Here is a 111,730-nt window from a genome sequence, read left to right as displayed (position 1 = left end):
CTTGTAGCGCTGCAGCACCTGCTGGACGAGGCGCGCGGTCTGGTAGTGCTCTTCGCCGACGATCAGCGGGGAGAGCATGCGCGAGGTCGAGTCGAGCGGATCCACCGCCGGGTAGATGCCCTTTTCAGAGATCGCGCGGTTGAGCACGGTCGTCGCGTCCAAGTGAGCGAACGAGGTGGCCGGCGCCGGGTCGGTCAAGTCGTCGGCCGGAACGTAAATGGCCTGCACCGAGGTGATCGAACCCTTGTTGGTGGTGGTGATGCGCTCCTGCAGCGCGCCCATGTCGGTCGCGAGCGTCGGCTGATAACCCACCGCCGAAGGAATACGGCCGAGCAGAGCGGACACTTCCGAACCCGCCTGGGTGAAGCGGAAGATGTTGTCGACGAAGAACAGCACGTCCTGGCCCTGATCGCGGAAGTGCTCGGCGACGGTCAGGCCGGTGAGGCCGACGCGGGCGCGGGCGCCCGGAGGCTCGTTCATCTGGCCGTACACGAGGGCGCACTTCGAACCCTGGCCGCCGCCCTTCTTGTTCACGCCCGATTCGATGAACTCGTGATAGAGGTCGTTGCCTTCGCGGGTACGCTCGCCGACGCCTGCGAACACGGAGTAACCACCGTGCGCCTTCGCGACGTTGTTGATCAGCTCCTGAATCAGCACGGTCTTGCCGACGCCGGCGCCGCCGAACAGGCCGATCTTGCCGCCTTTGGCGTAGGGCGCCAGCAGATCGACGACCTTGATGCCGGTGACGAGAATTTCAGCTTCGGTCGACTGGTCGGTGTAGAGCGGCGCTTCCTGATGGATGGCGCGATCGCCTTCGGCCTTGATCGGGCCCTGCTCGTCCACCGGCTCGCCGACGACGTTCATGATGCGGCCCAGCGTGCCGTCACCCACCGGCACCTTGATCGGCGCGCCGGTATCTTTCACTTCCTGGCCACGGACCAGACCTTCGGTGGTGTCCATCGCGATCGCGCGCACGGTGGATTCACCGAGATGCTGCGCAACCTCGAGCACCAGACGGTTGCCCTGGTTGGTGGTTTCGATCGCGTTGAGAATGGCCGGCAGATAGCCGTCGAACTTCACGTCGACGACGGCGCCGATGACCTGCGAAATGCGTCCGATCTGATTGGCGGGTGATGCCATGGGATAGTCTCCTTAAAACTCGGTCTGTGCGGCGGTCGGCTCAGATAGCTTCGGCGCCGGAGATGATTTCGATCAGTTCCTTGGTAATCATCGCCTGGCGGGTGCGGTTGTAGATCAGCGTCTGCTTGCGGATCATGTCGCCGGCGTTGCGGGTCGCGTTATCCATCGCGCTCATCTGCGCGCCGTAGAACGACGCGTTGTTTTCGAGCAGCGCGCGGAAAATCTGCACCGCGAGATTGCGCGGCAGCAGGCTCGAAAGGATTTCGTCCTCGGCCGGCTCGTAGTCGTAGATCGCGGCCGCGCCGGAAGTATCCTTTTCCTCAAGCTCCAGCGGGATGATCTGTTGCGCGGTCGGCACCTGGGCGATCACCGACTTGAAGCGCGAGTAGAACAGCGTGCAGACATCGAAGTCGCCCGCCTCGAACATCGAGATCACCTTGTTGGCGATGTCCTCGGCATTCTTGAAGCCGAGCACCTTCACAGAGCGCAGCTCGACATGCTCGACGATCTGCTTGTCGAACTGACGGCGGAGCTGCTCGTAGCCCTTGCGGCCGACGCAGAAGAACTTGACGTCCTTACCCTGGTTCATCAGCGACAGCGCCCGCTCGCGCGCGAGACGCACGATGGACGAGTTGAACGCGCCCGAAAGGCCGCGCTCGCCGGTGCAGACCAGCAGCAGGTGAACCTTGTCGTTGCCGGTGCCCTTCAGAAGCGCCGGTGCGGAGTCCGAGCCGGAGGCCGCGCCCGCGATATTGCTGATCACGGCGTCCATGCGCTCGGCATAGGGACGCGCCGCTTCAGCTGCGGTCTGGGCACGGCGCAATTTCGACGCCGCAACCATCTGCATGGCCTTGGTGATCTTCTGCGTCGCCTTGGTGGAGGCGATGCGGACACGCATGTCCTTGAGAGACGCCATTCTTTATCTCACCCTGACGATCCAGCCGGACAGCGGATCGCAACCCCGATTTCGCCGCGCGCGATATTGATCGGCGCGGCGATGATTTTTTAAGCGAAAGTCTTGGCGAAGCCTTCGACGGCAGCCTTCAGCTTCGCGGCGTTGTCGTCGGACAGGTCCTTCGAGTCGCGGATCGCGTTGAGAAGATCGACATGCTTGCCGCGCAGCAGCGACAGCAGGCCTTCCTCGAAAGCGCGAACCTTGTTGACCGGAATGCCGTCGAGATAGCCGTTGACGCCGGCGTAGATCACCACGACCTGCTCTTCCATCTTCAGCGGCGAGAACTGCGGCTGCTTCAGAAGTTCGGTCAGGCGCGACCCGCGCGCCAGCAGGCGCTGGGTCGAAGCGTCGAGGTCGGAGCCGAACTGCGCGAACGCCGCCATTTCGCGGTACTGCGCGAGCTCGCCCTTGATCTTGCCGGCGACCTTCTTCATCGCCTTGGTCTGCGCCGACGATCCGACGCGCGACACCGACAGGCCGACGTTCACCGCCGGGCGGATACCCTGGAAGAACAGATCGGTTTCGAGGAAGATCTGGCCGTCGGTGATCGAAATCACGTTGGTCGGAATGTAGGCCGACACGTCGTTGGCCTGGGTCTCAATCACTGGCAGCGCGGTCAGCGAGCCGTTGCCGTGATCGTCGTTGAGCTTGGCGGCGCGCTCGAGCAGGCGGGAGTGCAGATAGAACACGTCGCCCGGATAAGCTTCGCGGCCCGGCGGACGGCGCAGCAGCAGCGACATCTGACGATAAGCGACGGCCTGCTTGGACAAGTCGTCATAGATGATAACGGCGTGCATGCCGTTGTCGCGGAAGTACTCGCCCATGGTGCAGGCAGTGAACGGCGCGAGATACTGCATCGGAGCCGGGTCCGAGGCGGTCGCCGCGACGACGATGGAATATTCCAGCGCGCCCTGCTCTTCGAGCACCTTCACGAACTGCGCGACGGTGGAGCGCTTCTGGCCGATCGCGACGTAGACGCAATACAGCTTCTGGCCTTCCGGAGCGCCCGCAACGTTGAGCGGCTTCTGGTTGAGGATGGTGTCGAGCGCGATCGCGGTCTTGCCGGTCTGACGGTCGCCGATGATCAGCTCGCGCTGGCCGCGGCCGACGGGGATCAGGGCGTCGATCGCCTTGAGGCCGGTCGCCATCGGCTCATGCACCGACTTGCGTGGAATGATGCCGGGCGCCTTGACGTCGACGCGCTTGCGTTCGGTCGCCTGGATCGGGCCCTTGCCGTCGATCGGATTGCCAAGCGCGTCGACGACGCGGCCCAGAAGTCCCTTGCCGACCGGCGCGTCCACGATGGCGCGGGTGCGCTTGACGGTCTGGCCTTCCTTGATCTCGCGGTCGGCGCCGAAAATAACGATACCGACGTTGTCGCTTTCAAGGTTCAGCGCCATGCCGCGCGTGCCGTTCTCGAACTCGACCATTTCGCCGGCCTGGACGTTGTCCAGACCATAGACGCGGGCGATGCCGTCGCCGACCGAGAGAACCTGACCGACTTCAGAGACTTCGGCTTCCTGGCCGAAATTCTTGATCTGGTCCTTGAGGATTGCGGAAATTTCCGCGGCGCGGATGTCCATCAGCCTGCCTCTTTCATCGCGTGCTTGATCGAATTGAGTTTGGTGCGAAGCGAACTGTCGACCATGCGGCTGCCGAGCTTGACGACAAGCCCGCCGATGATCGACGGATCGATCTTCACGTTGAGATCGACGTCCTTGCCCGACACTGATTTCAGTGCGGCCTTGAGAGCGTCGAGATTGGCATCGCTGAGCGGCTCGGCGACGGTGACTTCCGCGGTGGCTTCGCCCTTGAACTTGGCGACCAGTGCGCGGAACGCCCTGATGACATCGGCGACTGCGAACAGCCGGCGATTGGCGGTCAGGACCTTCAGGAAATTCGCGGCGATGCCGCTGATGCCAGCCTTGGCCAGCACGGCGCCAAGCGCCTTGACCTGTGCGTCGGCGGTAAACACCGGGCTGCGCACCAGCCGGAGGAGGTCAGGGCTGTCGGCGAGCATGGCAGAAAACTTGTCGAGGTCGGCCTTCACGGCATCGACCGACTTCTGATCGCGCGCCAGTTCGAACAAAGCCGTCGCATAACGGCCGGACACGCCAGATACGGAGGGATCTTCAGCTGCCACAAAAATCTCTTCTAGCTGTCGAATGACCAAGGAAACGACCATCGCTGGAGAACGGCGTCGGTCACGACACCAAGCGATCCAAGTCCTTGGAATTCAAGCGGGACTTCGATTTCTGGCCGGAGCGATCTACCCAGCAGCCCAAAATCGCGGTTTTGCTAACATAGGGCGCGCGCAGGTGCAACATGACGGCGATTGCGAACGCATTTTTGCTGGCGCCGCTTTGTCGCACGCTTCACGTCACACTTGCTGCTGCGCGGAAAGAATTCCTCGGCGCGTGAGCGGCCTGCTGTTCGCGACCCGTCGCCGCCATGTCCGCTTCTATTCCGGGCACCCTGATGAATGCAGTCGCATCCAGCCCCGTCCGCATCGAACTCCCCATTGCATGATGCTCAATTTCGAGTCCGAAAGCGCAGAAAAGCAGCACATGCTGAGGCTAACTATTTGAAACTAAGGATTAATTTATACAATACGCGATTGTACTTAGACTGAGATCAGTCATCATTGCGCATCGCACAAAAGCGATTCGGACCGGCAATGGCGCCGGCCCGTCACGGCTTCGGCTTGTGAAGCAATACGTGGTGAGCAATGCCGCTTCCAAAAACAATATCAGCCGGTCCGCGCGCCGGCGAAAACACCGTTTCCATTTCCGAACTCATTGAACTGACCAACGACCTGCGAACCAGCGCAGCCGACAAGATCAGCGGCATCCAGCGCGTCACCGGTTCGCTCCGGATGCTCGCATTGAACGCGATGATCGAAAGCGCGCGCGCCGGCACCCATGGCCGCGGATTCTCCGTGGTCGCCGCCGAGGTGCGCGAAATCGCCGCCAATGTCGGGCTGATTTCCGAGCAACTACAAAGAGAGCTGACGGCGCAGATCGATTCATTGAGTGCTCACACCCAGTCCATGGCCAATGCGGCGATGGGCACGCGCATGGTCGATCTTGCGCTGAATGCGATCGAGATAATCGATCGCAATCTCTATGAGCGAACCTGCGATGTGCGCTGGTGGGCCACCGACAGCGCCGTCGTTGACTGCGCGGCAAACGTCACGCCGCAGTCGGTCGCTTACGCTTCAAAGCGGCTGGGCGTGATCCTGAACGCCTACACTGTCTATCTGGATCTCTGGCTCTGCAGTTTGCACGGCAAGGTGCTGGCGAACGGACGGCCCGATCGCTATTCGGTCGCGGGTCTCGATGTGTCGCAGGAGCCGTGGTTCGTGCAGGCGTCTCGCCTCGCGTCCGGCGACGATTATGCGGCCGGCGACATCAGCGTGGCTCCGGGACTGAAAGGCGCGCAGGTCGCAACCTATGCGGCGTCGGTGCGGGCCGGCGGCGAGAGCCATGGCGTCCCTCTTGGCGTTCTGGCGATCCATTTCGACTGGGCGCCTCAGGCCGAGACCATTGTCCGCGGCGTCCGTATCGAACCGGAAGAGAAGACCAGGACCGCCGTGCTGCTGGTGGACGCGCATCACAGGGTCATCGCCTCATCCGAAGGGACAAACACCCTCGACCAGGATTTTCAGATCGAGACCGGGAACCAGTCCCATGGATTTTACACCCGTCCCGACGGCACCAGCGTCGCGTTCCATGCCACCCCCGGCTACGAGACCTATCGCGGGCTCGGCTGGCACGGCGTGATTGTGCGCCGACCTGACTGATTCGCCTGAAACCACTCCTCCCGGCGAACCAAGCAGCGGCAAGTATCTCTCGGCTGCCCGTTTTACGCATGGAGCATTGCACACTATGCATGCTGGAAACCATTTGGGCGATTTTGCGTTTACTTCAAGTTGCCAACAATTTTGTGAACTCTTCAGTATAGAAAAGTATAGTTTCCTTACCTCTTTTAAATACCAAGTAATCCTGTAGCTAGTAAGGCTATTCTCACTTTTCAGCCAAATACGTGATGATTTAAGGAACGAAATCCCTCGCCGTGCTTATGCCTCATTATGGAATGATCCATCCAACCACGTAAGCGCTGGCTCGATTTAGCCAGACGTTGGATGGATATACCAGAACGAGGGACAACTATATGATCGCCGCTATCAAGCGCGTGCCGGGGCAACCCGTGAAAAATCGGAATGCCTCCATCGCTTTGATCGCCGTCGGCATGCTGGCGCTGGGCGCCACCGCAAGCGAAGCCGGCCACCGCAAATCATCCTGGCGCGATGCCAACGCCTCCATCGGCTCCGGCCGCACATTTTCGGGCAAGGCATCTTTTTACGGCAACGAGTCAGGCAGCAAGACTGCGTCCGGCCAGCGCTTTAATCAGGAAGCCATGACCGCTGCCCACCGGACCCTGCCGTTCGGTACCCGCCTCAAGGTCACCCATGGCAGCCGCAGCGTTGTCGTGACCGTCAATGACCGCGGCCCGTTCATCAAGGGCCGCGTGCTGGATTTGTCGAAGGGCGCCGCCCGCGCCGTCGGCCTCACCGGCCGTGGCGTCGGCCACGTGGTCGCAGAAGTTCAGTAAGCGTTGCGTTGAGTACAGTGTTGCGTTGAGTCGCGTGACGTTGAGTTGAAAAGGCCGGTGCCGGTTGCACCGGCCTTTTTCATGCGTTTCGCTTGGGCATGATCGTGTCCGAAACCGATGCCCACTTTTCGGGATCATGTCCTACAGGAAGCTCTGCGGATCAATATCGATCTCAAGCTTGAGATTGCCCTTGGTCTTCGGCCCGGCTGCGAGCCAGTCCCGCATATAGGCGGACAGGTCCATGCTGCGCACCGACTTCACCAGGATGCGAAACCGATAGCGGCCCTTGATGACCGCGAGCGGCGCTTCCGCAGGGCCAAGCACCTGGACGCGCTCGTCGAGCGGCGCCGCGGATGCAAGCTTGCGCGCAAAACCTTCGGCGGCCGGACGATCGCCTGCCGAAATGATCAGCGACGCCAGCCGCCCGAACGGCGGATACAACGCGCGTTCGCGCGCCTCGATTTCGCTGGCATAAAATGCCTCGCGATCCGATGCGACCAATGCCTTCATCACCGGGTGTTCGGGCTGATGGGTCTGGAGATAGCCGACGCCGCGTCCCTGTTCGCGCCCAGCGCGGCCGATCACCTGATTGAGCAACTGAAACGTGCGCTCAGCGGCGCGCGGATCGCCGTTGCCCAAACCAAGATCAGCGTCCACGACACCGACCAGATTGAGCCGCGGAAAGTTATGTCCCTTCGCCACCAGCTGCGTGCCGATGATGATATCGACGCGGCCCTCGGCGATTTCATTCAGCTCCGAACGCATGGTCTCGATGTCGGTGATAAGATCGCTCGACAGCACCATGGTGCGCGCGTCGGGAAAAAGATTCGCAGCTTCTTCCTGCAGACGCTCCACACCGGGACCGATGGCGGCGAGGGATTCCTCAGCGCCGCAGTGCGGGCACTGATGCGGGCGCGGCATCGAGAATCCGCAGTGATGGCAAACGAGTCGCTGGCGAAAACGGTGATCCACCAGCCACGCATCGCAAATGGTGCAGGCGAAGCGATGCCCGCAAGCACGGCACAAGGTCAGCGGCGCGTAACCGCGCCGGTTCAGGAACAGCAGCGCCTGTTCCTTGCGTTCAATCGCGATCTTGATTTCTTCAGCCAGGCGCGGCGAGATGAACCGCCCACGCGCAGGGCCCTCGCGCTTGAGATCGATCGCCTCGATCTGCGGCATGTGCTGGCCGCCGAACCTCGACGGCAACGCGACGCGGCGATAGCGGCCCTTGCGCGCATTGACTTCCGATTCCACCGATGGCGTCGCCGAACACAGCACGACCGGAATTTTCGCGATGGAGCCGCGCACCACCGCCATGTCGCGCGCGTGATAGTGCGCGCCTTCGTCCTGTTTGTAGGCCTGGTCGTGCTCCTCGTCGACAATGATGAGCCCGAGGTCGGCGTAAGGCAGGAACAGCGCAGAGCGCGCACCCACGACCACCGGTGCATCGCCCGCCGCAACTGCTGCCCAGTTGCGCGCGCGGGTGCGCGGCGTCAGTTCCGAATGCCATTCAATCGGCCGCACACCGAAGCGCGCGCTGAACCGGTCGAGGAATTGCCCGGTCAGCGCAATCTCCGGCATCAGGATCATGGTCTGCCGGCCGCACTTGATGTTTTCCGCCACCGCCTCGAAATAAACTTCGGTTTTTCCGGAGCCGGTTACACCATCGAGCAAGGCGACCTGAAACTCGTTCTTCGATACGAGTTCTTTCATCGCATCCGCCGCAATGCGCTGCTCCGGCGAAAAGTCAGGCTCTGCGAACGACGGGTCGGGTGATGGCGGCGCCATGTCGCGCGGCAGCGGCTCGATGACCAGCGTGCCTTCATCGACGAGACCGTCGATCACACCGGCGCTGACGCCGGCTTCTCTCAACGCATCGGATTTCGAATGCAGCAATCCGTCTGACAGCACATCGATCAGGCGGCGGCGCGCCACCGTCATGCGCTGCGGCGGCGCGCCAACCAGCCGCACACCCGGACGCACGCGCTCAGGCCCCAGATGCTCGCCCATGCGCAATGTCATCCGCAGCACCATGCCGCGTGCCGACAGCGTGTAGTTGGAAACCCAGTCGACGAAGCTGCGCAACTCGGATTTGAGCGGGGGCACGTCCAGCTTGTCGCCGGTATCTTTCAGACGATTGTGCAGCCGGGGATCGGGGTTCGGATTGTCTGCCCAGACCACCGCCGTGACATCGCGCGGTCCCAGCGGAACGCTGACCACATCCCCCGGATTCAGCTCGACGCCCTCGGGAACGCGATAGGAATAGGTCTGGTTCAGGGCCACCGGCACAAGGACGTCGACAACTCGTCTTGCCATGGCCAAGGGGGTCCAGATTAAGGGGTGAATAAGGAAAAGGGTGCGATAAACCGATTCCTGTCAAGCGCAGGTATCTCAGACATGGGGATCGCGAGACATATGATGGTCAAAGCCGTCCCTGCAACCGAAGCCAGCCCGGAAGGCGCACAGCTCACCTGCGCTGCGCCGGACCTCACGGCCGAGATCACGCACTGGCTGTCCCATCTGCGCGCGGAACGGCGGCTGTCGCCCAAGACGCTGGAAGCCTATGCCCGCGACCTGCGCCAGTGCCTCGTGTTCCTGAGCGAACACTGGGGTGGCCTCGTCACCCTGAAACAGTTTGCCGCCATCGAAGCCACCGATGTGCGCGCGTTCATGTCGTCGCGGCGCTCAGACGACATCGGCGGGCGCTCGCTGATGCGCGCGTTGGCAGGCCTGCGCTCGTTCGGGCGGTTTTTGGAGCGCGAAGGCAAGGGCAAGGTCGGCGCATTGTCCGCAATCCGCGCGCCGAAGATCGGCAAGAGCCTGCCGAAGCCGATTCAGATGACGTCCGCCCGGCAAATGACCGACGCTGACATTCGCGCGGGGGAAAATCGCGAGCCATGGATCTGGGCGCGCGACGCCGCGGTGATGGCCCTGCTCTACGGATCGGGCCTGCGCATTTCCGAAGCGCTCGGCCTCAAGAAGCGCGACGTGCCGCTGCCCGGCAAGGGCGATGTAATCGTCGTCACCGGCAAGGGCAACAAGACCCGCATGGTGCCGGTTTTGCAAAATGTGCTGTCCTTGATTCAGGACTATGTCGCGATGTGCCCGCACACGATTGCACAGGACGGCGCGATCTTTGTCGGCGCACGCGGCGGCCCCCTCTCGCCGCGCATCATCCAGTTGACCATGGAGCGGCTGCGCGGGGCACTCGGGCTGCCCGACAGCGCAACCCCGCACGCGCTGCGTCATTCATTCGCCACGCACCTGCTCACACGCGGCGGCGATCTTCGCGCGATCCAGGAATTGCTTGGTCATTCGTCACTCTCGACCACGCAGATCTACACCGGCGTTGACGCCGACCGGTTGCTGGACGTCTACAAGACCGCTCACCCCAGAGCGTGACACAAATAAGTCGTGTCTTGTCATCGCATCGCCCCTTGCGCGCGAACCGCAGTTCGGTCAATCGTTGCTCGATTTTGACCGGGAGGACGTTTTACGATGGGCGCACATGAGAGCATGGAGCACGCGGAGCATGCCGAGCACGCTTCCGGCTCCAACAAGAAGATCGCATTGCTGATTGCCGTGATTGCGCTTTTCCTTGCGTTCTCCGAGACCCTCGGCAAGGGCGCCCAGACCGAATCCATCAGCAAGAACGTCGAGGCCTCGAACTTGTGGGCCTTCTTCCAGGCCAAGAGCATCCGGCGCACGACGGTGCAGGCGGTGTCCGAACACGCCAGGCTCAGCCTCGGGCTGTCGGGCGACGAGGCGCTGAAGGCGGCGCTGGCCAAGCAGATCGACGACTGGAACAAGGCTGCGGCGCGGTATCGCTCCGAGCCGGAGACCGGCGAAGGCTCCGAACAGCTCGCCGCCCGCGCCAAGAAGGCCGAGGAAGCGCGCGATCTCGCCATGGCGCGCTATCACCACTACGAAGTGGCGTCCGCTGCGTTCCAGATCGGGATCGTGCTGGCTTCCGCAACCATCATCACCGGCATGGTCGCGCTGGCCTGGGTGGCGGGAGCGCTCGCACTTACCGGACTGGCTTTCACCGCAATCGGACTGTTCGCCCCCCATGCCGTGCACCTGATGTAGCCGCTCGCTGCAATAAGAGATGCAAAGCCTTGTCCTTGGCGCAACCGGGCTTGTAGGCCGCCACATCGTCAAACAGCTGATTGCGGCGGGCGAACATCCATTCGCCCTCTCGCGATTGCCGCATACCGATACACGCGACATCCAATGGTTCGCCGGCGACCTTGAAGACGCCGGCGCTCTTTCATTTCCGCCATTCCAGACGCTGTATTGCACAGCGCACTGTCATTTTCTTCCAGGCGCGCTGCCTTCGTTTGCACGCAGCGGCCTCCGGCGCGTCGTCTTCTTCACATCCACCAGCGTTCTGACAAAGCTTTCCTCTGCCGATGCACAGGAGCGAAAGCAAGTGCAGATGCTTGCAGACAGCGAGCGACAAGCCATAGCGGAATGCGGAAAGCACGGCATCGCGTGGACAGTCCTGCGGCCGACCATCATTTATGACGAGGGCCGCGATCCAAGCATCTCGCGGCTGGCGCGACTGATTGCAAGATTTGGATTCTTCCCGCTGGCGGGACTTGGCAAGGGGCTTCGCCAGCCGGTTCACGCCGAGGACCTCGCCATTGGCGCGTTGCAGGCGGCGGCGAGTGAAGCCGCGATCAACCATATCTACAATGTCCCCGGCCTTGAGACCGTCACGTATCGTGAAATGATCGGACGCATTTTCGACGGCCTCGGCAAACCGCGCCGGATCATTCCGATGCCACCATTGCTGTGGCGCGCTGCTTTCCACATGGCGCGCCGCGCCTTTCCCAACGCGAATGCCGAGATGGGCGCGCGAATGTCAAAGGACCTTGTTTTCGATGGCTCGAGCGCCGCACGGGATTTCGGCTGGAGGCCGAGACCTTTTCATCCACGGTTCGACCGCACAGGGTGACCCCGTTTCACGATGATGATCGCGACGCCTGCATTCGCCGGCGCAACCGCGCGATAAAACCGGGCGACGCGCGGCGGCGAAAGCGCCTCATCCATTGCGCAATGGCCCGCTTGAATGGCGCGACGATCGCCACCGCCCGCGCGCGCAGATCGAGGACGAATTCATAGAGCGCGCGGAACCAGCCCATCTGCAACAGCTTCTCGCGCGTCACGTCGAACACGAACGCGACGATGCCGACGCCAAGAACTTTCTGAAGAATGATCAGCGTGGTCGCACCGACGAAGTACTTGTGCGCCAGCAGCCATGCCGCAACGAAATTGAGCGGAAAAAGAACAACCACTGGCACCGCGAACACGATCAGCGTGAGCGCCGGCGACAGATGCTCGATCCGGTCTGCAAGCCACGCCTTCAGGCGCGGCAGCGGAATCAGCGCAACAACGCGCGCAATGATCGGCTCGACGCGATCCCACAGCCACGCCTCGAGCAGAAAGATCAGCGCGAGCAGAACCCAGAGCGGACGAAGCAGCCGGCGCATGATGGATTCTCATCCCTCATGACCGGCTGAATACCGGTCAGCCATCACATATGGATAGCGCGCTTTCCGACCGCAAGCGCGGCTTCCTTGACTGCCTCGGAACGCGTCGGATGGGCATGGCAGGTGCGGGCAAGATCCTCCGCGGAACCGCCAAACTCCATCAGCACCGCGGCTTCGTGGATCATTTCGCCGGCTTCCGCACCGACGATATGAGCACCCAGCACGCGATCGGTCTTCGCATCCGCAAGAATCTTCACAAAGCCATCGGTGGTCTGATTGACCTTGGTGCGCGCATTCGCGGTGAAGGGAAATTTGCCAACGGTGTAAGCCACGCCGGCCTGCTTCAGCTCTTCCTCCGTCTTGCCGACGGATGCGACTTCCGGGAACGTATAGATCACACTCGGGATCACATCGTAATTGGTATGACCGGCCTGCCCTGCGAGAATCTCCGCAATCGCGATGCCTTCGTCCTCGGCCTTGTGGGCCAGCATCGGCCCCGCGATCACGTCGCCGATGGCATAGATGCCCTTTACATTGGTCTGGAAGTGTCCGTCGGTCTGCACCCGGCCGCGCTGATCAAGCTCGACACCCGCCTCCTTGAGCCCAAGACCTTCGGTGTAGGGCACGCGTCCGATCGCCAGCAGCACGACATCGGTCTCGATCACTTCCGCCGCGCCACCCGCGGCCGGCTCGACACTGACCTTCAACCGCTTGCCGGAGCTATCGACGCCGGTGACCTTGGATCCCAGCTTGAACTCGACGCCCTGCTTTTCCAGCATACGCTGGAAAGACTTCGCAACTTCGCCGTCCATGCCGGGAAGAATCCGGTCGAGGAATTCAACGACGGTGATCTGCGTGCCGAGACGGCGCCACACCGAGCCGAGCTCAAGGCCGATCACACCCGCGCCGATCACCAGCATCTTCTCGGGCACCTTGTCGAGGACCAGCGCGCCGGTGGACGAAACAATGCGCTTCTCGTCGATCTCGACGCCCTTCAGCTTGGCGACATCGGAGCCGGTGGCGATGACGATATTCTTCGTCTCAAGCACCTGCTTCTTGCCGTCATTGCCAGTCACCTCGACCTTGCCTGCGCCGAGGATGCGGCCCGTGCCCTCGTAGGGATCGATCTTGTTCTTCTTGAACAGGAAGGCGACGCCCTTTGTGTTGCCGTCGACACCGTCCGTCTTGAACTTCATCATGGTCGGAAGATCGAGCTTCGGCTTGCCGACGCCGATGCCCATCTTCGGCAGCATGTGTGTGACTTCCTCGAAACGCTCCGAAGCCTGCAACAGCGCCTTGGACGGAATGCAGCCGATGTTGAGGCAGGTCCCGCCATAGGTCGCGCGCTTCTCGATCACCGCGACCTTCATGCCGAGCTGCGCTGCGCGGATCGCGCAAACGTAACCGCCGGGACCGGTGCCGATAACGATAAGATCATAAGAAGCCATGGGATTATCCTGTACTCGCAGAGAAGTTGAAATTAGCGGCCGCCGGAAACATCGACGATTGTGCCAGTGACATATGACGCCTCGTCCGACATCAGCCAGACGACGGCGTTGGCGATTTCATCCGCGGTCCCGACACGCTTCATCGGCACCGTATGCGCCAACCGGTGCGCGCGATCCGGCTCACCGCCGCTGGCGTGGATTTCCGTATCGATCAGTCCCGGACGAACCCCATTGACCCGAATGCCTTCGGCGCTGACCTCGCGCGCGAGCCCGACCGTGAACGTATCGATCGCGCCTTTCGATGCGGCATAATCGACATATTGCGCCGGAGAGCCGAGCGTCGCTGCCACGGACGAGAGATTGATGATCACCCCGCCACTGCCGCCATGCTTGCTGGACATGCGCTTGACGGCTTCGCGCGCGCACAAAATGCTGCCGACGATATTGACGTTCATCATGCGGGTAAGACGCGCGGCGGACATTTCATCGACGCGAGCGGTCGCATCGACCACGCCGGCATTGTTCACAAGGGCGCCAAGCTTGCCGAATGCGTCCGCCTGTTTGAAGAGATCGAGAATGTCGGCTTCACTGCCGACGTCGCATTTCACGGCAATGGCCTTGCCATTGCTAGCCGAAATCTTCCCGACGACCTCGTCGGCGGCGGCCTTGTTGCTGACATAGCCGACCACCACCTTGTAGCCGCGCTTCGCCGCGGCCAGCGAAGTCGCGCGACCGATACCGCGGCTCCCTCCAGTGACGATGGCGACGCTATCCATCAGAACCAATCCCCTGCACGAACGTCAGTTTGCTTTTTGAAGCGCGATACGAACGCCCAGCCCGATCAGAACCAGACCGGTCGCGCGATCGATCCAGTGCCCGATCCGCTCATAGCCGGTGCGCATCGAACGCGTCGTCAGAAACACCGCGACAAGGCTGAACCAGACCGCAAGAAACACGGCCAGCGCGGCCCCGTAAGCGAACTGCGTCATCACAGGCGTCTCGTGCGAAACAATCGTGGCAAACAGCGAGACGAAAAACAGCGTCGCCTTGGGGTTCAGAAGATTGGTGAGGAAGCCCACGCCGTACGACGTGGCGACATTGCGCGCGCCGCCTATGGGAGCGGTGGCAGTCCTGTCGAGGGTTTGAGGTGAGCGGCGGCTTGCCGTGAACGAGCGAATGCCGAGATACACCAGGTAAGCCGCCCCGCACCACTTCACGATGGTGAAGATCAGGACCGACTGCGCAACGATCAGGCCCACGCCGGTTACGGTGTAGGCGACATGGACCATGATCGCCGACCCGACACCGATGGCAGATGCTATTCCCGCCCGTCGCCCAAAACTCACGCTCTCGCGAAGCACACAGGCGAAGTCCGCGCCCGGCGCGATGGCCGCCAACACGAACACACCGAACAACGCGAGGAATTCGGGCGGCAGATGCATCGGCTTACAGATCCAGCACGAGGCGCGCCGGATCCTCAAGGTTTTCTTTGACGCGAACGAGGAAGGTCACCGCTTCCTTGCCGTCGATGACGCGGTGATCATAGGACACCGCGAGATACATCATCGGGCGAATCTCGACCTTGCCGCCGATGGCGACCGGCCGCTCCTGAATCTTGTGCATGCCGAGGATACCCGACTGCGGAGCGTTCAGGATCGGCGTCGACATCAGCGAGCCATAGATGCCGCCGTTGGTGATCGTAAAGGTGCCGCCCTGCATTTCCTCGATCTTGAGCTGGCCATCGCGGGCGCGGCGACCGTAGTCGGCAATGCTCTTCTCGATCTCTGCGATCGACTTGTGATCGCAATCACGCACCACCGGCACCACGAGGCCCTTGTCGGTGCCGACCGCGACGCCGATGTGATAGTAGTTCTTGTAGATCAGGTCGGTGCCGTCGATCTCGGCGTTGACGGCGGGCACGTCCTTGAGCGCCTGCACGACAGCCTTGGTGAAGAAACCCATGAAGCCGAGCTTGGCGCCGTGCTTCTTCTCGAACGCATCCTTGTAGTGAGCGCGCAGCGCCATGACGTTGGTCATGTCGACCTCGTTGAAGGTCGTCAGCATCGCAGCCGTGTTCTGCACGTCCTTGAGGCGGCGCGCGATGGTCTGACGCAGCCGCGTCATCTTCACGCGCTCTTCGCGCGCGGCATCGTCGGCTGCGGAAGGCGCACGCACCTGAACGGCAGCGGCCGGCTGATTGAGCGGCGTCGCTAGTGAGGCGGCCTTTTCGATCGCGGCCAGCATATCGCCCTTGGTGACACGGCCATCCTTGCCGGAGCCTGGAACGGTCGAGGCATCGATCCCGGATTCAGCGGAGAGCTTGCGCACCGACGGCGCCTGCGGCGCGTCGGCGGGCGGAGACTTCTGGGCCGGCGCGGGGGCTGCGGCCGCAGGCGCAGCAGCCTTCGGCGGCTCAGCAGCCTTGGCCGGAGCGGCGGCGGGCTTGGCGCCGCCTGCGCCTGCCGTGATCTGACCAAGCAGCGCGCCGACCGCGACGGTCTCACCGTCCTTGGCGATAATTTCATCGAGGGTGCCCGCGAACGGCGCCGGCACCTCGATGGTCACCTTGTCGGTTTCGAGCTCAACCAAGGGCTCGTCGACAGCGACGGCATCGCCGGCTTTCTTGAACCAGCGGCCGATGGTGGCCTCGGTGACGGACTCGCCCAGTGTCGGAACGCGAATTTCAGCCATTTCTTTTTCCCTTTGCGTCGTGAACGGCTTCCTATGCCGTCAGCGCCTCAATCAAATCGTCCTGGATGGAAATGCCCGCGAGGTGCGGGCATCCAATGGGTCAGCCGAGAGCTTCGTCGAGCAATGCCTTCAATTGCTGGAGGTGCTTCGACATCAAACCGGTCGCGGTCGCCGCGGCAGCGGCACGTCCGGCATAGCGCGGGCGCTTGTGCGCCGAGCCGACCTGGTTCAACACCCACTCGAGATACGGCTCGATGAAGTGCCAGCCGCCCATGTTGCGGGGTTCTTCCTGGCACCAGACCACTTCGGCTTTCTTGAAACGCTCAAGCACCTGCACCAGCGCCTTGAGCGGCACGGGGTAGAGCTGCTCGATGCGCAGCAGATAGATGTCGTCGGTGCCACGCTTCTCACGCTCTTCGAGCAGATCGTAATAGACCTTGCCCGAGCAGATGACGACGCGGCGGATCTTGCCGTCTTCGGCGAGTTTGAACTCGCCGCCCGCCTCTGCATCGTCCAGCAGGATGCGATGGAACGAGGTGTCCGTCGCGAACTCCTCGAGCTTCGACACCGCGCGCTTGTTACGCAGCAACGACTTCGGGGTCATGATGATCAGCGGCTTGCGGATCTCACGCTTGAGCTGACGGCGCAAGGCGTGGAAGTAGTTCGCGGGCGTCGTGAGGTTGGTGACCTGCATGTTGTCTTCGGCGCACATCTGCAGGAAGCGCTCCAGACGTGCCGAAGAGTGCTCCGGTCCCTGGCCCTCATAGCCGTGAGGCAGAAGGCAGACGAGACCCGACATACGCAGCCACTTGCGTTCGGCCGACGAGATAAACTGGTCGAACACGACCTGCGCACCGTTGGCGAAGTCGCCGAACTGGGCCTCCCAAATCGTGAGCGCATTCGGCTCGGCGAGCGAGTAACCGTATTCAAAGCCGAGCACCGCTTCTTCCGACAACAGCGAGTTGATGACCTCGTAGTGACCCTGATTGTCGCCGAGATGATTGAACGGCGTGTAACGGCTTTCATCTTCCTGATCGAACAGCACCGAGTGCCGCTGCGAAAACGTGCCGCGCTCGGAATCCTGTCCCGAGAGACGTACACGATGACCTTCCTTGAGCAGCGTGCAGAACGCCAGTGCTTCAGCGGTTGCCCAGTCGATGCCCTCGCCGTTCTCGATCGTCTTCAGACGATTTTCGAGGTAGCGCTGAACAGTGCGGTGAATGCGGAAACCATCCGGCACCTTGGTGATCTTGCGGCCGATGTCCTTGAGTTCATCGATCTTAATGCCGGTGTTGCCGCGGCGCGGATCTTCGCCGACTTCAGCCGACTTGAAGCCGGCCCACTTGCCGTCGAGCCAGTCAGCCTTGTTCGGCTTGTAGCCCGAACCGGCCTCAAGCTCCGCATCAAGACGCGCGCGCCAGTCGGCCTTGGCCTTCTCGACTTCGCCTTCGGTTACGACGCCATCGGCAATCAGCCGCTTGGCATAAAGATCGAGCGTGGTGGGGTGGGTCGCAATTTTCTTGTACATCACCGGGTTGGTGAAACCCGGTTCGTCGCCCTCGTTGTGACCGTGGCGGCGATAGCAGAACATGTCGATGACGACAGGCTTGTGGAACTTCTGCCGGAATTCGATCGCGATCTTGGCTGCGAACACCACCGCTTCCGGATCGTCGCCGTTCACATGGAAAATCGGCGCGTCGATCATCTTGGCGACGTCGGACGGATACGGCGACGAGCGCGAGTAACGCGGATAGGTGGTGAAGCCGATCTGGTTGTTGACGATAAAGTGGATCGACCCTCCGGTGCGATAGCCCTTGAGGTCGGACAGCGCGAAGCACTCCGCCACCACGCCCTGACCTGCGAAAGCCGCGTCGCCGTGCATGAGGAGCGGCAGCACCGAGATGCGCTGATCCGGTGGATCGCCGTTCTGGTCTTCCTTCGCACGCGCCTTGCCAAGCACCACCGGATCGACGATTTCGAGATGCGAGGGATTTGCGGTCAGCGACAGATGGATCTTGTTGCCGTCGAACTCGCGGTCCGAGGAGGCGCCGAGGTGATACTTCACGTCGCCTGAGCCTTCGACTTCATCCGGATTGGCCGAACCGCCCTTGAACTCGTGGAACAGCGCGCGATGCGGCTTGCCCATCACCTGGGTGAGCACGTTGAGACGGCCGCGATGCGGCATGCCGACCACGATATCGCGGACGCCGAGATTGCCGCCGCGCTTGATGATCTGTTCGAGCGCGGGAATCAGCGATTCGCCGCCATCGAGACCGAAGCGCTTGGTGCCGGTGAACTTGATGTCGCAGAACTTCTCAAAACCTTCGGTTTCGATCAGCTTCATCAGAATGGCGCGGCGGCCTTCGCGGGTGAAGCTGATTTCCTTGTCCGGACCTTCGATGCGCTCCTGAATCCAGCTCTTCTGCGCCGGATTCGAGATGTGCATGAACTCAACGCCAAGCGTCTGGCAGTAGGTGCGCTGACAGATCGCAACAATCTCGCGCAGCGTCGCGGTCTCGAGACCTAGGACGTGATCGAGGAAAATCTTGCGGTCGAAATCCGCGTCGGTGAATCCGTAAGAGCGCGGATCGAGCTCTTCGTGATCCTTCTGACCTTCGATCCCGAGCGGATCGAGATTGGCGTGGAAGTGGCCGCGCATGCGGTAGGCGCGAATCAGCATCAGGGCGCGCACCGAATCGCGGGTCGCCTGATGGATGTCCGCCGAGGTCAGGTTGCTGCCGGCGGCCTGCGCCTTGGCAGCGATCTTGTCGCTGACGACCTTCTCGACCTGCGCCCAGTTGCCATCGAGCGCGGAGGTCAGGTCGTCCTTCGGCGTGGCCGGCCAGTTGGCTTTTTCCCAGGACGGGCCTTGCGCGTTCTTCGCAACGTCGGACGGCTGATCCTTCAGGCTTTTGAAAAAATCCACCCAGTCCGGATCGACCGACGACGGGTCCTTTTCGTAGCGGGCGTAAAGGTCGTCGATGTAGGTGGCGTTGGCGCCGTCGAGGAAGGAAGTGAGAGCGAAATTGGCATTCGCGTCCTGGCGAGACATGATTGCGTCCTGATGATTGCTATCGCGCGGGAAAATCGGGAGGAATCGCCCGATTTGGTATCGGCATCGTGTTTGGGCCGCACCTTTTACCCTATTTAGGGCAAAACTTCGCGCTGAAAAGAACCAAGGACTGAACTAGGCTTTCAACCTTTCGAGAAGAGTCGTTCCAAGCCGTGCAGGTGACGGAGAGACCGTAATCCCGGCAGCTTCCATGGCTGCGATCTTGGATTCGGCATCGCCCTTGCCGCCGGAGACGATCGCACCGGCATGACCCATGCGGCGGCCCGGAGGTGCGGTGCGGCCCGCGATAAATCCGACCATCGGCTTCGACCGGCCGCGCTTGGCCTCGTCCTTGAGGAACTGTGCCGCGTCTTCTTCGGCGGAGCCGCCGATCTCGCCGATCATGATGATCGACTTGGTCTTCTCGTCCGCCAGGAACAATTCGAGCACGTCGATGAATTCGGTGCCCTTGACCGGGTCGCCGCCGATGCCGACAGCGGAGGTCTGGCCGAGCCCGACCTGGGTGGTCTGGAAAACCGCTTCATAAGTCAGCGTGCCGGAGCGCGAGACGATGCCGACATTGCCAGGCTTGAAGATGTTCGCGGGCATGATGCCGATCTTCGATTCGCCAGCGGTGACAACGCCCGGGCAGTTCGGCCCGATCAGCCGCGACTTCGAGCCGCACAGCGAGCGCTTCACGCGCACCATGTCGAGCACCGGAATGCCTTCGGTGATGCAGACGATCAGCGGCACTTCCGCATCGATCGCCTCGCAGATCGCGTCGGCCGCGCCCGGCGGCGGGACGTAGATCACCGACGCATCGGCGCCGGTCTTGTCACGCGCTTCCTGCACCGTGTCGAACACCGGCAGGCCGAGATGCGTGGTGCCGCCCTTGCCCGGCGAGGTGCCGCCGACCATCTTGGTCCCGTAGGCAATCGCGCCCTCAGAATGGAAGGTGCCGTTCTTGCCGGTGAAGCCCTGGCAGATGACCTTGGTGTTCTTGTCGATCAGGACGGACATCGGCTTACTTTCCCTTCACGGCGTTGACGATCTTCTGCGCGGCGTCGTCGAGATCGTCGGCGGGCAGAACGTTGAGACCGCTTTCGCGGATGATCTTCTTGCCTTCCTCGACATTGGTGCCTTCAAGACGCACCACCAGAGGCACCTGAAGACCGACCGCCTTCACCGCGGCGATGACGCCGCGCGCGATGACGTCGCACTTCATGATGCCGCCGAAGATATTGACGAGGATGCCCTTCACGTTCGGATCTGCGGTGATGATCTTGAACGCCGCAGTGACTTTTTCTTCCGAAGCGCCGCCGCCGACATCGAGGAAGTTGGCCGGGCTTTCGCCGTACAGTTTGATGATATCGAGGGTGGCCATCGCGAGACCCGCGCCGTTCACCATGCAGCCGATGGTGCCGTCGAGCGCGATATAGGCGAGGTCATACTTCGACGCCTCGATTTCCTTGGCGTCTTCTTCCGTGGTGTCGCGCAAGGCGACGATGTCCGGATGACGATAAAGCGAATTGGAATCGAACGACATCTTGGCGTCGAGGCACTTCAGCTCGCCCTGCTTGGAGACAATCAGCGGATTGATCTCCAGCATCTCCATGTCCTTGGCGAGGAACGCCGTATAGAGCTGCGCCACCAGCTTCTCCGCCTGCTTGGCGAGATCGCCCTTGAGGCCGAGCGCCTGCGCCACGGTGCGGCCGTGATGGCCCATGATGCCGGTGGCGGGATCGACCGAGAACGTCACGATCTTGTCGGGCGTATCGTGCGCAACCTTCTCGATGTCCATGCCACCTTCGGTGGACACCACGAACGCCACCCACGACGTTTCGCGATCGACCAGCAGCGACAGATAGAATTCCTTCTCGATGTCCGAGCCGTCTTCGAGATAGAGGCGATTGACCTGCTTGCCGGCCGGGCCGGTCTGGATCGTCACCAGCGTCGCGCCGAGCATCTGCTTGGCGAATTCCTTCACCTCGTCGATCGACTTGGCCAGACGCACGCCGCCCTTGTCGCCGGCGGAGGCTTCCTTGAACTTGCCCTTGCCGCGTCCGCCGGCATGGATCTGGCTCTTTACCACCCACAACGGGCCGCCGAGTTCCTTTGCCGCAGCTTCTGCTTCAGCCGCCTTGAGAATTGGCACGCCGCGCGACACCGGCACGCCGAATTCCTTCAGCACCGCCTTGGCCTGATATTCGTGGATGTTCATGGATTGCCCCAGAGAACCGAAGAGGGAAAAGAGAAAGGCTCAGGCACGATCCGGAAAATACTTTCGCCGGATCGTGCGGAATCGGTAACGGCGTCGCGCCGCTTACTTGCCAAGCAGGTCGGGCGCGATCTTCTTGCAGGCGTCAACAAGACCCTGCACGGCGCCGACCGACTTGTCGAAACCTTCGCGGTCCTTGCCGGCCAGCTCGATCTCGACAATACGCTCGACACCCTTCGATCCGATGACAACCGGCACGCCGACATACATGTCCTTCACGCCGTATTCGCCGTTGAGGTAGGCGGCGCAGGGCAGCACACGCTTCTTGTCGCGCAGATAGCTCTCCGCCATCGCGATTGCCGACGCAGCCGGCGCGTAGAACGCCGACCCGGTCTTGAGCAGGTTGACGATCTCCGCGCCGCCGTTGCGGGTGCGGTCGACGATCTCGTCGATACGGGCCTGCGAGGTCCAGCCCATCTTCACGAGATCAGGCAACGGAATGCCGGCGACGGTGGAGTACTTGGTCAGCGGCACCATGGTGTCGCCGTGACCGCCGAGCACGAAGGCGGTGACGTCTTCGACAGAGACGTTGAACTCATCGGCAAGGAAGTAACGGAAGCGCGCGGAGTCCAGCACGCCGGCCATGCCGACAACCTTCTTCTGCGGCAGGCCGCAGGCCTTCTGCAGCGCCCAAACCATCGCGTCGAGCGGGTTGGTGATGCAGATGACGAAAGCGTCGGGGGCATACTTCTTGATGCCGGCGCCGACCTGCTCCATCACCTTGAGATTGATGCTGAGAAGGTCATCGCGGCTCATGCCGGGCTTGCGCGGCACGCCCGCGGTGACGATCACCACGCTGGCGCCTTCGATGGCCTCGTAGGAATTCGCGCCGGTGAAGTTGGCGTCGAAGCCGTCGACCGGCGAGGACTGCGCGATGTCGAGCGACTTGCCCTGCGGAATGCCTTCGGCGATGTCGAACATCACCACGTCGCCCAGCTCTTTCAGCCCGACGAGGTGGGCGAGCGTGCCGCCGATCTGACCTGAACCAATCAAAGCAATCTTGTCACGCGCCATGGGAAATCTGTCCTTTGATGTCGACGAAGAGAGGGTGGGAAAACTCTGGAGGGCTGGTTAGACCTTTCGCGGCAGGCGTTCAAGTCGCCGTTCGCTCAATGATGCGGCGGTGCTCACCGTGGAGGCACCGGGCAGCGCTTTCGTATCGGGCTTTCGCCGGGGCCGGAGATGAAACATAAAGCGAACCCGTCAGGTCTCGACCAGGCCGGTCGTCGCGCCGCTCGCGGAGGAGTCGCTGCGGCCGTGAGGCAGCGCCAGGTAGGATTCCGAGCCCATCTCTATCAGCCGCGACGAGGTGCGCTTGAATTCGTTGGCCTCGACCCCCTCGGTCGCGGTGTAGAGCGATAGCGGGTCAGTCTCTGCCGACGCCATCAGCTTCACCGCATTGTCGTAGAGCGTGTCGATCAGCGTGATGAAGCGCTTGGCATAATTGCGCTGCGGATACTGCATCGCTGGGATCCGGTCGATGATCAGCGTGTGATAATCATGCGCGAGCCGCAGATAATCCGACGCGCCAAGCGGCTTCTCGCACAGGTCGGCGAACGTAAAGCGCGCGACGCCGTGCGCCGAATGCGGAACATGCAGCACATGGCCCTTGATCATGACGTCGCGCGGATGGTCCGCAGCGCCGCCGGTGAGCTTGGTCCACGCCTTGTCGAGCGCGGCGTCCGCGCTCGCATCCGCGGGCACCAGCCACATCTTGATGCCGGCGAGTTTTTCCAGGCGGAAATCGGTGCGCGCGTCGAGCCGCAGCACCTCCATCCGATCCGCCAGTTGTCCGATGAACGGCAGAAACAATGCGCGGTTCAATCCGCCCTTGTAGAGATCGCCGGGCGCGACGTTCGACGTTGCCACGACCACAGTCCCCAGTTCGAACAGCCGGCTGAACAGGCGCCCAAGGATCATCGCGTCGGCGATATCGGTGACGTGAAATTCGTCGAAGCATAGCAGCCACGCTTCCTCGAAAATCGATTGCGCGGTCAGCCGCACCGGATCGGTATCGCCAATTTCCTGGCGCGCAATCTTCTGGCGGAAACCGTGAATCCGCTCATGAACGTCGGCCATGAATTCATGAAAGTGCGCGCGGCGCTTGTGCGCAACCGGACTTTCGTTGAAGAACAGATCCATCAGCATGGTCTTGCCGCGTCCGACCTCGCCGTGGATGTAGAGACCGCGCAGCGGGGCGGCGTCCTTGTCGGCGAACAGGCGTTGCAGCAGTCCGCCGCGGCCGGGACGATAGCCCGCAAGCCTCGTCTCAAGTGCGGAAAAAGCCTCAACAGCCTGCGCCTGTGCGGGATCGGCTTCGATGGTGCCAGCGGCAACCAGAGCCTGGTAGTGCCGACGGAACGAGGCGCGGGACGGAGCGTTCATGGCCCGCTACCCGCCAGAATGACGCGCAAAATGCAAGACTACAAAGGTGCCGAAAGCTCTCTATGCGCTCAGCGCATAGGCGTCTTCGACAACATAGGGCCCGCCACCCACCGACGCCCGCGACGAGAACAGGACGAAGCGGGAGGCCATGAAGCTGCGGGTCGGGAAATAGCCGCGCACCGACAGATAGTCCGCCACATCCTGATTGGAGGCGTCCCGCAACCGCGCGAGCGTGACGTGGGGGATGAATTTGCGGCCCTCCGGATCGAAACCGAACCGCTGCATCAGCCGCTCCAGTTCCGCCTGCAATTCCATCAGGGGACGGCTTGGTACAACCGATGCCACGACCGCCCGCGGTTTCTTGCCGCCAAAGCTGGACAGGCCCTGCAACGCGACTTCGAACGGCTTGCGGTTGATCCGCTCGAGCGTCGAGGCGATTTCACTGGCCGCCGCGCCGTCGATGTCGCCGATGAAGCGCAATGTAACGTGGTAATTTTCGGGGTCGATCCAGCGGGCGCCTGGCAGGCCCCCGCGCAAGTTCGAGAGCGTCTGGCCGATATCCGGGGGAATTTCCAGCCCGGTGAACAAGCGAGGCATCACGAAACTCCTCGATGCTGGAGAGGATCACGAATCACCTGATGTCTTTTGTACCGCAGCACGATGACAGTGCGAAGCGACCATCGCGTGATCGGCCGATAAATCCCTACGGCTTGCCCAGTTGCGATGCACGGTCGCGCAGAAACGCCTCGACCGTCGGCAGAATCCGCTCAACCACAACATCGACGCCGGCCGCTGTCGGGTGCAGCCCGTCGGGCTGGGTCAGCTTTGCCTCTGTGGCCACGCCATCGAGAAAGAACGGATAGAGCGGGACTTTGTGGCTCCTGGCGAGTTCGGGATAGATGCTGTTGAACTGCGCCGTGTACTCCGTGCCGTAGTTCGGCGGCGCGTACATGCCGCACAACAGGACCGCAATGTTGCGCGCCTTGAGTTTCGTCAGGATGTCGTCGAGCGCGCCGCGCGCCACTTTCGGATCGACGCCGCGCAGCGCGTCGTTGGCGCCGAGTTCGACGATCACCGCTTCCGTGCCGGGCGGGATCGACCAGTCGAGCCGGGCAAGCCCGCCCGTCGTGGTGTCGCCGGACACGCCCGCATTGTGAATGTCGGTGGCAATGCCCTTCTCGCCCAGGGCTTTCTGCAACCGCACCGGAAACGCCGCCGAGGCCGGAAGGCCGTAGCCTGCGGTCAGGGAATCGCCCAGCACGGCGAGTTTGATCGGCTTCACATCTTTGACATCTGACTGGACAGAAGCCGTTTGAGCCGAGGCCGGCCCCGACATCGCCATCATTGCCCCCGCTGCTGCGACGATGAATGCCCTCAAGAGCCCCTCGACCGCGCGGCCGGAACCCCCATATGAAAGATCCATGGACAGTCTCATTGAACCCTCAAAGCGCGCCGGTCTCGAACCGGACACCATTTCCATTTCCAACGTCAATCTCTCATTAGGCAGCGGGGCCGCACGCGTTCACATCCTTAAGGATGTCGGCTTGCGGGTCGCGCCCGGTGAAGCTGTCGGGCTGATCGGACCGTCGGGATCGGGCAAATCCACGCTCCTCATGGTGATGGCGGGGCTTGAACGTCCTGACAGCGGAGAGGTGGTGGTCAACGGCGTCTCCTTCAATGCCCTTGATGAAGACGGCCTTGCACGATTCCGTGGCCGCCATGTGGGCATCGTGTTCCAGTCGTTTCATCTGATCCCGACCATGACCGCACTTGAGAACGTCGCGGTGCCGCTTGAACTCGCGGGTCGTGCGGATGCGAATGCGCGCGCCGCGCAGGAACTTGCCGGCGTCGGTCTGGGCGAAAGACTGCATCACTATCCTTCGCAGCTCTCGGGCGGCGAGCAGCAGCGCGTCGCATTGGCACGTGCAATGGCGCCCGACCCCGCCATCCTTGTGGCGGATGAACCCACCGGAAATCTCGACGAGTCCACCGGCAAGCAGATTGTCGATCTTCTGTTCGCCAAGCATCTCGAGCGCGGCATGACCCTTGTTCTCGTGACGCACGATGCCGCGCTGGCGCAGCGCTGCGACCGTGTGGTGCGCCTGCGTTCGGGCCGCATCGATGGACCGGCGACAGACCGGCACTGGATCGAGACGGCATCCCGATGAGCGAGATTGCGGACACCTCGCGCCGCGGCACGTCATCCCTTGCGATCCGCTACGCGTTGCGCGAGCTGCGAAGCGGCCTGCGCGGCTTCTACGTTTTCGTGGCCTGCATTGCGCTCGGCGTCATGGCGATTGCCGGCGTTGGATCGGTGGCCGGAAGCCTCAGCGAAGGGCTGGACCATCAGGGCCGCACGCTGCTCGGCGGCGACGTATCCTTCGCCCTGATCCAGCGCGAGGCCTCGAAGGAAGAGCGCGCTTTTCTTGATGCGCGCGGCAAGATTTCGGTCGCGGCGATCATGCGCGGCATGGCGCGCTCGGCCAAGGGCGAGTTCGCGCTGGTCGACCTGAAAGCGGTCGACGGCAACTATCCGATGCTCGGCGACGTCACCCTCGCACCGAAGCTCCCGATGGCCGAATTGCTGGCGCAGCGTGACGGCGCATTCGGTGCCGGCGCCGACGCCATCATGCTGGCGCGGCTGGGCCTTCAGGTCGGCGACCGGGTGACTGTCGGCAACGCCACGTTCGACATTCGCAGCGTCGTGGAAGCCGAGCCGGACAAACTCTCGGGCGGCGTCGGCCTCGGTCCCCGATTCCTGATCAGCGAAGAGGCGCTGCGCGCCACCGGCCTCTTGCAACCCGGCACGCTGGTGCGCTGGACCTATCGCCTGAGGCTCCCGGATACCTCGCTCGACGATCGCGCAACGCAATCCGTGATCGACGAAGCACAGAAGGCCCTGCCGGAAGCCGGCTGGGAGGTGCGCAGCCGCGGCAATGCCTCGCCGCAGCTTGAGCGCAGCATCACGCGCTTCACGCAGTTTCTCACGCTGGTCGGGCTCGCGGCGCTGCTGGTCGGCGGCGTTGGCGTCGCCAATGCGATCAAGAGCCATCTCGATGAGCGGCGCGACGTGATCGCGACCTTCAAGGCCCTCGGCGCTACCGGCCGCGAGGTGTTCACGATTTACCTGACCCAGGTGATGGTGCTGGCGATCCTTGGATCGCTGATCGGCCTCGCCATCGGCGCGACGCTTCCCTTCATCATCGTCGGCATGTTCGGAAAGATCCTGCCGCTTCCGGTGGAAGCGACATTCCATATCGGCGAACTGGCATTGTCGTTTCTCTACGGCCTTCTGACCGCGCTCGCATTTGGACTATGGCCGCTCGGCCGCGTCCATGACGTGCCGGTCGCCGCGCTGTTCCGGGAAGGCGTGACATCGGAATTCCATTGGCCGCGGCGGCGCTACCTCGTGCTGATGGCTGCCGTCATCGCGACACTGGTGTCGGTTGCGATCGGCCTCGCCTACGACAAGCGTGTTGCCACCGTGTTCGTCGTCTCGTCGGTCGCCGTGTTCGCCGTGCTGCGCGTCATCGCGTCGTTGCTGATGGCGCTGGCGAGAAACCTGCCGCGTCCGCGCCTCACCATGCTGCGGCTTGCCATCGCCAACATTCATCGCCCCGGCGCGCTGACACCATCGGTCGTGATGTCGCTCGGACTCGGCCTCGCCGTGCTGGTCACCATCACCCAGATCGACGGCAACCTGCGGCGGCAGTTCATGGCGGCGCTGCCCGAGCACGCGCCCTCGTTCTATTTCATCGACATCCCCACCGCAGAGGCGGCACGGTTTGGCGATTTCCTGAAACAGGCAGCGCCGCAAGCCAACGTGGAAACCGTGCCGATGCTGCGCGGACGCATCGTCGCCGCCAAGGGCATCAAAGCCGAAGACCTCAAGCCCTCGAACGATGCCGCCTGGGTGCTGCAAAGCGATCGCGGCCTGACTTATACGGGCGAAGTTCCGCGCGGCTCGAAAGTCGTCGAGGGCACCTGGTGGGATGCAAACTACAGCGGGCCACCGCTGGTCTCGCTCGAAAAGAAGATCGCCGACGGCCTCGGCATCAAGGTCGGCGACGATATCACCGTGAACGTGCTCGGACGCGATATCACTGCGAAGATCAGCAACCTGCGCACGGTGGACTGGCAGAGCCTCGGCATCAACTTCGTATTGGTTTATTCGCCCAAGGCTTTCGCCGGCGCACCCCATACCGATATCGCAACCCTGACGGAGGCCAGTTCCACAGCCGCAGGCGATGCCAAGCTCATCAAGGAGGTCGCTGCCGCGTTTCCGATGGTGACCAGCGTCCGGGTGCGCGAGGCACTCGATTCAATCGGCAAGGTCGTGACCAATCTCGTGCTGGCGATCCGGGGGGCCAGTTCGGTGACCCTCATCTCGGCCATCCTTGTGCTGGGCGGCGCACTCGCCGCGGGTCACCGGCACCGGGTCTATGATGCCGTGATCCTCAAGACCCTTGGCGCGACCCGGGCGCGGCTGCTGGGCGCCTATGCGCTGGAATATCTGCTGATCGGCCTCGCAACGGCCGTGTTCGGAGTGGCGGCCGGATCGATCGCAGCCTGGCAGATCGTGACCCGGCTGATGACCCTGAGCTTTGTCTGGCAGGCCGGCAGCGCCGCCCTCGTCGTGCTGGCCGCGCTGGCCGTCACGGTCGGGCTCGGGCTGGCGGGAACATTACTCGCGCTTAACCAAAAACCAGCTAGCGTGCTCCGTAACTTATGACAATTTGTAGCAGCGAAATAGCGGGTTTTGCGACATTCAGCCGCGCGCCCCTGCTTGCGTCGAGTGTGTTAGTTTCCCACATACTGAGCGGGTTCAGAATCCGAATTGATACCGTCCAGGGATGGACACTCAATCGGGGTTCTGGGACAAACTTATAGCTGGCGGCGCAGACCCTTCGCTTTCGCCAGACAACCACGGGGTTTCGACCATGTCGGACTTGGACCGCAACTATACGTCACCTTTCGGCCGGGCCGCCGGGCGCGTTGACGCCGCGACCGTCGATGCCGGTCTGCGCTCGTACATGCTTAAGATCTACAACTACATGGCGATCGGCCTGGCCATTACCGGCCTCGCGGCGCTCGGCGTCTACATGGGCGCTGTGACACCTGACGCGTCAGCCGCTGCCGGCCGTATCGGCAAGCAGTATCTGACCTCGTTCGGCGTCGCGATGTTTGTCAGCCCGCTGAAGTGGGTGTTCATCCTCGCACCGCTCGTGATGGTGTTCGCCATTTCGTTCGGCATCAACCGCCTGAAGCCCGCAACCGCCCAGCTTCTGTTCTGGGTGTTTGCAGCGCTGATGGGCATCTCGCTGTCGTCGATCTTCCTGGTGTACACGCACACCTCGATCGTGCGGGTGTTCTTCATCACGGCTGCCTCGTTCGGTGCGTTGAGCCTCTACGGCTACACCACCAAGCGTGACCTGACCGGGATGGGATCTTTCCTGATGATGGGCCTGTTCGGCATCATCCTCGCCAGCCTGGTGAACCTGTTCATCGCTAGCACGATGTTGCAGTTCATCGTCTCGGTGATCGGCGTGCTGGTGTTCGCCGGCCTCACCGCCTGGGACACCCAGCGGCTGAAGAACGATTACATCTACGGCTACGCCAGCCAGGGTGGCGACGTGGCGGAGCGCGCGGCAATCACCGGCGCACTGTCGCTCTACCTCAACTTCATCAACCTGTTCACGCTGCTGCTGCAGCTCCTTGGACAGCGCGACTAGATCTGATCGTGGCTGATCAGTGAACTCTTGAAAGCCCCGGCCAAAAGCCGGGGCTTTTGTTTTGCAGTCCTTCGCTGATAGGACTGCGGGGCTTCACCGCTCCGGCACCATTCTCTGCGATCGACATGCCCCAGCTTCATATCCGGCCCGCTGCCGTCACCGACCTCCCCGCAATCACGGCGATCTATCGGCATGCGGTTCTCCACGGCACCGCGACGTTCGAAATCGACCCGCCTGATCTTGCCGAAATGACACGACGCTACGAGGCGCTGACCAAGGGCGGCTTTCCGTATCTGGTGGCGGTCATGGAAGATATCGCCGTCGGCTATGCCTATGCCGGACCCTACCGGCCCCGTCCGGCCTATCGGTTCACGGTCGAGAACTCCGTATATCTCGATCCTGCGGCGCAGGGACGGCGCATTGGCACGCGACTGATGCAGGACCTGATTGTCGCGTGCGAAGATCGCGGCTACCGGCAGATGATCGCGGTGATCGGCGATTCCGCCAATGCTGCGTCGATTGGCGTCCACGCCCGTGCCGGCTTCGACATGATCGGCACGCACCCCAGCGTCGGATTCAAGTTTGGCCGCTGGCTCGACACGGTCATGATGCAGCGCGCGCTCGGCGATGGCGGCAGGACAGTCCCGAAAGAATAATCAGACCACCGCCAGCTTGCGATCGATCACCAGCAGAACGCGGTCAAGCTCATGGCCGCGGCGAAGAATCTGACCGCTCGCGGCGATCACGCTGTAGGCCCCCTGCTTGCGCGCGAGCTTGGGATCCTTCTCGATCCGGTAGATCGGAACTTCCGAGGCGCGGCGGAAAATCGAAAACACCGCACGGTCTTTCAGAAAATCAATCGCGTAATCCCGCCACTCGCCATCGGCGACCATGCGTCCGTACAGATTGAGAATGCGATTGAGTTCGACGCGGTTGAACGTAACGCTCTGGGGCGGGAGCGGCGCGGGGCTGCGCTCCAGCCCCCGGCTCTCGCCTGGATCGGTATCGCCCGACACTGAATTCATCGGCGCCTCCATGTCACGCAGGTGACATGATCACCCCGTCCGGCCACGCCTGCAAGCATGATTTGGGGATCATCCGCTGCCCGATTCCCAAGCAAGGCATCACGCGGACGTCAGGCAAAATCATAATGCCGCCTGATTTCGGTCAATCCCCCGCCGTGCTGGACTGCGATCAAGAGGAAACTGCGATGACCCGGTCCTTTCGGCACCGGATTCCTCAGCCCCCAGCCCCCCGGGGTCGTCAGGATCGGGTCTAACTCTTCGCAGTAAACTGGATCCCCAATCCTTCGGCCGGCGCGAGCTGGCCTTTTTTGTTGGGGGCGTTTTTGTTGCATGACGAAGGGCAGACGGTTGAGCACCGGCAAGCAATCACCGCCTGCCGCACGTCACGTCCCAAAAATTCCCGAGTGGCCTAGTTCAGCGAGGTAAAGGCCGCGCCGAGCATCGGCCCGGGCTTGTCGCGATTGCCGTCCTGAACATAAACCGCCGCGGCATCGACGCCATCGCGCGCGATATTTTCAAGCGGCACGGACCAACTGCCAGCCTTGCCGTTCCAGTCGCCGACCTTCAGCACATTGCGCACCACGTTGTGATACGTGATCTGCTGTCCGCGATTCTCGCCGCGCGAAATGGTGATCGGAACCGATTTCGACACGGCGCAGATCCAGATCTCGCCGCTCCTGCCGCCGGCTTCCGCCACCGATACTTTGATCTGGCCGCCGGACTGCGTCATCGTGACCGGCACCGACATCACGCCATCCGCGTTCTGCGTCTGCTTCGCGGCGTTCTCGATTCCCGCGCGATCACTGCCAAGAACGTTCGTCGTGCCGTTGACGACGGCCTGCGGTGTGTAGACGCCGCGGTCGCCTCGCGCATGCGAGTACGCCTTCTGACGCGCGCTGAAACGCGAATCCGCCAGCGTGTCCTTCCAGCCGAGATAATCCCAATAGTCGATCGGCAGACTCAGCGCGATCACGGTAGGGTCCTGCGCCAGTTCGCCGAGAACCTTGTCCGCGGGCGGACACGACGAACAGCCTTGCGATGTGAACAGTTCGACCACGGCGCGCGGATCGGCGCAAACCGGCGTCACCACGGTGAAGATTGCACAGACACCAAGCGTCCGCGACAGGCGCGACACCATCGCGCCGGCTGCCGCCGTTTTCGGTTCTGGCAAATCAGACATGCCGTCAATCCCTCGAATGCATGATGCCCCATCAGCCGGAAAGGCGGCCTATTGATAGGCCGCCCCCTGGATGGTCGCTAGTCACGTCGCGGTGAGCCTGTTCACGGATGCGTTTTCGTGACTGGCACGGGTTAAGCGGCCAGGTTGCGCAGCACGTACTGGAGAATACCGCCATTGCGGTAGTACTCGAGCTCGTCCAGGGTATCGATGCGGCACAGCAATGAGACGTCCCGCTTCGAACCGTCGCTCGAAACGATTTCCGCCGTCAGCTTCTGGCGCGGCTTCAGGTCGCCCTGCAGCCCGCGAATCGTGACCTTCTCGTCGCCCTTGAGGCCGAGCGACTGCCACGATGCACCGTCCTCGAAGGTCAACGGCAGCACGCCCATGCCGACGAGGTTCGAGCGATGAATGCGCTCGAAGCTCTGCGTGACCACTGCGCGCACCCCGAGCAGGCGCGTGCCCTTCGCGGCCCAGTCGCGCGACGAGCCGTTGCCGTATTCAGCGCCCGCAAACACCACGAGCGGGACCTGCTCCTGCTGATACTTCATCGCGGCGTCGTAGATCGACATCTGTTCGCCGTCGGGCCAGTGCTTGGTGTTGCCGCCTTCCGGAATGTTGCCGTCGGCGCCCTTGAGCATGAAGTTCTTGATGCGGATGTTGGCGAAGGTGCCGCGCATCATGACTTCGTGGTTGCCGCGGCGCGTGCCGTACTGGTTGAAGTCGGCGGGCCGCACCTGATGCTCGGACAGATACTTGCCCGCAGGCGAGGTCAGCTTGATCGAGCCGGCCGGCGAGATGTGGTCGGTGGTGATCTTGTCGCCGAACAGCGCCAGGATGCGTGCATCCACGATATCGGTCGTGGGCTCCGGCTCCATCTTCATGCCTTCGAAGTACGGCGGATTCTGCACGTAGGTCGAGTTCATGTTCCACTTGTAGGTGTCGCTCGCCACCGTCTTGATCTTGCGCCAGTTGGTGTCGCCCTTGAACACGTCGGCGTACTTTTTCTTGAAAATCGTCGAAGTGACGTACTTTTTGATAAAGGCATTGATCTCAGTGGACGTCGGCCAGATGTCCTTCAGATAGACCGGCTTGCCGTCCTTGCCCGTGCCAATCGGCTCGACGTCAAGATTCTTCGTTACGGTGCCGGCGAGCGCATGCGCGACGACCAGCGGCGGCGAGGCGAGATAATTCGCCTGCACGTCCGGCGAAACGCGGCCCTCGAAGTTGCGGTTGCCCGATAGCACCGCCGCGGCGACGATGCCGTTATCGTTGATCGACTTGGAAATCTCCTCCGGCAGCGGACCGGAATTGCCGATGCAGGTCGTGCAGCCGAAGCCGACGAGGTTAAAACCAACCTTGTCGAGATCCTTCTGCAGGCCGGAATCCGCGAGATACCCGGCAACCACCTGGCTACCCGGCGCGAGCGACGTCTTCACCCACGGTTTCGCCTTCAAACCCTTCGCGGCAGCCTTGCGCGCAAGCAGGCCCGCAGCGATCAGCACGCTTGGATTCGACGTATTGGTGCAGGAGGTGATGGCAGCGATGACCACATCGCCATGACCGAGATCGTCAGAGCGGCCCTCGACCGGGAAACGCGCATTGTGATCGGTCGGCTTCTTGTATTCGGTGGTCAGCGCATCGTCGAACAGGCTGGCAACCGTCGGCAGCGCTACGCGGCCTTCAGGACGCTTCGGACCTGCGAGCGAAGGCACAACGTCCTTCAGATCGAGCAACAGCGTCTCGGTGAAAACCGGATCCTTGCTGAGCGCGGTGCGGAACAGGCCCTGTGCCTTGGCGTATTTTTCAACCAGCGCGACGCGCGGCGCAGCGCGGCCGGAGGTCTTGAGGTAGTCGAGCGCGGACTTGTCGACCGGGAAGAAGCCGCAGGTCGCGCCGTATTCCGGCGCCATATTGGCGATGGTGGCCTTGTCGGCGACCGACAGATGGTCGAGGCCAGGACCATAGAATTCCACGAATTTGCCGACAACGCCGAGCTTGCGCAGCATCTGCGTGACGGTGAGCACGAGATCGGTCGCGGTCACGCCTTCGCGCATCTTACCCTTGAGCTTGAAGCCGACCACGTCGGGCAACAGCATCGATTGCGGCTGGCCGAGCATCGCAGCTTCCGCTTCGATACCGCCGACACCCCATCCGAGCACAGCGAGGCCGTTGACCATCGTGGTGTGCGAGTCGGTGCCGACCAGCGTATCCGGATAGGCGACTTCATACATCGCCGTCTTTTTGCCGACGGTCATCTTTTCCTTCTTGGTCCAGACGGTCTGGGCCAGATATTCAAGATTGACCTGATGGCAGATGCCGGTGCCGGGCGGCACCACCGAGAAGTTCGTAAACGCCTTCTGGCCCCACTTCAGGAATTCGTAGCGCTCCTGGTTCTGCTTGTACTCTTCCGCGACGTTCTTGCCGAAAGCCTTGTTGTCGCCGAAGAAGTTCACGATCACCGAGTGATCGATCACGAGATCGACAGGCACCAGCGGGTTGATTTTTTCGGCATCGCCGCCGAGCGATTTCATCGCGTTGCGCATGGCGGCGAGATCGACCACCGCAGGCACGCCGGTGAAGTCCTGCATCAGCACGCGCGCAGGGCGAAACGAGATTTCGTGTTCGAGCTTGCGGGTCTTCGCCCACTTCGAGAAGGCGACGATGTCTTCCTTCTTGACGCTGCGGCCATCCTCGTTGCGCAACAGATTTTCGAGCAGCACCTTCATCGAGTAAGGCAGCTTCGAAATGCCCTTGAGGCCGTTCTTTTCAGCGGTAGGCAGGCTGTAATACACGTATGTCTTGGTGCCGACCTTGAGGGTTTTCTGGCATTTGAAGCTGTCGAGCGAGGGCATGTGAACGTTCCCAGTTCAGAAGTTGGAGATACCCGGCAAAAGGTATCGTAACACCGTCAAGAGCGAAGGAATCAGGGCTGAACCGTGCTGTTTCCGGCGGCTGATTGTGTGCTGCACCAAGTTCCGGTTTTATAGAATCTTTCCAGTCTGTCCACCATACCCACTATGGATTGTCGCCTTCTCATGCCTGCCAAGACTGGAACCGGAACACCCCGCAACACGCCGCTGGTCAGACCATCATGAGGCTTACGGGTCAGGGTCTGGGATGCGTCAGGGGCGGACGAAGCATTTTTTCCGGTCTCGATTTTGAAGTCCCCGCCGGACATGCGCTGGCTGTGACCGGCATCAACGGAGCGGGCAAGTCGTCGCTGCTGCGGATTCTTGCGGGGCTGCTTCCGGCCGCCGGTGGCGCGATCACACTCGATGGCGGCGAAGCGGATCTGACACTCTCCGAACAGGCGCACTATCTCGGCCACCGCGACGCGCTGAAGCCGTCGCTCACGGTGCTGGAAAATCTCGATTTCTGGCGAGGCTTCCTTGGCGGCGAAGTCTTTGATGCAGCCACCAGCCTCGAAAAGGTGGGACTGGGTCATGCCGCCCACCTGCCGGCGGCATTTCTCTCGGCAGGCCAGCGCCGCCGTTTGTCGATCGCACGGCTGCTGGCCGTGAAGCGTCCTGTCTGGCTGCTCGACGAGCCGACCTCGGCGCTGGACGTCAGCGGTCAAACGATGATCGCCGGAGTGATGGCCGATCATCTGCGCGGCGGCGGAATCATCTTGGCGGCCACGCATGTTCCGCTTAGCGCCATGACGCAGCAATTGCGGATCGGCGGTGACGCATGACCGCTCTTGCCGCGCTTGTCCGCCGTGACATCGCCGTTGCGCTGCGCGCGGGCGGCGGCGCGCTGATCGGCGTGCTGTTTTTCGTCTCGGTCGTGGTCGTGATGCCGTTCGCTCTCGGCCCCGATCTGGCTTTGCTCAAGCGCATCGGCCCCGCCATTCTCTGGCTCGGTGCCATGCTGGCGAGCCTGCTGACGCTGGATCGCCTGTTCACCGCCGATCTGGACGACGGTTCGCTCGACCTGATCGTGATGGGCCGCACACCGCTTGAACTGAGCTGCGCGGCGAAAGCGCTGGCGCACTGGCTCGCCGCCGGCGTGCCATTGATCGTGGCGACACCCATTGTCGGCATCCTGCTCAATCTCGACGCCGATGCCACATTCGCGGTCGCTCTGACGCTCTTGGCGGGAACGCCGGCGCTGACCTTCACCGGCATGATCGGGGCCGCTCTGGCGGTGACCCTGCGGCGCGGCGGCCTGCTGCTGGCAGTGGTGGTATTGCCGCTGTCGATACCGGTGCTGATTTTCGGCGTCGCGGCCTCGAATGCGGCCATCGACAAACCCGGTTCATTCGGCACACCGTTCTCGATCCTGTGCGCGCTGTCGCTGGTCAGCCTTGTGGTTGGACCATTCGCCGCCGCGGCCAGCCTGCGGCAGGGGCTCGACTGATGCGGCATTGCGCCCGATCAACTCTCGCGGAACTGCGCTGCGGTGCCACTCGCGCGCATTGCCTGCCGCGCCTGTCACGACTATCAGGAACGCCATGAGCCTCATCGACCTCGCCAACCCGACACGGTTCCTCGCGCTGACCGAGCGCGTGCTGCCCTGGCTTGCCGCCGCGACCGCGATCCTGCTCGCGATTGGCCTCTATCAATCGGCGATGGCGCCCGACGACTATCAGCAGGGCGCGACCGTGAAGATCATGTTCATCCACGTGCCCAACGCTTGGCTCTCGATGTTCGTGTGGGGCGTCATGAGTGTGGCCGCGCTCGGCACACTCGTCTGGCGGCATCCGCTGGCGGATGTCGCCGCCAAGGCCGCCGCCCCCATCGGCGCGGCATTCACATTCCTCGCGCTTGTCACCGGCTCGCTGTGGGGCCGCCCGATGTGGGGCACCTACTGGGAGTGGGATGCGCGGCTCACCTCGGTATTGATCCTGTTCCTGATGTATCTCGGCATCATGGCGCTGTGGCGTGCGGTGGAAGACCCCTCACGTGCCGCGCGGGCGGCTGCGATCCTCACGCTGGTCGGCGCGATCAATATTCCGATCATCAAGTTTTCGGTCGACTGGTGGAACACGCTGCATCAGGGGGCGTCGGTGATTCGGGCGGGCGGTCCGAGCATGGACCGCGTGTTTTTGATCCCGCTGCTGACCATGGCCGTCGCCTTTTCGCTGTTGTTCCTGACACTGCATCTGGCTGCGATGCGCAATGAAGTGCTGCGCCGGCGCGTGCGCACCCTGCAGATGATGCAGGCCAGCCGGCAGGCCGCGTAATCACATGTCGCTTGGTCCATACGCCTCCTTCATCGTGACGTCCTACGCACTGGTCGCGTTCGTCGTCGTGGCCCTGATCGTCTGGATTGCGCTGGACTTCCGCCGCCAGACGCAGACCCTGCGCAAGCTCGAAGCCAGCGGCATCACCCGGCGCTCGGCGCAACCGCCCGGCAAGTCATCATGAGCAACGAGGACACGGTGCGGCCACGATCCCGTTCCTGGCTGGTGGCGCTGCCGCTCGTCGCATTCGCCGTACTGGCCGGGCTGTTCTGGTTCAGGCTCGGCGCGGGCGATCCTGCGCGCATCCCGTCGGCCCTGATCGGCCGCCCCGCGCCGCAGACAAGTCTCCCTCCGCTCGAAGGACTACTGATCGCCGGCGGCGCACAGGTGCCGGGCCTTGATCCCGCGGCATTCAAGGGACAGGTGAGCGTCGTCAATGTCTGGGCGTCGTGGTGCGTGCCATGCCACGATGAAGCGCCGCTGCTGCTGCAGCTCGCGCAGGACAAGCGCATCCGCATGATCGGCATCAACTACAAGGATGCCTCGGACAACGCCCGGCGCTTCCTCGGGCGCTACGGCAATCCGTTCAATGCCGTCGGCGTCGATGCCACCGGCCGGGCCTCGATCGAATGGGGTGTCTATGGCGTGCCGGAGACGTTCGTGATTGGCCGCGACGGGACCATTTCCTACAAACTGATCGGACCGGTGACGCCGGAAAATTTCGACCGGGTGCTGAAGACCGAAATCGAGAAGGCGCTGCGCGCCAAACCCTGAGACACCAGCACGACGGAGACTTCATGAAGTACGTCATCCGAATCGTCGCCGTCCTGCTGCTGCTCGTTGTCGGCGCCGCGGCCTATGTCTTTTACGGCCTGAGCAACCGCCCGGACATCAGCGCTTTCAACTCACTCAAGACACTCACCAAGGCGAGCAACGGTCCGGAACTGCGCGCGACCTTTCTCGGCGTCTCCACCTTGCTGCTCGACGACGGCACGACCGCGATCCTGACGGACGGATTTTTCACGCGGCCCAACTCGCGCCAGTTGCTGCTCGAGAAAATCGCGCCGGACACCGCCCTGATCGAGAAGACCCTGCAGCGCGCCGGAATTACCCGGCTGGCCGCCGTCATCGTCAATCACTCCCATTACGATCACGCGATGGATGCGCCGGAAGTCGCGGCGCGAACCGGCGCCGTGCTGATCGGATCGGAATCGACCGCGAATGTCGGGCGTGGGTGGGGCCTGCCGGAAAGGCAGATCGCGGTTCACCGCGCCGGCGACGTCGTGACGTTCGGGCGCTTCCGGATCACGTTGCTTCCGGGCCGCCACGTGCCGTCGCCCTTTACCGGGGGCGAGATCACCGAACCGCTCAAGCCGCCGGTGCGCGCCAATGCCTACCTCGAGGGTGGCAGCTTCATGGTTCTCGCCGAGCATGGCGACAAGCGCATCCTGATCAACGCCAGCGCCGGCTTCGTTCCCGATGCCATGCAGGGCCGCAAGGCGGACGTGGTTTTCCTGGGCACCGGACAGCTCGGCAAGCGGCCTGCGAGCTATATGGAAGACTATTGGCGGGAGACCGTGGAAAGGCCGGGAGCGCGGCGCGTCATCCCCATTCACTGGGACGACTTCACCCGCCCGCTGGATCAGCCGCTTGTCCCGCTGCCCAGCCTGCTCGATGATTTCGCGGCCTCGATGAAATTCCTTACCGAACGCGGCAAGGTGTCCGGCGTCGACATCAAACTACCGGAGGTCTTTGTCGCCTTCGACCCGTTTGAAAAGCTGCCTGCGGCCAAGAACTGATCCGCATTGTCTCCTGCCGGGGCGCACTGATCTTAACCAAAAATAATTTCGCGCTTTTATCTGCCGTTCATTTTGGAGCCATGGCGCAGCCACGAATTCGAACATACGCTATGGGCGTTGCAATCACTGTCCTGGAGGGACACCCATGCGTTATATGAAACTTGCTTCATTGACTGCCGCGACCCTTGCGCTCGGCCTGCTCGCGTCCTCGCCGTCGTTCTCGCAGGCGACCCAGCCGGCCGGGTCCGACAAGATGGCGCCCGCGAAAATGGCTCCCGCACCGAAGGCCGACAAGATGGCTCCGGCTGCAAAGGAAACCAAGGCAGCCCCGAAGGCCGACCTGCTCGACATCAATTCGGCAAGCGCGGATGAACTGAAGGCGCTCAAGGGCATCGGCGACGCCTACTCCGCCGCGATCATCAAGGGCCGCCCCTACAAGGGCAAGGATGAGCTGGTGCAGAAGAAGATCATCCCGGAGAAGACCTACGCCGAGATCAAGGACAAGATCATCGCGAAGCAGAAGTAATTCTGCTTTTCGTGACATGATCCAGCGAAGCGCACCGGCGGCAATGCCGGTGCGTTTTTCTTTTTCATCATTGCGAGCGAAGCAATCCACCCTTGGAAACAAAGCTGGATTGCTTCGTCGCTGACGCTCCTCGCAATGATGGATTACACTAACCCTTCGTAATATCGCCGCGTTCGATGTCGCTGGCCTCATCGGTCGCAGGCGCGATGCTGTAGCGCTTGATCAGCGGGGTCTGCGCCATGGCGAAGATCGCGGTGACCGGGATCACGCCGAACGCCTTGAACGACACCCAGAAATCCGTGCTCTGGGTGCGCCAGATGATTTCGTTCAGCACCGCCATGCCTGCGAAGAAAAACATCCAGCGGACGGTGAGAAGCCGCCAGCCGGCGGGCGTCAGATTGAACATCTGGTCAAACATGATGGCGATGAAAGAGCGCCCGAGCAGCAGTCCGATCCCGAGCGTGACGGCGAACAACGCATAGATGATGGTCGGCTTGATCTTGATGAAAAGCTCGTCGTGAAAGAACAGCGTCAGCCCGCCGAACACCAGGACGATCACCGCGGTGACGATCGCCATTAGCGGCACGTGGCGCGTCACGATATAGGAGGCAGCGATCGCGGCCACGATCGCGACCATGAATGCGCCGGTGGCGACGAACAGCCCAAACTTCGCATTGGCGCCGAAGAAGATCACCAGCGGCCCGAGTTCGGTCGCGAGCTTGAACAGCGGATGCGGCGCGGGCTTTTCCGAAGCGGCCATGGTCAGTTATCCTGTCCTGCAATCGCGCGCGCGAAGTCACGCGCAGTAAACGGCGCAAGATCGTCGATGCCTTCGCCGACGCCGATGAAATGCACCGGCAGCTTGTGCTTCTCCGACAGCGCCACGAGGATGCCGCCGCGCGCGGTGCCATCCAGCTTGGTCATCACCAGACCGGTGACGCCCGCCGTCTTGTGAAACGCATCGACCTGCGACAGCGCGTTCTGCCCAACCGTCGCATCAAGCACCAGCAGCACCGCATGCGGCGCAGAGGCATCGACCTTGCCGATCACGCGCCGCACTTTTTCAAGCTCGACCATCAGTTCGGTCTTGTTCTGCAAACGCCCCGCGGTATCGATCAGCAGCACATCGATCTTCTGCGCCTTCGCGGCCTCGACCGCTTCGAACGCGAGGCTCGCCGAATCCGAGCCCTGCGTCTTCGCGACGACCGGAACCTTGTTGCGCTCGCCCCATACCTTCAACTGCTCGATGGCGGCGGCACGGAAGGTATCGCCCGCGGCCAGCATCACCTTGCGGCCTTCGGCAGAGAGCTTGGAGGCGAGCTTTCCGATGGTTGTCGTCTTGCCCGAACCGTTGACGCCGACCACCAGAATGACGAACGGCTTATGTGATGAATCGATCTCCAGCGGCTTCGCCACCGGCGACAGCACCTTCTCGACTTCGGTCGCGACAATCGTGGTCACATCCTCCGCCGACACCGACTTGTCGTAACGGCCTTTTCCGACCGCCTCCGCGATGCGCGCGGCAACCTCGGTTCCAAGGTCGGCACGCAGCAACACATCCTCGATATCGTCGAGCATGGCGCGGTCGAGCTTGCGCTTGGTGACGAGATCGGCCACCGCCGTCCCGAGTGAACTCGACGTGCGCTTGAGGCCGGCAGAAAGTCGCTTCCACCAGCTTTGTTTGGGTTGGTCTTGTGTACTGTCACTCATTGAGGAGACGTGTTACCCGGTTCAGGCTACAAACGAAAGTCGCTCGATACCAATGGATACGCCGCAACCGACACCGGAAGAAATGCAGGCCCGCGTGCTTCACCGCGACGGTTTGATGCTGGTGATCGACAAGCCGGCCGGGATCGCCGTGCACAAGGGCCCGAAAGGCGGCCCCAATCTCGAAGCCTCGTTCGACGCGCTGCGTTACGGCCTGCCGCGGCCTCCGGTGCTGGCCCACCGGCTCGACCGCGATACGTCCGGCTGTCTCGTGCTGGGACGCCACCGCAAGGCCACCGCCTCGCTCGGCCTGCTGTTCAAGCACGGCAAGATCGACAAGACCTACTGGGCCGTGGTCGAAGGCGGTCCCGAGACGAGTGAAGGCGAGATCGATATTCCGCTGGGACGTTTGGACGCAGAACGCGGCTGGTGGCAGAAGCCTGATCCGAACGGTTTGCCGTCGAAAACAACATGGAAGGTCATGGGTCGCGGCACCGATCAAAATGGAGCCAAGCTGACCTGGCTTGCCATGGAACCGATCACCGGTCGCACACATCAGCTTCGTGTGCATTGTTCGGCAAGCGGCTGGCCGATCGTCGGCGACAACATCTATGGCAACGGCCCGCGCTTCGGCGAACCGTCACTGCATCTGCATGCGCGCGAGATCGTAATTCCGCTGTCGAAGAACAAGCCGCCGGTGCGCGTGGTCGCGCCGGCGCCAGCGCATCTGCATGAGCGATTGAAAGCGTGCGGATGGAACGGCGAGGAAGCGGCTGTTCCCGAGATCGCAACAGCCGCGGTCTGAAGTACAACAGCGGTGTCGTCCCCGCGAAAGCGGGGACCCATAACCACCGCACGCTGTAACGAAGCAGAGACGATCGCTCCACTCTCCATTCCACAACTCAGGGAGTATGGGTCCCCGCTTTCGCGGGGACGACGTGGAGAGAGATGACGCTCCTCGCAATGACGGACCGTATTCCGGCAACCACGCCAAACAAAAAGGGCCCCGGAAAATCCGGAGCCCTAATGATTTAAGCGGCGAGGCGCTTACTTGTCGCGCTTCTTGAGCGCGTTGCCGAGAATGTCGCCCAGCGTCGCACCCGAATCCGAAGATCCGTACTGCGCGATGGCTTCCTTCTCTTCAGCGACTTCAAGCGCCTTGATCGAGACCTGCACCTTGCGCGCCTTCTTGTCGAACTGGATGACGCGGGCGTCAACCTTTTCGCCAACTGCGAAGCGCTCGGCGCGCTGGTCGCCGCGATCGCGGGCGAGTTCAGAACGCTTGATGAAGGTGGTGAAGTCGGTGCCGGTGATCTGAACTTCGATACCGGCTTCCTTCACCTCGATGATCTCGCAGGTCACCACGGCGCCCTTCTTGACGTCGCCTGGTTCTGCGAACGGGTCGCCCTCAAGCTGCTTCACGCCGAGAGAAATGCGCTCCTTCTCGACATCCACGTCGAGCACCACGGCCTTGACCATGTCGCCCTTCTTGAAGTTGTCGATGACCTGCTCGCCCGGCTGTTTCCAGTCGAGGTCGGACAGATGGACCATGCCGTCCACTTCGCCGTCGAGGCCGAGGAACAGACCGAACTCGGTCTTGTTCTTGACTTCGCCTTCCACGGTCGAGCCGACCGGGAACTTCTCGACGAACACTTCCCACGGATTGCGCATGGTCTGCTTGAGACCGAGCGAGATGCGGCGCTTGGCCGAATCCACTTCGAGAACCTGCACTTCGACTTCCTGCGAGGTCGAAACGATCTTGCCGGGGTGCATGTTCTTCTTGGTCCACGACATTTCGGAAACGTGGATCAGGCCTTCGATGCCCGGCTCCAGTTCGACGAATGCGCCGTAGTCGGTGATGTTGGTGACGCGTCCGGTGAAGCGCGAGTTCAGCGGATACTTCGCCTCGATGCCCTGCCATGGATCGTCCAGCAACTGCTTCATGCCGAGCGAAATGCGGTGGGTCTCGTGGTTGATCTTGATGATCTTCACCTTGACCGTCTGGCCGATCGCCAGCACTTCGGTCGGGTGGTTGACGCGGCGCCATGCGATGTCGGTGACATGCAGCAGACCGTCGATGCCGCCGAGATCAACGAACGCACCGTAGTCGGTGATGTTCTTGACGACGCCGTCGATGACCTGACCCTCTTCGAGGTTCTGCACCAGTTCCTGACGCTGTTCGGCGCGGGTCTCTTCGAGAACCGTGCGGCGCGACACCACGATGTTGCCGCGGCGGCGATCCATCTTGAGGATCTGGAACGGCTGCGAGTTGTTCATCAGCGGTGCGACGTCGCGGATCGGACGAATGTCCACCTGCGAGCGCGGCAGGAAGGCGACAGCGCCGTCGAGATCGACGGTAAAGCCACCCTTGACCTGATTGAAGATAACGCCGTGAACCTTCTCGTTGTTGTTGAAGGCCTTCTCGAGCTTGCCCCAGCTTTCCTCGCGGCGCGCCTTGTCGCGCGACAGCACGGCTTCGCCGAGTGCGTTTTCGATCCGGTCGAGGAACACCTCGACTTCGTCGCCGACCTTGAGGTCGCTCTCACGGCCGGGGCCGTTGAATTCGCGGAGAGCCACGCGGCCCTCGGTCTTCAGGCCGACGTCGATGACGGCCATGTCTTTCTCAATTGCAACAACCTTGCCCTTGATGACGGAGCTTTCCTGCAGGTTGCCGCCTGCAAAGGACTCGTCGAGCATCGCCGCGAAATCATCGCGGGAAGGATTATATGAAGTAGCAGTCGAAGCCATTTGTTCTCCAAATGCGGAATGCCGGCAGCGGGGTTAAGGGCGTATCGCGCATCCAGTGCCAAAGGTCCGCAACCTTTGACGACCGCTTCCGCAAAGAGGAATTGCGACAGCGGGCCGGCGTGTGCCTGCACGAACGATACGGTGCAAAATTGGATTGCCGCGCCTGGAAAGCGCGTGGTCTGCTGTCCGGAGCTGAGACGAAGATCGACCTCAGAAAACCGGGAGCGGGCATTCCTCCAATGACGGCAGGGACTAAGCCCTCGGCCGGCCCGCTCGAACGGCCTCGACAATGTCGATGGCAGCCCGGACGCCGCTCTCTATATCCAACTGAGAGTTATCCAGCAAGTATGCATCCGGAGCCGCTTTTAAAGGCGCTGTGGCCCGGTTCTGGTCGCGCTCATCCCGCTTCAGGATATCCGCCAGCACCGCCGCCTCGTCCGCTGCCTCACCCCGGGCGCGGGCCTCCAGAGTGCGGCGGCGGGCCCGGACATGGGGGTCCGCGATGACAAAAATTTTCACATCGGCATCCGGGCAGATCACGGTTCCAATGTCGCGGCCATCCAGCACAGCGCCGGGCGGGTCCGCTGCAAACTGCCGCTGGAAGTTGATAAGTACTTCTCTTACCTTGGGAATTGCCGACACCACCGAAGCCGCATCGCCCACTTTCTGGGTTTTCAGCACCGGGTTGCCGAATTTCTCCGGGTCGAGTTCCAAAGCGGCGGCAACCGCGAGGGCCTCGTTTGTCAGATCGGACCCCGTCTCCAGCAGGGCGTAGGCCACGGCACGATAAATCACGCCGGTATCGAGATGGCGGTAGCCATAATGGTGAGCCAGGCGCTTCCCGAGCGTACCCTTTCCGGACGCTGCCGGACCGTCGATGGCAATGATCATGAGAAATCCGCCCCCAGGCCGCGCATCATCGGGATGAAATCAGGGAAACTGGTTGCAATGAATCCGGTGTCGTCGATCTTCACCGGCGCATCCGACGCCGCGCCCATCACCAGCGCTGACATCGCGATACGATGGTCCATGTGGGTTGCGACAAGACCACCGCCCGGTACGTGACCCTTGCCCACGACGACCATGTCGTCGCCGGAAATCTCCACCTCGACGCCGTTGACGCGCAGCATGTCCGCTGTCGCTTCGAGCCGATCGGATTCCTTGACGCGCAGCTCCTGCAAGCCGCGCATGGTGGTGACGCCTTCCGCATAGGCGGCGGCAACCGCAAGCACGAGATACTCGTCGATCATCGATGGCGCGCGTTCCGCGGGCACGGTCACGCCGCGAAGCTGCGACGCGCGCACACGGAATTGCGCCATCGGCTCGCCGGCATCGCCCCGCTGATGGCTCTCCTCGATCGACGCGCCCATTTCACGCAATGTCGTGAAAAGCCCTGTCCGCAAGGGGTTTGTCATGATGTCGGTCAGCGTGACGTCGGAGTCCGGCACGATCAGCGCGGCGACAATCGGAAACGCCGCGGACGACGGATCGGCCGGCACGACCACGTCGGCGCCGCGCAATTCAGGCTGCCCCGTGAGTGCGATCTTGCGGCCGTGCGCGCCCTCCTTCGTCGTCACCACATGCGCGCCGAAATGAGTCAGCATCAGTTCGGTATGATCGCGGCTGGCTTCCTGTTCGATCACGGTGGTGATGCCGGGCGCGGACAATCCGGCCAGCAACACCGCCGACTTGATCTGCGCCGAAGCGACCGGCGTGCGGTAGGTCACCGGTATCGGATCGCGCGCGCCCTGCAGCGTCATTGGCAGCCGCCCGCCATCCGCGCTCGACGTGACGCGTGTGCCCATCAGTTCCAGCGGATCGAGAATCCGGCGCATCGGCCGTTTGCGCAGGCTGGCATCGCCATCGAATGTCGCCGCGACCGGACATCCGGCCACCGCGCCCATGGCAAGACGGCACCCGGTTCCGCTGTTGCCGAAATCGAGCGGCGCATCCGGCGCCTTGAAGCCGCCGACCCCGACGCCGCGGACCGACCAAGCCCCCTCGCCGGTGCGTTCCACCCGCGCTCCGAGCGCAGCCATGGCCTTGGCGGTGTTGAGGACGTCCTCGCCTTCCAAAAGCCCCGAAATCCGGGTTTCACCCACGGCCAGCGCCCCCAGAATCAGGGCCCTGTGGGAGATCGATTTGTCGCCCGGAACACGGACACGGCCGCTGAGAGCGCCTGCGGCCCGCGATTCGAGCGGCGTCGGGTGGTTGGAATGGGTCAAGATGGCATTTCCTTTGAACAAGCGGGCTCCTACCACGGGGTTTACAGGACGTCACGAGCCGGTCATTTATCCCTCAAAGCGCTATTGACAGCGGCGGCGCAACTAGCCAAGTGAAGCACCGCTTTTTCAAGACATTCTCAGGACTATAAACCGTGGCCAAAGCCGATCTCGGAACCAAGCGCATTTGCCCGACCACGGGCAAAAAGTTCTATGACCTCAACAAGAACCCGGTGATTTCGCCGTACACCGGTGAGATCGTGCCGATTGCGCCGGTGCCGCCGCCACGCACGCGCGCCGACGCGGCTGCACGCGCCGCCGCCGCAAACGCGGCCAGCATCGTGCCGGAGCCCGCCGAGTCCGAAGAATTGGTCTCGCTGGAAGAGGCCGACGCCGAGGAGAGCAGCGGCAAGGTCAAGGCCGTGATGCCGGAGTCCGAGGACGATATCGAAGTCGATGAAACCCTGACCGACGACGACGATGATGATTCGACCTTCATCGCCGAGGACGAGGAAGACGACGAAGACGTCACCGATATCATCGGCGATGTCTCGGGTGATGAAGAGACTTGAGATAAGTTCTCAAGTGTGATTTTTGGCGCATATTCGCGAAGCGGACATCCGCTTCGCGCTCAAGCCGGACAGGTTTGATAGGCGTATCTGAGACGCAAGACGCCGCACTCCCCAAAGTGCGGTGAGGTGTTCGGGGCCATAGCTCAGCTGGGAGAGCGCTTGCATGGCATGCAAGAGGTCGGCGGTTCGATCCCGCCTGGCTCCACCAACCTCCTCGCCGGATTTCACTCAGCAAAACTGAACCTCGGCACGTGACGTTCGCTCACTGAACAGAGCGGCGGCGCAGCATGCGTGCGCGCATGGATGCCAATCGGTCGCGATATTGACGACGCGTTGCGAATTCTTTCAATGTGACGGCACGCGGCATTGCTGCGGTATCATCTTTATTCTCCGCTGATCGAAGGTTGATTCAATGACATCCCAAATCGCGACCGGGGCAATGGCCGGACTACGCGTGGTCGATCTGACGCGCGTGCTCGGCGGTCCCTACTGCACGCAGATTCTCGCAGACCACGGCGCGGATGTCGTGAAGGTCGAACCGCCGGCCGGTGACGAGACCCGTGACTGGGGCCCTCCGTTCCACGATGACGACGCGGCCTATTTCATCGGCACCAACCGCAACAAGCGCTCGATCGCGCTCGACCTCGCATCGGAAGGCGGCCGCGCGGTGCTGATGAAAATGCTCGAGACCGCCGACGTTCTCACCGAAAATTTCAAGCCGGGAACGCTCGACAAATGGGGGATCGGAAATGATTTCCTGCGCGAGAAATTCCCGCGACTGATCCACTGCCGCATTTCCGGATTCGGCGCGGACGGACCGCATGGCGGACACCCCGGCTACGACGCGATCATTCAGTCCATGGTTGGCCTGATGGCTTCGACCGGATCGCCGCAGAGCGGTCCGACCCGCATCGGCGTCGCACTCGTCGACATGACGACAGGACTTTATGCCGCTGTCGGCATTCTGATGGCGCTGGCGGAACGCGCGAAGTCCGGCAAGGGTCAGTTCCTCGAGACCACGCTTTATGAAACCGGTCTCGCGATCATGCATCCGCACACCGCCAACTATTTCCTCCATGGCAAGCCTCCGGCGCTCACCGGCAACGAGCACCCGAACCTCGTTCCGTACGCGGTGTTTCCGGCGCGCGACGGCGACATCTTCATGGGGGTCGGCAATGACGGCACTTTCCGCAAGCTGATGAAGGAGCTCGGCAAGCCCGAACTCGGCACCGATCCGCGCTTCGCGCGCAATCGCGACCGCATCGCGCATCGCGACGAGCTGCGCGCCGTGCTCGTCGATATCCTGAAGGACGAGGACAGCGAGCCGCTGTGCCGCCGTCTGCTCGCGGCGGGCCTTCCGGCCGGTCCCGTGCAATCGATCGACAAGGCGCTCGCCAACGAGCACACCAAGCATCGCGGCGATGTCATCGAAAAGGACTGGTACAAGGGCGTCGCCTCGCCGATCCGCTTCGATCGCACCAAGGCTTCGCTGCGTCATGTGCCGCCAAAGTTCAGCGAACACACCGACACTGTGCTGGCCGAATTCGGCTACTCGGCGAAAGAGATCGCCGAGATGCGCGCTGCGGGAGTTGTGGCAGGCCCCGAACGCAAGCGTTGATACCGGGACCGGGCGCGCGGACTTCCGCGCGCCCTCGAACTATGGCACCTTGATACCAACCCACCCTGGTTGACAGGTCCGCGGAAATGGCCGGCTCGCTTCATCTGCGTAGAACAGCGGCGGTCGCAGCTGCGTTGATTGCCTTGCTGCTTTTTGCCGGCGCAAACCCGGCCCTTGCTGACAAGCGCGTGGCGCTGGTGATCGGCAATTCCGCTTACAAGAGCGTCGCCCCGCTTCCCAATCCCGCCAAGGATGCCGCCGCGATCGGTACGATGCTGACCAAGGCAGGTTTCGAGGTTGTCGACGCCCGGGAAGATCTGCCGGTTGCCGACATGAAGCGCATGATCCGCGACTTCTCCGACAAGGTTCGCGATGCCGATATCGCCGTCGTTTTCTATGCCGGTCATGGCATCGAGGTGGACGGGACGAACTACTTGATCCCCGTGGATGCCCGGCTTGAACGTGACATCGACGTGGAAGATGAGACGGTGTCGCTCGATCGCATTGTGCGAATTCTCGATCCCGCCAAGAAACTGCGTCTCGTGATTCTGGATGCGTGCCGCGACAATCCCTTCGATCGCAGCATGAAGCGCAGCCTTTCCTCGCGCGCTGTCGAGCGAGGTCTTGCGAAGGTCGAACCGTCCAATCCGAACACCCTGATTGCCTATGCGGCCAAGGCCGGCTCCACAGCCTCGGACGGCGCAGGGAGCAACAGCCCGTTCACCACCGCTCTGCTTAAACAGCTTACCGTGCCGGGACAGGATCTACGAAAATCGTTGGGTTATGTCCGCGACGACGTGATGAAGACCACCGGCAACAAGCAGGAGCCGTTCGTCTATGGCTCATTGGGCGGCGACGATGTGGTGCTGGTGCCGCCGTCGCCGACCAAGGCCGCCGTTCCGGCGCAGGTCGCGGCGCTCGATCCAAACTCGCAGTTGCGGCGCGACTACGAGCTCGCCGCGGCGATCAACACCAAACCCGCGTGGGACGCCTTCATCGGCAATTATCCCAAAGGGTTCTACGCCGACCTCGCGCGCGCTGCGCGCGCCAAACTCGATGCAACTCCGGCCAGCACGGTTGTCGCGAGCAGGCCGGCGGAAACACGCAATCCGCAACAGTCCCGCGACACCGCAACGATGTCGGGCTTTGACAATTACACCGGCCGCTCGTTCACACTGAAATTCATCGAGGGTCAGCAGGAAGTCTCGCCCAATCCCGGCTTCAAGCATGCCCAGCGGGAAATCGTGGCCTATGTGAAGTCGCCCGAGGAAATCGCCAGCAGCGCTGCCTATGTCCGCAAGAATCCGATGTTCAAGCCCCGGTTCGCTTTCGGCGCGCTCGGTGAGTTCAATCACGGAATTCAGGTGACGTATAGTCAAGGCCAGCTCAAGCAGCTCATTCTGGCGGGATCGCACCGGGTCATGACATCGATCACGTCATTGGGGAGCACCTGCCAGGCCAGCGTGGTTTATGAGTTGATGCCCGGGAGGGACCATTTCGAGTTGCGGAACGTCCGGAACGAGCCGGTCAACATCTCCGCGCTGACGTCCGAGGCCGTTTCCTGCAAGGTCACCAAGGGAGACGCCGTGGGGGCTCCGCCGACTGCCGATGCATCGCCCGCCGCCAGGGACAACTCCCGCGCCAGATAGCGTGTCGAAAGTTCAAGCCATTTAGGGCTTCCCTCCGGCGGCCCTCCCCGACTACCATTCTGCGTCACGTGCACGTCATCCGGCGCTGTTACCGCGCAACGATGATGACGGCTTCAGGGAGAAAATATCGATGACAATCCGCCAGATGGGCTTTGGCCTGGCTGCTTCGACTCTTCTTGCTTTTGCAACGCCTGCGCAGGCAGTCACCGAGCTTCAGTGGTGGCACGCCATGACCGGCGGCAACAACGACATCGTCAACAAGCTCGCAGCGGATTTCAACGCTTCGCAGAGCGACTACAAGGTGATCCCCTCCTTCAAGGGCAGCTATCCCGACACCATGAATGCGGGCATTGCCGCGTTCCGCGCCGGAAACGCGCCGCATATCATTCAGGTGTTCGAAGTCGGCACCGCGACCATGATGAGCGCCACCGGCGCAATCAAGCCGGTCTACCAGCTCATGAAGGACGCGGGCGAGCCGTTCGATCCGAAGGCCTACCTGCCGGCGATCACCGGTTACTACTCGACGGCGAAGGGTGACATGCTGTCGTTTCCCTTCAACTCGTCGTCGATGGTGATGTGGGTCAATCTCGACGCGCTGAAAAAAGCCAACATCGCGGAGATTCCGAAAACCTGGCCTCAGGTGTTCGACGCAGCAAAGAAATTGAAAGCCGCCGGATACACCACCTGCGGATTTTCCAATGCGTGGGCGTCCTGGGCCCATATCGAGCAGTTTTCCGCCTGGCACAATGTTGCGATCGGCACCAAGGCGAATGGCCTCGACGGTTTCGACACCGTGCTCAAGTTCAACTCACCCCTGCACATCAAGCATCTGCAGAACCTGATCGATCTCCAAAAAGACAAGACCTACGACTATTCCGGCCGCGCCAATGCGAGCGAGAGCCGCTTCGGGTCCGGCGAATGTCCCCTCTTCCTGACGTCGTCGGGATACTACGCAACCGCCAAGGGCACTGCGAAGTTCGAATTCACCTCGGCGCCGATGCCGTATTATCCGGATGTCGCCGGCGCGCCGCAGAACTCGATCATCGGCGGTGCATCGCTGTGGGTCATGGGCGGCAAGAAGCCCGACGAATACAAAGGCGTCGCCAAGTTCTTCGCCTTCCTGTCGGACACCAACCGTCAGGCGAAGCTGCATCAAGAGTCCGGCTATCTGCCGATCACCAAGGCCGCTTATGAAAAGACCAAGGCGGATGGCTTCTATGAGAAGAACCCGACGCTGCAGACGCCGCTGAAGGAGCTCACCAACAAGGAGCCGACGGAGAATTCGCGCGGCCTCCGCTTCGGCAATATGGTGCAGATGCGCGACATCTGGGCGGAAGAACTTGAGGCCGCGCTCGCCGGCCAGAAGACCGCCAAGGATGCGCTCGATTCCGCCGTGAGCCGCGGCAACGCCATGCTGCGAACGTTCGAAAAAACCGCGAAGTAACTCTCCGTGCTCGTCCCAGCCTCAATGTCCAACCCCTTCCCGCCGCACAAGCGGGGGAAGGGGAGAGTCTCATGAATGGAAAAATCGGTCACCTTCAACAACAAGCTACTGCCATATCTGCTGCTGACGCCGCAGCTCATTATTACTTTCGTATTCTTCTACTGGCCCGCCAGCCAGGCCGTTCTGCAGTCGTTCAAGCGCGAAGACGCGTTCGGCCTGTCCTCGGAATTTGTCGGCCTTGAGAACTACGAGACGCTGTTCGCACAGCCTGAATATTACAAGGCGATGTGGACGACCGCGGTGTTCTCGACCCTCGTCACCCTGCTGTCGCTCAGCATCGCTCTCTTGTTTGCAACCCAGGCCGACAAGAACCTGAAAGCAGCGCCGGCTTTCAAGACCCTTTTGATCTGGCCCTACGCCGTGGCGCCGGCGATCGCAGGCGTGCTCTGGATCTTCATGTTCCATCCTTCGCTCGGCACGCTGGCGCGTCCACTGCGCGCTTTCGGCTTTGACTGGAATCCGCTGTTGAACGGCAACCACGCCATGACACTCGTCGTGATGGCCGCAGTCTGGAAGCAGATTTCCTACAACTTCCTGTTCTTCCTTGCCGGGCTTCAGGCGATTCCGAAAAGCGTGCTGGAAGCCGCTGCCATCGACGGCTCCGGCCCGCTGCGCCGGTTCTGGACCATCGTGTTTCCCTTGCTGTCGCCGACCATGTTCTTTTTGCTGGTCGTGAATGTCGTCTACGTCTTCTTCGACACGTTCGGCATCATTGATGCGGTCACGGGCGGCGGCCCGGCAGGGGCGACCACAACCATGGTCTATAAGGTCTATGCGGACGGACGGCTGGGCGGCGACCTTGGCGGATCGGCGGCGCAATCCGTGATTCTGATGGTGATCGTCATCGCGCTGACCGCCGTTCAGTTCCGCTACGTCGAGCGCAAGGTGCAGTACTGATGGTCGAGCATCGTCCGCTGCGCGATTTCATCGCCTATGCCATCCTCACCTTCGGCATCTTCATTGTCGTATTCCCCGTCTATCTCGCGGTGATCGCCTCGACCCACGACGCAGCCACGGTGGTCAACGGGAACATGCCGCTGTCGCCGGGCAGCCATACCCTCGAAAATTATTACCGGGCGATCTTTGTCGGCGGCTCGCGCACCAGCCGCGAGCCGGTCGGCCACATGCTGATGAATTCGTTCGTCTCGGCGATCGGCATCGCCGTCGGCAAGATCTGCATTTCGATCCTGTCCGCCTTCGCGGTGGTGTACTTCCGCTTCCCGTTCCGCAAGACAGCGTTCTGGATCATCTTCGTCACGCTGATGCTGCCGGTCGAAGTCCGCATCTATCCGACCTACAAGGTAGTTGCCGACCTGCAGATGCTCGACACCTATGCCGGTCTGATCCTGCCGCTGATCGCGTCGGCCACCGGCACGCTGCTGTTCCGGCAATTCTTCATGACGATTCCCGAAGAGCTTCTGGAGGCGTCGAAGATCGACGGCGCGGGTCCGTTCCGTTTCTTCAAGGATACGCTGCTGCCGCTGTCGATCACCACCATCGCCGCTCTGTTCGTGATCCAGTTCATCTACGGCTGGAATCAGTATCTGTGGCCGCTGCTGATCACCACGCAGGACTCGATGCAGACCATCGTGACCGGCATCAAGAAAATGCTGACGACCACCGACGAACTCGCCGAGTGGCAACTGGCGATGGCGACCGCGGTATTGGCAATGCTGCCGCCGGTAGCTGTGGTGATCCTGATGCAGAGACTGTTCGTGCGCGGTCTGGTCGAGACCGAGAAATAGGAATCGAGAGATGGCCAACGTCGTTCTGAACGATGTCCGGAAGACCTATCCCGGCGGAGTCGACGCCATCAAGGGCATCAACTTCGAAGTCGGCGACGGACAGTTCTGCGTGCTGGTTGGCCCCAGCGGATGCGGCAAGTCCACGCTGCTGCGCATGGTGGCGGGACTGGAGACCATCACCGGCGGCACCATCGACATCGGCGGCCGCGTGGTCAACGAGATCGAGCCGGCCGATCGCGACATCGCCATGGTGTTTCAGAACTACGCGCTCTATCCGCACATGACCGTCTACAACAACATGGCCTATGGTCTGCGTAATCGCGGCATGCCGAAACCCGAGATCGATACCCGCGTCCGCGAGGCTGCGCAGATTCTCGAAATCACGCCGATGCTCGACCGTAAGCCGCGGCAGTTGTCGGGCGGCCAGCGCCAGCGCGTCGCCATGGGCCGCGCCATCGTGCGGCAGCCGAAGGTATTCTTGTTCGACGAGCCGCTGTCGAATCTCGACGCCAAACTGCGTATCGCGATGCGGGTCGAAATCCGCAAGCTGCAACGCCGCCTCAAGACCACATCGATCTACGTCACCCATGATCAGCTCGAGGCGATGACGCTCGCCGATATTCTGGTGGTGATGAACGGCGGCGTGGTCGAACAGATCGGCAAGCCGCTCGACATCTACCGCAAGCCCGCCACCACCTTTGTCGCCTCCTTCATCGGCGCGCCGCCGATGAACCTGCTGCCCGTGAACACCAACGACCTTGGCGGGCTGCTTGATGCATTGCAGATCAAGATCCCCGGCGACGCCATCCTGGGCGTGCGCCCGGAAGACTTCGCCATGGCCGGTCCGGCGCAGGGAGGGCTCGCGCTCGAACTCGTGATCGACGCCATTGAGCGGGTCGGCGCGGAAACCTTCGTCTATGGCACGAGGGCAAGCGACGGTGCGGGGCCAACCGTCAGCACCAAGCCGGGCGAACTGCCTCCCGGCGAAGTTATCGTCCGGCTGCCCGGAGAAGCCGCCCCCGCCGTTGGCGAGCGAATCAGGGTCACCGCGGCGCGGGATAAACTGCACCTGTTCAGTGCCGACGGCCGCAGCCGGCTGGCGGGCTAGCCCGATTTGCCCCTGTTTACGGGCAGTTAGAGGTTCTTGAACAACGCAAGGGACATCGCCATATTTGCTTCAACCGGCAGGCCGCAAGGCTGCCGGGAACCCAGGAAGGAGTGCCGCAAGGGCTCCGACCCAAAGTCGCTTCGAGAGGACTTTGTGAATGTCTCGTGTTCCTTCGCTATCGAGTCCGTTCCTTTTGGGATTCGACGAGATTGAGCGTGCGCTCGATCGCGTCGTGAAAGGTGCAGACGGTTATCCCCCTTACAACATCGAGCGGTGCGGCCGTGATGACGGCCAGCCCGAACGCCTGCGGATCACGCTGGCGGTCGCAGGATTTACCCGCGACCAACTTGATGTAACCACTGAGGAAAACCAGCTCGTGATCCGGGGCCGCCAGCAGGACGACAAGACCCGGCAGTACATCCATCGCGGCATCGCCGCGCGTCATTTCCAGCGCACCTTCGTGCTGGCCGACGGGATGTATGTCATCGGCGCAGACCTGAAGAACGGCCTGCTGTCGATCGATCTGGCTCGTCCCGAGCCTGAACGGGTCGTTAAGACGATAGCCATCAATGAGCACGAATAATGGAACGAGTAGCGGACTCGACCGCTTAACAACTGCAAGGAGTCGAGACCATGACTGAAGGTAATGTTATCTTCGAACCCACCGTCTCTCTGGAGGCGCTGGCTACTTTGGGCGAAGGCCATATCGCCTACGTCAAACAGATTCGCTCGGAAGACGTGCCGGGACTTTTCCCGCAGGCGCCGCAGATCGCGCCCGGCCTGAAGCTGTTCGCGCTTCACGCCGCTGACGGCACGCCGATCATGTTGACCGACAGCCGCGAAGCGGCAATCGCGAATGCATGGAGCAACGAATTGGAGACCGTCAGCCTTCACTGAACCGGCGCAAGCCGCACAGTGACGCGACGATCGGAAACGAAGCGGCAGCGCGGCGAGCGCTGCCGTTTTTGTTTGATGCTACACGCCCCTCTGTCGGATCGAGCTGCCATCGTCACGAAACCGGACAATCTCGCAGGTTCTTCAAGCTGACCGTAACACCGCTGTGGCAACAGCTCCCGTTTTAGCCTGCTTGATGACTGGTTTTCCAGACCGACTCGATCAGTGCCCCCAGTTCCTCTTCTTCCTTTGCTAACCGAGATTGTAATAGCTCCCTTTCGGAGGGGGAAAGGCTTTGCGACCTGAGCAACAATTTATAATGGCCGATGACCTTTTGATGGCCTCGCACCAAGTAGTCGTGGACGCTGCCGACCATAGCCCACCAATTAAAGGGAAGCCGTGATAGTCTTCTCGGATCTCAAAGGCCCGATGGGCAGAGGAAAGGTCTCGTCGGTCAGTTTCGCCAACGCATCCTGCTCTTCGGATAATCGCTTCAGAACAAAGCAACGCTCTATCTCGGTGAGCTCTGTCTTCAGCAAGCGACGATATCGCTGAACGTTGCTGGCCCGCGCTCGTATGCGGGCAAGTTTTTCATCAACCATCATCGTCGACACGACGGTCCTCCATCTTTCCTTTCGTTTGAGAGAAGCGGACCCCGCCAGTTCAAACCAGCGGGGACCACATCGGACTAAAAGAGCGGCCCGGAGTTATGCGGCGGCCTTCGAGTCGAGTTGTTGAATATTTGAAATGCCGTTGATGGCGATCCGCCGAGGCTTCATCGCTTCCGGGATCTCCCGGACCAGTTCAATGCGCAGAAGCCCGTTGTCGAAGGACGCGTTTCTTACCTGCACGTAGTCTGCGAGGTTGAACTGTCGGCGGAAATGGCGCTCGGAAATCCCTTGGTAGAGATACTCGCGCTTTTCGTCCGTTTTCCGTCCTTCAATGGTGAGCACATTCTGCTCGGCTGTCACATTGATCTCGTCGGGGCGGAAACCCGCCAACGCCAAGGAGATCTGGTACTGATCATCGCCCAGTCTCTCAATGTTATACGGCGGGTAATGAGCCTCAGCCTGCTGCTGCGCAGCATCGACGAGGTCAAACAGACGATCGAAGCCGATAGATGATCGCCAGAACGGGGTGAAGTCGTAAGAAGTTCTCATAGCCAAATCCTCCACTGAGCAAGTTGGATATAAGCGAGCACCGAACACCTCCGATGCCCGTCTCCTCCGGACCCCCGAAGGGCACCCGGGCCGATAAACGGCGAAGAAAAAACTAGAAAATATCCGATAGGTTTCAAGACCCCCTCGAAAAATTCTTTGAACGCCGCCTTGAAAGGCGTGTCGGTCGCTCTAAATTTTTCGGCGCCGTCTTAAACAGAAAGGAGCAATAGGAGGCGACCATGAACGTTCGTGAAACCGGTTTCGACATTCATGCAAATTCACTTCTGGCCGCAACTTTCAGTCATCCGTCGGAGGTCCTTAAGAGCCCTGTTCTCTCGCCTGCGGAGAAGCGCTGCGTTCTCGCCGCATGGGCCTCGGATGCATTCGCCGTCAGGGATAACCCCTGGCTCCGCCAGTTACCCGGCTCCCCTGACACGATCCCGTTGAAAGACATCCTTGGCGCTCTGCGCCGGCTTGACGACGAAGACGACCGACCGCCTCCGATCCATGGAGGGGCAGCTTTGCGCCCACCGCGGGTCGAACAGATGGCTGAGGCCGTGGGATTTTGACGACGGGTTTGCCGTGCGCGCGTTGGGGCCGCCTGGACCGAAACTCTGTTTCTCAGGCGGCCGTTGCCGGCGGTAGCGCCAGCACCGAATAAAGCGCCTGCGCATCCTTCGATGCGCGCAGCTTCTTGGCGATGTCCTGATCGCGCAGCAGCCGCGCAATCCGCGCCAGCGCCTTCAGATGGTCCGCGCCGGCGCCTTCGGGGGCCAGCAGCAGAAACACCAGGTCGACCGGCTGACCATCCATGGCCTCGAAATCGATCGGACGCTCCAGCCGCGCGAACAGGCCCGAGAGCTTGTCGAGTTTCGGCAGCTTGCCGTGAGGGATCGCCACGCCATAGCCGACAGCGGTGGTCCCCAGCTTTTCGCGCTGGAGGAGCACCTCGAAGATCGAGCGTTCGTTCTGTCCGGTCAGGACAGCGGCGCGTGCCGCAAGCTCCTGAAGGGCCTGCTTCTTGCTGTTGACTTTCAAAGCAGGAAGAATCGCCTCCGGTGCGACCAGATCGGTAATCGTCATGGAGCGTTCCGAGGATAAGTTAAGCCGTTGGTGTTCTTACTAAATCGGTCTTTGACCGGGCAGCGTCAAGGGCCCTTGGGACCAACTATGGCCCGCGTCCCTGAAAGGCGGCGGACCATAGTTAGGCTTATTCAAGGCGTCAATGGCGAACCGGCTCGGCGACCGCGGGAGGATCCACCCAGCCGACATTGCCGTCGGGCCGACGGTATATCACGTTCACCCGGCCGCTGCCGCCGTGCTGGAAAACCATCACCGCCGCGCCCGTCAGATCGAGTTCCATGACCGCCTCGCTCACCGAAAAACGCTTCAGGGACGTCACCGCCTCGGCGATGATGACGGGATTGAATTCGGTGACGTCGTCATCGGACGGCGCTTCGATCACATAGCTCGGCGCGTCGAGACCCGGTCCGCCATATCCCGCACCATTCAGATCGGACAGCGCTGCGGTGGCTGCATGCGCCTTGCGCGCGGAGCGATCCTTCAGGCGGCTCTTGTAACGGCGCAAGCGCTTCTCGATCAGCAGCAGCGCCTGGTCCGCGCTTGCATAAGCGTCGGCGGCCATGGAATCCGCCTCCAGCGTAATTCCCGAATCCAGATGAAGCGAACAATCGGTACGAAAGCCGAAACCGTCCTTGCTGAGCGTGATGTGGCCTGAGTAGTTGCCGTCGAAATATTTCCGGAGCACTTCCTCGGTTCGCTCGCTGACGCGATCACGCAGAGCTTCGCCGACGCTGATGCTTTTTCCAGAGACCCGGAGTGTCATGACGTTACCTCACTTTCGGACTGGCAGTTCGGATGTCTCAGCGTTCCGCTTCTTGGTGACGCAGTCAAGCGGTTGCTGTGTCGCGGGACCTGTCCACGGCCGGGGAGGCCGACGTTAATGCTGTGCCGAGCATGCTCTGCTTGTCGCGGCGTCGCTGCACGGACGAAGGAATACGCATGGCTTCACGATACTTCGCGACCGTGCGCCGGGCTATATCAATGCCGTCGCCGTGCAAACGTTCCACGATGGTGTCATCCGAAAGAATAGCGGTCGGGCTTTCCGCATCGATCAGTTGTTTGATGCGGTGCCGCACGGCCTCGGCGGAATGAGCATCTCCGCCGTCGGCCGATGCAATCGAGGCGGTGAAGAAATACTTCAGCTCGAACGTGCCGCGGTTGGTTGCCATGTATTTGTTCGCCGTCACCCGCGAAACGGTCGATTCGTGCATCTGGATGGCGTCCGCCACAGCTTTCAGATTGAGCGGGCGCAAATGCGCGACGCCCTGCGTGAAGAATCCGTCCTGCTGGCGAACGATTTCGGTAGCGACCTTCAGAATCGTCCGCGCCCGCTGGTCGAGCGCGCGCACCAGCCACGTCGCGTTCTGCAGGCAATCCGTGAAATAGGACTTGTCGCCATCCTTGCGGATGGTTTTCGACAATTGCGAATAGTAGGTCTGGTTGACCAGCACCTTCGGCAAGGTGTCGCTGTTGAGTTCGACATGCCAGCCGCCGTCCGGTCCCGGACGAACATAAACATCCGGCACGACGCTCTGGGCCTTGGTCGATCCGAACTTCAGGCCGGGCTTGGGGTCGAGATGGCGAATCTCGCCGATCATGTCGGCGATGTCTTCGTCATCGACGCCGCAGATTTTCCGTAACGACGCGATGTCCCGCTTCGCCAGCAGATCGAGATTCTCCACAAGCGCCTGCATCGCGGGATCGTAGCGGTCGCGCTCGCGCAACTGGATCGCGAGGCATTCGCTCAGGTTGCGCGCGCACACGCCGGGCGGATCGAATTTTTGCAGAACCGCAAGCACCGTCTCGACTGCTTCCAGCGAGGTGCCGAGTTTTTCGTGTGCCTCGCCGAGATCGGGCGGCAGATAGCCCGCGTCATCGACAAGATCGATCAGATACTGCCCGATCATGCGGCTCGCAGGATCGGGGAATGCAACCGCCAACTGCTCGGCGAGATGCCCGCCCAGCGTCGTTTCGGCTGCAACGAATGCCTCGAGATTGTAGTCGTCGTCATTGGAGGCGCCACCGCCCCATTCGGTGTAAGCCGTCGGCGCAGCGTCCTGCGCGTTGCGGGCCGCCGCGTCCGCAGGCTCTTCGGGAAAGACGTTCTCCATACCGGTGTCGAGGGTCTGCTCGATCTCAGTGCGGGTCCCGAGATCCGGCGCCATCCACTCCTCAGTGCCCGCCTCAAAGCCGTCCGACGACCGTTCGCCGTCCGTCCCCGAGGCTCCACCGTCGGAAAAATCCCCACCATCCGCTTCTGCGTGGCCGGTGGCAGGCTCGCCGTGATCCGGCGCGCCATCCTGGTTCGCGCGCTCGAGCAGCGGATTGCGTTCCAGTTCGTCCTCGACGAACGCCACGAGATCGAGATTCGACAGTTGCAGCAGCTTGATCGCCTGCATCAGCTGCGGCGTCATCACTAGCGACTGCGACTGGCGGAACTCTAGTCTCTGCGTCAGGGCCATAAAAACGAGATCCGGTCCAAAAGTTGGTCCGTTTCTTGCTTATACTTTTCCTGCAAGCTTGTACACGGCTTGACGTTTTGAAAATTTGGGAGATTGGCCCAACTCATCCGATCCGGGATTTAAGGTAAATCAGAGCCGGAATTCCTCGCCCAGGTAGAGGCGCCGAACGTCCGGATCGTTGACGATCTCGTCCGGACTGCCCTCGGTCAGAACCGCCCCGGCGTAGACGATATAGGCGCGGTCGGTCAGGCCCAGCGTCTCGCGCACATTGTGGTCGGTGATCAGAACGCCGATGCCGCGCGCCGTGAGATGTCTCACCAGCTGCTGGATGTCTCCAACCGCAATCGGATCGATGCCCGCGAACGGCTCGTCGAGCAGCATGTAGCTCGGACGCGAAGCCAGCGCGCGGGCGATTTCCACGCGCCGGCGCTCACCGCCCGACAGGGCGATGGAGGGCGATTTCCGCAGCCGCGTGATGTTGAATTCCTCGAGCAGCGAATCCAGCTCGCGTTCGCGCTTGCGCTTGTCCGGTTCGACCACTTCGAGCACCGCCCGAATATTGTTCTCAACCGAGAGGCCACGGAAGATCGATGCTTCCTGCGGCAGATAACCGATGCCGAGCCGCGCACGCTGATACATAGGCAACTGCGTCACATCGTGACCGTCGAGTTCGACGCGCCCGCGATCCGGCTTGATGAGGCCGGTAATCATGTAGAAGCAGGTGGTCTTGCCCGCGCCGTTCGGACCGAGAATGCCGACCGCTTCGCCGCGACGGACATAGATGCTCACGCCGTGTACGATCTTGCGCGTGCCGAAACTTTTTTCGACGCCATGAATCGCCAGATAACCGGCATGCTGCGCACGCGGCGCGGCTCCGTTCGCGGCTGCGCGGCTGCGCGGCGCATTCTCGCGCGGCTGCTCTCTTGAAACATCCCGCGGCAAATTGCGCGGAATGGGTGGCGCGTCGTGAGTAAATGAGGACGCCTCCTGAGGCGCAAGCGTCGGAGGATCGCGCTGGACTGCGGCGGCGACAGCTTCGCGCCTGACCGGCGCGCTCTCGCGGTTCGCCAAGGGTTTCTCACCCGCAGCGGGCCTGAAGATGTCGCCCATTCGCGCAGCCAGCGATGTGATGTCCTGACGCAGGCCGTCCTGCTGCGAGCGGGCAAAGCCCTGCCGTCCACGCGCCGGGCCTCGACGACGAAAGATGCGCAGGAAATCCACCATGCCCGCTTAAATCAGCCTTTGGGTTGTTGCCTGAGCATGATGGACCGGAGCCGTATTGCCCATCCCCAAATGTTCAGGGGCTGCGTGATACAGGCTTGCCGTCTCCGGTTCAACTGTTGCGCTTTCGGGGAGTGGCCAAGTCATTGAGTTTAAGCGGCTTTCCGGGAGCACTCGGCGCAGTTGAGGGTTGCGCGCCGCCGGAATTACCGCCTGCCGGCGACCCGGCGGGAGCGGCCTGGAAAACGCCCTGCACGCGTCCGCTGTTCGATTCGACCCGCGAGACACCGGTCGTGAGATCGACAACGAGACGGTCGCCGCGCAGCACGTTCTTGTCCTTGGTCAGCAGCACATTGCCATGCATCGTGACGGTGTTGGCGCGCATATCGAAGACACCCTTGTCGCCCGTGACCGTCGAGTCCTTCTGGGTGACGATGACGCCGCCTTGCGCCTCCAGCCGCTTGATCGACGAACTGCCGCTTGGTCCGGGTGTCGCCGATTTCATCGCAGTCTTCTTGGCGCCGGACGACTCGTTGCTATCGTAGAACACGACCAGCGTCTTACAGAGCATGGTGGTGTCGCCCTGCACGACCTTCACATTGCCGCTGAATGTCGCAGCCTTGTCCTTGTCGCGCATTTCCAGCGACGCGGCATCGATCTGAATCGGCTTGTCGCGATTCTGCGAAAAACCCTGCATTGCGTTCGGCACGCCCGTTGCAGAACTCTGCGCATGCGCATCGAGCGGCGCGCACAGGGCGGCACCGACCACTCCGACAGACAGTGCGCGCGCAACCGCGCGCATGACACCGATGGTCTCGGAACCGTTGTAAATCTTCATCATCCCAAAAATCATTTTGCAGCAGCATCCCGCGCGGGAGCCTGATTACCGGCCGCCGTATCCTTCGGCTCCTCCGGGATCAGGATCATCGAGACGCCGCCTTCGAAGCGCACCAGCGCGCCATTTTCGGTTATTCTGAGACGCCTGGCGTCAAGCGTCCCGTTCAACAACTTCACCGCCACCGGCTCATCGGAGGACACCATACCGCCGCCGATATCGACGGTGGCCTGCGTCAGCCGCGCCTCGTAACCAGTGGAAGATTGCAGGAAGATGTTTTCCTTCAACTCCAGCAACTGGGTTTTTGTATCAAACAGGCCGGTGCGCGCATCCATGGTGATGCCCGTCTTGTCTTCCATCTGAACTTTCGCGCGCAGTTCGTTCAGCTCGACATTGTTCGGTTTGGTCACGTCCTGGACCGCCGACTTGGCCCAAAGCTCATAGGGACGGTTGTCCGGCGTAAAGCCCGCAAGATGGGGCGAGTCCATCGTGATCTTGGTACCCGAGACTCCGAGCTTGCCGATATCGATCGGCAGCTTCGAAAGAATCCTGAACGGATTGAAGAGCGAAATACCGATGATCGTCAGCATCGCGGCAGCCACCATGACTGGCACGGCCACTCGCATCTGGCGCACACGTCGGCTATGGCGCCTCGCCTTCGCGTAGCGCGCATCCGCTCCAGCCTGATAGCTGTGGCCCTGAACCGACAAAACATGCTCCGAAGCGCCGGGATAGCGCCGTCATTCTACGCAATGACGCGCCGTTTTGCAGCCCGGCATTTGTCTCGCCTTACCAAGCACTTGGCAAAGAGCAAAAAAGTGACCGAAACCGGGCAAACTTCGCTGCAAATGGCGCGATCGGCTGCAAACGGCAGAAATTATGAATGCGCGAAGATATCGTCGTTTTCCCAGCCCTGAAGGTCGAGCTTCGCGCGGGTGGGCAGGAACTGGAAGCAGGCGGCGGCAAGCGCCTCGCGATTCTCACGCGCCAGCATCGCGTCGAGCTTCTCGCGCAGCGCATGAAGATGCAGCACGTCGGACGCCGCATAGGCGAGCTGCGCGTCGGTCAGTGACGCCGCACCCCAGTCGCTCGACTGCTGCTGCTTCGACAGATCGATGCCGAGCACCTCGCGCACCAGATCCTTCAGCCCATGGCGGTCGGTGTAGGTGCGGACCAGACGCGAGACGATCTTGGTGCAATAGACCGGCTCCGGCATCACGCCGAAGGCATGAAACAGCACCGCGAGATCGAACCGCGCGAAATGGAAAATCTTGGTGACCTTCGGATCGCCGAGCAGCTTTTTCAGATTCGGCGCATCGGTATGGCCGGCGGGAATCTGCACCACATCCGCGGTGCCGTCGCCGTTCGACAGCTGGATCACGCACAGCCGGTCGCGATGCGGATTGAGCCCCAGCGTCTCGGTGTCGATCGCCACCGACTGCGTGTAGCGCGAGAGATCCGGCAAGTCGCCGCGGTGCAGGCGGATGGTCATGGTCTGTCAGAACCTTTGCAGATGGGTCGAATCGACGGGCCTAAACTACCGTCCAAAATCCCTGCCGACGAGGGGGAATGAGGCCTGATACCTCCGTCCCGACACTCTCGTGCTCACACTGCTCCGATCCACCAAGCCGGTTTTCCCCGCGTGCTGCCGTTTATTCCGATCATGCTGGACAGCCCCCCATGAGCTTTACCGGGGCAGCCGAAGCACCATCTGATCGAAGGGGCGAGCCGATTGGAGAAACACAATGCGTTCCGGCCTGGCAATATGCTTTTTGATCGTTCTCTGCATTCCTGGCAACGCCGCCACACGCGCGCATCACGCCAAATCCAAACACGTCATCAGCCGCAGCCAGGGGGCGGTACCAGCCTTCGTCACCCCGAGCGGAGCGCACCTCTATCGCGACGACTCCGTTCCGGGCGGTTATCGCATCGGCCCAGGCGAAGCGCCTGTGTCCTACGATGATCCGTCCAAGTATGGCGGGTCTCCATAGCGGACGCCGCGCGGGCCCGCCTGCGCCATCACGGCAACCTCGTCAGCGCCACAGGCCCAGCGATGCCCATCTGGATTCGGGAATCAGGTCGCCGATCTTGTAGCTGAACGACAGCACGTTCATGTGGTCCGGCGATCCCTTGCACGCGAAGGAAAACGAATACCATCGTCCCTTGCTGCGGAAGGCGCCGCCCTTGCCCGTGACCGTGTCGCCCGCATGCTGCGGATGGGACAGCACGTCGGTCTTGGCGCGGTCGGGGTGATAGGGATTGGCGTCGCGGTCGATCCGGCTCATGGCTTCGAGGTCGCAGACCTGCTCCAGCCGTGTCTGCGGATCGAGCTTCTTCAGGCTCGCTGCGAACCGGGCATCCATCGCAACGCAGGGAGCGGCCGACAACAGGGCCGCGATCAGGACAACGGCGGTATTTTTCACAAAAGCACCACCGAAACGTGGAATGAGGGTGCACCGTTTCGGAAAACCTGACCCCCGGGAGGAGACCGTTTTCGAATCTGTGGTGCCCAGGAAAGGACTGGATAGTGCTACCGAAGAACACCTGATTTTGCTGGGGTATCGATCCGCCCGGCGACCGACTGTGTACCGGTTTTGTGTGCCGGAAACAAGCCTCGAAGCCAGCACGCAACCCTTTAAGGGTCCCTGAGTCATCTCTGAAGACTTATCCGCTATTTGGGGCTTGGCCGTTTTTTCGTGACCGCCCTTTTCTTGACTGGCTTCTTTTTGGCTAGATTCTTCTTTGCGACTTTCGGTCGATCTAGCTCTCCCACCTCTTGCCGAAAGACTTGATAGTCCTTCCATGCTTTCGCATTCGTCTTATGAATGCTCACCTCGATGTAGGCGCTTCGAAGTCGATCTAAGATAGCATCTACGGCAGATCTCATTTCTCGCCGCGCCACATCAATTTCTTTCCAAATCGCCTCTCTCTGGGGCGGTAATGGCATATCGAATGGATTTGTGAAAACGTGCGCATGGCCGCTCCTCAGGTCATGGTACTGGGGAGAATGTGACAGTACAGTGCTCCATGCTTGGTAGAGCCGTTGTACAGCATCGTTGAGCACCCCGTCGTAAACGCTAAAAAGACTGTTCACGACTATTCCTTTAAAATTTTCATAGAACCAAATTGAGCGGTCTATGATCATGTGGGGAAGTTCTTCAATAAGCTGGTCAAGGGTGGGTAGATGGAGCGACTCCATCAACCAGCGAATATTCTCCACGTCGTGGTTATGCTCCAACTTCTCGCGGCTAAGTCCGCGCAACTCAGCCGGCCGCTTCGGATTTTTGGACATGACCGCGCCGATCGCAACCTTCAAGAGATCAGCCAGAGATGCCGCCTTCTCCTTCGGATCGGATTCCTCCAAATGGTAGGGGCTGATACGGTTCTGGATGAAATCGAACGGAATATCTTTCGGAAATTCACCGCACGCTTTGTTGAACAGAAGAATGACCCGATCCCATCCGAGCGTTGCGACAGCATAGCCAAGCTCGTAACCAACATTGGGATTTGGGCAAGCCCGCTTCGCGTCCGGAGACGTAATCGTTGTAATGTCGGCTACGAAAATGTCAGCGGCCTCGATCTTCTCCAATATTTTCGATGCAATATTCGGACTGCCCGATGTGTCGCGGGTAGCCTCGTCTCGCAACAGCTTCAGCCCAGGCTGTGCGCTTTGAATCTGCTTGCACGCCTTGTCTAGACCCGCTCGGATGGCATTAAGATTGGTCTTGTTTGGCGAATCGCTCTGCCACGAATAGAAAATGGGAACGATTTTCAGAGGCTTCTTAGTCGCCTTCACCTAATTTGCTCCATGAACGCGGTAAAATATTCTTCTCAAATTTAATCTGAAAACTGAGACCAATGGGATGTCGACGGTCCTGCTGAGGCCCAGTTACTGACTGGGTGGGCACTGTCCAAAGAACTTGATTCTGCTGGGGTTTTCGATCCGTCCGGTAGGTTATTGTGTACCGCTTTTGTGTACCGTTCGCAACACAGCGAGGTAATCGACCATACGTGCCTCGCGCCGCAGGGAGCGCGCACGCCCAACGCTCCCGTGAGGTTCTGCACAGCCCTCCATTGAAGCCTTCCCAGAACGCCATTCCTGGCGCAACTGGGCTGGTCCCCATTGCATGTGAGCACCGGGGCTGATTCTATGCCGTCCCAGTCAGGGTTTATGCGGTGGGGGCGACGTGACGGAACTGAATTTCAAGGGCAAAGAATTTGTCTACAACCATCACCTCGCGGTGCCCTTCCGCCCCTTGGAGCCGCATCCGAAGAAAGGCATCGGGTCGGGTGACCTCGGCGGCAATCTGATCATCCACGGCGACAACCTGCACGCCCTGAAAGCGCTGCTACCGATGTACGCCGGAAAGGTGGACTGCATCTTCATTGACCCGCCTTACAATACCGGAAACGAAGGATGGTCTTACAACGACAACGTCAACGCTCCGATGATCAAGGAATGGCTTAAGGCCAATCCCATTGGAATCGAAGACGGGCTCCGTCACGACAAGTGGTCCGCAATGATGTGGCCGCGACTAAGATTATTGCATGAGCTGTTGGCTGACACCGGAAGCTTTTGGGCAACGATCGATCAAATCGAAGCTCACAGGTTTAAGCACATTCTCGACGAAATATTCGGCGAACAAAATTTTATCGGCGTAATCTCTTGGGAAAAAACCTACACCCCCAAGAGCAACAGCCGTGTTCTAAGCTCTGATACAGATTTCATTCTATGTTACGCAAAAAACAAGCCGACTTTTGAGGTCGATGGCTGGAATCTTATATCCAAAGACGAAGAACAACTTGGTCGCTATTCCAATCCAGACAACGATCCCAAAGGCGATTGGCGCACATTCCCATTGGATGTTCGAACGGAGGACGCCGGCAAACGAGAGAAGTACCGGTATGAAGTACGGTTGCCATCTGGTCGAAAGGTTAGACCCGCGGCCGGACGTCATTGGTCGCTGCCTGAAGAGGTCTTTAAAAAAGAGCGCGCAGCCGGACGAATCTATTTTGGAAAGAGCGGCGACGCACTTCCTACCGTAAAGGCGTATCTCGCTGATGGCCGAGACAAGATCATTTCGCGAACTTGGTGGCCCTATAAATCAGTTGGAGGCAACCAGGATGCAAAAAAGCAAATCCTCGACATCCTAGGCGACGATTGCGACTTCCTCACTCCGAAGCCGACTACACTCATAAAAAGAATTTTGGATATCGCTACCCATCCGCAATCAATCGTCTTGGATTCATTTGCGGGTTCGGGTGCAACTGGCCATGCCGTGTTGGAGGCAAATGTCCGCGACGGAGGAAATCGCCGGTTTATCCTCGTGGAAATGGAAGACTATGCCGACAAGGTGACTGCTGAACGAGTCCGCCGTGTCATCAAGGGCTACAAATTCAAGGGAACGCAAAAGACCGAACTGCTCCGCGAAAGCCTGAACTGGCGCGCGCTAACGAACGCAGCCGATCTTGTCCATCGCGTGGAAGGCATCGAAAATCTGGAGGGCCGCAGCTTCGACCGTGTCACCAAGCAGGTGAAGGACGGCGAGTTGATAGTTACAGGCGAAAAGGCAGTGACGGAACGCGCCGAAGGTCTCGGCGGAGAATTCACCTATTGCACGCTGGGCGATCCTGTTGAACTGGACAAGGTGCTCAGTGGCGAGTCGTTGCCGTCCTATGCTGCCATCGGTGCAGCCCTGTTCCACATGGCGACCAACCGCGCCATCGATCCGAAGACAGTGCGCCAAAAGGATTTCTATCTCGGCGAAACTGAAGGTCAGCATGTTTGGCTGATCTACAAGCCCGATCTCGACTGGCTGAAAACGCCGGACGCAGCGCTGACGCTGTCGCGGGCCAAGGCGTTCGCCGAAGCGAAACCCGGCAAACGGCATCTGGTCTTTGCTCCTGCCCGTTTCGTCAGCCAGAAGATGCTGGTCGAACAGAACATCCCGGTGGAGTTTATACCCCTGCCGTTCGCTCTTTACCGCATTGACCGGAGCTGACGGCGATGTTCCGGCAACTCGACTATCAGGATCGGGTGATCACGACGCTCGACGCCTACCTCGATGTTCTGAAGGACAAGAAGGTGCGTGCCGATAAGATCGCCGCGCTGGCAGCGGCCGATCCCGATCTCGGCAACCTTGTTCCAGATTTTGCACAAGAGGCTTGGGACGCGCTGAAAGCGAGCGGCAAGCTCCCGATTTCCCGCGCCGCCATCCCGTTCTCGCCACGAACAGACGGTTGCAAGCGGCCGGTGCCGAATATCGTGCTGAAGGTCCCCACCGGTGGCGGCAAGACCTGGCTTGCGGTTTCCGCCGTGTCGCGCGTCATGGGTCGGTATCTCGACCGCAACACAGGCTTCGTGCTGTGGATCGTGCCGAACGAGGCGATCTACACCCAGACCCTCAAGCATCTGAAGGACCGCCAGCACCCCTATCGGCAGGCGCTCGATCGCACTGCCGCCGGGCGCGTCCAGATCATGGAAAAGACTGATCGGCTCGATGCGCGCGACGTGGATACCAATCTCTGCGTCATGCTCCTGATGCTGCAATCGGCCAACCGCGAAACGCAGGATTCCCTGAAGATGTTTCGGGACCGGGGCGACGTCCACGGCTTCTTCCCACCAGAGGGCGAACAGCAGGCCCATCAAGCCGCGCTCGCCCAGACGCCCAACCTCGACGCCTATGTTGGTATGTTCCCGATGGTGAAGGATTCGCTCGGCAATGCCTTGCGGATCATCCGGCCAATGGTGGTGCTCGACGAGGGGCACCGCGCGATTTCCGATCTCGCGTTCCGGACACTCTACGGATTCAATCCCTGTTTCGTGCTTGAATTGACGGCAACGCCGTTGGATGTGCAGCCGCGCGGGGGCAATAATCCTCGTGAAGCGCGTTACGCCAACGTGCTTGTCGAGATTATGGGGCGCGACCTTGATCGCGAAGGCATGATAAAGATGCCGCTCAACCTCGATCCGCGACAGGGGACTGACTGGAAGGCAACCCTCAATGCCGCTCTCGCCCGACTCAAGAGCCTCGATGGTGACGCCCGGAAGCTGAAAGCCAATACCGGTCGTTATATCCGCCCGATCATGCTGATTCAGGTCGAGCGCACCGGAAGCGATCAACGCTCCAGCAAACACATCCACGCCGAGGACGTGAAGGACTGGCTTCTGACCGCCGGTTTCGACGCGGCCGAGATCGCCATCAAGACCGCCGAACAGAACGACCTGAACCAGCCTGAAAATCAGGACCTGCTGTCACCGACCAATCGCGTCCGGGCGATCATCACCAAGCAGGCGCTGCAGGAAGGCTGGGACTGCCCGTTCGCCTATGTGCTGTGCGCCCTTGCCGCCAGTTCCAACCTCAACGCGATGACGCAGTTGATCGGCCGCATCCTCCGGCAACCCGGCGCGCAGAAAACAGGCATCGGCGCGCTGGACGAATGCCATGTCATTACCCACCACGCGGACACCGCGACGGTGGTGGAAGCCATCAAGGACGGCCTCGAACAGGACGGCCTTGGCGATCTCGTCCTCCAAGTCTCTCAAGACGACCCGAAAAAGTCGGGCAAGGGATCACGGAAGATCAAACGCCGCCCGGCTTTTTCATCGCATCAGATTTATCTGCCCAAGGTTCTCGTCGTCGATGGCGCCGACGCCCGCGACCTCGACTACGAAACCGACATGCTGTCCGCCATCGACTGGCGCGGCTTCGATCCGAAGGACATTGCCGCGCGCATTCCAGAGAATGCGCAGGCGGCGGAAAGCCAGCTTCAGCGGATTCGTCTCGCAGACGATGGTGACGAATTATTCGTCGGCGAAACTGTCGCCGCGAATTCGGAGGTGCTGGCGTTCGACCCCGCTCATGCCGTCCGGATGATCTCCGACCTCGTGCCGAATCCGTTCGTCGGCCGTGAGATTGTCGGCCGTCTGCTAGTCACCCTGCGCAAGCGAGGTTTTGACGGCGCCAAACTCGGCACCGTCGCGAGCCTCATCGTCGAGGAACTCCGGAAGGGATTGGACAAGGAACAGACCGCACGGGCGGAAGCCATGTTCAAGGCCGATGTCACGGCGGGACGTATCCAGTTTCGGCTGCGCCTCGATGGCCGTAACTGGCAGATGCCGTTCGAAACTGAAACGACTCAACCGGATAACGCGCGCCAGCTTCTCAGCCGGACTGGCGGACCATTGCAACGAAGCCTGTTCTCCCCCGTCTATGAAGATGATTTCAACGGCGACGAGGGCGACGTCGCGATCTATCTCGACGGCGACGCCGCCCTGACCTGGTGGTATCGCAACGTGGCCCGGTCTCAATACGCAGTGCAGGGCTGGCGCAAGGCGAAAATCTATCCGGATTTTATCTTCGCAGTCAGTCGCAAGGACGGATCATCCCGGATCACCGTTCTCGAAACAAAGGGCGATCAACTGGACAACCTCGATACCGCCTACAAGCGCGAGGTGTTGGACTTTATGTCGAAGAACTTCAACTGGGACAGCACCGTCCCAGCCGGTACGCTCGAACTGGTCAAGAACACTGGCGAGACGGTCGATATGACGCTGATCCTGATGAGCGAATGGGAATCGAAGCTACCTACTTATCTGAAGCCTTAGAACCTTCGGCTCTATAGGATTTTGCAGCAAGAACTCCAGCAGTTTGATGCCACCGCACACCCGGCTCCAAGGCAATCAACCTGTTAGATTTCGCCTAGCATCCTCGCGACTGCCGTGGCGGCGTAAGGTTTGCCCGTTCCACTCACGAAACCCGCCTCAGCTAATTCAGCCGCAATAACCCGAAGCGATCGACGACCGCCTTTCGGTGATTTGCGACGGAGCTTTCGAGCCAGTGGGATCATCCTTCCGCCATGCGCAGCAGCATCGATCTCAGCGTAGGACTTTCGGCCTTCCACTTTCGCTCCGGTGGCGCGCTTTCGGTCCCGGGCAGCCTTCAACTTGCCGACCAGCCTCGCCTTCTCAAGCTGGGCAAACACGCCAGCGATTTGACGCATGGCAATTTTGAACGGGTCACTGGTTTCGGTAAGATCATCCCCGGAACTGGTCAAGACGCGAACGCCGCGCTCGATGAGGGCGATGATGCCCGCCTCCTGAATGATGAGTTGCCGGGCAAACCGGGAAGCGTCCTCGACGAGAACAGTTCTAACTCCGTTGCCCTCGATCCGATCTAACAGGGCTGAGAACCCTGGGCGACTCTCAATCGGGTCCGCGCCGCTCACATCTGCGTCGTAAAATTCCTCGACAACTTCCCATCGATCCCGTTTGGCAAACGCCTCGATAGCGGCTCGCTGGCGCTTGTCGCTGTCCTTGTCTGCACCGACGTTCGCTGCGCTGGATGTACGAAGATAGGCTATTGCCTTCTTAGATTGTTCTGTAAGCATAGTCGCTTGTGACAAATTCTTGTTTCAATTTCCTGAGAAATCGTAACACGAGTCATTTGCTTCTGTCCGGAAATTTCATCAGCCCCGCTAAGTGTTGCCGCTTTGTGACAGCGAGCCATTATAGTTAGACATTGCACGATAGAATTTGATATTACTTACACAGTAGTATACATATAATACTGTCTACGAATAATGAGGTGAATAGCATGCCGAGCGAAAATCAGACACTTCCAACGGAGGCCATTGTCAGCCTTATCGAGTCTATCCAGGAGGATCTCGATCGGTTGCGCGGGCTAGTACAACCCAGAGCTCTTGAGGTCGACGATCCCAAAGACCCGCGAAACAAACTGCCTGACGGAAAACTCACAGAGCGAGGCGTGGAAGTTTGTTATCGCCTGTTTGACGCGGGGTTGACCCGCTATGCCGTCAAGGAGGCCATGGGTATTTCGTATGGCGCAGCAACGCACCGGATGGACAGCTGGAAAAAATCCGGCGCACACAACCGACCGAGAATCGCAATTGATTGAAACGCAAATTTCGAAGGAGAATTTATTATGATTGACGTAACGAAGTTGAAGACTGCAACTGAAGCTCGAAACTTGATGGAAAATGCTAAAAAGCACGAGCGACTCGATCTCTATCGACAAGCATTTCGGAGGCTCGGAGAGATCGAAGGAAAAGACCACGAGGATCCGGTGGTCGTGTTGTTCTGGAGGGCCGTTGCCGCAGTGGAAGAACTTCTCCGTCATAAGCATGGGCGAGCTGTCAGGGCGGCCTACACACGACGCAAGGCAGCCAAGGTCGGAGAAATTGCTTGCCTCACAGATTGGGCAGTGAACCCCCACGAGACCGAGGGCTTCAGGATGCTTGTAGAGGGTGGGCTCGCTGACCTCACGGGCGAGTACATTGTGGCTCACTACCCGCACCGCTTCCCTCCAGAAGCAGTTGCGGCAGCCACGGCTAGACTCGCCCATCACGGAGTACCCACCCAGACGGCAGCCTCGTAGTCAGGCCGGAGCGGGCAAATCTGAAAGAGCGCTTTTTTTATCGCATATAGCCCCCCGTTTGGCTGGCCCGCCTGGCACGCGAAAAAACAAAAGGCGCTTTTTCGTCTCCCTCATGCGCGCTTGAAATTGCGGATAGAAGCCCCAAATGAGTTAGAACATATCAAGAACCATAATGGAGAACATGTATGATCACTCGCTAGAGCTTGCCTTATAAATCAGTTACTTATTGGATTTTTCGTAAGGATTGGGGGGCCCGCTTGGATAGCGCGCCCATCAAGGCACGGGATGTCCACACACTAACTGGCGCTTGGTATCTCGCGCGTCAGCAGGGCGCTGAGCTAGATCGCTTCATCACGATACGCCCACACAATATCGACGATCACACTCCCGATCAGCGGCAACGCATCCTAGCCAGTTACCTCAATAAGCTGGGTCAGTTCGCACGTGATAACGGGTTCGAGTTCACCCACATCTGGTCACGGGAATCGGACCGGGTGACGGGGTGTCGTGAGCATCTGCACGTGCTGATGCATGTCCCAAACCATCTGCTCAAAACATTCGACACGGTGGTGGAAGGCTGGGTTCGATACCCCGAAGAGATCAAGGTCTGCCACGCCACCTATCAGACGCGCTTCACTCGCTCCCACAAGCAGCGAAACGCCGTCGGCTATCTTACAAAAAACTCTCCGCAGGCCGCGCATAACAGCAATCGGGAGTACCGTCTCGGCGGTCCGATCTTGGGAAAGCGAGCTGGATGCTCCAGGAACATTGATCAGCGTGCGCAAGCGCGATCGGACGCGAGGGCAGCGGCGCGTCGTGAACTGCGCTTGCCAGCGGCCGGAGCAGCAGCGGGCGAACGAGCCCCTCGCTCGAATAAATCAGTTCCAACTTTCCCTCTCCTTAAAAGAGGGATTTTGATTTATACGCACAAAATGGAAGAAACCGCTGCGGCTGTGGGCAAAACCATGCGCTCGGAAATTCAGAATAAATCCGAATATTCGCCATTTTTGCTAAAGCCATCGCCGACCCGGGGAATCGCAGCCCCGCGGCGGCCCTACGAGGCTCCTGGGCTCGATCTCTCGTCGAGCATGCGGGAAGTTGAGTTGTCACAAAAACCTATCCCTCCGCCTTTCTAACGAATTGGAGGCGCACTGGTCAGGAGGGCCAGGCCGGTGGGGCTTTTACCCTGCTGATCGCGTCGGCTTTCGTTTGCAACCAATGGTGACGGTATCCATCGGCTTCCGACCTTTCAGCATGCCCCATGATGGCGTCCGCAAGGCTGTCAGGCACTTGAAGCGAACCGAGTTCAGTCTTGAACCAGTGTCGAAACGCATGGTTCGGATCTTTTCGGGGATCTTGGTACCCCGGCTGCTGTCGCACCCAGGCAGCCAGTCGATTGGCAACGCTCTTGGATGCGTGCTTCTTGGCCGGGTCGCCAGAGGTTCGGTTATAGATCAGTGGTCCTTGTCCTCGGTGCGCTACGAAGTCCAGAAATCCCTCCTTGATAATCGCGGGATGGACCGGGGTCTCTCGCTCACTCTGATGGTTCTTCAACCGCCCCCCATCGGGCGCGGGTGTGATGGTCATCACGTGCACCGATCCAACGGTTTTGATCCCACACCCCCAGAGTTGGGCCACCTCTCCGACGCGCGAACCGCTCAACGCGACAAGCCATGGCAGCCACCGCTGATTGGGATGTTTGGCTTCCCTTGCCAGCATGAGCAGTTTGGCCACTTCGTCGGTGGTGTAGGGCAGACGACGCTGTCCCGCGCGCGCACGGGTAAACACGCTGACTGCCTCTGCGACGTTCTCCCGCAGTCGGCCATTGTCCTTCTCGTAGTTCAACAGCCGCTTCACGCAGGCCAGATATCCGTCGTTGATCGTTTTGGCCGCCATGCCCTTCTGAACGAGGTGATCTTTCCAACTGACAATGTCCTGTTGCGTCAGTCTTTCAACCTCCTCATGGGCGACAAAGGATCGAAGCGAGTTCAAGTGGCCTTGCCAAGTTGATACGGTGCTCGGAGCCGGTTGCGCCTCTCGCTTCCAATCCTCGAAGGCCTGCGTCATCGTTCGCGCGGCTCGAAACGTCGGGTATTTCTCGAGGCGCGTATCAACGCCGTAATTGCCATCGGCATTGTCCTTCAGCCTGCGTGGCCCGGTGTCAGCAGCCTTCGCAATTGCAGCCAACAGGCGGCTCCGCGTGGCGTAGTCGACTCGGAGGCCGTTCTGGGTCAGCACCCAGTTGCACAATAAACCAAATCTATTCTCCAGGCCCTTTTCCCGATCCGGCAAAACCGGAAGGGAGTTGACGCCCGCGGTCAAATCCTCGCCGAATTGGCGGGCGGCGAACTCGCGCTCGTCGGGTATTTGTCGCGGGACGATGGCTGGAACATTGATCAAGCGACCTTCCTCAACAGCCCGGTTTAATGCCTTGTGCGCGATCCAATCGGCTCTTTCACCGGGCTCCTGCTCGAAGGACTCGACGTAGAGTTCGTGTACCAGACGCGCCAATCCAAGAATCTGAATGTGGGTCAGCCGCTTCGGCTCGAATCTCGCCGCAGCCCATACTTTGGAAAGTTCGGTGAGGGCGACGTTCTTCCGGATTTCAGCAACGGCGTCGTTCCTCGTGCGCAAGGAGAACTTCACTTCTCCTCCGATACGAACATTCGCTTGGAACCCCGGACTGCCCATGCACCGCTCGAACACAAGCAGCATTCGGTCGGTGTCCAACCTGCCTAAAATGTCTGAGGGGGTCCGCGTTCTGAAATTCCAGAAGGAGGAGTCCGAGTCTTTGTAGAGATACGCCATGCGATAGGTCACGGTCATTGTGTCCCGGCTTTGTGTACCGGTCAGCGGACCAATTACCCTACGCAATCAGGATTTCAACCACTTGCGTGGTGATGGTGCCCAGGAAAGGACTCGAACCTTCACGGCCGTTAAGCCACTGGCACCTGAAGCCAGCGCGTCTACCAATTCCGCCACCTGGGCATTGGGTGCGGTTACTAAGGACAGGGCGTGCGCTTGTCAAATTGACCGAGCATCCTGATTCCGGAGTTTCTACGATTTTTTTGCAGCAACGGTGGCGCCGGAATGGCCTATACAGCGCAAGGATGATGGCGTATCGCGGAAACAGGCGGCGCCGCCGTCCCGTTTTGTCCATTTGTGCAGGAACCACCCATGTCAGCCCGCATCGATACGCTTGTCACGGTCTTCGGAGGTTCGGGTTTTCTGGGCCGACACGTGGTCCGGGCGCTCGCCAAGCGGGACTATCGCATCAGGGTCGGGGTCCGGCGGCCTGAATTGGCCGGTCACCTGCAGCCGCTGGGCCGGGTCGGCCAAATTCACGCCGTGCAGGCCAATCTGCGTTACCCGGCCTCGGTGCAGGCCGCGGCGCGCGGCGCAAGCGTGATTGTCAACCTAGTTGGCATCCTGTCCGAGAGCGGCGCGCAGAGCTTCGACGCGGTTCAGGCCAAGGGCGCGGAGACTGTCGCACGCGCCGCGAGCGAGATCGGTGCGCGCGTGGTGCATGTGTCGGCGCTCGGCGCGGATGCGAATTCCGCCTCGCGCTATGCGCGCGCCAAGGCCGCGGGCGAAGCCGCAGTCCTTGCGGCTGCGCCGTCCGCAACGATCATGCGGCCCTCCGTGGTGTTCGGCCCCGAAGATCAGTTCACCAACCGTTTCGCGGCCCTCGCCCGCATTTCGCCGGTGCTGCCGCTGATCGGCGGCGGACTGACGAAATTGCAGCCGGTCTATGTCGGTGACGTCGCCAATGCCGTCGCCGATGCGGTCGAAGGCAAGACCAGGCCGGGCGCGACCTACGAACTCGGCGGCCCCGAAGTGATGACGATGCGCGAGATCATCGAGGACATTGTGAAGATCACGTACCGGGACACCATGCTGGTGTCGCTGCCGTTCGCGCTCGCGAAGTTTCAGGCGTACTTCCTGCAGTTCGCGCCGGGCGACATGAAGCTGACGCCGGATCAGGTTGAGCTGCTGCGCAGCGACAACGTGGTGTCGGAAGCAGCGAAGGCGGCGGGGCTGACGCTCGAGGGCCTGGGCGTGACACCGGACTCGCTCGAGGCCGTCGTGCCGTCCTATCTCTGGCGCTACCGCAAGACCGGACAGTTTGCGCATAAGGACGCGTGAGACGTTTTCGTCATCCCGGCAAGCGAAGCGCATGCCGGAACCGATAAACGTCGCACTCCCCGTTCTGGAAAGCCTGCCGGAAGATTCTCTCTGCAACGAGCGTTGGCAGGGGTGATGGGTCCCGGCCTGCGCCGGGACGACGCCTGTTGTTACTTCCCGAGCGCCAGCGCGATCAGGCCGAGCGAGCCGACGATGACGCGCCACCATGCGAACAACGCGAAGCCGTGGCGGGTGACGTAACCTAGGAACGTCTTCACCACGATGATCGCGGTGATGAACGACACCACGAAACCGACTGCGATGATCAACCCGTGATCCATCGTCATGTCAGCGCGGTTCTTGTAAAAATCATAGACGAATGCACCGACCATGGTCGGGATCGCGAGAAAGAACGAGAACTCCGCGGCCGCACGCTTGTCCGCGCCGAACAGCATCGCCGCGACGATCGACGCGCCCGAGCGCGACACACCGGGAATCATCGCCGCGCACTGGGCGACGCCGATGCCGAGATACATCGGCAGCGAGAACGCCATCGCGTCGTGATAGCGCGGTTTGAAATCCTGCTGATCGACCCACAGGAGCACAGCGCCACCGGCGATCAGCGTGAAGCAGACCACCCAGGGATTGAACAGCACGCTCTTGATGAAACTTCCGAAAATCAGCCCGAGAACCACCGCGGGAAAAAACGCCAGCAACACGCCGATCACGAACCGCCGCGCCGCAGGATCGGAAAACATGCCGAGCGCAACGCGCCACAGCCTGCCGAAATAGATCACCAGGATGGCGAGGATCGCGCCGAGCTGGATCATCACCGCGAAGGTCTTCCAGAAATTATCCCGATCCAGATCCATGAATCGTTCCACAAGCAGCAAATGTCCTGTGGACGAGACGGGAAGGAATTCGGTCACGCCCTCGACGATACCGAGAACGAGGGCCTTCAAAAGATCAGCTAACATCTGGGGATAATCCGAACTGATGGAGGGTTCCTCAACCCGCGTTCTTGTCGCCCATTCGTCGTGTTGCCGCAACGGCAAATCCGTGAAATTGAGGATTGGCAAATGGCCTTTTGCCTGCTTATCAGGCTTCGGCACCGAGGACTCACTGTCCGAAGTTCGTAATCCGTTTCCGCGGCCACTGACGCGTTAACCTCCCTTCGAGACCCTTTGTTAAACCTAACCGGACTATCAAAAGCTTCATGTTCACGCTGTTCCATCATCCGTTTTGTCCGCGGTCCCGTTTCGTGCGCCTTGCTCTCGGCGAACACGGGCTCGACACGCGGCTTGTGGAGGAACTGGTCTGGGATCGCCGCGAAGCTTTTCTCGCCCTCAATCCGGCAGGCGACACACCGGTTCTGATTGCCGAAGGCACGCCCGCGATGCCGGGGCCGGGCCTGGTTGCCGAATTTCTCGACGAGATTCATGGGGCCCCGCTGGGCGATCACCGTTTGCTACCGCGAGCCATGAACGACCGCATTGAGGTGCGGCGTCTGATGTCATGGTTCAACGACAAGTTTTTCGAGGAAGCCAGCGGGCCGCTGGTGACGGAGCGCGTCTACAAGCGGTTCATGAAGCCTGAGCACGGCGGCGGCGCGCCGTCCACCGATGTTCTGCGCGCGGCAAAGGCAAATGTGCGTTATCATCTGGCCTATATCGGCTGGCTGGCGCGGACGCGGAATTTTCTCGCCGGCGATCAACTGACTTTTGCCGACCTTGCCGCCGCCGCGCATTTGTCGGCAATCGACTATCTGGGCGATGTGCCATGGAACGAGGACGACGCAGCCAAGGCGTGGTACGTGCGGATCAAGTCCCGCCCGTCGTTCCGCCCGTTGCTGAACGAGTGGATGGCGGGGGTCCCGGCCTCGGCGCACTACATCGATCTCGACTTCTGACACCCGCACACACGACAGACTCCGCCGCAATCAAGGCCGCGCTGGCTGAAGAAGCCCGCTCCATCGGCTTCGGCACCATCGGCATCACCGATCCTGACGCCATCGCAGGTGCGCGCGAGCGGTTGCAGTTCTTTCTCGATGCCGGATCTCACGGCGACATGGACTGGCTCGCGAATGAGCCCGCGCGCCGCGCCAGCCCCAAGGTGCTGTGGAGCGATGTGCGCTCGGTCATCATGCTGGGGATGAATTACGGACCAGATGAAAATCCGCTGGCGCTGCTTGAGCAGAAAACCCGCGGCAACATTTCGGTCTATGCACGCGGCGACGACTATCACGACCTGATCAAGAAGCGCCTCAAGACGCTGGCGCGCTGGCTGATCGCTCATGCCGGCGGCGACGTGAAGGTGTTCGTCGACACCGCCGCGGTGATGGAAAAGCCGCTGGCGCAGGCCGCCGGCCTCGGCTGGCAGGGCAAGCACACCAACCTCGTGTCGCGCGAATACGGCTCGTGGCTGTTTCTCGGCGCCATCTTCACCACGCTCGATCTGCCGCGTGACACCGCTGACATCGATCACTGCGGATCGTGCCAGGCATGTCTCGACATCTGCCCGACCAACGCGTTTCCCGCGCCGTATCGCCTCGATGCGCGCAAATGCATTTCGTATCTCACCATCGAGCACAAGGGCGCGATCCCGCGCGAGCACCGCGAGGCGATCGGCAACCGCATCTATGGCTGCGACGATTGTCTGAGTGTGTGCCCATGGAACAAGTTCGCGCAGGAAGGCCATGAGGCAAAACTCGCAGCGCGCGATGCGCTGCGCGCGCCAGCGCTCGCCGAACTGGCGAAACTTGACGACCCCGCGTTCCGTGCACTGTTTGCCAAATCACCCGTGAAGCGAATTGGCCGAGACCGCTTCATTCGCAATGTACTCACTGCCATCGGCAACAGCGGCGATGCGACGCTAGAGACCGAAGCCCGCCGTCTGCTTGATGACGAGAGTCCGCTGGTGCGCGGCGCGGCGGTGTGGGCGCTGTCGCGCCTGCTGCCGCGCGAGGAGTTTTCCGAACTCGCCGCGCGGTCACATGATGCCGATGAGAATGTGCGGAGCGAATGGACAGCGGGGCTGGCCTGACGGCGCGCCTAACCGTTCGATAGCTCACTGACCGCGCTTAGCATGCGCGCGATGTCCTGAGGACGGGACAGCCGATGATCGCCGTCCTGAACCAGTGTGAGCACCACGTCATCGCTGGGCAGGCAATGCGTCAGCGCGAAAGCGTGCCGCCACGGCACGTCCGGGTCCTGCGCTCCTTGCAGAATACGAACCGGGCATCCGACATCGATGGTGCCCCCCAGCAGCAGATGATTGCGGCCCTCTTCGATCAGATTGCGGGTGATCGGATACGGCTCGCCGTAGTCGGAGGGCCGGTGCCACACGCCCTTGGTCATGATCTCGTCGCGGATTTCCTGGGAGAAACCTTTCCACATCAGATCTTCAGTGAAGTCCGGCGCCGGCGCGATCAGCACCAGCCCCGCGAGCGTCGCGCGTGAAGCCGTTCCCCGGCGCTTGGCCAGCGCGCGCGCCAGCAGCAGCGCCATCCAGCCGCCCATGGACGAGCCGACCACGATCTGCGGGCCCTCGCAAAAGGCGTCAAACACTTTGAGGCTCTCTTCGTGCCATCGCCCGATGGTACCCTCCGCAAAGGTGCTGCCGGATTCGCCGTGCCCGGAATAGTCGAACCGCACGCAGGCGCGGCCGTACTCGGCAGCCCATTCATCGAGCGCCTGCGCCTTGGTTCCCTTCATGTCGGAGTTGAAGCCGCCGAGCCAGAACACCCCCGGCAGCGCGCCAGCGCGCCGGCGGACCGCGATGCGCCGCATCGCGCCGGCATCGCCCACGTCGATGAAGCTGAGCTCCGGCACGGCGGAACCGTTGGATGTCTGCGTCATGAAATATTGCCCCGTCGGGCCTGTTATGGAGGCCCACAGCGCAGTCCGTCAACGCGCAGGTGTCTGAGCGCGCTTGCGAACCGGACGCCATACCTCTATGTGAAGCGGGCTGCGGAGAGCGCCGGGCCGGATATTTGTCAGGCATTTTACGGTTTTATGGCTTATCCCGATGTCCTGCGGCAGCGCCCGGAAAATGCGCCCCGCGGCGTTGTCGTGCTTGCCCGGCAGGCCCTAATCCTTCAAACTGATTGCCTCGTTCACAACACTGGAGATTTACCCATTCGCCGTCCCAACAGAGCCCCGCCCGTTGCCGCAAAAGACGGGCCGCGCACCAACGATGAAATCCGCAATCTCACCATTCAGCTGATCGACCAGACGGGCGTCAACCACGGTACCGTCGAGACGGCGGTCGCGGTGAAGATGGCGATGGAAGCGGGCATGGATCTCGTCGAGATTTCGCCGAACAACAATCCCCCAGTCTGCAAGATCATGGACTACGGGAAGTACAAGTATTCCGCGCAGAAGAAAGCCGCCGAAGCCCGCAAGAAGCAGAAGGTCGTCGAGATCAAGGAGATCAAGCTCCGCCCGATGATCGACGACCACGACTACGACGTGAAGATGCGTGCGATGCTGCGGTTCTTCGAGGAAGGCGACAAGGTCAAGATCACGCTGCGTTATCGCGGCCGTGAAATGGCGCATCAGGAAATCGGCACCAAGCTGCTGGACAAGGTGAAGGCCGCCGTCGCTGACGTCGCGAAGGTCGAACAGGACGCCCGCTTCGAAGGACGTCAGGTCGTCATGGTGCTGGCGCCGCGCTGAGGTCAATTGCGGGGCAACGACAAGCTGGATTGCTTCGTCGCTCACGCCCCTCGCAATGACGGACGAGACAAACAAAAAAGCGCCGCTCGCCGCGGCGCTTTTTCGTTTCAGCGAATGCCGCTGAGGAATTACGAAGCCCGCGTGGCTTCCCAGCGGCCCGAGCACGTCATGCTGGAGGATTTGCCGCTCCACTGCCCCGAGCCGGAATTGGCCGAGAGCTTGCCGCTGCCGCTGGCCTTCTGATCACCGCGCGCAATGGTGACATTGACCGCGCCGGCATCGCCGACATGGCCGGAAATATCGAAGTCAGCGCTGCCCGAATAACTGACGCGGCCACCCTCGACCTTCACGGGATAGCTGTAGGCCGGATCGCAATTGCCCGACTGGGTGATGATGGTGACCTTCCACGATCCATCGAACGAGGAACCGGCCTTGGCCGAGGTCGCCAGCACGACAGCTGCCGTCAGGGCTGCGGCGGCAAAGGCCGCAAGGGCGAACAGCCGGGCGGCTGGGGTCGAGGACAAAGCAATCGTCTTGGCGCGCGCGGCCATCTGTATCCCTCACATGTGGTGGGTGCTGGACAAGATATAGGCAGATTGCGGCAGGACTTCTAGCGCAGCGCAGCAATGATGCCATTAGTTTTGAAAATATCCAATCATTCCAATAATATGTTACCGATGTGCTTCCCGCCCTCAAAGCGGGCTAAGGCGACAGGAACGATCAATCTTCCGGCACGACTTGGGTGAGGTGATATTTGTCAGCAATCATTTCTTCCAGCGCTTTCGTCAAAACGTATTTTGCGATGTCATTTTCCGACGCGCCTAGAACTGACTTCCGCCTTAAAGTTTTCAAATATCCATAAACATTCTTGGACACTGCTAACCGCAGCGTGATCGTCTCCTCTTTGACGGGCGCTCCAGCCATGCCTTAACTCAAAATTACGCATTTTAATGTCAATTATTGACATTAAAGCGCTTGAGCTAGCGAGTCGACTCAGTCAGGTTGGAGATGTAAAGAAAAAGGCCCCCTCGAAGAGGGAGCCTTTTGGATCACGGTAGGGACGACGGGACTCGAACCCGTACGCTTCTGAGGGCCCCGGTTTTAAAGACCGTTGTGTCTACCAATTCCACCACGTCCCCAAACAAAACGCTCCGCCTTGCGGCGGGGCGTTTTTGTTTGTGCAGGTGACCGCGAACACCAGACATTAACCACGCTAAGCCGACTCTATCCGGCCCGTCAAGAATTAGGGTCGAAAGCTGAATCAAATACTAAATATGGTGGAAAATGCGGATTTCTGGCGGAGCAAGTCATCCCCTCTGCTCCGCAACGCGGGAAGTACCAGTGAGTCCTCGTAGATTCGGAAGGCGAAATCTCGCCGCCCTATGGGCTAGTTCACAGGCAGATGCCCGTCATCGAGATTTGCACTGGCCGAGCGCATGCGATGGCCCCGAATGATCCAGTCTCGCCAGACTCGTAAATTCGGCCGTTAATCGTTGCCAATTCCACGATCCTCTGCCATAAGCCCAACCTTCGTCGCCCGGCTGATTAAGGGCTGCCGTGGCGACGCCAATGCCGACTTTCTCCACACGGGATTAAGTTAAGCATTTTCAACGCTCTAACGAGCATTTCAGCCGCCAGATCGCCTTTCGGGGCGGTTTTTTGTTGCGGCAACAGGAGAGCCAAATGCCCAAGCTGAAGACCAAGTCGGGCGCCAAAAAGCGCTTCAAAGTAACCGGGACCGGAAAAGTGGTGTCCGCCCATGCAGGCAAGCGCCACGGCATGATCAAGCGGACCAAGAAGCAGATTCGCCAGCTCCGCGGCACGCGGATTCTGTTCAAGACCGACGGCGACAACGTCAAGAAGTACTTCTTGCCGAACGCCTAAAGCGGTTCACCGGGCCGCATTTGCGCGGCCACCTGTTTCACTTTTCCAGTTGAAGGACATGCATCATGTCTCGCGTTAAACGCGGCGTCACAGCTCACGCCAAGCACAAGAAAGTCTACAAGGCCGCCAAGGGTTTTTCCGGCCGCCGCAAGAACACCATCCGCGCCGCCAAGGCCGCCGTGGACAAGGCAGGCCAGTACGCCTTCCGCGCCCGCAAGCTAAAGAAGCGCACCTTCCGCGCGCTCTGGATCCAGCGCCTCAACGCGGCCGTGCGCCCGTTCGGCATGACCTACAGCGTGTTTATCAACGGCCTCGCCAAGTCGGGCGTCGTTGTGGACCGCAAGGTGCTGTCGGATCTTGCGATCCACGAACCGGCGGCGTTCCAGGCGATTGCTGAAAAGGCCAAAGCCGCTCTCGCGGCGTAAGCTTTGCCCCTCTTGCACGAGGCCGACACGACCGGGGCGTGACACGCCCCGCTCCGTTCGGCTGGGCTGATTGATCCCCGCCGGACGGTTTAGATGAAACCGTTCCGATGGGGCTTTCTGCAATGTCCGACCTTGCCAAACTCGAAACCGAAATCCTGAGCGCAATCGCAGCCGCTTCCGATGAGGCTGCGCTGGAGGCCGTGCGCGTCGGCGCGCTCGGCAAGAAGGGTTCGATCTCCGCCCTGCTTGCGACACTCGGCAAGATGTCGCCGGACGAGCGCAAGACCGAAGGCGCGAAGATCAATCTCGCCAAGGACAAGGTGACCGAGGCGCTGACCGCGCGCCGCGACATTCTCAAGAACGCCGCGCTCGACGCACGGCTGGCATCGGAAACCATCGACGTCACGCTGCCCACGCGGGAGACGCCCGCCGAGCAGGGCCGCATTCATCCGCTCTCCCAGGTGATGGACGAACTCACCGCGATCTTCGCCGACATGGGTTTCTCGATCGCCGAAGGTCCGGACATCGAGACCGACGACTACAACTTCACCAAGCTGAATTTCCCCGAAGGCCACCCGGCGCGGGAAATGCACGACACGTTTTTCTTCAACCGCAAGGAAGACGGTTCGCGCCCGCTGCTGCGCACGCATACTTCGCCGGTGCAGGTCCGTACCATGCTGACCCAGAAGCCGCCGATCCGCGTAATCTGCCCGGGCCGCACCTATCGCATCGACAGTGACGCGACCCACACGCCGCAATTCCATCAGGTCGAAGGCCTTGTGATCGACAAGGGTTCGCATCTCGGTCACCTGAAATGGATTCTCGCGGAATTCTGCAAGGCGTTCTTCGAGGTCGACAACGTCAACATGAAGTTCCGTCCGTCGTTTTTCCCGTTCACCGAGCCATCGCTGGAAGTCGATATCCAGTGCCGCCGCGACAAGGGCGAAATCCGCTTCGGCGAGGGCGAGGACTGGCTGGAGATTCTGGGCTGCGGCATGGTGCATCCGAACGTGCTGCGCGCCTGCGGCATCGATCCCGACGTCTATCAGGGCTTCGCCTGGGGCATGGGCATCGATCGCATCGCGATGCTCAAGTACGGCATCAACGATCTGCGCCAGATGTTCGAGAGCGATACGCGCTGGATCAATCATTACGGCTTCAAGCCGCTTGAAGTGCCGACTCTCGCCGGAGGACTGTCGTCGTGAAATTCACCCTCTCCTGGCTGAAAGAGCATCTGGACACAGACGAGCCGCTCGAGAAGATCGCCGACAAACTCACCATGATCGGGCTTGAGGTCGAGCATATCGACGACAAGGCGAAGGCGCTGGCGCCGTTTGTCATCGCCAAGGTGATCTCCGCCGAGCAGCATCCGAATGCCGACCGTCTGCGCGTCTGCATGGTCGATTACGGCCAGGTCGCAAACGGCGACAAGCCGCTGCAGGTGGTCTGCGGCGCGCCGAATGCGCGCGCGGGCCTGATCAGCGTGTTCTCGCCGCCCGGCACCTACATCCCCGGCAAGAACATCACGCTCTCTGTCGGCAACATTCGCGGCGTGGAAAGCCACGGCATGCTGTGCTCGGCCGCCGAGCTTGAACTCTCCGAGGATCACGACGGCATTATCGAGCTTCCAGAGGACGCGCCGGTCGGCAAGCCTTACGCGGAGTGGGCGGGCCTCGGCGATCCGGTGATCGAGATCAATCTGACGCCGAACCGTCAGGACTGCACCGGCGTGCACGGCATCGCGCGCGATCTCGCAGCCGCCGACATGGGCAAGTTCAAGGACACCGCCCCGAAGCAGATCAAGGGTGAATTCCCCTGCCCGGTGCAGGTGAAAATCGAGGACGAGAAGCTGTGTCCGGGATTTGCGCTGCGGCTGGTGCGCGGCGTCAAGAACGGCCCCTCGCCTGAGTGGCTGCAGAAGAGACTCACGTCGATCGGGCTTCGCCCGATCAATGCGCTGGTCGACATCACCAACTTCATGACCTTCGATCGCGCGCGGCCACTGCATGTGTTCGACGCGAAGAAGGTCAAAGGCAATCTCACCGTGCGCCGTGCGACTCCCGCAGAGATGTGGGAAAGTATTGCCCCGGTCGATCCGAATCTTCGGTTGATTTCTGCTGACCCGCCCACGATCCGAGTACCTGGTCATACTTACCGAAAAGTGGGTGAACACGCGGTTGAGTTCATCGATGCGCTCGACGGCAAGACCTACACCCTCGACGACACGATGTGCGTGATCGCCGATGAGCACGGTGTCGAGTCTCTGGCCGGCATCATGGGCGGCGAAGCTTCCGGCTGCGACGCGAATACGACCGACGTGCTGATCGAATCGGCGCTGTGGAACGAGATCAATATCGCCCAGACCGGCCGCAAGCTCGGCATCAACTCCGACGCGCGTTATCGCTTTGAGCGCGGCGTGGATCCGGCCTTCATGGTGCCGGGCCTCGAGATGGCGACCAAGCTGGTCATGGACCTGTGCGGCGGGTCACCGTCGGAGATCGTGGTCGCCGGACAGTCTCATGGCGATGACCGGATTATCGAGTTTCCGCTGTCCGAGGTGAAGCGTCTGGCCGGCATCGAGGTGCCGTTCCCGGAGATGAAACTGATTCTGGGCCATCTCGGATTCATGGTCGCTGGCACCGGTCCCGTGGTGAAGGTCGCGGTGCCGTCGTGGCGCAGCGACGTGCACGGCAAGGCCGACATCGTCGAAGAGATTGTCCGCATCGTCGGCGTCGACAGCGTGCCGCTGACGCCGTTCGAGCGCGGCGATGCGCCACGCAAGCCGGTGCTGACCCAGCTTCAGCTCCGCACCCGCCGCGCCAAGCGCGCAGTGGCGGCGCGCGGCATGCTTGAGGCCGTGACATGGTCGTTCGTCTCCAGGCCGCAGGCCGAACTGTTCGGCGGCGGTCAGCCCGAACTCACGCTGGCAAACCCGATTGCATCGGATCTCTCCGACATGCGCCCTTCGCTGATCGCAGGACTCGTCGCAGCCGCGCAGGCGAACGCCGACCGCGGCTTTCCCGATGTGGCGCTGTTCGAGGTCGGCCAGATCTTCAAGGGCGACAAGCCCGAAGATCAGTTCATGGCGGCAAGCGGTGTGCGCCGTGCGATGGCCTCGTCAAAGGGCATCGGCCGGTTCTGGTCCGGCTCGGCCACCGTCGATGCGCTGGACGCCAAGGCCGATGCGCTCGCGGTCCTCGCTGCCGCAGGCGCACCGATGCAGGGACTTCAGATCGTCTCCGCAAAGGAATCGAAGAATTTTCCGGCATGGCTGCATCCCGGCCGCTCCGGTGCGATCCAGATCGGGCCGCAGAACGTTCTTGGCTATTTCGGCGAGCTGCATCCGCGCGCGCTGGAAGCCCTGAAGGCTGACGGCCCGCTGGTGGCATTCGAAGTTATCCTCGAGCGGATTCCCGACGCCAAGGCGAAGCCGACCCGCGCCAAGCCGCTGCTGGAGCTGTCACCGTTCCAGCCGGTGTCACGCGACTTCGCGTTCATTGTCGATCGCAGCGTCAACGCCGGCGACATCGTGCGCACGGCGCAGGCCGTCGACAAGAAGCTGATTACCGGCGTCACTGTGTTCGACGTCTATGAAGGCAAGGGCATCGATGACGACAAGAAGTCCATCGCCATCGCCGTGACGTTGCAGCCGCGCGAGAAGACCCTGACCGATCAGGAGATCGACGCGGTCGCGGCGAAGATCGTTGCCGATGTGACCAAGAAGACCGGCGGCACGCTGCGGGGGTAAATCTCTCCTTCACCTCTCCCGTGGGGAGAGGGAGCCGGCTCTCGCTTGATGCGACATCAAAGCGACGATTCCGATCAAGTGAATACAGCGATCAATTGCGCGGCCAGTTCAGGCCGCGCCCTCCGGGCCCAGATGGCTCTGCCGTGGCACGCGACTGCGTGCGCTTCGGCTTCCTGGCGGACTTCTCGGCGACCGGCGCATCTTTCAGCGCACCGATCTTGCGCAGGGCCGCATCCGCAGCACGCTCGCCGGATTCCCACGCACCGCCGACAGTACCCCACTGGGTTTCGTGCGCGGCTTCGCCTGCGAAAAACAGGCTGCCCAATGGCTCCATCAGAACCTTGCGCGCCGGCTGACCGCCGGGCGCCGCCGCCGACATCGCCCCATAGATGTACGGCATGTCGTTCCAGCGCGTCGCCGTGGTGCGCTTGGCGATGTTCTTCACATCGGCGCCGAACAGTTTGGTCAGCCAGTCGGAGGCGAACGCCACCATCGCCGCCTCGCCCCGCGCCGACAATTCTGTACCGAACGATCCCGCAACATCGACCTGACACAGCGATGAGCCGCCGAGATTGGCGAGCAGGAAGCCGGTTGAGCGGTCCGCACTTTGCTCGATCACAATGTCATCGCGCGACAGCCCGAGCGGATTGCCCGGCAGCTCCAGCGCGATGTGATCGTAACTGCCGAGCATGAGCTTCGATGCCGCATCCTGCTGGCGCTTCGGCAATTCAGGCGCGAATTTGATCTTCCCGGACAGCAACGCATTGGTCGATGCGGTCATGATGACGGCTTTTGCGGTGATCGTACCCGCCGATGTCTCGACCTGCGCATCACGCCCGCTCCAGGCGACGCGCGTTACTGGCGTCGACAACACGACAGGAAGACCATCACCAAGCTTCGCGATCAGCGTGCCCAATCCCTGACGGCAGGCCGATGGTCCGTCGCGCTGCGCCATCGCGACAAGATCGAGCGCGGAGAGATCCTTCAGATCCTTGCCTGTCGGCTGCGTGCCGAGGACAAAGTCTGTCGTTGCCGCCCACACACCGAGATCCTTCGGCAATCCGGCGGCAGCCGGCATATCGGCTTTTCCGCGCACGGCATCGCCCATCGCGCGATTGGCGCGCACCAGCGTGGCGAGAAAATCCTCGGCTTCGCCGGCGCGCGCGTTGCGGCGGCCGATCCGGATACGCTGGCCGCGCGGCGCGGGAAGCATGTCCATGCCGACACCGCGCGCCAGCTTCGCAACCGGGCTGGTCTCGGCGTTGTAAAGCCAGCGCGCGCCCCGATCGAACGGCACATCGAACGAGGCCGCATCGGTGACACAGCGCCCGCCAATGTTGGGGGCGGCTTCGATCACGACGACCTTGCGGCCGGCTGCGGAGATCCGGCGCGCCGCGGCAATACCGGCCGCGCCGGCTCCTATCACGACAATGTCAGCATCCCGCGGCAAGGGCGCGGCCACTGCACGCGCCGCAAGCGGCGACAGCGCCATCGCTGCTGAGCCGGCCAGAAGATTGCGCCGGGTAATTGTCATGTCATGGTTTCCAGAATTCGACCAAAAACGGGGGTGTGGGGCGAAATTGCCGTATCATAAGGCTTCCGGCAACGGTCATAGTGAATGTTTGATGAGCAGCACCCTTGACGCATGAACTAAATTGAAATTGGTTTCGACAAAACTAGGCCAACAAGAAAGCGGCCGGAATGCGCCGCTCGGGGGGAAGAACACCATGGGCTTCGTGCTCGATACCGTCGGCAAGATCATTGCCGGGTACCTCCAGAAAGAGGTTCCGGGATATGAACCCTTCACGCCCAGCGATCCGGAGCGGCTGCGCGGCCTGATCGAAGCCGGCGACGTGCTGCTGGTCGAGGGCAACAACCGCGTCTCCGGCATCATCAAGTATCTCACCCAATCGACGTGGTCGCACGCCGCGCTCTATGTCGGCGCGATCGACGGCGCGAACGAGCCCGACGGCGAACCGCATGTGCTGATCGAGGCAAATATCGGCGAAGGCGTCACCACCGCGCCGCTCTCGAAATACTATCCCTATCACACCCGCCTCTGCCGCCCCGTCGGTCTGTCCTATGAAGACCGCACCACGGTCTGCCGCTACGCCATCAACCGCGTCGGCTTCGGCTACGATACCAAGAATATTCTCGACCTGATGCGCTATCTCATTCCGCTGCCGATCCCGCAGCGCTGGCGGCGGCGGATGATTTCACTGGGCTCCGGCGATCCGACCAAGATCATCTGCTCTGCGCTGATCGCACAGGCCTTCGGCGCGGTGCGCTATCCGATCCTGCCGAAAATCACGCAGGCTGCGAGCCGCCAGGCGCGCCGCGAAATCCTGCACATTCGCGATTCTTCGCTCTACATGCCGCGCGACTTCGACATCTCGCCCTATTTTGAAATCGTCAAGCCGACGATCGTCCGCGGCTTCGACTACACGGCGCTGCACTGGGCCGACACGACCAAGCCGTCCCCGGAGGTGACGGACGACACCGATCCCTTTCCAGAGGGAATCTTCGAAACGCCAGAGGCACCGCTCGCGCCTGTTGCGGCGTTTGAGCAGGATTCGCCGGAGCGCGAACCGGCGCGCGACCTCGCAGCCTGAACCGGAATCCGATCTCGAGCGAAGCGGATAACCGACAGTGTCGTCATTCCGGTACGCGAGCTTTGCGAGCGAGCCCGGAATCCTGAAGTTGTTCCCGATGAATTCATCTGGATTCCGGATCAGCCGCGATGCGACTGTCCGGAATGACGTGGAATCCTCGAAATTCAGCGCCACACCGGCGCTGCCATTTTCTGCCACTTGCCAGACACCTTCCCCGTACTTAACTCTCGCCAGGTTTTATGGAGGGAAGGCCCATGCTTGACGCCGCATACAAGGCGTTGTCCCAGATCCTGTCGCCACCGATGCGCTCCATCCTGTGGAAGTCTGTCGGCCTCGCGCTGGTGCTGATTGTCGCAGCGGCAGTCAGCCTGCAGCGGCTTTTGAGCTGGCTCGCCGGATCGGGCGAGGTCTGGGCGGAGACCATGGTCGGCTCCGACTACCACACCCTCATCACCATCCTGTCATGGATCGTCTCGATCGCAGCCGGGCTCGGCATTGTGGTGGGCGCGGTGTTCCTGATGCCCGCCATCACCTCGCTGGTCGCGAGCGTGTTCGTCGATGACGTCGCCGACATTGTCGAGCGCGAGCACTATCCGGCGGAAAAGCCGGGCAAGGCGCTGCCCATCGGGCTCGCAATCACCGAAGGCACCAAGACCGCGCTCTTGACCGTGCTGGTTTATATCGTTGCGCTGCCGTTCGTGCTGCTCGCGGGCGCAGGCTTCATCGTGTTCTTCATCGCCACAGCGTGGCTGCTGGGCCGCGAGTACTTTGAGCTTGCCGCGATGCGTTTCCGCACACCGGAGGAAGCCAAGCTCCTGCGCAAACAGAACGGCGCGACCGTGTTCACGGCGGGACTGTTCATCGCCGCCTTCGTGTCGATCCCGATCGTGAATCTCGCAACGCCGCTGTTCGGCATGGCCTTCATGGTCCACATGCACAAACGGCTGTCGGGACCGCGGCCCGAGCTACTCGAGCCGGTGCGGCCAACGCGCGTGCCGAGCGTGTGAACCCCTTCTCCCTCGCCCCGTTCTTACGGGGAGAGGGTCGGGGTGAGGGGCTGATCCGATGAAATGCCCCTCACCCGGACCGTTTCACGGTCCGACCTCTCCCCGCGTGCGGGGAGAGGTGAAAAAGATCAAACCGTCTTCTCCGGCCATCGGCACAGGTCATTGATGATGCACACCTCGCAGCGCGGCTTGCGCGCGATGCAGGTGTAGCGGCCGTGCAGGATCAGCCAGTGATGGGCGTGCCGCGCAAATTCCGGCGGCACGATCTTCAGCAATCCAAGCTCAACTTCGAGCGGTGTTTTGCCGGGCGCCAGTCCCGTGCGATTGCCGACGCGAAACAGATGGGTGTCGACGGCGATGGTCGGCTCCCCAAACGCGATGTTGAGCACGACGTTCGCGGTCTTGCGTCCGACGCCGGACAATGCCTCCAGCGCCGCGCGATCGCCCGGCACCTGACTGCCGTGCAGCGCGATCAATTGTTCCGAGAGCGCGATGACGTTCTTCGCCTTGGTCCGATAAAGACCGATGGTCTTGATGTAATCGCGAAGCCTCTCCTCTCCGAGTTCCACCATCTTCTCGGGCGTGTCGGCTACCGGAAACAGATGCCGCGTCGCCTTGTTGACGCCGACGTCGGTCGCCTGCGCCGACAGCGCGACCGCCACCAGCAGCGTGTAGGGATTGAGGTGCTCGAGCTCGCCTTTCGGCTCGGGATTGGCATTACGGAAGCGGGTAAAAACCTCGACCACTTCCGCCGGGGTCCAGGGCTTAAACTTGCCTGGCTTTAGCTTCGGCTTGGTGGCCTTTGACACCCGCTTTGCCGGTCCGGCCGGACTTGCTTTGGATTTTGAACCGGACGTGATCGCCTTTTTTGCCATGTTCCCGGTATAGTAAGGCGTCATGGATGAGCGCAACGATTTTGATCCTGAGGAGATCGCGGACGCGCCGCTGTTCAGCGCGCGGCTGACGCCGCATCGTTCGCTCAGCCGTCACGGCTTCCTGGTGCTGATGGGATTTGTGATCGCCGTGAGTTTCGCGGCCGGCATCATGTTCCTGATGATGGGCGCATGGCCCGTGCTGGCTTTCTTCGGGCTCGATGCGCTGGTCATCTACTGGGCGTTCAAACTGAACTTCCGCCGCGCCGACGCGATCGAGGACATCGTCGTTACGCCGCATGAAATCCGCGTCCGGCGGGTCAGCCATCGCGGACATGTTGTCGAATGGACGCTCAATCCGCTCTGGGTCCAGCTCGAGCAGAAGTCGCACGCCGAATTCGGCATCGAGAAACTCTATCTCGTCTCCCGAGGACGGCGGCTTTCCATCGGCAGCTTTCTCGGCCCCGACGAAAAGGCCAGTTTTGCCAAGGCTTTATTGGCCGCACTCCAGGCCGCCAAACGCGGACCGACCTATAATCCGCTGACCTGATTGAAGCAGGAAACGGGTGGTTGCGACCGGGCAGGCCGCGTACATCGGGATCATGATGGACACCGCACAACGGATGCCGCCATGATGAACACCGCGATGAAATCCATGCTCGCCGATCTGAAACTCGCAAAGCCCTCCAAGCAGGGCGCGGCACTGCGTGACTATGATTCGGTCCGCCGGGCGATCGGATTCATCTCCGAGCAGTGGCGCACGCAGCCGACCATTGAAGCGATGGCGGACGCCGCGCATCTGACGCCCGACGAACTGCATCATCTGTTCCGGCGCTGGGCAGGACTGACGCCGAAGGATTTCATGCAGGCCCTGACCCTCGACCATGCCAAGCGGCTGTTGCGCGATTCCGCCAGTGTGCTGGATGCCGCTTATGACTCCGGTCTGTCAGGTCCCGGACGGCTGCATGATCTGTTCGTGACGCATGAGGCGATGTCGCCGGGCGAATGGAAGAAGGGCGGCGAAGGCATGACGCTGCGCTACGGCTTCCATCCCTCGCCGTTCGGCATGGCCGTGATCATTGCCAGCGAGCGCGGGCTTGCAGGCCTGGCGTTCGCGGATGAAGGCGAGGAAATGCCGGCGCTGGCCGACATGCAGCGGCGCTGGCCGCTGGCGACTTACATCGAGTCGTTCGCCGAGACCGCGCCACTGGCGAAACGGATTTTCGATTCCTCGCAATGGCGCGAGGACCAGCCGCTGCGCGTGGTGCTGATCGGCACCGACTTCGAAGTCCGCGTCTGGGAGACGCTGCTGAAGATTCCGATGGGCCGCGCCACCACCTACGGGGATGTCGCCTGCAAGATCGCAAAGCCGAAGGCCTCGCGGGCCGTCGGCGCGGCCGTTGGCCGCAATCCGATCTCGTTCGTGGTGCCGTGCCACCGGGTGATCGGCAAGAGCGGCGAACTCACCGGCTATCACTGGGGCATCACGCGCAAGCGCGCGATGCTCGGCTGGGAAAGCGGACAGGCGGCAGGGCTGACAGCTTAGGCCGTTACGCCAGATCGACGACTGATGCGACGGTGGAATCGGCGTTGAGCCGGTAGACCACCGGCGCGCCGGTGCCGAGTTCGCGCTTGAGAATCTGATCCGGCGTCAGCTTTTCCAGCACCATGATCAGCGCGCGCAGCGAGTTGCCGTGGGCTGCGACGAGCGTGCGCTGCCCGCGCAGCACACAGGGCAGAATCTCCTGCACATAGTAAGGCAGCGTGCGCGCCAGCGTGTCCTTGAGGCTTTCGCCGCCGGGCGGCGGCACATCGTAGGACCGCCGCCAGACCAGCACCTGCTCCTCGCCCCACTTGGCGCGGGCATCGTCCTTGTTGAGACCCGACAGGTCGCCATAGTCGCGTTCGTTCAGCGCCAGATTGCGCGTGATCGGAATCCCGGTCTGGCCCATTTCCTTCAGTGCAAGATCGAGCGTGGTCTGCGCGCGCGTCAGCACCGAGGTGAAGGCGACATCGAACGTCAGTCCCTGTTCCTTCAGCTTGCGGCCCGCGCCGATGGCTTCCTTGACGCCAAGTTCGGTGAGACCCGGATCTTTCCAGCCGGTGAAAAGATTTTTCAGATTCCATTCGCTCTGGCCGTGGCGCACGAGCACGAGAAGACGATCGCTCATTATTTCAATTCCGGTTCGATGATGAATTCAGGAAGCGCCGATGCCAAGCACATCGGCCATGGTGTAGAAGCCGGGCTTCTTGCCCTGCGCCCACATCGCCGCCTTCAGCGCGCCGCGCGCGAAGATCATGCGATCCTCCGACTTGTGGGCAAGCTCGATGCGTTCATAGGGGCCGGCGAAAATCACCGTGTGATCGCCCGTGGCGGTGCCGCCGCGCAGCGTCGCGAAGCCGATGTCACCCGGAATGCGTGGGCCGGTATGACCATCCCGCGCGCGGACCGACCGCTGATCGAGATTGACGCCGCGCCCGTCCGCAGCGGCCTGGCCGAGCAGATAGGCGGTGCCTGACGGGGCATCGATCTTCTGCTTGTGGTGCATCTCGAGAATCTCGATGTCGAAATCCTCGTCGAGCGACTTCGCCACCTGCTTCACCAGCGCCGCCAGCAGATTGACGCCAAGGCTCATGTTGCCGGACTGCACGACGACGGCCTGCGAGGTCACGCTGCGGATCACAGCGTTATCCGACGCCGACAGCCCGGTGGTGCCGATGACATGGACAATGCCGCGCTGGGCCGCGATCGCGACATTGGCGATAGTCGCGGCTGGGACGGTGAAATCGAGGATGCCGTCGGCATTCTTCGACAGGGACCAGAGATCGCCGGACAGTTCGATCCCGTTGGGCGCCAGCCCCGCCAGCACGCCGGAATCCTGCCCCAGCAACTCCGAGCCCGGTGCCTCCAGCGCCCCGGCCAGCGTGGCTCCCGGGGTCTCGGCAATGGCGCGGATCAGGGTCCGCCCCATCCGGCCACCGGCTCCAGCAACAATCAGGCGCATATCGGCCATTTCCAGCCCTCAAACCCGTTCCAAGACTTGCTTTTGGCGGTATAGCGGCGCCAAGCCACGGCGGCAACCTTGCACGGCTGGACTGCCTTGCCCCGGTTCATGTGCGAGTCACGCTCGCGGGCTATTGAAACACCCTTCTGAGGAAGATTGCCATGCGCCACCTGCCCGCCCTCTCCGGATTGATGCTCATCATCGCAACCGCGTTGAACCCTGCTTCCGCAGCGGAGCGGATCGGCAGCGACAACGCGTTCTCGTTCGTGGCGCTCGGCGACATGCCCTACAACCTGCCGGAGGACTACGCGAAGTTCGACCGGCTGATCGCCGCGGTGAACGCGCTCAAACCCGCCTTCACCCTGCATGTGGGCGACATCAAATCCGGCGGACTGCCGTGCAGCGACGAGGTCCTCAAGAAATCATACGACCAGATCCAGACCTTTGAGAGCGCACTGGTCTATACCATCGGTGACAACGAGTGGCTCGACTGCCATCGCAAGGCCGCCGGCGGCTACAATCCCCGTGAACGCCTTGCGAAACTTCGCGAGATGTTTTTCGCGACGCCTGCGAAATCTCTCGGCAAGACGCCGCTTGATGTGGAGAGCCAGGCACTGCTGATGCCGGAGTTCTCGACCTACGTCGAGAACACGCGGTTCGCCAAAAACGGCGTGATGTTCTTCACCGCCCATGTGCCCGGCTCGAACAACGGCTTTGAAGCGCAGGACCCCGATGCGGCGCCGGAATTCTTCGCTCGCGACAAGGCCAATGTCGCCTGGATCAACGCGAGCTTCGCCAAGGCCATCGCGGATAATGCCAAAGCCGTTGTGATGTTCGTGCAAGCGGAGTTCGACGAGTCACGCTTTCCGAACGGGGCGATGCCGCGCCAATCCGGTTTTACCAACACGCTGGACGCCATCGAGGCCGGCGCGAAAAGCTTCGGCAAACCGGTGCTGCTGATCCACGGCGACGAGCACTATTTTTCAATCGCGCCGCTGCGCAACAGCAAGGGCAAGCCGATCCCCGGCGTCAACAAACTGATGGTCTACGGCGACACCCTGGTCCACGCCGTGCGCGTGGTGGTCGATCCGGACAGCAGCAACGTGTTCGGCTTCATTCCGCTGATCGTACCCGAGAACGGGATGGGAAAGTAAAACACATTGCGCGAAGTGGCCGATGCAATCAGCGCGTCGTCATTGCGAGCCAACGGGTCCGGCTTCGCCGGCCCGATGATATACTCGCGAAGCAATCCATCTTTCTTAGCAAAAACTGGATTGCTTCGTCGCAAGTGCTCCTCGCAATGACGATTTGCTCTAACCGCGCTTACGGCTGTTCGCCATCGTAGCCTTCGACAATCACGATCTCGCCCTCGGAATGCGGTGCGCGCGCCTTCACGAGAGCGGCGTATTCCGGCGAGTGATAGCAGGCGAGCGCGGTCGCGTAGTCCTTGAATTCGATCACGACATTGCGCGAGCGCGCCGGGCCTTCGTGGGCCTCGTGGGTGCCGCCGCGCACCAGAAACTTCGCGCCGTATTTCTTGAACACCGCGCCATTGTGCGCGACATAATCGCGCCGATAGGCATCGAGGTCATGCACATCGATCCGCGCAATCCAGTAACCCTTGGGCATTGTTGTCTCCTTTTTATTAGCCGCCCGCCTGCGCGATTTCGGACACAATCGCTTCCGCCGCCGCCTTCGGATCGGCGGCTTCCACCACCGGGCGGCCGACCACGAGATAATCCGCACCCGCCGCGATGGCGCGGCCCGGCGTCATGATACGCTTCTGATCACCCACCGCACTGCCTGCGGGGCGAATGCCCGGTGTCACCAGCGCCATCTGCGCGCCAATGATGCCACGCACGGTGGCGGCCTCTTCGCCGGAACACACAAGGCCATCAATACCGAGCGTCTGCGCCTGCAAGGCACGCGCCTCGACCAGATCGGAGACGCCGAAGCGGAAACCCGCCGCGTGCAGATCGTCATCGTCGTAGGACGTCAGCACCGTGACCGCGAGAATCTTCAGCGACGATCCGCGCGCCTCGACCGCCGCCTTCATGGTCTGCGGATAGGCATGCACCGTGAGGAACGTCGCACCGAGCTTCGCAACGCTCTCGACGCCTTTGGCGACCGTATTGCCGATGTCGTGCATCTTGAGATCGGCGAACACCTTCTTGCCGCGCTCAGCCAGTTTCGGCACCAGTGAAAGCCCGCCGGCATAAGCAAGCTGGTACCCGATCTTGTAGAACGTCACGCTGTCGCCGAGCCGCGCGATCAGCGCCTCCGCGGCCTCCACGCTGGAGAGATCGAGCGCGACAATCAGCCGGTCGCGGGTTTCAATATGTGCTGGCTTCATGCGGTCTCACATCATCTGCTGGGAAGTGTCGATCAGCTGGCGCAAGGTTCCGCGCAGCAGTTCGGCATCCGCAGGATCCTTCAGCCGGTCCATGTCGTCGAAAGCCTGATCGGCGAACGACAGCCCCATCTGCTTCGGGACCACCGTCGCGCCGCAGCCGAGCGCCAGAATCTGGCGCAGCGCCATAAGCACCCGCAGACCGCCGAACTTTCCGTCCGACGCCGCCCCGATCGCGAACGCGCGCTCGCGAAACACCTGGCCGAACGTCTCGTTGCGGTCGCGCACCCGCGTCACCCAGTCGATGGCGTTCTTCAGCAGCGGCGGCACCGACGAATTGTATTCCGGACTGACGATGAAGACGCCGTGATGCGCGCCGATCATGCGCTTGAGATCGACGGCATTGGCCGGTACGCCGGATTTCTGTTCGAGGTCACCATCGTAGATCGGCAGCGGATAATCGCTGAGCGAGATCCGCGTGACATCGATGTCGAGCAGCGCCAGTTCCTTGACGGCGACAGCGGCCAGCCGTGCGTTGATGGAGCCGGTGCGCGTTGAGCCGGGAATGACGAGGATTTTCAGCGCTGCCATGGCGTCAGAACTAGAGCGTTTTCTGACGAAGGGAAAGCCGGTTCAGCGTCTTCTTCACCTCTCCCGTGGGGAGAGGCCGACGCGCGAAGCGCGGCGGGTGAGGGCGTAGAATCCATCGACAGATTGAGAGCCCCTCACCCCAACCCTCTCCCCCACAGGGGAGAGGGAGCACATCGTTCTCGTCGGGATGTCACCCCTTGCGATAGACCCAGACCCGCGCGGGAGGCAGGTTCATCCAGACCCGCTCGGACGCCTGGGTGTGGATTCCCGGCAGCGACTTCGGGATCGGCGGTGCCACCGAATAGGTGAACTGGATAAAGGGCGCGCCCGCTTCCATCTTCTGGAAGGCGTCGCGCATCAGCTTCAGGCGGACCAGCATCGGCTTGGTGACCAGCGGCAAGCCGGAGGCCATTGCGGCGGCGGGCTCCTTCAGCTCAGCCAGCGTCTGATCGAGATTGTAGGCATCGCCCTGAATGACCATGGCCTGCGGATAGCGTTCACGCAGCAGCGCGCAGAAGCCGGGATCGAACTCCACCAGCACCAGGCGTTTCTCGGCGATGCCGTGAGCGATCAGCGCGTCGGTGATGGCTCCGGTGCCCGGACCAAGCTCAATGACGGGTCCAGTGGAATGCGGATCGACATAACGCGCCATCGTGCGCGCGAGCGCCTTGCTGGAGGGCATCACTGCGCCCATGTGCAGCGGCTTTTCAATCCAGGAGCGGAGAAAACGAACTTCGTCGTCGAGACGAAGCGGCTTTTTCAACGCACGCGCAGTGGATTGGGGAGCCATGATACTTCCAGCGGAGCCCGGGGAGGGGCGAGGCGTCAAATTTCCTTCACAATGGGGTACCGACGCAAGCAAAAAGCGTCAAGGACGCCGCCAGTGTCCCGAATCCGAAGTTCGCCAGGTTTTGCAGCAAGTTCCGTAGCGAACTTCGGATTCAAAGGGACACTGGGTAACTATGATTCTAGTGATCCCTTGGTTCTAGCATTCGTAAAAGTGCCTGCGAGAGAGGCGGTACGAATGCCAGAACCAAGGGATCACTATGGCGAATTGGCGCGGGTTCCGAAGAAGTCCTTGACCATCTTGAAGAAACCGGCCGCCTCCGGCTGGGTGTCGCCCGACGACAGCTTTTCGAACTCCGCCAGCAGTTCTTTCTGCTTCTTGGTCAGGTTTTGCGGCGTTTCGACCACGACCTGCACGTACATGTCGCCCGTCTGCCGGGAACGCAGCACAGGCATGCCCTTTCCACCAACGCGGAAGCGGCGGCCGGACTGGGTGCCCGACGGCACCTTCACCTTGGTCTTGCCCTGATCGATGGTCGGCACTTCGAACTCGCCGCCCATCGCCGCCGTCACCATCGAGACCGGGACGCGGCAATGCAGATCGGCGCCGTCGCGCTGGAAGAACTTGTGCGCCGCCAGCGACAGGAAAATATAGAGATCGCCCGCAGGACCGCCCTGAACGCCCGCCTCGCCTTCGCCGGCGAGACGAATGCGGGTGCCGTCCTCGACGCCCGGCGGAATGTTCACCGACAGCGAACGCTCCTTCTGAACGCGGCCCTGCCCCGAACACGACGCGCACGGCGTTTCGATCATCTGGCCGCGGCCCTGACAAGCGGGGCACGTCCGTTCAAGCGTGAAGAAGCCTTGCGCCTGGCGAACACGCCCGGCGCCGCCGCACATCGAACAGGCCTTCGGCTTGGTGCCGGCCTTGGCGCCGGTGCCGGAGCATGTCTCGCAAGTGACCGCGACGGGAATGTTGATCTGCGCAGTCTTGCCGGAGAATGCCTCCTCCAGCGTGATTTCCATGTTGTAGCGCAGGTCCGCGCCGCGCTCGCGGCCGCCACGGCCGCCGCGCTGTCCGGCCATGCCGAACAGGTCTTCGAAAATATCGGAGAAAGAAGACGCAAAGCCCGCGCCGAAGCCGTGCGCATGGCCGTTGCCATTGCCCTGCTCGAACGCGGCATGGCCATAGCGATCATAGGCGGCACGCTTGTTTCCGTCCTTGAGGATCTCGTAGGCCTCGGAGATTTCCTTGAACTTGTGCTCGCAGGACGGGTCGCCCGGATTCTTGTCCGGGTGCCATTTCATCGCGAGCTTGCGGAAGGCCGACTTCAGGCCGGCTTCGTCGACAGAACGTTCGACTTCCAGTGTCTCATAATAGCAGGCCTTAGACATGGCTAATCTGGGTCATGCGAGTCTGGATGTGTGAGTGGTTCGGTTCACCACGAAAGGCCTCCCCTTGAAGGGGAGGCCGGTCGTGTACAGTTACGCGGACTTCTTGTTGGTCTTATCGTCGTCGACTTCGGTAAACTCGGCGTCAACGACATCGTCCTTCGCAGCATCCTTGGCGGCGTCCGCCTCGGCCTGCTGCGTGTACATTGCCTCGCCGAGCTTCATCGAAGCCTGAGCGAGGGTATTGGTCTTCGTCTTGATGGCTTCTGCATCGTCGCCCTTCAGGGCTTCCTTCAGATCCGCCAGCGCGTCTTCGATGGCCTTGCGCTCGGGCTCGCCGACCTTCGATCCGTGCTCGGCCAGCGCCTTCTCAGTGGAATGCACCAGCGCGTCGGCATGGTTCTTGGCGTCAACCGCCTCGCGGCGCTTCTTGTCCTCGGCCGCATTGGCCTCGGCGTCCTTGACCATCTTCTCGATATCGCTGTCAGACAGTCCGCCGGACGCCTGAATGCGAATCTGCTGTTCCTTGTTGGTCGCCTTGTCCTTCGCCGACACGTTGACGATGCCGTTGGCGTCGATGTCGAACGTGACCTCGATCTGCGGCATGCCGCGCGGCGCCGGCGGAATGCCCATCAGGTCGAACTGACCGAGCATCTTGTTGTCCGCCGCCATCTCGCGTTCACCCTGGAACACGCGAATGGTGACCGCGCCCTGGTTGTCCTCGGCGGTCGAGAACACCTGGCTCTTCTTGGTCGGGATCGTGGTGTTGCGCTCGATGATGCGCGTGAACACACCGCCCAGCGTTTCGATGCCGAGCGACAGCGGGGTCACGTCGAGCAGCAGCACGTCCTTGACGTCGCCTTGCAGCACGCCGGCCTGAATGGCCGCGCCGATGGCGACGACTTCGTCAGGGTTGACGCCCTTGTGCGGCTCCTTGCCGAACAGCTGCTTCACGACTTCCTGCACCTTCGGCATGCGCGTCATGCCGCCGACCAGAACAACCTCGTTGATTTCGGCCGCCGAAAGACCGGCATCCTTGAGCGCCTTGCGGCACGGCTCGATGGTCTTCTGGATCAGGTCGTCCACCAGCGCCTCGAACTTCGCGCGGGTGAGCTTCATGGTCAGATGCTTCGGACCGGACGCGTCCGCCGTGATGAACGGCAGATTGATTTCGGTCTGGGTCGTCGACGACAGTTCGATCTTGGCTTTTTCAGCGGCCTCTTTCAGGCGCTGCAGAGCGAGCTTGTCGTTACGCAGGTTGATGCCCTGCTCCTTCTGGAACTCATCGGCCAGATAGCCAACGAGACGCATGTCGAAGTCTTCACCGCCGAGGAACGTATCGCCGTTGGTGGACTTCACCTCGAATACGCCGTCGCCGATCTCGAGGATCGAGACGTCGAACGTGCCGCCGCCGAGGTCGTAAACCGCGATGGTGCCGTTCTTGCTCTTGTCGAGACCGTAGGCGAGCGCGGCAGCGGTCGGCTCGTTGATGATGCGCAGCACTTCAAGGCCGGCGATCTTGCCGGCGTCCTTGGTGGCCTGACGCTGGGCGTCGTTGAAATAGGCAGGCACGGTGATGACCGCCTGATCGACCTTCTGGCCGAGATGAGCTTCCGCGGTCTCCTTCATCTTCTGCAGAATGAAAGCAGAGACCTGCGAGGGCGAATAGGTCTGGCCGTCGGCCTCGACCCAGGCGTCGCCGTTGGAAGCTTTTACAATCTTGTAGGGGACAAGCTTCTTGTCCTTTTCGACCGTCGGATCGTCGTAGCGGCGGCCGATGAGGCGCTTGACGGCGAAGATGGTGTTTTCCGGATTTGTTACTGCCTGGCGCTTGGCCGGCTGACCGACGAGGCGCTCGCCATCGTCAGTGAAGGCAACGATGGACGGGGTCGTCCGCATGCCTTCGGCATTCTCGATCACTTTCGGCGATTTGCCGTCCATCACGGCCACGCACGAATTCGTGGTGCCGAGATCGATCCCAATGACCTTTCCCATGGTCCTCTAGTCCTTCTTTTTGCGGCAGGTTGGCTGGGCCCTGACGGCGCACCAATCCAAACCCCCAAGTATCAAATATTCGCGACGTTGCGACGCTCCGCCTCATATAGGAGGGGGGCATGGGCCCGCAAGGACCGGCCCTTGTAAACAGCCGGGAAAATGAATTCCGGCAGGCCCCGTGAGCCCTCCCTCCAGGCGCGGAAAGCCTCCGCGAATGCGTCAATTTGCAACGATTCGGGCCTTGATCTGTTGGCCCGGCGCAGAAACAGTCAAAGCCTCGCAACGAGACCATCTCGCGCCGGACCGACCATCGAACGGCCTCAATACGACATCAGTCAGGTTTCATGAAAACAATCGCCCGCGTTCTCGCCATTGCCGCCATCACCATGGCCTCGCCCGCCCTTGCCGCTGATCCTGTGTTCCCGTCGGGTGCGCGGGTCGGGCTGGTGCCCGCTGAAGGGCTGAATGTGGCCAAGGAATTCCTCGGCTTCGAATCCGAAGACCAGAAGATCAAGGTCGGAGTAGCCGAGATTCCACCCGAGGCTTTCGCAGCGGTCGAGACTGCCGTGAAAGAGGGCAAGGCACCCCCCGCCGGCGCCAAGCCGGAAGCCTTCGACACCGCAGCAGGCAAAGCCTTCATTACCTCGGATATCGGCAAGGACGGCGCAACCACCGTCCGGATGTATTCGCTGATCGTGTCTGGTGACAAGTTTACGGGCTACGTTATTGCGCAAGCGCGCGAGGACGCGGCGAAGCCGCTTTCCGACGAGGCCGTTCGCAAGATGCTGGCGTCGACAAAGCTGCGCAAGGACGTTCCGGTCGACGAGCAGCTCAGCCTGATGCCGTTCAAGATCGGTGAACTCGGCGAGTTCAAGACCGTTCGCACCCTGGCGCCGCGCTCGTCGATCCTGCTGACCGACGGCACCGAAGACACGACGCTGGATGGTGCGCCTTACATGGTGATCGGCCTGACCGCGGCGGGTCCGGCCTCGCCGGAAGATCGCGGGCGCTTCGCGCAGCAGACCGCTGCCACCATTCCCGGCATTCGCAACGCGCGCATCACATCGAACGAGCCGCTGCGGATCGAGGGCACGCCCGGATACGAAACCCGGATCGATGCGGTGGCCGGCAAGAACGATACACCGGTGACCGTGGTGCAGTGGCTGAGATTCGGCGGCGGATCATCGCTGCGGATCATCGCCAGCGCGACCCGCGACGAATGGCCGAAGGCGTTCCCGCGATTCCGCGCGGTCCGCGACGGCATCGATCCGCGCTAGAAGAACTAGCTCTTCGCGCCGCCCTTGGACACGGCAACCAGCGCCGGACGCAGCACGCGATCGCCGATGGTGTAACCGCCCTGCACGACCTGCACGACGGTTCCCGCAGGGACCGAGGAATCCGGCACCTCGTACATCGCCTGATGGAAGTTCGGATTGAACTTCTCGCCGAGCGGATCGAGCTTCTGCACGCCGTTCTTTTCCAGCGCCTTGTGCAGCGCCTTCTCGGTCAGTTCGACGCCTTCGATCAGGCCTTTGAGGCCTGCATCGGCGGCTTCGCGCGCCTCTGTCGGCACCGCATCCAGCGCACGCTGGAGATTATCGGCGATGTCGAGTACGTCACGCGCGAACGCCGTGATGCCGTAAGTGCGCGCATCCGTGACTTCCTTCGCCGTGCGCTTGCGCAGGTTTTCCATCTCCGCAAGCGTGCGGAGCGTGCGGTCCCTGGCCTCGGCGACTTCCTTGGTGAGCGCCTCGACCGACCCTTCCTCAGGATCGTCCGGCATCACGTAAGGCTTTGAGACCACGGGTTCCTTGTCGTTCGCCGCTTCCGGCGCAGACGTGTCCTGCGGTTCCTTTTGCCCGTTGGAATTGGCCATTACTCACCTTTTCAGAAAATCGTCATCGCGAATGTGTGATTGTTAGCCCGCATATCGTGCTTTGGACGCGGAAAATCAAGCGCGAAGCGTTATTTGCCGATCAGCTGACTGACGATCCGGGCGGCATAATCGACCGTCGGAATGACCCGCGCATAGTTCAGCCGCGTCGGGCCGATCACACCCAGCACACCAACGATATGGCCTGCGCCGTCGCGATAGGGCGCGATAATGGTCGAGGAGCCGGACAGCGAGAACAGCTTGTTTTCGGAGCCGATGAAGATGCGCACGCCGTCGGCGCGTTCCGCGCGGCCGAGCAGGTCGATCACGCCTTTCTTCGCTTCAAGGTCGTCGAACAAGAGCCGCACCCGCTCGAGATCCTCCATCGCGTGAAGATCTTCCAGAAGATTGGCGTGACCGCGAACGATCAGTTGCCGCTCGTCGCTGGCGCCGCCCGACCAGCTCGCGATACCCGCTGCAATCACCTTCTGCGTGAGTTGATCGAGCTCGCTGCGTCCCGCCGTCAGCGCGGCTTCGAGTTCGCTGCGCGCTTCGGCCAGCGTGCGCCCGCGAATTCGCGAATTGAGAAAATTGGAAGCTTCCGTCAATGCCGATGACGGCACGCCCGGCGGCAGCGGCAGCACGCGGTTCTCGACCTGACCGTCTTCCGCCACCAGCACGACCAGTGCCTGCGTCGGTTCAAGGCGGACGAATTCGATATGCTTGAGCCGCACGTTCGACTTTTGCGTCAGCACAACGGCGGCGGCGCGGGTCAATCCCGAGAGCCGCGTCAAGGCTTCGCTCAATGCAGCCTCGATCGATGTCGCCCCACCGACGGACTTGAGCTGACCTTCGATCGACTGGCGCTCCGGCTCGGTCAGATCGCCGACCTGCATCAGCGCATCGACGAAAAAGCGCAATCCCAGTTCTGTCGGCAGCCGGCCCGCGGAGGTGTGCGGCGCGTAGATCAGTCCCAACTGCTCAAGATCCGACATCACGTTGCGCACCGAGGCCGGAGACAGCGGCATCGTGATAAGGCGCGAGATGTTGCGCGAGCCTACCGGCTCGCCGGTGGCCAGATAGCTCTCGACGATCTGGCGGAAGATATCCCGCGACCGCTCGTTGAGCTGCGCCAGTCCGGCGTTCGGCGTGATCAGATGGCCTATCGGGTCGTGGTGGGCCAAAATCGAGCTCCAAACGGGTTGTTTCTGCTACAATTGTCCATCGCGCGGCGCGCTGACAAGCGTCATTCTGCGAACATCCTTATCGGCCCCTCATCTTCCCTTGCCGCTGCGGGCCCAACCCCCTAAAAGCAGCGCCAAATCGACGTTTCCCTATGTTTCTGGAGGATATCTCATGCGGCCGAGCCGTCGCGCGCCCGACGAACTGCGCCCCGTCACGCTGGAACGCGGCGTGGTCAAATACGCCGAAGGTTCCTGCATGGTGAAATTCGGCGACACCCATGTGCTGGTCACCGCAACGCTGGAAGATCGCCTGCCGCCATGGCTGAAAGGTCAGGCCCGCGGCTGGGTCACCGCCGAATACGGCATGCTGCCGCGCGCCACCCATGAGCGCATGCGCCGCGAGTCCGCCGCCGGAAAGCAGAGCGGCCGCACCGTCGAGATTCAGCGCCTGATCGGCCGCTCACTGCGCACCACCGTGGATCTCGTTGCGCTGGGCGAACGTCAGATCACGGTGGACTGCGATGTCATTCAGGCCGACGGCGGCACCCGCACTGCGTCAATCACCGGCGCCTGGGTCGCTCTTGCAGATTGCCTGCAATGGATGAAGGCCCGCAACATGCTGAAGAACGACAACGTGCTGCGCGACAACGTCGCCGCGATTTCGTGCGGGATCTACAACGGCACGCCGGTGCTCGACCTTGATTATGCGGAAGACTCCGAAGCCGAGACCGATGCGAACTTCGTCATGACCGGCGACGGCCGTATCATCGAAGTCCAGGGCACCGCCGAAAAGACGCCATTCTCACAGGAGGAGTTTCTCAACTTGATGGCGCTGGCCAAGAAGGGCGTCGCCCGGCTGGTCGACCTGCAAAAAATGGCGGTAGCGTAATTTCCCGCTTTCAACCGCGCTTCTCAGGGATAAGCATTGCGCATGAGTGATCATCGCCGAATCACCGGCCGCCTTGTGATCGCGACCCACAATCCCGGCAAGCTCGCCGAGATGCGCGAACTGCTGGCACCGTATGGTGTTGAAGCGGTGTCCGCGGCGGAACTCGGCCTCGCCGAACCGATTGAGACCGGCACGACCTTCCAGGCCAATGCCCGCATCAAGGCCGTGGCCGCGGCACAGGCGACGAAACTTCCGGCCTTCGCCGACGACTCGGGCCTCGCAGTCGAGGCGCTCGATGGCCAGCCCGGAATCTATTCGGCGCGCTGGGCCGGAGATGACAAGAATTTTCTCGCAGCGATGTCGCAGATCGAACGCCTGTTGCAGGAGCGCGGCGCGAAGGAGCCTGCGCAGCGCAAGGCGCATTTCGTCTCGGCGCTCTGTGTTGCCTGGCCGGACGGCCATCAGGAGGATGTCGAAGCGCGCGTCGATGGCACGCTGGTCTGGCCGCCGCGCGGCACCGCCGGCTTCGGCTACGATCCGGCGTTTCTGCCGGACGGTCACAGCCGCACCTTCGGCGAGATGACCAGCATCGAGAAGCATGGCTTGCCGCCGCACGGCATGGGTCTCTCCCATCGCGCCAAGGCTTTCGTGAAACTCGCGGAGATGTGCCTCAAATGAGCGCTGACGCGAAACAGGCCTTCGGTGTTTACGTCCACTGGCCGTTCTGCCTGTCGAAGTGTCCGTACTGCGACTTCAACAGCCATGTGCGCCACGCGCCGATCGACGAGTTTCGTTTTGCCCGTGCTTTCGAGCGCGAAATCGAGACCACCGCCGCGCGCACCCCGAGCCGCGAGGTCACGTCGATCTTTCTTGGGGGCGGCACGCCATCGCTGATGCAGCCGCAGACCGTCGGCGCGATCCTCAACGCCATCGCCAGGCACTGGCGCGTCGCCAGCGACGTCGAAGTAACGCTCGAAGCCAATCCGACCAGCGTCGAGGCCACGCGCTTCAAGGGCTATCGCGCAGCGGGTGTGAATCGTGTCTCCCTCGGCGTACAGGCGCTCGACGATGCATCACTGAAGGCGCTCGGGCGCCTGCACACCGCGCGCGAAGCGCTCGACGCGGTCGCCATCGCGCGCTCGGCATTCGACCGCTATTCGTTCGATCTGATCTACGCGCGTCCCGACCAGACCCCGCGGATGTGGGAAGACGAACTCAAGCTCGCGGTGGCGGAAGCCGCCGAGCATCTGTCGCTGTATCAGCTCACCATCGAGCCGGAGACACCGTTCTTCGGTCTGCATGCCGCCGGCAAGCTCAAGATCCCCGACGAGGCTGTGGCGCGCGCACTCTATGACGTGACGCAGGATGTCTGCGCCAAACTCGGCCTGCCCTCCTACGAGATCTCCAATCACGCGCGGCCAGGCGCGGAGTGCAAGCACAACCTCGTCTACTGGCGGGGACAGGAATATGCCGGCATCGGTCCTGGTGCACATGCCCGTCTCGATATCGACGGTATCCGTCACGCCATCGCCACCGAGAAGCGGCCGGAGACCTGGCTGATGCGCGTCGAGGCGCAGGGGCATGGCGTGATCAGCGACGACCTGCTCAACAGCGAAGAGCGCGCCGACGAATATCTGCTGATGGGGCTGCGTCTGGCGGAAGGCATTGATCCGGTACGCTATCGCGCGCTGTCGGGCCGCGCGCTCGATCCGAGGCGGATCGAAATCCTGCGGGATGAGGGCGCAATCGCCGTCGATCCCGACGGGCGCGTGCGGGTGACGATGCAGGGATTTCCGGTGCTGGACGCCGTGGTCGCGGATCTGGCGGCTTAGTAAAATCTTTTCTGGACCACAGAATCGCTGCACGATCTGCTCCCTCTCCCCGGCGGGGAGGGGGTTGGGGTGAGGGGCTCTCAATCTATCGAGAGATTCTACGCCCTCACCCGATGCACTTCGTGCATCGACCTCTCCCCACGGGAGAGGTAAAGAAAAAAACTCTCTACGCCCCAAAACTCTTCGGCGATCCGGCGACAATCTGTCCGCCGCCGGCCGTGACGCGCATCACCGCCAGACCGCGCTCATTGGTGCCGTCGCTGCGGAATCGAAACAGCCCGTCGATACCTGCAAAACCTGACGGATTGGTCAGGACCTCCGGCGAAAACCGCTGGCCGCCCTGTGTTCGCGCGAGCGCCGCAACCAGCGCAACTCCATCATAGGCAAGCGTGGCGGTACGGACCGGATCACCGCTGTACTTCGCACGGTAGCGCTGGGAAAAGCTGCGGAAGCCGGATGGATCGGGCGCAGCATAAAGCCCGCCCCGCAAATTGGTGTTCGCGAACACGCGGGGATTGTCCCAGAGACCCGTGCCGAGCAATTGCACCCGCTTGAGATCAGCTCCGCCCGCGGCAAGCGAATCCGCAACTCCGGCCAGCGCATCGCCATCGTCAGCGAGCAGCAACGAATCCGCATTGGTTAGCGCCTGGCCGATGGTCGCTGCGGGTTGCGCGCGATCGGCGCCGTATTTCTCAAACGCGGCAATGCGCCCGCCCCGGCGCGGGACGGCCTGCTTGAACGCGGCTTCGACCACGTTGCCGTAGGCATTTTCCGGCAGCAGGGCTGCAAAGGATCGCTTGCCGGTGCCTGCGGCGTATTCAACGATCCGGTTGACGTCCGACTCGGGAAGAAAGCTCAGGAGATAGACGCCGCGTCCGGCAACACTCGAGTCAGTCGAGAACGCGATCATCGAGATACCGCGATTGCGCGCGACCTGCGCGGCGGCCGGCACCGACTGGGCGAACAATGGCCCGAGAATGATTTCAGCGCCTTCATCGACGGCCTGCTGCGCACCCTGCTGTGCGCCCTGAGGCGTCCCGTTATCGTCCTTGATCAGAAGCTGGATGTTCGGATTCTGGAATTCGGCGAGCGCCAGTTCTGCGGCGTTGCGCATCGATTGCGCGGCCACGGCGGCATTGCCGGATGCGGACAGCGGCAGCAGCAGCCCGACCTTGACCTGGCCGCTGCCCACCGCCGCCGGCTGCTGTGGCGGGCCGGCAGGCTGCTCGCCACCGGAGAACGGCGACTGCATTCCGGCGCAACCGGCAAGAAGAGGCGCCCCCAGAATCAGGCCGACAGCACTGCGGCGGGTCGCGCCGGTGCGTGGAGGCTTTGGAGTGAACGGCGCAACCATCATTGTCTTCCGGGTATCGATCCTCAGACACGTGTGGAAGAGGATTCAGGCATATTGTCGGCTATAAGCGAGCCGGATCAAAGGCTTTTTGCACATTCCAGCACAACCGGAGATGAACAGCTATTGCAGGTGCGAACAAGACGCGGCGGCGCTGCCGCGCTAGATTGCCCCGATGCGCACCAAATCATCTCCCGCTTCACTACCTGATTCCGACCCCACCCGCAGTTTCGCGATCGCAGGGCAGCTTGTGCATGCGCCGAAGGCCGCGCCTGGCCTGTATCTGGTCGCAACGCCCATCGGCAACCTCGGCGACATCACGCTGCGCGCACTGGAAACCCTCGCCGGCGCCGACATTGTGGCCTGCGAAGACACCCGCATCACACGGCGGCTGCTTGAACGATTCTCCATCGCCGCACCGCTGATGCAGTATCACGAGCACAACGCCGCAGCGGCGCGGCCGAAGATTCTGGAGAAGCTCGCGGAAGGTGCGTCCATCGCGCTGGTGTCCGATGCCGGAACGCCGCTGATTTCCGATCCCGGCTTCAAACTGGTGCGTGAGGTCAGCGCGGCGGGTTTCCCGGTGATCGCATTGCCGGGTCCGTCGTCGGTGCTGACGGCACTCTCGGTGGCGGCGCTGCCGACGGATCGCTTTTTCTTCGAGGGCTTCCTGCCGTCGAAACAGAATGCGCGCCGCACGCGCCTCACCGAGCTTGCGCGCATCGATGCCACGCTGGTGATGTTCGAGAGCGGGGCACGGGTGCAGGATTGCCTGCATGATCTTGCGGGCGTCATGGGCGAGCGCGAAGCCGCGATCTGCCGCGAAATGACCAAGCTGCATGAGGAAGTGCGCCGCGCGACGGTGAATGAACTCGCGGCAATCGCCGACACGCTGGAGACGCGCGGCGAATTCGTGCTGGTGATCGGGCCGCCCGCCGCCGATGCCGGGCTGATGAGCAATGATGCGCTCGACGATCTGCTGCGCTCCGCGTTGGCGAACGGCAGCGTCAAGGATGCAGTCGCGCAGGCAGTCGACGCATCGGGTCGCGCCAAGCGCGAGGTCTATGCCCGCGCACTTGAACTCTCGAAAGAAACGCGGAGCGGCGATGACGCGGAATAGCGATCCGCCACCGCGAACGCTCAAGACGCGTGGCACCATCGCGCCAACGAATTCAGCGCACGAGGACCGCCCAGCAAAAATTCCCTCGCCTGCGCGCGTGGCCGCGTTCCAGACCGGCCTGTCTGCCGAGAGCAAGGCCTGCGTTTACCTGATCGCCAAGGGGTATCGTATTCTGGCGCGTCGTTTTCGTACGCCCTATGGCGAAATCGACGTCGTTGCACGGAGGCGGGGACTACTCGCCTTTGTCGAGGTCAAGGCGCGCGCCTCGCTCGACGACGCGGCGTACTCCATCACCCCCCAACAGCAGCAGCGCATTGTCGCCGCCGCCCAGTTCTGGCTGATGACGCATCCCGAGCATGCGGATTTCGAAATGCGCTTCGATGTGGTCCTGATCGCGCCGAAGCACCTGCCAAAGCACCTGATGGCGGCGTTCGATGCCAGTGTCTGACGGGCAGGGTTGCGCGGATTTGTTCTGGAAAGATCGCGCCAAATCGCACAGATTGCCGCCGCAACAGGTCAACAGTCAGGTTTAAAGCATGAAGCTGAACGTCGCCGTCCAGATGGACCCCATCGTGCGGATCAACATTCGCGGCGACTCCACATTCGCGCTGCTGCTCGAAGCGCAGAAGCGCGGCCATGCGCTGTCCTACTATACGCCGGAAAAACTGTCCCTGAAGGGCGAGCAGCTGGTTGCGGTAATCCAGCCGCTGACCGTGCGCGATCAGGAAGGCGATCACTTCACGCTGGGCGATGCCACGCGCGTCGATCTCGAATCCTTCGACGTGATCCTGCTGCGGCAGGACCCGCCGTTCGATCTCGCCTACATCACCACGACTCATTTCCTCGAACGCATCCATCCGAAGACGCTGGTTGTCAACAATCCGGCCAGCGTGCGCAACGCACCGGAAAAAATCTTCGTGATGGAGTTTGCGGACCTGATGCCGCCGACGCTGATTTCGCGCGACAAGGACGAGATCAACGCATTCCGCGCCGAGCATGGCGACGTGGTGATGAAGCCGCTTTACGGCCATGGCGGTGCGGCGGTGTTCCGGATCACGCCGAACGACATGAATTTCGGTTCGCTCTACGACATGTTCTCGGTGACGTTCCGCGAGCCGTGGGTGATCCAGCGCTTCCTCCCCGAAGTGAAGCATGGCGACAAGCGCATCATCCTGGTCGACGGCGAATTCGCCGGTGCGGTCAATCGTGTCCCCGCAGCTGACGATCTGCGCTCCAACATGGTGCGCGGCGGCGCGGCCGCTGCAACCGATCTGTCGCCACGCGAGCGCGAAATCTGCGCACGGCTGGGACCCGCGCTGCGCGAGCGCGGCCTCCTGTTCGTCGGCATCGACGTGATCGACGGTCATCTGACCGAAATCAACGTCACTTCGCCCACCGGCATCCGCGCGATTGCCCGGCTCGGCGGGCCCGATGTTGCGGCAAAGATCTGGGATGTCATTGCCGCCCAGCGCCGCTGAAAATTTCTGACGAATAATGACGCCATCGCCTGTCAGCGATCCCTGTCGCGCCACGCGTCTGCGATGCATTTGATGGCCTTAATCAATTGCTGACCACCTTCTGCC

Annotated in this window: 108 protein-coding genes and 2 tRNA genes (1 of these 110 cut by a window edge); 54 read left to right on the top strand and 56 right to left on the bottom strand. The window is 61.6% G+C overall.

Going from position 1 to position 111,730, the window contains the following annotated elements:
• The 4 genes from atpD to AC1Q67_RS11910 all read right to left on the bottom strand — a co-directional run.
• On the bottom strand, positions 1 to 1,140 hold the 5' portion of the coding sequence (gene atpD, locus AC1Q67_RS11925; protein WP_492233951.1) for a F0F1 ATP synthase subunit beta. It extends 291 nt beyond the left edge of the window; 1,140 of the gene's 1,431 nt are visible here — the first part of the coding sequence; its start codon is at positions 1,138 to 1,140; its stop codon lies beyond the left edge, outside the window.
• A 40-nt stretch (positions 1,141 to 1,180) separates the two neighbouring features.
• Positions 1,181 to 2,056 carry a F0F1 ATP synthase subunit gamma gene (locus AC1Q67_RS11920; protein ID WP_492233952.1) on the bottom strand — a complete coding sequence of 292 codons (876 nt, stop codon included), beginning with the start codon at positions 2,054 to 2,056 and terminating at the stop codon, positions 1,181 to 1,183.
• An 89-nt stretch (positions 2,057 to 2,145) separates the two neighbouring features.
• Positions 2,146 to 3,678: a F0F1 ATP synthase subunit alpha gene (gene atpA / locus AC1Q67_RS11915; protein ID WP_492233953.1), complete on the bottom strand. Its 1,533-nt coding sequence runs from the start codon at positions 3,676 to 3,678 to the stop codon at positions 2,146 to 2,148.
• Positions 3,678 to 4,238: a F0F1 ATP synthase subunit delta gene (locus AC1Q67_RS11910; RefSeq protein WP_492233954.1), complete on the bottom strand. Its 561-nt coding sequence runs from the start codon at positions 4,236 to 4,238 to the stop codon at positions 3,678 to 3,680. The genes atpA and AC1Q67_RS11910 overlap by 1 nt, the downstream gene beginning before the upstream one ends.
• Before the next feature lie 585 nt (positions 4,239 to 4,823).
• On the opposite strand from AC1Q67_RS11910, the gene AC1Q67_RS11905 reads away from it, so the two are divergent.
• Together AC1Q67_RS11905 and AC1Q67_RS11900 are read left to right on the top strand one after the other, a co-directional pair.
• Positions 4,824 to 5,897 carry a methyl-accepting chemotaxis protein gene (locus tag AC1Q67_RS11905; RefSeq protein ID WP_492233955.1) on the top strand — a complete coding sequence of 358 codons (1,074 nt, stop codon included), beginning with the start codon at positions 4,824 to 4,826 and terminating at the stop codon, positions 5,895 to 5,897.
• A gap of 371 nt (positions 5,898 to 6,268) precedes the next feature.
• Positions 6,269 to 6,709 carry a septal ring lytic transglycosylase RlpA family protein gene (locus tag AC1Q67_RS11900; RefSeq protein WP_024576674.1) on the top strand — a complete coding sequence of 147 codons (441 nt, stop codon included), beginning with the start codon at positions 6,269 to 6,271 and terminating at the stop codon, positions 6,707 to 6,709.
• 141 nt (positions 6,710 to 6,850) lie between these two features.
• On the opposite strand, the gene AC1Q67_RS11895 is transcribed toward AC1Q67_RS11900, so the two are convergent.
• Positions 6,851 to 9,025 (bottom strand): primosomal protein N', encoded by a 2,175-nt coding sequence (locus AC1Q67_RS11895; RefSeq protein WP_492233956.1) that lies wholly within the window; start codon positions 9,023 to 9,025, stop codon positions 6,851 to 6,853.
• Positions 9,026 to 9,124: 99 nt separating this feature from the next.
• On the opposite strand from AC1Q67_RS11895, the gene AC1Q67_RS11890 reads away from it, so the two are divergent.
• From AC1Q67_RS11890 to AC1Q67_RS11880, 3 genes are all read left to right on the top strand, one after another.
• Positions 9,125 to 10,111, top strand: a complete 987-nt coding sequence (locus AC1Q67_RS11890; protein WP_492233957.1) for a tyrosine recombinase XerC — start codon at positions 9,125 to 9,127, stop codon at positions 10,109 to 10,111.
• 96 nt (positions 10,112 to 10,207) lie between these two features.
• Positions 10,208 to 10,798 (top strand): DUF4337 domain-containing protein, encoded by a 591-nt coding sequence (locus AC1Q67_RS11885; RefSeq protein ID WP_492233958.1) that lies wholly within the window; start codon positions 10,208 to 10,210, stop codon positions 10,796 to 10,798.
• Positions 10,799 to 10,817: 19 nt separating this feature from the next.
• A complete protein-coding gene (locus tag AC1Q67_RS11880; protein ID WP_492233959.1) occupies positions 10,818 to 11,669 on the top strand; it encodes an NAD-dependent epimerase/dehydratase family protein in 852 nt (283 codons plus the stop codon).
• Between the two features lie 7 nt (positions 11,670 to 11,676).
• Here the strand turns inward: AC1Q67_RS11880 and AC1Q67_RS11875 are convergent, their stop codons facing one another.
• From AC1Q67_RS11875 to AC1Q67_RS11820, 12 genes are all read right to left on the bottom strand, one after another.
• Positions 11,677 to 12,204 carry a hypothetical protein gene (locus AC1Q67_RS11875; protein WP_492233960.1) on the bottom strand — a complete coding sequence of 176 codons (528 nt, stop codon included), beginning with the start codon at positions 12,202 to 12,204 and terminating at the stop codon, positions 11,677 to 11,679.
• Positions 12,205 to 12,248: 44 nt separating this feature from the next.
• Entirely contained in the window at positions 12,249 to 13,652 is a 1,404-nt protein-coding gene (gene lpdA / locus AC1Q67_RS11870) for a dihydrolipoyl dehydrogenase (RefSeq protein ID WP_024576680.1), read from the bottom strand.
• A 32-nt stretch (positions 13,653 to 13,684) separates the two neighbouring features.
• Positions 13,685 to 14,428, bottom strand: a complete 744-nt coding sequence (locus AC1Q67_RS11865; RefSeq protein ID WP_492233961.1) for an SDR family oxidoreductase — start codon at positions 14,426 to 14,428, stop codon at positions 13,685 to 13,687.
• 24 nt (positions 14,429 to 14,452) lie between these two features.
• Positions 14,453 to 15,094 carry a LysE family translocator gene (locus tag AC1Q67_RS11860; protein ID WP_492233962.1) on the bottom strand — a complete coding sequence of 214 codons (642 nt, stop codon included), beginning with the start codon at positions 15,092 to 15,094 and terminating at the stop codon, positions 14,453 to 14,455.
• A 4-nt stretch (positions 15,095 to 15,098) separates the two neighbouring features.
• Positions 15,099 to 16,343 carry a 2-oxoglutarate dehydrogenase complex dihydrolipoyllysine-residue succinyltransferase gene (odhB, locus tag AC1Q67_RS11855; protein WP_492233963.1) on the bottom strand — a complete coding sequence of 415 codons (1,245 nt, stop codon included), beginning with the start codon at positions 16,341 to 16,343 and terminating at the stop codon, positions 15,099 to 15,101.
• Between the two features lie 100 nt (positions 16,344 to 16,443).
• Positions 16,444 to 19,395, bottom strand: a complete 2,952-nt coding sequence (locus tag AC1Q67_RS11850; protein ID WP_492233964.1) for a 2-oxoglutarate dehydrogenase E1 component — start codon at positions 19,393 to 19,395, stop codon at positions 16,444 to 16,446.
• Positions 19,396 to 19,530: 135 nt separating this feature from the next.
• Positions 19,531 to 20,415 (bottom strand): succinate--CoA ligase subunit alpha, encoded by an 885-nt coding sequence (sucD, locus tag AC1Q67_RS11845; protein ID WP_492233965.1) that lies wholly within the window; start codon positions 20,413 to 20,415, stop codon positions 19,531 to 19,533.
• Between the two features lie 4 nt (positions 20,416 to 20,419).
• Positions 20,420 to 21,616: an ADP-forming succinate--CoA ligase subunit beta gene (gene sucC / locus AC1Q67_RS11840; RefSeq protein WP_492233966.1), complete on the bottom strand. Its 1,197-nt coding sequence runs from the start codon at positions 21,614 to 21,616 to the stop codon at positions 20,420 to 20,422.
• Positions 21,617 to 21,718: 102 nt separating this feature from the next.
• On the bottom strand, positions 21,719 to 22,687 hold the full coding sequence (mdh, locus tag AC1Q67_RS11835; RefSeq protein WP_024576687.1) for a malate dehydrogenase: 969 nt from the start codon (positions 22,685 to 22,687) through the stop codon (positions 21,719 to 21,721).
• 189 nt (positions 22,688 to 22,876) lie between these two features.
• Positions 22,877 to 24,058: a cell division protein ZapE gene (zapE, locus tag AC1Q67_RS11830; protein WP_492233968.1), complete on the bottom strand. Its 1,182-nt coding sequence runs from the start codon at positions 24,056 to 24,058 to the stop codon at positions 22,877 to 22,879.
• Between the two features lie 60 nt (positions 24,059 to 24,118).
• A complete protein-coding gene (gene thpR / locus AC1Q67_RS11825) occupies positions 24,119 to 24,655 on the bottom strand; it encodes an RNA 2',3'-cyclic phosphodiesterase (RefSeq protein ID WP_024576689.1) in 537 nt (178 codons plus the stop codon).
• A gap of 106 nt (positions 24,656 to 24,761) precedes the next feature.
• Complete coding sequence (locus AC1Q67_RS11820; protein WP_492233969.1) at positions 24,762 to 25,481, bottom strand: arylesterase; 720 nt, start codon at positions 25,479 to 25,481, stop codon at positions 24,762 to 24,764.
• Here AC1Q67_RS11820 and AC1Q67_RS11815 point away from each other — a divergent pair.
• The 4 genes from AC1Q67_RS11815 (at position 25,480) to AC1Q67_RS11800 (ending at position 30,446) form a co-directional block, all read left to right on the top strand.
• A complete protein-coding gene (locus AC1Q67_RS11815) occupies positions 25,480 to 26,226 on the top strand; it encodes an ABC transporter ATP-binding protein (protein WP_024576691.1) in 747 nt (248 codons plus the stop codon). The genes AC1Q67_RS11820 and AC1Q67_RS11815 overlap by 2 nt on opposite strands.
• Positions 26,223 to 28,790 carry an ABC transporter permease gene (locus AC1Q67_RS11810; RefSeq protein ID WP_492233971.1) on the top strand — a complete coding sequence of 856 codons (2,568 nt, stop codon included), beginning with the start codon at positions 26,223 to 26,225 and terminating at the stop codon, positions 28,788 to 28,790. The genes AC1Q67_RS11815 and AC1Q67_RS11810 overlap by 4 nt, the downstream gene beginning before the upstream one ends.
• Before the next feature lie 208 nt (positions 28,791 to 28,998).
• Complete coding sequence (locus AC1Q67_RS11805) at positions 28,999 to 29,790, top strand: Bax inhibitor-1/YccA family protein (RefSeq protein ID WP_006023232.1); 792 nt, start codon at positions 28,999 to 29,001, stop codon at positions 29,788 to 29,790.
• Between the two features lie 125 nt (positions 29,791 to 29,915).
• Positions 29,916 to 30,446: a GNAT family N-acetyltransferase gene (locus AC1Q67_RS11800; protein WP_492233973.1), complete on the top strand. Its 531-nt coding sequence runs from the start codon at positions 29,916 to 29,918 to the stop codon at positions 30,444 to 30,446.
• On the opposite strand, the gene AC1Q67_RS11795 is transcribed toward AC1Q67_RS11800, so the two are convergent.
• The 3 genes from AC1Q67_RS11795 to acnA all read right to left on the bottom strand — a co-directional run bounded on the left by AC1Q67_RS11795 (position 30,447) and on the right by acnA (position 34,847).
• Positions 30,447 to 30,815: a DUF2794 domain-containing protein gene (locus tag AC1Q67_RS11795; protein WP_492233975.1), complete on the bottom strand. Its 369-nt coding sequence runs from the start codon at positions 30,813 to 30,815 to the stop codon at positions 30,447 to 30,449.
• Positions 30,816 to 31,224: 409 nt separating this feature from the next.
• Complete coding sequence (locus AC1Q67_RS11790; protein WP_492233977.1) at positions 31,225 to 31,995, bottom strand: DUF1223 domain-containing protein; 771 nt, start codon at positions 31,993 to 31,995, stop codon at positions 31,225 to 31,227.
• A gap of 131 nt (positions 31,996 to 32,126) precedes the next feature.
• Positions 32,127 to 34,847, bottom strand: coding sequence for an aconitate hydratase AcnA (acnA, locus tag AC1Q67_RS11785; RefSeq protein WP_492233978.1), 2,721 nt, complete (start codon positions 34,845 to 34,847; stop codon positions 32,127 to 32,129).
• A 239-nt stretch (positions 34,848 to 35,086) separates the two neighbouring features.
• On the opposite strand from acnA, the gene ccmA reads away from it, so the two are divergent.
• From ccmA to AC1Q67_RS11750, 7 genes are all read left to right on the top strand, one after another.
• Complete coding sequence (gene ccmA, locus AC1Q67_RS11780; protein ID WP_492233980.1) at positions 35,087 to 35,689, top strand: heme ABC exporter ATP-binding protein CcmA; 603 nt, start codon at positions 35,087 to 35,089, stop codon at positions 35,687 to 35,689.
• A complete protein-coding gene (gene ccmB, locus AC1Q67_RS11775) occupies positions 35,686 to 36,354 on the top strand; it encodes a heme exporter protein CcmB (protein WP_492233982.1) in 669 nt (222 codons plus the stop codon). Before ccmA ends, ccmB begins: the two co-directional genes overlap by 4 nt.
• 94 nt (positions 36,355 to 36,448) lie before the next feature.
• Positions 36,449 to 37,180: a heme ABC transporter permease gene (locus tag AC1Q67_RS11770; RefSeq protein ID WP_492233984.1), complete on the top strand. Its 732-nt coding sequence runs from the start codon at positions 36,449 to 36,451 to the stop codon at positions 37,178 to 37,180.
• A 4-nt stretch (positions 37,181 to 37,184) separates the two neighbouring features.
• Positions 37,185 to 37,364, top strand: a complete 180-nt coding sequence (ccmD, locus tag AC1Q67_RS11765) for a heme exporter protein CcmD (RefSeq protein WP_492233985.1) — start codon at positions 37,185 to 37,187, stop codon at positions 37,362 to 37,364.
• Positions 37,361 to 37,954 carry a DsbE family thiol:disulfide interchange protein gene (locus tag AC1Q67_RS11760; protein WP_492233986.1) on the top strand — a complete coding sequence of 198 codons (594 nt, stop codon included), beginning with the start codon at positions 37,361 to 37,363 and terminating at the stop codon, positions 37,952 to 37,954. Before ccmD ends, AC1Q67_RS11760 begins: the two co-directional genes overlap by 4 nt.
• Before the next feature lie 23 nt (positions 37,955 to 37,977).
• Positions 37,978 to 38,979: an MBL fold metallo-hydrolase gene (locus tag AC1Q67_RS11755; RefSeq protein WP_492233988.1), complete on the top strand. Its 1,002-nt coding sequence runs from the start codon at positions 37,978 to 37,980 to the stop codon at positions 38,977 to 38,979.
• Between the two features lie 145 nt (positions 38,980 to 39,124).
• Positions 39,125 to 39,505 carry a ComEA family DNA-binding protein gene (locus AC1Q67_RS11750; RefSeq protein ID WP_492233989.1) on the top strand — a complete coding sequence of 127 codons (381 nt, stop codon included), beginning with the start codon at positions 39,125 to 39,127 and terminating at the stop codon, positions 39,503 to 39,505.
• 148 nt (positions 39,506 to 39,653) lie between these two features.
• Here AC1Q67_RS11750 and AC1Q67_RS11745 read toward each other — a convergent pair whose 3' ends face one another.
• Both AC1Q67_RS11745 and ftsY read right to left on the bottom strand, forming a co-directional pair.
• A complete protein-coding gene (locus AC1Q67_RS11745; RefSeq protein ID WP_492233990.1) occupies positions 39,654 to 40,265 on the bottom strand; it encodes a septation protein A in 612 nt (203 codons plus the stop codon).
• 2 nt (positions 40,266 to 40,267) lie between these two features.
• The gene (ftsY, locus tag AC1Q67_RS11740; protein WP_492233992.1) at positions 40,268 to 41,215 is read right to left on the bottom strand and encodes a signal recognition particle-docking protein FtsY; all 948 of its coding nucleotides are present in this window, start codon (positions 41,213 to 41,215) and stop codon (positions 40,268 to 40,270) included.
• Positions 41,216 to 41,267: 52 nt separating this feature from the next.
• Between ftsY and AC1Q67_RS11735 the strand changes: the two genes are divergently transcribed.
• Positions 41,268 to 42,017: an RluA family pseudouridine synthase gene (locus AC1Q67_RS11735; RefSeq protein ID WP_492233994.1), complete on the top strand. Its 750-nt coding sequence runs from the start codon at positions 41,268 to 41,270 to the stop codon at positions 42,015 to 42,017.
• Positions 42,018 to 42,259: 242 nt separating this feature from the next.
• Here AC1Q67_RS11735 and rpsA read toward each other — a convergent pair whose 3' ends face one another.
• From rpsA to aroA, 3 genes are all read right to left on the bottom strand, one after another.
• Entirely contained in the window at positions 42,260 to 43,960 is a 1,701-nt protein-coding gene (gene rpsA / locus AC1Q67_RS11730; protein WP_006023246.1) for a 30S ribosomal protein S1, read from the bottom strand.
• Between the two features lie 252 nt (positions 43,961 to 44,212).
• Complete coding sequence (gene cmk / locus AC1Q67_RS11725) at positions 44,213 to 44,851, bottom strand: (d)CMP kinase (protein WP_024576708.1); 639 nt, start codon at positions 44,849 to 44,851, stop codon at positions 44,213 to 44,215.
• Positions 44,848 to 46,185 carry a 3-phosphoshikimate 1-carboxyvinyltransferase gene (aroA, locus tag AC1Q67_RS11720; protein WP_492233996.1) on the bottom strand — a complete coding sequence of 446 codons (1,338 nt, stop codon included), beginning with the start codon at positions 46,183 to 46,185 and terminating at the stop codon, positions 44,848 to 44,850. Before aroA ends, cmk begins: the two co-directional genes overlap by 4 nt.
• A 152-nt stretch (positions 46,186 to 46,337) precedes the next feature.
• Here aroA and AC1Q67_RS11715 point away from each other — a divergent pair, with 152 nt between their 5' ends.
• From AC1Q67_RS11715 to AC1Q67_RS11670, 10 genes are all read left to right on the top strand, one after another.
• Entirely contained in the window at positions 46,338 to 46,754 is a 417-nt protein-coding gene (locus AC1Q67_RS11715) for a TIGR02300 family protein (protein ID WP_024576710.1), read from the top strand.
• A gap of 132 nt (positions 46,755 to 46,886) precedes the next feature.
• Positions 46,887 to 46,962, top strand: a tRNA-Ala gene (locus AC1Q67_RS11710).
• Positions 46,963 to 47,166: 204 nt separating this feature from the next.
• The gene (locus AC1Q67_RS11705; protein WP_024576711.1) at positions 47,167 to 48,372 is read left to right on the top strand and encodes a CaiB/BaiF CoA transferase family protein; all 1,206 of its coding nucleotides are present in this window, start codon (positions 47,167 to 47,169) and stop codon (positions 48,370 to 48,372) included.
• An 86-nt stretch (positions 48,373 to 48,458) separates the two neighbouring features.
• Positions 48,459 to 50,021, top strand: coding sequence for a caspase family protein (locus AC1Q67_RS11700; protein WP_492233998.1), 1,563 nt, complete (start codon positions 48,459 to 48,461; stop codon positions 50,019 to 50,021).
• 130 nt (positions 50,022 to 50,151) lie between these two features.
• The gene (ugpB, locus tag AC1Q67_RS11695) at positions 50,152 to 51,465 is read left to right on the top strand and encodes a sn-glycerol-3-phosphate ABC transporter substrate-binding protein UgpB (protein ID WP_492234000.1); all 1,314 of its coding nucleotides are present in this window, start codon (positions 50,152 to 50,154) and stop codon (positions 51,463 to 51,465) included.
• Positions 51,466 to 51,540: 75 nt separating this feature from the next.
• Entirely contained in the window at positions 51,541 to 52,422 is an 882-nt protein-coding gene (ugpA, locus tag AC1Q67_RS11690; RefSeq protein ID WP_492234001.1) for a sn-glycerol-3-phosphate ABC transporter permease UgpA, read from the top strand.
• Positions 52,422 to 53,270, top strand: a complete 849-nt coding sequence (gene ugpE, locus AC1Q67_RS11685) for a sn-glycerol-3-phosphate ABC transporter permease UgpE (protein ID WP_492234003.1) — start codon at positions 52,422 to 52,424, stop codon at positions 53,268 to 53,270. The genes ugpA and ugpE overlap by 1 nt, the downstream gene beginning before the upstream one ends.
• 10 nt (positions 53,271 to 53,280) lie before the next feature.
• Positions 53,281 to 54,378, top strand: coding sequence for a sn-glycerol-3-phosphate import ATP-binding protein UgpC (locus AC1Q67_RS11680; RefSeq protein WP_492234004.1), 1,098 nt, complete (start codon positions 53,281 to 53,283; stop codon positions 54,376 to 54,378).
• A gap of 157 nt (positions 54,379 to 54,535) precedes the next feature.
• The gene (locus AC1Q67_RS11675; protein WP_006023255.1) at positions 54,536 to 54,961 is read left to right on the top strand and encodes an Hsp20 family protein; all 426 of its coding nucleotides are present in this window, start codon (positions 54,536 to 54,538) and stop codon (positions 54,959 to 54,961) included.
• Positions 54,962 to 55,011: 50 nt separating this feature from the next.
• On the top strand, positions 55,012 to 55,275 hold the full coding sequence (locus AC1Q67_RS11670) for a BQ00720 family protein (protein WP_024576718.1): 264 nt from the start codon (positions 55,012 to 55,014) through the stop codon (positions 55,273 to 55,275).
• Positions 55,276 to 55,658: 383 nt separating this feature from the next.
• On the opposite strand, the gene AC1Q67_RS11665 is transcribed toward AC1Q67_RS11670, so the two are convergent.
• Together AC1Q67_RS11665 and AC1Q67_RS11660 are read right to left on the bottom strand one after the other, a co-directional pair.
• Entirely contained in the window at positions 55,659 to 55,877 is a 219-nt protein-coding gene (locus AC1Q67_RS11665) for a hypothetical protein (RefSeq protein WP_492235661.1), read from the bottom strand.
• 102 nt (positions 55,878 to 55,979) lie between these two features.
• Entirely contained in the window at positions 55,980 to 56,432 is a 453-nt protein-coding gene (locus AC1Q67_RS11660; RefSeq protein WP_024576721.1) for an Hsp20 family protein, read from the bottom strand.
• 239 nt (positions 56,433 to 56,671) lie between these two features.
• On the opposite strand from AC1Q67_RS11660, the gene AC1Q67_RS11655 reads away from it, so the two are divergent.
• A complete protein-coding gene (locus AC1Q67_RS11655; RefSeq protein WP_492234006.1) occupies positions 56,672 to 57,001 on the top strand; it encodes a hypothetical protein in 330 nt (109 codons plus the stop codon).
• Between the two features lie 52 nt (positions 57,002 to 57,053).
• On the opposite strand, the gene ptsN is transcribed toward AC1Q67_RS11655, so the two are convergent.
• The 7 genes from ptsN to AC1Q67_RS11620 all read right to left on the bottom strand — a co-directional run bounded on the left by ptsN (position 57,054) and on the right by AC1Q67_RS11620 (position 63,525).
• Positions 57,054 to 57,515, bottom strand: a complete 462-nt coding sequence (gene ptsN, locus AC1Q67_RS11650) for a PTS IIA-like nitrogen regulatory protein PtsN (RefSeq protein WP_024576723.1) — start codon at positions 57,513 to 57,515, stop codon at positions 57,054 to 57,056.
• Between the two features lie 139 nt (positions 57,516 to 57,654).
• Positions 57,655 to 58,278, bottom strand: a complete 624-nt coding sequence (gene hpf / locus AC1Q67_RS11645) for a ribosome hibernation-promoting factor, HPF/YfiA family (RefSeq protein WP_024576724.1) — start codon at positions 58,276 to 58,278, stop codon at positions 57,655 to 57,657.
• Between the two features lie 64 nt (positions 58,279 to 58,342).
• Positions 58,343 to 59,977, bottom strand: coding sequence for an RNA polymerase factor sigma-54 (gene rpoN / locus AC1Q67_RS11640; RefSeq protein ID WP_492234007.1), 1,635 nt, complete (start codon positions 59,975 to 59,977; stop codon positions 58,343 to 58,345).
• A 129-nt stretch (positions 59,978 to 60,106) separates the two neighbouring features.
• Positions 60,107 to 61,201 (bottom strand): LPS export ABC transporter ATP-binding protein, encoded by a 1,095-nt coding sequence (gene lptB / locus AC1Q67_RS11635; RefSeq protein ID WP_492234008.1) that lies wholly within the window; start codon positions 61,199 to 61,201, stop codon positions 60,107 to 60,109.
• A gap of 109 nt (positions 61,202 to 61,310) precedes the next feature.
• Positions 61,311 to 62,051, bottom strand: coding sequence for an LptA/OstA family protein (locus AC1Q67_RS11630; protein WP_492234009.1), 741 nt, complete (start codon positions 62,049 to 62,051; stop codon positions 61,311 to 61,313).
• Positions 62,048 to 62,743, bottom strand: coding sequence for an LPS export ABC transporter periplasmic protein LptC (gene lptC, locus AC1Q67_RS11625; protein ID WP_492234010.1), 696 nt, complete (start codon positions 62,741 to 62,743; stop codon positions 62,048 to 62,050). Before lptC ends, AC1Q67_RS11630 begins: the two co-directional genes overlap by 4 nt.
• A gap of 167 nt (positions 62,744 to 62,910) precedes the next feature.
• Positions 62,911 to 63,525 (bottom strand): ribonuclease D, encoded by a 615-nt coding sequence (locus AC1Q67_RS11620; protein ID WP_492234011.1) that lies wholly within the window; start codon positions 63,523 to 63,525, stop codon positions 62,911 to 62,913.
• Between the two features lie 253 nt (positions 63,526 to 63,778).
• Here AC1Q67_RS11620 and AC1Q67_RS11615 point away from each other — a divergent pair, with 253 nt between their 5' ends.
• The gene (locus tag AC1Q67_RS11615) at positions 63,779 to 64,024 is read left to right on the top strand and encodes a hypothetical protein (RefSeq protein ID WP_024576730.1); all 246 of its coding nucleotides are present in this window, start codon (positions 63,779 to 63,781) and stop codon (positions 64,022 to 64,024) included.
• 42 nt (positions 64,025 to 64,066) lie between these two features.
• Here AC1Q67_RS11615 and AC1Q67_RS11610 read toward each other — a convergent pair whose 3' ends face one another.
• Positions 64,067 to 64,456 (bottom strand): DUF930 domain-containing protein, encoded by a 390-nt coding sequence (locus AC1Q67_RS11610; protein ID WP_492234012.1) that lies wholly within the window; start codon positions 64,454 to 64,456, stop codon positions 64,067 to 64,069.
• Between the two features lie 248 nt (positions 64,457 to 64,704).
• A complete protein-coding gene (locus AC1Q67_RS11605; protein ID WP_492234013.1) occupies positions 64,705 to 65,829 on the bottom strand; it encodes a hypothetical protein in 1,125 nt (374 codons plus the stop codon).
• 391 nt (positions 65,830 to 66,220) lie between these two features.
• Here AC1Q67_RS11605 and AC1Q67_RS11600 point away from each other — a divergent pair, with 391 nt between their 5' ends.
• A complete protein-coding gene (locus tag AC1Q67_RS11600) occupies positions 66,221 to 68,035 on the top strand; it encodes a site-specific DNA-methyltransferase (RefSeq protein WP_492234014.1) in 1,815 nt (604 codons plus the stop codon).
• A gap of 5 nt (positions 68,036 to 68,040) precedes the next feature.
• Positions 68,041 to 70,641, top strand: a complete 2,601-nt coding sequence (locus tag AC1Q67_RS11595) for a DEAD/DEAH box helicase (protein WP_492234015.1) — start codon at positions 68,041 to 68,043, stop codon at positions 70,639 to 70,641.
• Positions 70,642 to 70,724: 83 nt separating this feature from the next.
• Here the strand turns inward: AC1Q67_RS11595 and AC1Q67_RS11590 are convergent, their stop codons facing one another.
• On the bottom strand, positions 70,725 to 71,423 hold the full coding sequence (locus AC1Q67_RS11590) for a recombinase family protein (RefSeq protein WP_492234016.1): 699 nt from the start codon (positions 71,421 to 71,423) through the stop codon (positions 70,725 to 70,727).
• A gap of 206 nt (positions 71,424 to 71,629) precedes the next feature.
• On the opposite strand from AC1Q67_RS11590, the gene AC1Q67_RS11585 reads away from it, so the two are divergent.
• From AC1Q67_RS11585 to AC1Q67_RS11575, 3 genes are all read left to right on the top strand, one after another.
• Positions 71,630 to 71,950: a hypothetical protein gene (locus AC1Q67_RS11585; protein WP_492234017.1), complete on the top strand. Its 321-nt coding sequence runs from the start codon at positions 71,630 to 71,632 to the stop codon at positions 71,948 to 71,950.
• Positions 71,951 to 71,977: 27 nt separating this feature from the next.
• Positions 71,978 to 72,430 carry a hypothetical protein gene (locus AC1Q67_RS11580; RefSeq protein ID WP_492234018.1) on the top strand — a complete coding sequence of 151 codons (453 nt, stop codon included), beginning with the start codon at positions 71,978 to 71,980 and terminating at the stop codon, positions 72,428 to 72,430.
• Positions 72,431 to 72,687: 257 nt separating this feature from the next.
• Positions 72,688 to 73,566: a hypothetical protein gene (locus AC1Q67_RS11575; protein ID WP_492234019.1), complete on the top strand. Its 879-nt coding sequence runs from the start codon at positions 72,688 to 72,690 to the stop codon at positions 73,564 to 73,566.
• Positions 73,567 to 73,585: 19 nt separating this feature from the next.
• Here the strand turns inward: AC1Q67_RS11575 and AC1Q67_RS11570 are convergent, their stop codons facing one another.
• Positions 73,586 to 75,256, bottom strand: coding sequence for a site-specific integrase (locus AC1Q67_RS11570; RefSeq protein WP_492234020.1), 1,671 nt, complete (start codon positions 75,254 to 75,256; stop codon positions 73,586 to 73,588).
• Positions 75,257 to 75,331: 75 nt separating this feature from the next.
• Positions 75,332 to 75,418: transfer RNA gene (locus tag AC1Q67_RS11565), tRNA-Leu, on the bottom strand.
• A gap of 189 nt (positions 75,419 to 75,607) precedes the next feature.
• On the opposite strand from AC1Q67_RS11565, the gene AC1Q67_RS11560 reads away from it, so the two are divergent.
• Positions 75,608 to 76,576 (top strand): complex I NDUFA9 subunit family protein, encoded by a 969-nt coding sequence (locus AC1Q67_RS11560; RefSeq protein WP_492234021.1) that lies wholly within the window; start codon positions 75,608 to 75,610, stop codon positions 76,574 to 76,576.
• A gap of 149 nt (positions 76,577 to 76,725) precedes the next feature.
• On the opposite strand, the gene AC1Q67_RS11555 is transcribed toward AC1Q67_RS11560, so the two are convergent.
• Positions 76,726 to 77,532, bottom strand: coding sequence for an undecaprenyl-diphosphate phosphatase (locus AC1Q67_RS11555; RefSeq protein ID WP_492234022.1), 807 nt, complete (start codon positions 77,530 to 77,532; stop codon positions 76,726 to 76,728).
• Positions 77,533 to 77,771: 239 nt separating this feature from the next.
• Between AC1Q67_RS11555 and AC1Q67_RS11550 the strand changes: the two genes are divergently transcribed.
• Both AC1Q67_RS11550 and queG read left to right on the top strand, forming a co-directional pair.
• Positions 77,772 to 78,464, top strand: coding sequence for a glutathione S-transferase family protein (locus AC1Q67_RS11550; RefSeq protein WP_006023271.1), 693 nt, complete (start codon positions 77,772 to 77,774; stop codon positions 78,462 to 78,464).
• Positions 78,413 to 79,597, top strand: a complete 1,185-nt coding sequence (queG, locus tag AC1Q67_RS11545; protein ID WP_492234023.1) for a tRNA epoxyqueuosine(34) reductase QueG — start codon at positions 78,413 to 78,415, stop codon at positions 79,595 to 79,597. Before AC1Q67_RS11550 ends, queG begins: the two co-directional genes overlap by 52 nt.
• Positions 79,598 to 79,605: 8 nt before the next feature.
• Here the strand turns inward: queG and AC1Q67_RS11540 are convergent, their stop codons facing one another.
• Positions 79,606 to 80,412: an alpha/beta hydrolase gene (locus AC1Q67_RS11540; RefSeq protein WP_492234024.1), complete on the bottom strand. Its 807-nt coding sequence runs from the start codon at positions 80,410 to 80,412 to the stop codon at positions 79,606 to 79,608.
• A 279-nt stretch (positions 80,413 to 80,691) separates the two neighbouring features.
• On the opposite strand from AC1Q67_RS11540, the gene infC reads away from it, so the two are divergent.
• Complete coding sequence (infC, locus tag AC1Q67_RS11535) at positions 80,692 to 81,231, top strand: translation initiation factor IF-3 (RefSeq protein ID WP_192817742.1); 540 nt, start codon at positions 80,692 to 80,694, stop codon at positions 81,229 to 81,231.
• A 128-nt stretch (positions 81,232 to 81,359) separates the two neighbouring features.
• Here infC and AC1Q67_RS11530 read toward each other — a convergent pair whose 3' ends face one another.
• Together AC1Q67_RS11530 and AC1Q67_RS11525 are read right to left on the bottom strand one after the other, a co-directional pair.
• Positions 81,360 to 81,782, bottom strand: a complete 423-nt coding sequence (locus tag AC1Q67_RS11530) for a hypothetical protein (RefSeq protein ID WP_024576738.1) — start codon at positions 81,780 to 81,782, stop codon at positions 81,360 to 81,362.
• Positions 81,783 to 81,951: 169 nt separating this feature from the next.
• Entirely contained in the window at positions 81,952 to 82,155 is a 204-nt protein-coding gene (locus tag AC1Q67_RS11525) for a hypothetical protein (protein WP_492234025.1), read from the bottom strand.
• 759 nt (positions 82,156 to 82,914) lie between these two features.
• On the opposite strand from AC1Q67_RS11525, the gene rpmI reads away from it, so the two are divergent.
• From rpmI to ytpR, 4 genes are all read left to right on the top strand, one after another.
• Positions 82,915 to 83,115, top strand: coding sequence for a 50S ribosomal protein L35 (gene rpmI, locus AC1Q67_RS11520; protein ID WP_002713838.1), 201 nt, complete (start codon positions 82,915 to 82,917; stop codon positions 83,113 to 83,115).
• A 65-nt stretch (positions 83,116 to 83,180) separates the two neighbouring features.
• Positions 83,181 to 83,540, top strand: a complete 360-nt coding sequence (gene rplT, locus AC1Q67_RS11515; RefSeq protein ID WP_006023357.1) for a 50S ribosomal protein L20 — start codon at positions 83,181 to 83,183, stop codon at positions 83,538 to 83,540.
• Positions 83,541 to 83,662: 122 nt separating this feature from the next.
• Positions 83,663 to 84,745, top strand: coding sequence for a phenylalanine--tRNA ligase subunit alpha (pheS, locus tag AC1Q67_RS11510; protein WP_492234026.1), 1,083 nt, complete (start codon positions 83,663 to 83,665; stop codon positions 84,743 to 84,745).
• The gene (gene ytpR, locus AC1Q67_RS11505; RefSeq protein ID WP_492234027.1) at positions 84,742 to 87,288 is read left to right on the top strand and encodes a YtpR family tRNA-binding protein; all 2,547 of its coding nucleotides are present in this window, start codon (positions 84,742 to 84,744) and stop codon (positions 87,286 to 87,288) included. The genes pheS and ytpR overlap by 4 nt, the downstream gene beginning before the upstream one ends.
• 91 nt (positions 87,289 to 87,379) lie before the next feature.
• Here ytpR and AC1Q67_RS11500 read toward each other — a convergent pair whose 3' ends face one another.
• Complete coding sequence (locus tag AC1Q67_RS11500; RefSeq protein WP_492234028.1) at positions 87,380 to 88,822, bottom strand: flavin monoamine oxidase family protein; 1,443 nt, start codon at positions 88,820 to 88,822, stop codon at positions 87,380 to 87,382.
• 193 nt (positions 88,823 to 89,015) lie between these two features.
• On the opposite strand from AC1Q67_RS11500, the gene AC1Q67_RS11495 reads away from it, so the two are divergent.
• Both AC1Q67_RS11495 and AC1Q67_RS11490 read left to right on the top strand, forming a co-directional pair.
• Entirely contained in the window at positions 89,016 to 89,900 is an 885-nt protein-coding gene (locus AC1Q67_RS11495) for a YiiX/YebB-like N1pC/P60 family cysteine hydrolase (RefSeq protein ID WP_024576744.1), read from the top strand.
• A 254-nt stretch (positions 89,901 to 90,154) separates the two neighbouring features.
• Positions 90,155 to 90,907 carry a sulfate transporter family protein gene (locus AC1Q67_RS11490; protein WP_492234029.1) on the top strand — a complete coding sequence of 251 codons (753 nt, stop codon included), beginning with the start codon at positions 90,155 to 90,157 and terminating at the stop codon, positions 90,905 to 90,907.
• A gap of 128 nt (positions 90,908 to 91,035) precedes the next feature.
• On the opposite strand, the gene nth is transcribed toward AC1Q67_RS11490, so the two are convergent.
• Positions 91,036 to 91,782, bottom strand: coding sequence for an endonuclease III (gene nth, locus AC1Q67_RS11485; RefSeq protein WP_492235662.1), 747 nt, complete (start codon positions 91,780 to 91,782; stop codon positions 91,036 to 91,038).
• A gap of 22 nt (positions 91,783 to 91,804) precedes the next feature.
• On the opposite strand from nth, the gene AC1Q67_RS11480 reads away from it, so the two are divergent.
• A complete protein-coding gene (locus AC1Q67_RS11480; protein WP_492234030.1) occupies positions 91,805 to 92,329 on the top strand; it encodes a DUF2244 domain-containing protein in 525 nt (174 codons plus the stop codon).
• An 81-nt stretch (positions 92,330 to 92,410) separates the two neighbouring features.
• Positions 92,411 to 93,325 (top strand): methylated-DNA--[protein]-cysteine S-methyltransferase, encoded by a 915-nt coding sequence (locus AC1Q67_RS11475; RefSeq protein WP_024576748.1) that lies wholly within the window; start codon positions 92,411 to 92,413, stop codon positions 93,323 to 93,325.
• 4 nt (positions 93,326 to 93,329) lie between these two features.
• Here AC1Q67_RS11475 and AC1Q67_RS11470 read toward each other — a convergent pair whose 3' ends face one another.
• Positions 93,330 to 93,950: a 2,3-bisphosphoglycerate-dependent phosphoglycerate mutase gene (locus AC1Q67_RS11470; RefSeq protein WP_024576749.1), complete on the bottom strand. Its 621-nt coding sequence runs from the start codon at positions 93,948 to 93,950 to the stop codon at positions 93,330 to 93,332.
• A gap of 27 nt (positions 93,951 to 93,977) precedes the next feature.
• Positions 93,978 to 94,793 (bottom strand): 4-hydroxy-tetrahydrodipicolinate reductase, encoded by an 816-nt coding sequence (gene dapB / locus AC1Q67_RS11465; RefSeq protein WP_024576750.1) that lies wholly within the window; start codon positions 94,791 to 94,793, stop codon positions 93,978 to 93,980.
• A gap of 152 nt (positions 94,794 to 94,945) precedes the next feature.
• Here dapB and AC1Q67_RS11460 point away from each other — a divergent pair, with 152 nt between their 5' ends.
• The gene (locus AC1Q67_RS11460) at positions 94,946 to 95,938 is read left to right on the top strand and encodes a hypothetical protein (protein WP_492234031.1); all 993 of its coding nucleotides are present in this window, start codon (positions 94,946 to 94,948) and stop codon (positions 95,936 to 95,938) included.
• Positions 95,939 to 96,107: 169 nt separating this feature from the next.
• On the opposite strand, the gene AC1Q67_RS11455 is transcribed toward AC1Q67_RS11460, so the two are convergent.
• The 6 genes from AC1Q67_RS11455 to dnaK all read right to left on the bottom strand — a co-directional run bounded on the left by AC1Q67_RS11455 (position 96,108) and on the right by dnaK (position 101,898).
• On the bottom strand, positions 96,108 to 96,413 hold the full coding sequence (locus tag AC1Q67_RS11455) for a DUF1330 domain-containing protein (RefSeq protein WP_492234033.1): 306 nt from the start codon (positions 96,411 to 96,413) through the stop codon (positions 96,108 to 96,110).
• Between the two features lie 16 nt (positions 96,414 to 96,429).
• Positions 96,430 to 97,137: an orotidine-5'-phosphate decarboxylase gene (gene pyrF, locus AC1Q67_RS11450; protein WP_492234034.1), complete on the bottom strand. Its 708-nt coding sequence runs from the start codon at positions 97,135 to 97,137 to the stop codon at positions 96,430 to 96,432.
• 6 nt (positions 97,138 to 97,143) lie between these two features.
• A complete protein-coding gene (locus tag AC1Q67_RS11445) occupies positions 97,144 to 97,725 on the bottom strand; it encodes an NADPH-dependent FMN reductase (protein WP_492234035.1) in 582 nt (193 codons plus the stop codon).
• 190 nt (positions 97,726 to 97,915) lie between these two features.
• The gene (locus tag AC1Q67_RS11440; protein WP_492234036.1) at positions 97,916 to 98,515 is read right to left on the bottom strand and encodes a class I SAM-dependent methyltransferase; all 600 of its coding nucleotides are present in this window, start codon (positions 98,513 to 98,515) and stop codon (positions 97,916 to 97,918) included.
• 254 nt (positions 98,516 to 98,769) lie between these two features.
• A complete protein-coding gene (gene dnaJ, locus AC1Q67_RS11435) occupies positions 98,770 to 99,906 on the bottom strand; it encodes a molecular chaperone DnaJ (protein ID WP_492234037.1) in 1,137 nt (378 codons plus the stop codon).
• Between the two features lie 90 nt (positions 99,907 to 99,996).
• A complete protein-coding gene (gene dnaK / locus AC1Q67_RS11430; RefSeq protein WP_024576757.1) occupies positions 99,997 to 101,898 on the bottom strand; it encodes a molecular chaperone DnaK in 1,902 nt (633 codons plus the stop codon).
• Between the two features lie 344 nt (positions 101,899 to 102,242).
• On the opposite strand from dnaK, the gene AC1Q67_RS11425 reads away from it, so the two are divergent.
• The gene (locus AC1Q67_RS11425) at positions 102,243 to 103,175 is read left to right on the top strand and encodes a hypothetical protein (RefSeq protein WP_492234038.1); all 933 of its coding nucleotides are present in this window, start codon (positions 102,243 to 102,245) and stop codon (positions 103,173 to 103,175) included.
• Positions 103,176 to 103,180: 5 nt separating this feature from the next.
• On the opposite strand, the gene grpE is transcribed toward AC1Q67_RS11425, so the two are convergent.
• Both grpE and hrcA read right to left on the bottom strand, forming a co-directional pair.
• Positions 103,181 to 103,774: a nucleotide exchange factor GrpE gene (grpE, locus tag AC1Q67_RS11420; protein WP_492234039.1), complete on the bottom strand. Its 594-nt coding sequence runs from the start codon at positions 103,772 to 103,774 to the stop codon at positions 103,181 to 103,183.
• An 89-nt stretch (positions 103,775 to 103,863) separates the two neighbouring features.
• Entirely contained in the window at positions 103,864 to 104,955 is a 1,092-nt protein-coding gene (gene hrcA / locus AC1Q67_RS11415; RefSeq protein ID WP_492234040.1) for a heat-inducible transcriptional repressor HrcA, read from the bottom strand.
• A gap of 172 nt (positions 104,956 to 105,127) precedes the next feature.
• On the opposite strand from hrcA, the gene rph reads away from it, so the two are divergent.
• The 3 genes from rph to hemW are packed head-to-tail and all read left to right on the top strand — an operon-like array spanning position 105,128 to position 107,676.
• Positions 105,128 to 105,844 carry a ribonuclease PH gene (gene rph, locus AC1Q67_RS11410; RefSeq protein WP_492234041.1) on the top strand — a complete coding sequence of 239 codons (717 nt, stop codon included), beginning with the start codon at positions 105,128 to 105,130 and terminating at the stop codon, positions 105,842 to 105,844.
• 42 nt (positions 105,845 to 105,886) lie between these two features.
• Positions 105,887 to 106,522: an RdgB/HAM1 family non-canonical purine NTP pyrophosphatase gene (gene rdgB / locus AC1Q67_RS11405; protein WP_492234042.1), complete on the top strand. Its 636-nt coding sequence runs from the start codon at positions 105,887 to 105,889 to the stop codon at positions 106,520 to 106,522.
• The gene (hemW, locus tag AC1Q67_RS11400; RefSeq protein ID WP_492234043.1) at positions 106,519 to 107,676 is read left to right on the top strand and encodes a radical SAM family heme chaperone HemW; all 1,158 of its coding nucleotides are present in this window, start codon (positions 106,519 to 106,521) and stop codon (positions 107,674 to 107,676) included. The genes rdgB and hemW overlap by 4 nt, the downstream gene beginning before the upstream one ends.
• A gap of 166 nt (positions 107,677 to 107,842) precedes the next feature.
• On the opposite strand, the gene AC1Q67_RS11395 is transcribed toward hemW, so the two are convergent.
• Positions 107,843 to 109,030, bottom strand: coding sequence for a penicillin-binding protein activator (locus AC1Q67_RS11395; protein WP_024576763.1), 1,188 nt, complete (start codon positions 109,028 to 109,030; stop codon positions 107,843 to 107,845).
• 172 nt (positions 109,031 to 109,202) lie between these two features.
• Here AC1Q67_RS11395 and rsmI point away from each other — a divergent pair, with 172 nt between their 5' ends.
• The 3 genes from rsmI to gshB all read left to right on the top strand — a co-directional run bounded on the left by rsmI (position 109,203) and on the right by gshB (position 111,625).
• Positions 109,203 to 110,147 (top strand): 16S rRNA (cytidine(1402)-2'-O)-methyltransferase, encoded by a 945-nt coding sequence (gene rsmI / locus AC1Q67_RS11390; protein WP_492234044.1) that lies wholly within the window; start codon positions 109,203 to 109,205, stop codon positions 110,145 to 110,147.
• Positions 110,134 to 110,595: a YraN family protein gene (locus tag AC1Q67_RS11385; protein ID WP_492234045.1), complete on the top strand. Its 462-nt coding sequence runs from the start codon at positions 110,134 to 110,136 to the stop codon at positions 110,593 to 110,595. Before rsmI ends, AC1Q67_RS11385 begins: the two co-directional genes overlap by 14 nt.
• Before the next feature lie 88 nt (positions 110,596 to 110,683).
• Positions 110,684 to 111,625, top strand: a complete 942-nt coding sequence (gene gshB / locus AC1Q67_RS11380; RefSeq protein WP_492234046.1) for a glutathione synthase — start codon at positions 110,684 to 110,686, stop codon at positions 111,623 to 111,625.
• The last annotated feature ends 105 nt before the right edge of the window (positions 111,626 to 111,730 follow it).

This window comes from Afipia sp. GW823-FHT06G09 (genome assembly GCF_058794875.1).
This window is presented reverse-complemented; position numbering and strand designations above follow the sequence as displayed.

What these genes read in the sequence shown, in the direction of transcription:
- AC1Q67_RS11920 (WP_492233952.1), bottom strand. Translation starts at nt 2,056, where the DNA reads ATGGCGTCTCTCAAGGACATGCGTGTCCGCATCGCCTCCACCAAGGCG.
- atpA (WP_492233953.1), bottom strand. Translation starts at nt 3,678, where the DNA reads ATGGACATCCGCGCCGCGGAAATTTCCGCAATCCTCAAGGACCAGATC.
- AC1Q67_RS11905 (WP_492233955.1), top strand. Translation starts at nt 4,824, where the DNA reads ATGCCGCTTCCAAAAACAATATCAGCCGGTCCGCGCGCCGGCGAAAAC.
- AC1Q67_RS11900 (WP_024576674.1), top strand. Translation starts at nt 6,269, where the DNA reads ATGATCGCCGCTATCAAGCGCGTGCCGGGGCAACCCGTGAAAAATCGG.
- AC1Q67_RS11895 (WP_492233956.1), bottom strand. Translation starts at nt 9,025, where the DNA reads ATGGCAAGACGAGTTGTCGACGTCCTTGTGCCGGTGGCCCTGAACCAG.
- AC1Q67_RS11890 (WP_492233957.1), top strand. Translation starts at nt 9,125, where the DNA reads ATGATGGTCAAAGCCGTCCCTGCAACCGAAGCCAGCCCGGAAGGCGCA.
- AC1Q67_RS11885 (WP_492233958.1), top strand. Translation starts at nt 10,208, where the DNA reads ATGGGCGCACATGAGAGCATGGAGCACGCGGAGCATGCCGAGCACGCT.
- AC1Q67_RS11880 (WP_492233959.1), top strand. Translation starts at nt 10,818, where the DNA reads ATGCAAAGCCTTGTCCTTGGCGCAACCGGGCTTGTAGGCCGCCACATC.
- AC1Q67_RS11875 (WP_492233960.1), bottom strand. Translation starts at nt 12,204, where the DNA reads ATGCGCCGGCTGCTTCGTCCGCTCTGGGTTCTGCTCGCGCTGATCTTT.
- lpdA (WP_024576680.1), bottom strand. Translation starts at nt 13,652, where the DNA reads ATGGCTTCTTATGATCTTATCGTTATCGGCACCGGTCCCGGCGGTTAC.
- AC1Q67_RS11865 (WP_492233961.1), bottom strand. Translation starts at nt 14,428, where the DNA reads ATGGATAGCGTCGCCATCGTCACTGGAGGGAGCCGCGGTATCGGTCGC.
- AC1Q67_RS11860 (WP_492233962.1), bottom strand. Translation starts at nt 15,094, where the DNA reads ATGCATCTGCCGCCCGAATTCCTCGCGTTGTTCGGTGTGTTCGTGTTG.
- odhB (WP_492233963.1), bottom strand. Translation starts at nt 16,343, where the DNA reads ATGGCTGAAATTCGCGTTCCGACACTGGGCGAGTCCGTCACCGAGGCC.
- AC1Q67_RS11850 (WP_492233964.1), bottom strand. Translation starts at nt 19,395, where the DNA reads ATGTCTCGCCAGGACGCGAATGCCAATTTCGCTCTCACTTCCTTCCTC.
- sucD (WP_492233965.1), bottom strand. Translation starts at nt 20,415, where the DNA reads ATGTCCGTCCTGATCGACAAGAACACCAAGGTCATCTGCCAGGGCTTC.
- sucC (WP_492233966.1), bottom strand. Translation starts at nt 21,616, where the DNA reads ATGAACATCCACGAATATCAGGCCAAGGCGGTGCTGAAGGAATTCGGC.
- mdh (WP_024576687.1), bottom strand. Translation starts at nt 22,687, where the DNA reads ATGGCGCGTGACAAGATTGCTTTGATTGGTTCAGGTCAGATCGGCGGC.
- zapE (WP_492233968.1), bottom strand. Translation starts at nt 24,058, where the DNA reads ATGAACGCTCCGTCCCGCGCCTCGTTCCGTCGGCACTACCAGGCTCTG.
- thpR (WP_024576689.1), bottom strand. Translation starts at nt 24,655, where the DNA reads ATGCCTCGCTTGTTCACCGGGCTGGAAATTCCCCCGGATATCGGCCAG.
- AC1Q67_RS11815 (WP_024576691.1), top strand. Translation starts at nt 25,480, where the DNA reads ATGGACAGTCTCATTGAACCCTCAAAGCGCGCCGGTCTCGAACCGGAC.
- AC1Q67_RS11820 (WP_492233969.1), bottom strand. Translation starts at nt 25,481, where the DNA reads ATGGATCTTTCATATGGGGGTTCCGGCCGCGCGGTCGAGGGGCTCTTG.
- AC1Q67_RS11810 (WP_492233971.1), top strand. Translation starts at nt 26,223, where the DNA reads ATGAGCGAGATTGCGGACACCTCGCGCCGCGGCACGTCATCCCTTGCG.
- AC1Q67_RS11805 (WP_006023232.1), top strand. Translation starts at nt 28,999, where the DNA reads ATGTCGGACTTGGACCGCAACTATACGTCACCTTTCGGCCGGGCCGCC.
- AC1Q67_RS11800 (WP_492233973.1), top strand. Translation starts at nt 29,916, where the DNA reads ATGCCCCAGCTTCATATCCGGCCCGCTGCCGTCACCGACCTCCCCGCA.
- AC1Q67_RS11795 (WP_492233975.1), bottom strand. Translation starts at nt 30,815, where the DNA reads ATGAATTCAGTGTCGGGCGATACCGATCCAGGCGAGAGCCGGGGGCTG.
- AC1Q67_RS11790 (WP_492233977.1), bottom strand. Translation starts at nt 31,995, where the DNA reads ATGTCTGATTTGCCAGAACCGAAAACGGCGGCAGCCGGCGCGATGGTG.
- acnA (WP_492233978.1), bottom strand. Translation starts at nt 34,847, where the DNA reads ATGCCCTCGCTCGACAGCTTCAAATGCCAGAAAACCCTCAAGGTCGGC.
- ccmA (WP_492233980.1), top strand. Translation starts at nt 35,087, where the DNA reads ATGAGGCTTACGGGTCAGGGTCTGGGATGCGTCAGGGGCGGACGAAGC.
- ccmB (WP_492233982.1), top strand. Translation starts at nt 35,686, where the DNA reads ATGACCGCTCTTGCCGCGCTTGTCCGCCGTGACATCGCCGTTGCGCTG.
- AC1Q67_RS11770 (WP_492233984.1), top strand. Translation starts at nt 36,449, where the DNA reads ATGAGCCTCATCGACCTCGCCAACCCGACACGGTTCCTCGCGCTGACC.
- ccmD (WP_492233985.1), top strand. Translation starts at nt 37,185, where the DNA reads ATGTCGCTTGGTCCATACGCCTCCTTCATCGTGACGTCCTACGCACTG.
- AC1Q67_RS11760 (WP_492233986.1), top strand. Translation starts at nt 37,361, where the DNA reads ATGAGCAACGAGGACACGGTGCGGCCACGATCCCGTTCCTGGCTGGTG.
- AC1Q67_RS11755 (WP_492233988.1), top strand. Translation starts at nt 37,978, where the DNA reads ATGAAGTACGTCATCCGAATCGTCGCCGTCCTGCTGCTGCTCGTTGTC.
- AC1Q67_RS11750 (WP_492233989.1), top strand. Translation starts at nt 39,125, where the DNA reads ATGCGTTATATGAAACTTGCTTCATTGACTGCCGCGACCCTTGCGCTC.
- AC1Q67_RS11745 (WP_492233990.1), bottom strand. Translation starts at nt 40,265, where the DNA reads ATGGCCGCTTCGGAAAAGCCCGCGCCGCATCCGCTGTTCAAGCTCGCG.
- ftsY (WP_492233992.1), bottom strand. Translation starts at nt 41,215, where the DNA reads ATGAGTGACAGTACACAAGACCAACCCAAACAAAGCTGGTGGAAGCGA.
- AC1Q67_RS11735 (WP_492233994.1), top strand. Translation starts at nt 41,268, where the DNA reads ATGGATACGCCGCAACCGACACCGGAAGAAATGCAGGCCCGCGTGCTT.
- rpsA (WP_006023246.1), bottom strand. Translation starts at nt 43,960, where the DNA reads ATGGCTTCGACTGCTACTTCATATAATCCTTCCCGCGATGATTTCGCG.
- cmk (WP_024576708.1), bottom strand. Translation starts at nt 44,851, where the DNA reads ATGATCATTGCCATCGACGGTCCGGCAGCGTCCGGAAAGGGTACGCTC.
- AC1Q67_RS11705 (WP_024576711.1), top strand. Translation starts at nt 47,167, where the DNA reads ATGACATCCCAAATCGCGACCGGGGCAATGGCCGGACTACGCGTGGTC.
- AC1Q67_RS11700 (WP_492233998.1), top strand. Translation starts at nt 48,459, where the DNA reads ATGGCCGGCTCGCTTCATCTGCGTAGAACAGCGGCGGTCGCAGCTGCG.
- ugpB (WP_492234000.1), top strand. Translation starts at nt 50,152, where the DNA reads ATGACAATCCGCCAGATGGGCTTTGGCCTGGCTGCTTCGACTCTTCTT.
- ugpA (WP_492234001.1), top strand. Translation starts at nt 51,541, where the DNA reads ATGGAAAAATCGGTCACCTTCAACAACAAGCTACTGCCATATCTGCTG.
- ugpE (WP_492234003.1), top strand. Translation starts at nt 52,422, where the DNA reads ATGGTCGAGCATCGTCCGCTGCGCGATTTCATCGCCTATGCCATCCTC.
- AC1Q67_RS11680 (WP_492234004.1), top strand. Translation starts at nt 53,281, where the DNA reads ATGGCCAACGTCGTTCTGAACGATGTCCGGAAGACCTATCCCGGCGGA.
- AC1Q67_RS11675 (WP_006023255.1), top strand. Translation starts at nt 54,536, where the DNA reads ATGTCTCGTGTTCCTTCGCTATCGAGTCCGTTCCTTTTGGGATTCGAC.
- AC1Q67_RS11670 (WP_024576718.1), top strand. Translation starts at nt 55,012, where the DNA reads ATGACTGAAGGTAATGTTATCTTCGAACCCACCGTCTCTCTGGAGGCG.
- AC1Q67_RS11665 (WP_492235661.1), bottom strand. Translation starts at nt 55,877, where the DNA reads ATGATGGTTGATGAAAAACTTGCCCGCATACGAGCGCGGGCCAGCAAC.
- AC1Q67_RS11660 (WP_024576721.1), bottom strand. Translation starts at nt 56,432, where the DNA reads ATGAGAACTTCTTACGACTTCACCCCGTTCTGGCGATCATCTATCGGC.
- AC1Q67_RS11655 (WP_492234006.1), top strand. Translation starts at nt 56,672, where the DNA reads ATGAACGTTCGTGAAACCGGTTTCGACATTCATGCAAATTCACTTCTG.
- ptsN (WP_024576723.1), bottom strand. Translation starts at nt 57,515, where the DNA reads ATGACGATTACCGATCTGGTCGCACCGGAGGCGATTCTTCCTGCTTTG.
- hpf (WP_024576724.1), bottom strand. Translation starts at nt 58,278, where the DNA reads ATGACACTCCGGGTCTCTGGAAAAAGCATCAGCGTCGGCGAAGCTCTG.
- rpoN (WP_492234007.1), bottom strand. Translation starts at nt 59,977, where the DNA reads ATGGCCCTGACGCAGAGACTAGAGTTCCGCCAGTCGCAGTCGCTAGTG.
- lptB (WP_492234008.1), bottom strand. Translation starts at nt 61,201, where the DNA reads ATGGTGGATTTCCTGCGCATCTTTCGTCGTCGAGGCCCGGCGCGTGGA.
- AC1Q67_RS11630 (WP_492234009.1), bottom strand. Translation starts at nt 62,051, where the DNA reads ATGATTTTTGGGATGATGAAGATTTACAACGGTTCCGAGACCATCGGT.
- AC1Q67_RS11620 (WP_492234011.1), bottom strand. Translation starts at nt 63,525, where the DNA reads ATGACCATCCGCCTGCACCGCGGCGACTTGCCGGATCTCTCGCGCTAC.
- AC1Q67_RS11615 (WP_024576730.1), top strand. Translation starts at nt 63,779, where the DNA reads ATGCGTTCCGGCCTGGCAATATGCTTTTTGATCGTTCTCTGCATTCCT.
- AC1Q67_RS11595 (WP_492234015.1), top strand. Translation starts at nt 68,041, where the DNA reads ATGTTCCGGCAACTCGACTATCAGGATCGGGTGATCACGACGCTCGAC.
- AC1Q67_RS11590 (WP_492234016.1), bottom strand. Translation starts at nt 71,423, where the DNA reads ATGCTTACAGAACAATCTAAGAAGGCAATAGCCTATCTTCGTACATCC.
- AC1Q67_RS11585 (WP_492234017.1), top strand. Translation starts at nt 71,630, where the DNA reads ATGCCGAGCGAAAATCAGACACTTCCAACGGAGGCCATTGTCAGCCTT.
- AC1Q67_RS11580 (WP_492234018.1), top strand. Translation starts at nt 71,978, where the DNA reads ATGATTGACGTAACGAAGTTGAAGACTGCAACTGAAGCTCGAAACTTG.
- AC1Q67_RS11570 (WP_492234020.1), bottom strand. Translation starts at nt 75,256, where the DNA reads ATGACCGTGACCTATCGCATGGCGTATCTCTACAAAGACTCGGACTCC.
- AC1Q67_RS11560 (WP_492234021.1), top strand. Translation starts at nt 75,608, where the DNA reads ATGTCAGCCCGCATCGATACGCTTGTCACGGTCTTCGGAGGTTCGGGT.
- AC1Q67_RS11555 (WP_492234022.1), bottom strand. Translation starts at nt 77,532, where the DNA reads ATGTTAGCTGATCTTTTGAAGGCCCTCGTTCTCGGTATCGTCGAGGGC.
- AC1Q67_RS11550 (WP_006023271.1), top strand. Translation starts at nt 77,772, where the DNA reads ATGTTCACGCTGTTCCATCATCCGTTTTGTCCGCGGTCCCGTTTCGTG.
- AC1Q67_RS11540 (WP_492234024.1), bottom strand. Translation starts at nt 80,412, where the DNA reads ATGACGCAGACATCCAACGGTTCCGCCGTGCCGGAGCTCAGCTTCATC.
- AC1Q67_RS11530 (WP_024576738.1), bottom strand. Translation starts at nt 81,782, where the DNA reads ATGGCCGCGCGCGCCAAGACGATTGCTTTGTCCTCGACCCCAGCCGCC.
- AC1Q67_RS11525 (WP_492234025.1), bottom strand. Translation starts at nt 82,155, where the DNA reads ATGGCTGGAGCGCCCGTCAAAGAGGAGACGATCACGCTGCGGTTAGCA.
- rpmI (WP_002713838.1), top strand. Translation starts at nt 82,915, where the DNA reads ATGCCCAAGCTGAAGACCAAGTCGGGCGCCAAAAAGCGCTTCAAAGTA.
- rplT (WP_006023357.1), top strand. Translation starts at nt 83,181, where the DNA reads ATGTCTCGCGTTAAACGCGGCGTCACAGCTCACGCCAAGCACAAGAAA.
- pheS (WP_492234026.1), top strand. Translation starts at nt 83,663, where the DNA reads ATGTCCGACCTTGCCAAACTCGAAACCGAAATCCTGAGCGCAATCGCA.
- AC1Q67_RS11500 (WP_492234028.1), bottom strand. Translation starts at nt 88,822, where the DNA reads ATGACAATTACCCGGCGCAATCTTCTGGCCGGCTCAGCAGCGATGGCG.
- AC1Q67_RS11495 (WP_024576744.1), top strand. Translation starts at nt 89,016, where the DNA reads ATGGGCTTCGTGCTCGATACCGTCGGCAAGATCATTGCCGGGTACCTC.
- AC1Q67_RS11490 (WP_492234029.1), top strand. Translation starts at nt 90,155, where the DNA reads ATGCTTGACGCCGCATACAAGGCGTTGTCCCAGATCCTGTCGCCACCG.
- nth (WP_492235662.1), bottom strand. Translation starts at nt 91,782, where the DNA reads ATGGCAAAAAAGGCGATCACGTCCGGTTCAAAATCCAAAGCAAGTCCG.
- AC1Q67_RS11480 (WP_492234030.1), top strand. Translation starts at nt 91,805, where the DNA reads ATGGATGAGCGCAACGATTTTGATCCTGAGGAGATCGCGGACGCGCCG.
- AC1Q67_RS11475 (WP_024576748.1), top strand. Translation starts at nt 92,411, where the DNA reads ATGATGAACACCGCGATGAAATCCATGCTCGCCGATCTGAAACTCGCA.
- AC1Q67_RS11470 (WP_024576749.1), bottom strand. Translation starts at nt 93,950, where the DNA reads ATGAGCGATCGTCTTCTCGTGCTCGTGCGCCACGGCCAGAGCGAATGG.
- dapB (WP_024576750.1), bottom strand. Translation starts at nt 94,793, where the DNA reads ATGGCCGATATGCGCCTGATTGTTGCTGGAGCCGGTGGCCGGATGGGG.
- AC1Q67_RS11460 (WP_492234031.1), top strand. Translation starts at nt 94,946, where the DNA reads ATGCGCCACCTGCCCGCCCTCTCCGGATTGATGCTCATCATCGCAACC.
- AC1Q67_RS11455 (WP_492234033.1), bottom strand. Translation starts at nt 96,413, where the DNA reads ATGCCCAAGGGTTACTGGATTGCGCGGATCGATGTGCATGACCTCGAT.
- pyrF (WP_492234034.1), bottom strand. Translation starts at nt 97,137, where the DNA reads ATGAAGCCAGCACATATTGAAACCCGCGACCGGCTGATTGTCGCGCTC.
- AC1Q67_RS11445 (WP_492234035.1), bottom strand. Translation starts at nt 97,725, where the DNA reads ATGGCAGCGCTGAAAATCCTCGTCATTCCCGGCTCAACGCGCACCGGC.
- AC1Q67_RS11440 (WP_492234036.1), bottom strand. Translation starts at nt 98,515, where the DNA reads ATGGCTCCCCAATCCACTGCGCGTGCGTTGAAAAAGCCGCTTCGTCTC.
- dnaJ (WP_492234037.1), bottom strand. Translation starts at nt 99,906, where the DNA reads ATGTCTAAGGCCTGCTATTATGAGACACTGGAAGTCGAACGTTCTGTC.
- dnaK (WP_024576757.1), bottom strand. Translation starts at nt 101,898, where the DNA reads ATGGGAAAGGTCATTGGGATCGATCTCGGCACCACGAATTCGTGCGTG.
- AC1Q67_RS11425 (WP_492234038.1), top strand. Translation starts at nt 102,243, where the DNA reads ATGAAAACAATCGCCCGCGTTCTCGCCATTGCCGCCATCACCATGGCC.
- grpE (WP_492234039.1), bottom strand. Translation starts at nt 103,774, where the DNA reads ATGGCCAATTCCAACGGGCAAAAGGAACCGCAGGACACGTCTGCGCCG.
- rph (WP_492234041.1), top strand. Translation starts at nt 105,128, where the DNA reads ATGCGGCCGAGCCGTCGCGCGCCCGACGAACTGCGCCCCGTCACGCTG.
- rdgB (WP_492234042.1), top strand. Translation starts at nt 105,887, where the DNA reads ATGAGTGATCATCGCCGAATCACCGGCCGCCTTGTGATCGCGACCCAC.
- hemW (WP_492234043.1), top strand. Translation starts at nt 106,519, where the DNA reads ATGAGCGCTGACGCGAAACAGGCCTTCGGTGTTTACGTCCACTGGCCG.
- AC1Q67_RS11395 (WP_024576763.1), bottom strand. Translation starts at nt 109,030, where the DNA reads ATGGTTGCGCCGTTCACTCCAAAGCCTCCACGCACCGGCGCGACCCGC.
- rsmI (WP_492234044.1), top strand. Translation starts at nt 109,203, where the DNA reads ATGCGCACCAAATCATCTCCCGCTTCACTACCTGATTCCGACCCCACC.
- AC1Q67_RS11385 (WP_492234045.1), top strand. Translation starts at nt 110,134, where the DNA reads ATGACGCGGAATAGCGATCCGCCACCGCGAACGCTCAAGACGCGTGGC.
- gshB (WP_492234046.1), top strand. Translation starts at nt 110,684, where the DNA reads ATGAAGCTGAACGTCGCCGTCCAGATGGACCCCATCGTGCGGATCAAC.